Here is a 115,343-nt window from a genome sequence, read left to right as displayed (position 1 = left end):
GCTGTAAACCTTTATCCAAAAAAGATGAGTATAAAATGACAAAACCCTTATCAACAGCTACTCCGCTATTGGAACGAATGACGACCACGCTTGAGCAAAGCAAGGAAGATAATGATCGGCAGTTCGTCACAGCACTGGGTCGTGGACTGACGATACTCGCAGCATTTGAACATGATGATAGGCTCACTCATCAGCAATTGTGTCAGATGACAGATCTGCCAAAGGCAACCATTACTCGCCTTATCCATACCTTAACCATGCTTGGGTTTTTACGTGTCACTGAGCACGGACAGTATCAATTGGGCAGTAGTGCGGTACGTCTAAGTGCGACCGCGTGGAGTCGCCACGATATGGTCGCAGCGGCTGAGCCTTTACTGCGACAGTTTGCTAGTGAGAATGAAGTATCAGTGAATTTGGCGACCGAAGTCGAAGGAGAGATGCGCTATCACGCCTGCTGCCGTAGCCCTGCACGCCTATCGGTCAACTTACAGGTTGGCTCCGCCGTACCTGTTGCACGCACTGCCATTGGACGGGCTTTTTATGCGGCAAGCTCACAGGCGAGACAGGCTGTGATTGATAGTAATTTACAAGAACAATTATCTACCGAAAATTATAACCATGCACAAACTGCCCTAGCCAGTGCGGCAGAGCATTATGAGAAATATGGTTATACCGTGTCTGATGGGGAATTCTCTACTGATATATTGGCGGTAGCCATTGGCGTGTTTGATGTCGCGACTGGGCAATATACCTACTCGCTCAATGCCAGTGTGCCAAGTGCCAACTGGGAAGCGGATGACTATGCTGCCATGATAGTGCCAAAATTGCAGGCATTGGCTGAGCGGATTGGTGGTGGGGTTTAATACTGGCCTTAATTATTTATAGATAATAAAGCTTTGCGTAGCTTAAGATTTGTGCGCCGTATGAATGGCGACAATACCAAAACTTAATCTTTCAAAGCCAACCTTACTAAAACCAATATTACTGATCTCTTGCGCTAAATTTTCTGCACTCGGGAAATCCTTTACTCCTTTAAGTAAATACTGATACGCTGAGCTATCGCCACTAGTGGCTAGCCAACCAATGAGTGGCATCACTACTGACATGTAGCCTAAATACAATTTATGCAGCCAATTTAGAGGAATATTGGAGGCCTCTAAAATAACTAGCCTACCTCCAGATCTTAATACTCGATAAGCCTCGTGCAAGGCTTTATGCCTGTCACATATTTTTAGTCCTAAGGAGATAGACACTACGTCTTGGCTAGCGCTAGCAATCTGCCGCATGTTTTCTGCATCAAGCTGCATAAAAACAGTGTTGGCACTATAATCAGCTACTTTTTCCTTAGCCTTATCGAGCATTTGCAAGCTAATATCTGAGATAATAATTTGATGAGAGCTATCGATAGCGTTATTAGGCAGATTGTTATCAGCTAGGCGCTGCTGCAAAATCCGATAGACGATATCACCAGTGCCTGAGGCAACATCCAATAAATTCTGCCAAGAGGCATTAGCAATAATCTGCGCCACTCTACGTTTCCACAGCCTATGAATGCCTAAACTAAATAAGTCACACAGACTATCGTAGCGATTGGCAATACGACCAAATACATCGTCATCATTCGGGGTAAAATTAGCAGAGTTATTCATAGATTGGCTGCGCTTTGGGTAGGGTTAAGTTGAGAATATAATTACGGCTTATAAGTTTTTGCTATTTTTATAAATAGCATTACAAGCAATTTTGTGACCATAGCTCGGGTAAGACAGATAGCATCTTAGTTTCTTTTTTATATAGAATTCAAACTTATTAGTTCAATCGATTACCGGCATGGTCTATATAAAAATAGTCATTATCGATATGAACGGAGGCTTTTCCAGAATAAAACGTGAAAGAGCTATCATACTGATAGGGAATAACCAATTGTCCATCCTGATCAATGCTTCCCCATTTATCATCTTTCTCAACGGCGATCAGGCCTTCAAAAGAGATACTTGCGCCTTCATATTCAATTGGAATAATCAGCTCGCCTACTGCATTAATAAAACCGTATTTACCATCAACCTCTACCCTAGCAACGCCTTCAAAAAACTTTTCTATCTCGTCATAAATAAAGTCTGTAATCTGCTTACCAGAAGTATCAATTAAGGCATATTTATTGTCGTGTTTTACGATAGCTACACCATCTTGAAAGTCATTAACTTGATCGTAGATAAATGGCACGGCAACTTTGCCTGCTAAATCCAAATAACCAGACTTACTATTAATTTCTACGGGTACTCTACCGCTGTCATAATGCCCTAAACTTTCATAAATAAAAGGTATATGAATATTATTATTTTTGTCAATCATACCTCATTTGCCATCACGTATGACTGGTGCAAATCCTTCTTTAAAACTAAACGCAAATTGGTACACCATAGGAATTTGTAGTTTACCTTGAGCATTAATAAAACCAGAGACTCCGCTGCCAGGATCAAATAATACTTGCTGATTTCCTTTATATACAGCTCCTAAGCCTTCAGAAAAATCTGTTGCATTATCAAATATATAATCAGTGATAAATTCACCCTTCTTATTAATATAAGCTTTTTTTCCAGTCCCAAAGTCATATACGATTGCTAAACCCTCTGAAAACGAATCAATCAAATCGTATTGAGTTGGAATAACTTCAACACCATTTAGATCTACTGCTCCCCAATATGGAACACGTTCAACGACAGACATACTGTCTTGCATACAAAGTTTGATAGTATATTGATTGGACTCAAAAGGTGGGTATTTACAATACTCAACTTCCATACTAGCATAAGAAAAATGGCTATAACTCAATGCTAATAGCATTAATAATTTGATACCTTTCATACCTAACATGCCTAAATTCCTTTTTATTTCAGTATTGCATCAGCAAAAAAGTTGTAGAGCCTCAACTTAGCTCATCAAACCTCAGCCCAAATTTCAGCAGATATTTACGCAATCTATCGCTATCATTCGGGCTTTTTAGCTTATCGCGCGAACTCGCATATAGATAGCGCCCAGCCGCCGCTTGGTTTTTATGATTAATACAGATCTCAATCACATACGCCAGTTGCACCGCATCAAACGGATCAATAGTTGTCAGCATGTCTTCATCGAGATATTTTATTAAAATATTATAGCTACCCTGCTCAACGTTTTCGCTATCTAAAGTAGCACTTTCCTTACTTAAACTATTCAAGCCATTCAAGCCGTCAGGCAATTCCCAAAGATGCGTTAAGCGTTCAATCTCCGCTTGCACATCATCATTGCGAATCACTTTACTTTCAGCCAGCGTGGTCAGACGAATCATACTGGCGGTCAAATCACGAAAGTTCCCTTGCCATGTCGCATCCGCACTCATCGCAAAAGCTTCATACAACTGCCTTGCTTCTGACGTAAATCGATACTGCTGCTGTTGTTCGCTACCCAAGCGCGCTAGCTCATAATCGATATTGGCTGGTAAATCTTCCAACCTATCTTTGAGTGATGGCAGAAAGAACGTCCATGTATTAAGACGCGCAAATAAATCTGCCCGAAACTCGCCATTAGCGACCGCTTGCCGCAAGTCTTTATTGGTGCCTGCCATTAGCTGAAACGACACGCTAATCGGCGTATCACTACCGAGCGGATAAAAGCGCTGCTCCTCCAGTGCGGTTAATAGCATCGCTTGCTCATCAAGCCCCAACTCACCGATTTCATCTAAAAACAACAATCCACCATCAGCTGATTTTAGCAGCCCATCTCGACTCGTCGCAGCGCCCGTAAATGCCCCCTTGACATGACCAAATAACACACTCATGGCAGTGTCACCACGCAGCGTGGCGCAGTTGACCTCGACGAATTGTTCAAGCGTGTTTTTGCCTTGCGTGCTGATAGCTTTCGCTTTTTTGAGCGCGTAAATTTGGCCTGCCAGTTGCGACTTGCCCGCCCCTGTTGCGCCCATCAATAGTATGGGTGCAGTTGAGCGGGTGGCGACCTTTTCGATATCGGAGATGAGCTTTTGATAAGCGGCATTTTGAGTGACTAGATTGGCTTGCAAGGTTTGCCAATGTTGCTGTTTTTCTGCTTCAAAACGTTCACGCAAGCCATCATAGCGCGAGACGTCCAAATCAATCACTTGATAGCGCCCTTGCGGATCGGCTTGGTCAGGTCTTGGGCAAGGAGAAGTCTGAATCAAGTCAGCAGGTATAAAGCCTGCTTCTACCAATAAAAACCAGCAAATCTGCGCAACGTGCGTACCTGTGGTCAGATGCAGCAAGTAATCGGTACTATCCTGAAAATCAAACCCTGCAGCAAAGTCATACAGCTCAGCATAAACGTCTGCAAAATCCCACGGACTAATCAATGCCACATGATGACCAATAACGGTAGTGTTCGGACTAACTTGTGCCACGTCATCGACAATGATTTTAAATAGGCGCTTATCGCGCTTGCTATATAAGATATGCAGCTCATCAACGAGCAGCTCATCATGCAACCCTAGACTCACTGTTGGACGCCATCTTTGCCAACGCTTATCATTAAAGCCATTATCTAAAGTAGTGCCAAGGAAGCCGATGACGGCTGTTTTGTTAGACATAAGGTTCAATCATCCAAAATATTGGTGCATGTACGAAAATTTAGTATGAGCGTTATAGGATAAAAATATTAATATATAGAATAAATACTATATTAATAGAATATTTTATAAATTTATTTTTCAATATTTTCACTAACCTACTTTAGATGTATAAAAATAATATTATTTAAAGCATTAATATCAAATACTTACGATTATATTTTGAGTATATCAAAAACTTGGCACGCCCTTAGCATTATATAAAGTAAGCATCATCTTTCATAATAAACAAACTTTGCACTGCTAAGGACAACGACATGCAACCAACCACTCATAACATCATTCAAGACGGTGGAACGCCGATTAGACTTTGGACCAAGGGCGTGCCTGTTGATCCAAAAGCGCACGACCAATTGATCAAAGCCTCAAAAATGCCTTTTGTATATAAATGGCTTGCGGTGATGCCCGATGTGCATGTCGGTATTGGCGCGACTATCGGTACGGTATTGCCAACCAAAGAAGCGATTATTCCAGCGGCAGTTGGCGTCGATATTGGCTGCGGAATGATGGCTGTACAAACCACCCTAACCGCAAACGATTTGCCAGATAGCTTGCTTGGTCTGCGTACCGAACTAGAAAAAGCCATTCCACATGGTCGTAGTAAAACGCGTGGTCGCGGGTCACGCCGCGATGTCGGCGCATGGGCAAACCCTGATGATACCGTAATGAACGGTTGGGGAACGCTGGTTGATGACTTTAATTATATAACCCAAAAGCACCCTCGCCTAAAAAATACCAATAACCTTAATCATTTGGGTACGCTGGGTACGGGGAATCATTTCGTCGAGGTGTGCCTTGATGAAACCAATCAAGTTTGGATCATGCTGCACTCAGGCTCACGCGGTGTGGGTAATGCTATTGGTCGCTACTTTATTGAGCTGGCACGTGAGGACATGCGCAAGTGGTTTATCAACTTGCCAGATAAAGATTTGGCCTACTTTGCCGAGGGTACAGAGCATTTCGATGATTATTGGTTTGCGGTTGGTTGGGCGCAGCGTTTTGCCTTTAAAAACCGCGAAATCATGATGGAAAAAGCCATCAAAGCGCTACGCCACATCATACCTAAGCCTTTTGATGCAGCCGTAAAAGCGGTGAACTGTCATCATAACTATGTGGAAAAAGAGCAACATTATGGCGAGGAAGTATTTGTGACCCGCAAAGGCGCAGTACGGGCTCGCGTTGGTGAGTACGGCATCATTCCGGGGTCAATGGGTGCCAAATCGTTCATCGTGCGCGGTAAAGGAAACGAAGAATCGTTTTGCTCTTGCTCGCATGGTGCAGGTCGTATCATGTCACGTACCGAAGCCAAAAAGGTATTTACGGTCGCCGATCAAATTGCACAGACTGCGGGCGTAGAATGCCGAAAGGACGCGGATGTGATTGATGAGATTCCAGCGGCTTATAAAAATATTGATGATGTGATGCAAGCGCAAAGTGATTTGGTAGAAGTGGTACATACCTTGCGTCAGGTGGTGTGTGTTAAGGGCTAATTTACTTCGAAATATTTACTTTTAGCATAACCTTTTAATATAAACGATATGGAATTATCAATGAAAACAATCAACTACTTATCCCCTGAGCGTTTAGCACTTTTGCCTGAGAATTATTATTTAGCACATGAATTTTGTTTTTATTTACATGATTCCGTTGTAAGTACTTTAGTCCAATATGAGCAAGCTGGTATACATAACACCGTCAAAGATGCTATTGAAGAAGTAATAAACACAGAAGGATTAGAGGATAAATTTGAAGGTAAAAATTTACTAGATATGCTTAGAGATAACGAAAACACATTTGAGTTATATAAGAAGCATTTGCTAGGTCATTTAGTTTTAGCCCTTGCATCAGATATGTTGCATTTTCTGTATGAAGCGATGACGAGCATTGAGAAGAGAAAGTTTTCAGTAGGATTTTCTCTATTTAGAAAACCATTTAAAGAAAACTTATTCTTACTTTCATGGATCTTAGCTGATGAAGATGACTTTATTAAAAGATTTGAATCAGATAATTTCAAAAGCTTTAAACTACCTAGTAGTGAAGAGAAAAAAGAAATTATTGCGAAAGCCATTTCAAAACTGCATACAAAAGACACCTTTGACGAAGAGCTGATCTGGAACTTTATCTACTCTAAGCAACATGAAAACGGTTTTGAACCTACTTGGCAAAGAGCAACTCATTTGACAACTTCAATGGGTAAACTACTAAAGACTGAAGACTTATCTTTTAATTTTATATTTGAAAATGCAGATGATGATTTCTATTTTAACTTTCTAGAAGATGGACTACCATATTTAATGTTCTATATGTCACAAGTTAGTTTGGCTTGCTTTGATAAAGTACATAATCTCAATGAAAAAACGGTCAATCATCTAATTATGACAAGTTATGGAGTATTCGAGTCTCTATACAAAAATCAAGAAGAGTCAAAGGTAATGAATAATATACAGAAAATGTTTGATAAATTTCTGATATGTGTACATTGTCAATCGAAGTTCACTATAGCTAAAGATGATTTTGCATCTCTTCTAATTGAAGAACAATTTGAATGCTCTAAGTGCAAGCTAGATAACCAATTCCCATTTTATTGGTTATTAGCACAAACTAATTGGTCGTTTAAAGAATAAATTCGGAGTAAAAAATGAAACTCGCAGAAGCTCTACTTATCCGTAGCGATATGCAAAAGAAGCTAGCTCAGATTAAGGGCCGTATCAACGCCAATATCAAAGTGCAAGAAGGCGATACGCCATCTGAGGATCCAAATGCATTGATGGTTGATGCCAGCCAAATCATCAATGAATGGTCAAACCTAATTGAACGCATTCACCGTACCAATGCAATTGCAAAGACGGATAAAGGTCAATCGATGCTAACGCTGTTGGTAGAGCGCGATACCTTAGAGATGCGCCATAAACTATTGATCGATGCCATATCAGCCACGCATACCGAAACAGACCGTTATAGCCATCGTGAGATTAAATATAATGTCATGGTGTCGGTCGCTAGTTTACAGAAGCAAGCGGATGATATTGCCATGAAACTGCGGCAAATCAATATTGTGATTCAGTCCAATAACTGGCAAATCGATTTAGCAGAATAGTTTCTTTTAAATCACTACTTTTAAATGACTACTTTTATAGTGGAATGACTATAGAACACCCTTTTGGAACCGACTGGGCGAGTGTTAAGACCCCGCACTCCACAACAGGGGGTTGAACAAATACTGCAGTGGCTACTTGACGTTGCGGGCAAACGTCTTTTTTACTATTCACGCCCCTACTCGTCACTTGTTACACAGCACTATTTAGACCTTATCACCAGACACTGACAGTCGGTTTCAATCTTATTTTTAAAGCCATTGATCATAAGCCATGTGGAAATTTTAGTTAAAACTCGTCTTCCTGACGCATAATCGTTATCTAAAAAGGGCGACTTTAATACCCCTAAAAGAATATAGATACGGTAGACTAAGATGTGCGTGGCATGTGACCACAGCGCAGATTTATAAGCACTTTCACATTGAAAAACTTGATAATGACTTTTATATGAGGAAATACCCATGTTAAATATGAACGATATGTTAGGCGCCGTAACTGGTGGTGATAACGATGAAAACGGCCTATCAGGCTTGATCGACAGCGCAAAAAATATCAGCAGCGAAGACATACAAAGATACCAAAGCATGTCAAAAGCTGAGCTATTAGATGAGATCAAAAACTCTGAACACAGCGCAGCCGTCGTAACATTTATCAAAGAGTTATTAGCGAAAAAATTCAACAGCTAATCGTTGATCTCTAAAGCTAAACTTTGATTGATTGATCAACAGGGCCTAAAAAATATGCGTCATACCATATTTTTTAGGCTCTTTTATTTGATAATAATTGATAGCAACTTAAGCACGCACGATAAAATAATCATATCCCGCTTTACAAAAAATTAAACTTTGAGAGTGTACCAATGAGCTTTATGCCCAACCAAAGCGCCAGTAATGCCAGTGCCCATACTGCGAGCACCAAGCGTGCGACCCTAAAAATAGATGGCAGCACTGGCGAAGGTGGCGGACAAATCATTCGTACCGCTCTCTCATTATCGATGCTGACAGGCATACCCATCGAAATGACCAATATCCGCGCTGGGCGAGCCAAACCTGGGTTGATGCGTCAACACCTGATGTGCGTACAAGCCTCGCAGCAAATATCAAATGCCGCTGTGACAGGTGCAGCGTTGGGCAGCACATCGTTTCGCTTTGCCCCTAATGTTATCAAATCAGGTGACTATAACTTTAATATTGGTTCAGCTGGCAGTACCAGTCTTGTGTTACAAACGCTACTCCCTGCCCTGCTTTTTGCCAATACAGATCAAAACGTTCATTCAACCGTGAGTATAAAAGGCGGTACGCATAATCCATTAGCGCCAACCACGGACTTTTTGCAACACGCATTCGTCCCTGCTTTAACGAAATTAGGCATGCAAATTGATATTAAATGTGTGCAAGCAGGCTTTGCGCCCATTGGTGGCGGCGTGATTAAAGCAACCATTACACCGTTTATGCGCCGTGCTGATTCCAAGCCACTACACCTAACCGAACGTGGAGCGTTAACAAATATCGCATTAGTAGCCAGTGTCCTAAATTTAGAATATGACATTGGCAAACGTGAACTTGCCAGCGCTAAATCCGTACTGCTTGAAAGCGGAGTAGATGGCGCACTTATTACCACCAAAGCCAATAAGCTAGACGGTATCGGTGAAGGCAATACTTGCTATGCACAAGTCACTCATAATTTTGGCGATCATCTGCATCACGAAATATTTACGCTACTGGGCGAAAAACGCACGTCAGCTGAGAAAATAGGCAATCGACTAGCAGGCTTGGTTAAACGTTATCTCTTTAAAACCAATGCGCTGGTTGATGAGTACTTAACAGACCAGTTGCTATTGCCACTGGCATTATCTGGTGGTGGCGAGTTTACCGCTCGAGTCATCAGCCAACATACCGAAACCCAAGCATGGTTAATTGAACAGTTTTTGCCCGTTGACATTAAGTTTGAGGCGATTGATGAGCAGAAAACTTTGGTACGAGTGATTTGTTGAGAAAGTCATGGCACAATCATACCTTACTCAATTATCGCTAAGCCGTGATATCATAACCGTACAATATGCGCGTTAATTATAAGTTAAGATAAATATTATTTGCTCTCAACATCATACGTATTGATGCTTGAGACATATTCTTTTTATCTGTTATATATAATTACCGCGTTTTTTAATTTCCATGTTTTATTACCGAGCCTCGCTATGCCCCAATCTCGTACCAATCTAAATCCCGAACCAAAAAGTAATTCGCCCTATTTAATCGGTGTACTGTTGCGCTACAGCACCTTTGCCGCAGCCGTTTTTCTGTTTTTAGCAGGGTTATTATTGCTGAACTGGTGGCTGATTCTCATTGGTGGATTTGGGGTAGCTTTGGGCATTTACGATGTCATTCAATCCAAGCATGCCATCTTAAATAACTACCCTATCGCAGGTCATGTCCGCTATGTGTTGGAAGACTTTCGCCCTGAGATTCGTCAATACTTGCTCGAGGATGATAAAGAACAAGTACCGTTTTCGCGCCAGCAGCGTGCTTTGGTCTATCAGCGTGCTAAGAACGTCAGTGATACCAATGCGTTTGGTACGCTAGATGACCTATATGCGCATGGCAAAGAGTGGTTTTTACAATCAGCGGTCAGCCAACCTCTAGAGAATAAAGACTTTAAAATCATGGTTGGTGGTGAACGTTGTCAGCAGCCGCATGAGATGTCGGTATTCAATATCTCAGCGATGAGCTTTGGTAGCTTGTCTGCCAACGCTATTATGGCACTCAATCAAGGTGCTAAAATAGGCGGCTTTACGCATGACACAGGTGAAGGTGCTATCAGCCCTCATCATCGTAAGTTCGGTGGCGATTTGATTTGGGAATTGGGTACGGGTTATTTCGGTTGCCGCGATGCCAATGGCGATTTTGATGCACAGTCTTTTGCAGAAAAAGCCGTTGATCCGCAAGTCAAAATGATCGAGATAAAGCTATCGCAAGGCGCTAAGCCGGGTAAAGGCGGCGTGCTACCAGCGGAGAAAATCACCCAAGAGATTGCTGACACGCGTCAAGTACCGCTTGGTCAAGATTGCATTTCACCCTCTTCACATACCGCTTTTAGTACCCCGCGTGAGCTCGTGGCGTTTTGGCAGCAGTTACGTGAACTATCTGGTGGCAAACCTGTTGGCTTCAAACTTTGTATTGGTCAGCCATGGCAGTTTATGGCGATTGTCAAAGCCATGATTGAGATGGATAACTATCCTGATTTTATCGTCATTGATGGTGCTGAGGGTGGTACAGGTGCGGCACCTGTCGAGTTTATGGACAATGTCGGTATGCCAATGGTTGATGGGTTTTTGTTGGTTCATAACACCTTAGTTGGCGCAGGTATTCGTGACAAGGTTAGACTAGGCGTAAGTGGCAAAATCGTCTCTGGCTTTGATATTGCTCGTATGATTGCCTTGGGTGCAGACTGGTGTAACTCGGCACGTGGCTTTATGTTTGCCGTCGGTTGTATCCAGTCGCGCTCTTGTCATACCAACACTTGCCCGACCGGTGTAGCGACTCAAGATCCTTATCGCCAAAAAGCGCTTGATGTCCCAAGTAAAGCCGAGCGCGTTGCAAGCTTCCATAAGAATACGCTAAAATCACTTGCTAGTATCGTAGGCGCAGTCGGTTTACAGCATCCAAGCCAGCTACAGCCTTACCATATTGCGCGTCGTTTAGAAGATGGACAAATCAAACTGTTATCGAAGTTCTTTTATTTCACCGATAGAGGTGCATTACTTGATCAAAGTGCCCGTGCAGACGTGTTTAATCAGATGTGGGTGATGTCGACAGCGGATAGCTTCCTTGCCGATAATGACGCATTGATTGCCTACAATAAGGACTCGCGAGATACAGGCAAACAAACGCAAGCGCCAACTTTAAAAGCGGGCGATCAAGCAACAAACGATCAAGCAAACAATAATACTACTGGTATCATGATGGGCAATGTCAATAATACCTTTCGCGACTTTCCACCTAACAGTGAGTAAGCATTAGCGATTCATCATCGGTGAGCCATGACCACTGATATCTCTTTCCTTATGATAAAAGACCCATAATTAATGCCAAGTTTTTCTCATACTTTACCTTTATGCACAGTCGCCCTGCTCTCATTTAGTATCAGCGCTTGCCAGCCGATAGATACTACTGCCACTCATAGCGACACAGAAAACTGGTCGTGCCAGTCTCAGGATGCCCCTTTTTCTTATAGTGCCTGTCGTATTAAAGCGGAAGCATTGATTGATGGCCGTTACTCATTAAAGTTGTTTTGGCAACAGTCTGAGAGTGATCAGCCCTTGCTAACTTTTGATAATTTGATGTCGACATTACCAAGCAATCAAGCGCTTAGCTTTGCCATGAATGCGGGTATGTACAATAAAGACTATGCACCGATTGGCTACACCATCATTGAAGGTAAAGAAGTTCGTGCATTAAACCTCAACGAAGGCGGCGGTAATTTTCACCTGCTACCCAATGGGGTCATGTGGTGGGATAAGTCTGGGAAGGTACAGATTACAGGAAGTAATGCCTTAAATGAGTTACTTACAGAGGATAAAGCGCAGCCTTGGTATGCCACCCAATCAGGCCCTATGCTGGTCATCAATAATGAGATACATCCACAGTTCAAACCTGATAGCACCTCACTTAAGATTCGTAATGGTGCAGGCGTGTGTGATGATGGCAGCATACAGTTTGTGAATAGCGATGAACCCGTCACGTTTTATCAATTTGCATCCCTATTTAAAGACAACTTAAGCTGCCCGAATGCACTGTTTTTAGATGGCGGAATTGCATCGGCATTATATGCACCTAGCATTGATAAGCATGATAAAAAAGAGATGGGTGTGATGATTGGTGTGGTTGAAAATAAAGAGTAATACGCATCTACATTTCAATATTAATGCCCAACTCCTTACCTCTTCTCATATTACATTGCACAAAAAGCACTTAGCATGATTATTTCACGCTAAGTGCTTTTTTATAAACGTTTATTTTTAATATTATAGGCAAAGAACTCTAAAATGGGTACAAGACAGCCGACTGCAGATTGTACAAATAGTACATCTAAGGAAGGTAACGCCGTAACGGTTTAGTAGTTCACCGACTATATGTTAAAAACTTAACCACCCAAGCTCATTTTAGGGCCAAACGGTTCATAATGGACACTATCGACACCATGATCTAATCCCACTAACCCATCAATCATACTTTCCATAAATGGCATTGATCCACATACATAGATATCGGCAGGCTTAGGCAATGTTTCAAGCCATGCAGCATCTAATAGCTGTCCAGACTCAAAGTAAAAAATATGCTTTTCTACGCGCTCAGCCTGTTCAAGCAGTTCATTTACCTGAGCAGAAAAAGCATGATGTGTGGCATTTTGGCACGCATAAACCCAAACAATAGGTCGTTTCGGATTGGCCAGTACTTGTGCCTCTAGCATAGACAGCACAGGTGTTACCCCCACACCGGCACTCATCAATACCAACGGAATCTCATTTTGCTGTACCAAATCTTGATTAAGCGCGAAGTCACCAGCTGGAGCCGATAATAAAACCGTGTCACCCACTTCTAATTGGTCGTGCATATAGTTAGAGACCAAGCCATGATGCTCATTGCGGTTGTCACGTCGAACAGCGAACTGAATGCCTGTCTCGGTACTGGCAGAGTATAAAGAATAATGACGCAGCGCAATATGATCGCTGTCTGCTGGATCTGTTTTCACCGTAATATATTGACCAGCGGTTAACTTCAATTTACTCAGGTTAATATCTTGATTACTGTCTTCATTATCGTTCACTGGCACTACCGTAAAGGCTGCGATATCCGTAGCAGCCGCTACCTTTTCAGTCACTATAAAAGGCGCAAACCCTTGCCACATCGCCTCTTTATACATGCCATGTTCAATCTGAATAAATACCGAAGCGATCTCATCATAGGCTTCTGTCCAAGCGTTGATGATGTCATCAGTAGCCGCCTCTCCTAGCACTTCTTTTATCGCACCGATCAAATGCTTACCGACGATAGGATAATGCTCAGGCAAAATCTGTAACGCTCTATGTTTATGGCTAATCTGAGTCACTTGCGGCAATAGCGTGGCCAACTTATCCAAATGCTTGGCAGCGGCTAATACTGTTGTAGCCAGTGCGGTCTGTTGACGTCCTAGTTTTTGATTGGTCTCATTAAAAATATCTAACAGCTCAGGATGCTCATTAAACATGTTTCTATAAAATACGGTGGTAATCGCAACGCCATGTTCTTCAAGTACAGGAACGGTTGCTGTGACGATTTCTAATGTTTTTGGTGAAGCCATGTTGTTTCTCAGTGTGTGGTCGAATTGATATATTAAAAAACAGGAGATAAGAATCTTTAAGTAAATATCTTAAATAAGAACACTTATAAGATTCATTTAAAATGAATGTTATCATGTTTTACTCAGCATACCAATGCCGAATTGTCATATTGCTTATTTTTAAACAAAAAAAGCAGCCGTTATGTTGTCATAACGGCTGCTTTCATAAGGATTCAATCAGACTTAATAGATTTTATAAGTGATAGTCGATTCAATATAATTTGGATACAAGGAAGGCGAGTGAAAGTACTACAAGTAGTAGACTGACACCGTATCCAGTTGATAGAGGACTGACTATAGCATGAACGTCAAAACTATCGTGCTAAGTAACCGGTCATCTCTTCCACGCCATGCAAGGTCATGGGATACATCTTGTTATCCACGAGTTTTTTGATCTCAACGATGGTTTGAGTATATTGCCAATATGTAGGATTTTCCGGATTGAGCCAAGCGACTTTATCAAAATGATCCAGTACCCGTTTCAGCCATACGATACCCGCCTCATTATTCATATACTCAACGCTACCGCCCACCGTCATCAACTCATATGGCGACATCGATGCATCACCAACGAATATCACGCGATACTCTCGGCCATATTTATTGAGCAGCTCATAGGTTGGCATCGGTGCGCTATGGCGACGGTTATTATCTTTCCACACATAGTCATAAAGACAGTTGTGAAAATAAAAAAACTCTAAGGTTTTAAACTCATTTTTTGCCGCAGAGAATAGTTTTTCGAGCGCTTCGACATGAACATCCATACTGCCGCCCACATCAAACAGCATCAGCACTTTGACACGGTTTCGGCGTTCAGCCTGCATATGAATATCAAGCACGCCTTTCTTCGCGGTTCGCCTAATGGTCTCTTTGATATCAAGCTCATCGGCACTGCCAGTACGTGCAAACTGGCGCAGATTACTTACGTAGCGCCATCTGAATTTGACGCGTACCAAGCTGACTATCGTCGTCTAGATTGCGATATTTACGCTGCTCCCAAACTTTGGCAGCACTGCGCTTACGAGATTCACCGCCGACCCGTACGCCTTCTGGATGATCGCCATAGGCACCAAATGGTGAAGTACCACCTGTGCCAACCCATTTGCTACCACCTTGATGACGTTCTTTTTGCTCTTTTAGACGCTCTTCTAACGCTTTCATTAACTCCTCTAGCGAGCCATACTTTTTGAGTAGTCGACGTTGCTCTTCTGTCAGATTTTTTGGGTCTAGTTTTAAATCCAGCCATTCTTTAGGAACGTCCGTCAGCTTGGCCAATAATTCATCCAGATCTAAACTGTCGACGCCTTCGAAATAATCCGCCATTGCCCGATCAAACTTATCAAAATGACGCTCGTCTTTGACCATGCACAGTCGAATCAGCCGATACATATCTTCGCGGCTAGCAAAAGTAGTCAGTGCTGGATCTTCAGGATGCGGCTGCATCATCAAACCCTGCTCAAGCGCAGCATTGAGATCAAGCAGTTCACGTGTACTGACTGGTACGCCGTAAGTACGCAAGGTATAAAACAGTTTTATGAACATAAGCTACGCATCACTTATTGGCTGATTGGGTTATGACTGAGCCTAGTGCTTATAAGCTCAAACCATGATAACAAGGCAGTTAAGTCGCCTTCTACTGCTGACAGGCTAGCGACGCATCATATTGGCAAAGCGCTGCAATAGACTCACATCGGCTTCATTTTTCAGTAACGCACCATATAGTGGCGGAATGGACTTTTCACCACGCAGGTTTTCTTCTAATTCTGCTTGTGCCATATCATCAGCAAGCAATAGCGTTAACCAATCGACCAATTCAGACGTTGATGGTGGCTTTTTGAGACCTTGAATACCACGCAGTTTATAGAAGATATCGAGCGCATCATTAACCAGTTTTTCTTGAATATCAGGAAAATGCACTTCGATAATTTGGCGCATAGTTTCTTCTTCAGGGAAATCAATATAATGGAAGAAGCAACGACGCAAAAATGCATCTGGTAACTCTTTTTCATTGTTCGATGTAATAATCACCACTGGGCGCTGCGCTGCGGTAATGGTTTCGCCCGTTTCATACACATAAAACGACATCTTATCCAGCTCATGCAGCAAGTCATTTGGAAACTCGATATCGGCTTTGTCAATCTCATCAATCAGCAGCACACTGCGCTCTGTGCTGGTGAATGCATCCCACAGTTTGCCTGGCTTGATATAGTTGGCAATGTCATAGACCTTATCGTCACCCAATTGTGAATCACGTAAGCGTGATACTGCATCATACTCGTACAGACCTTGCTCAGCTTTAGTAGTCGATTTGACATGCCAAGTAATTAGGGGCATACCTAAACTCTCTGCCACCTCTTCTGCCAGTAGCGTCTTACCTGTACCCGGCTCACCTTTGATCAGCAGTGGCTTTTGTAGCGTCATTGCTGCATTTACCGCTAGCTGTAAATCATCAGTAGCAATATAACTACTGGTACCGGTAAAGCTTTTCTTAGTCTTGTCAGTCGTGGTCATAATCGAGTCTCAGTTATTGTTATACATTAAGGCTGTTAGGAGTCATCAAATTATTAAAAGTAATCGATGGAAAATAAATTATCATTTAGATTAGCACAGCCTTGTTCATTGCCAAAATACTCATGCGTTCGCGATTGCTAAGCTTCGCGATTAATAAACATAGTATGAACTTCTCATCACGCTAAATGCTTTCACTCGCCTTCCTTGTATCCAAATTATATTGAACCGACTATCTCTCTCAGGAGGGGTAAAAAATCTCAAAAAAAAAGACACGCAAGGTGTCTTTTTTATAAAGTCTTATTTTATTATTTCAGCGCTTTGAATTATTTATAAAGTACTTACTATTAACAACCGCTTTATAACTTATCAGATTTTTCTGCCTTGGAACTTTTAGTTAAGCTACTGTCTTTCTTTAAGCTGACATCTGTTTCGGCCTTAGCTGCTAAAGGCGTTTTACCAGACTGCGGAGTGACATCAGGTTGTTCAGTTAATGTATCACTTCCTGGCAAATAACTGCCTGTCGTCAACTGCATCGTCGCCTGCGTATCTTCTGCACTGCTTCTACGTGCTTTGTCTAAGCTCGATTCAAAAGCACCACGGATGAGTTGCCAAATAAAACCAACAAACAATCCCGCCACTAACACCACCAATATCGGCACCATGCCAGCTATCGCACCAGCAAAATCTTTCATCATAATAGAATAGACAACGTGAATACTAGCAGGTGCTAATACACTAGGGTCATTCAGAGCAGTGCCAGGTGCTAATAAAACAGCAAACAGTAACATCCAACTCATACCGCCCAGTGGTTTCGGTAGCATACGAGCGACCAACAACCATAATACCAATACGATAACGACACCGCCAAGGTAAGCATACATTGGTAAATCGGCAGGTGGCACGTCTTTGACCATCTGCCCCCACCAAATAGCAACCTCACCGAGAATATCACTGATGGCTTCTAACGGTAAGAGATGTACGATATTTTTTAACCAGTCCATACGCGTTTCACTATTTGCGTTTATAAATTGTGCGTCTTTTCGTTTTTGCAGGCAGACACTAGATACTGCCCTACTATAATCAGTAACAACGAATACATCATCGACATGCACACTTGATAGGCCGCTAGTTTATCACGACTCTCTACCAAAATGCATGTGACCAAATGTTTACTAAACGTTTTGTTGATTACTTTCTGAGGAGCTCGTCTCAAGGATTTGTCTAAAACAGCCTTGCAGCAAACGCCTTATAATAAAGACACTAGTCGTAAATATTATCTTGCGCTTCACGGGCCCGTAATTCTGCTTGGCGGCGCATGACATCTTGCGGCGGCATCTGCACAAAATATCCTTGTGACTCTAGCTTTGCCAATACTTCTGCTTTATCAACACGGGCCAGCGTTGGTGTGGCTGCCAAATCTAGATGCATAACAAACTTACTACGGCCTAAGCCTGCACGGAAATCTTTGGGCAAAACACCCAACCAATCCCTAATCTCATCGGTATCATCTGGATAATCAGGGCGAGCAATATAGACGTACATATCGTCATGTTTTGGAAATTTATAAATATCGCAATGCATAAAAACAACCTATCAGAAACTATCGCCATAGGTTAGCATATTTTGGGCGATTATCAGTAGTCGCTTTATGTTTTGGTGTCAGTATTCGCTCCACATTCACTGCAATCTGACAGACGTAAAAACCGTCTATTTATTGATAATTGTACTGATTGCCCTCTCGAACAGTCATTTTTGCCAAAATTATCCACTTTAATGTGGTTGATGGCTTGTAAAAATACGATTAACCTTTCATAATAAAAGCGTTTTTCAGGAGAGAGTCTGTAAGCATCTGCCTCGTATCAAACCGCATTGGTCATACGATGTCTATAATTGCTATACGACCACCGAAGGCGCATCTACCCTGCCAATCGCTCAGGTAAAAGGACTGAAAAAACACATGTCATTATTGTTTAGTTAAACGCCATCAAGCGTGCATAACTCAAACATTAGGCATAACAAATCTGGAGAGCGGTAAAACGGACGACGTTTTACCCACCGAAGGGGAGAAAATACGCTATCATCAATAGCAGGTTTAGATTAAAAACCACATAGTGATGATTCGTGTTGAAAATCTCAGGTCACAGGACAGATAGGGCTATTGCTTAAACCGACGTTCAGCGTCTGTTTGGTCTACAGTTTTCTATTTATTTTTTGTGCCACCCTTTGATGTAATACTTGCACCTTGCAATGTTGCTTCTCACTACTATGATAATGCGCATCCGTTTCTATACTTTTTGAGTATGACTGATGTACACATAAGGATTTGTTATGACCAATACTCAAGATAACCAAGCTCAAAATCAAGCGCCTCAACGCACTCCTCTATATCAGTCTCACGTCGATAGTGATGGCAAACTGGTGGATTTTTCTGGTTGGGAATTACCGATTCATTATGGCTCACAAATCGAAGAGCATGAAGCCGTTCGTACTGACGCAGGGATGTTTGACGTCTCACATATGGTCGTGGCTGATATCAAAGGCAGCGATGCAAAAGCATGGCTACAGAAACTGCTGGCCAACGATGTTGAGAAACTAAAAACTGTCGGTAAAGCCCTCTACTCTGGCATGCTAAATGAGCAAGGTGGCGTCATCGATGATTTGATCGTCTACCTAATGAATGAAGAAGCCACTGAATACCGTATCGTCTCTAATGCTGCCACTCGCGATAAAGACATGGCACAGTTCCATAAAGTCGCCGAAAGCTTTGACATTACCATCACTGAGCGCCCTGAGCTTGCGATGATTGCGGTTCAAGGTCCAAACGCCGTAGAAAAACTGGCACAGGCCAAACCTAGCTGGGCAGATACCTTAGCAGGACTCAAGCCTTTCGTTGGTGCAGACTTAACGGATATCGAAGGCACAGATTGGTTCGTCGCGCGTACTGGTTACACAGGTGAAGATGGTGTCGAAGTCATTATGCATGGCGATGATGCACCAGCGTTCTTTGAGCAATTAAAAGCCAATGGCATTAAACCTGCGGGCCTCGGTGCACGTGATACTTTGCGCATGGAAGCCGGCATGAACCTATATGGTCATGACATGGACGACTCCATCAGCCCTTATGAATGCAATATGGGTTGGACACTAGCGCTAAAAGATGAGCGTGACTTCGTCGGCCGCACTGCCATGGTTAGCAAACGTAAGCAGTCAAAAGAGGACAACACTGCAATGAAGCAAGTGGGTCTACTACTAACGACTCGCGGTGTATTGCGTGAAGGCATGACGGTGACCATCAATCAAGGCACAGACAATGAGCAGACTGGTATCATTACCAGTGGTACATTCTCCCCTAGCCTCAAAAACTCAATCGCGATTGCCCGTATTCCTGCCAGCGTATCAGACGATGACAACGTCCAAGTTGATCTACGCGGCAAAGGTAAGTTCGTTGATGTGCGCGTTCTTAAACTACCGTTTGTTCGTAATGGCAAGCAGCAGTTTGACTCATAGGCTTTATAAATTCTATTATTAGCCTCTATTAGCTTTAGCTTTACTATTCTTGCTTTACTATTCTTGTTAATTAACCTCTATCACGTAGGAGAGAGACCATGAGCAACATCCCAGCAGAACTAAAATACATTGCCAGCCACGAATGGTTACGCTTAGAAGACGACGGCACTATCACTGTTGGTATCACTGACCACGCTCAAGACCTACTGGGTGACGTGGTATTTGTTGAATTACCAGACGTCGGCGACATCATCGCTGTTGATGACGAAATCTCAGTGGTTGAATCAGTAAAAGCCGCTTCTGACGTTTATGCACCTATCTCAGGTGAAGTTGTGGAAATCAACGAAGCACTAGAAGATGATCCTGAAATAATCAACTCTGATCCATATGGTGAAGGTTGGTTCTTTAGAATGAAGCCTGACAACATCGCTGACTACGAAGCATTACTGACTGCTGATGAGTACGAAAACGAGCTGTAATATCAGCCCGATACTCTAATCTACTAGCAGCGCTAAGGTTAGAGGTCACTATTCATCATACCTTATTACATCGAAAACTCGAATAATGACAGATACTAGCAGCAGCTGGTATCTGTACGCTTTACTCTCAAAACCTGCATACTGTTTATTACTTCCAACCGCTATTTGATTTATTCGTATCAATCACTTGTCAGATGATATTGAAGAAGTGCACTCAATAATGACTCAATAATGACTCAAGTTGATCATTCAATCCCCAGCATGGATCCTAATATGAGCACCAACACTGACCTTAAAGACAACATTGCAACGCCTACTCATACACCGCAGCTACAAGCGTTTCGCGACGTGGTTGAATCACGCCGTTCTGTTCGTCGTTTTACGGACACGCCCATACCTGATGATGTATTAGCAGACTGTTTGCGTTTGGCCATGTTGGCGCCGAATTCTAGCAATCTACAGCCGTGGGAATTCTATGTCATCGATGATGTTGATAATCGCAAACGTGCGGTGAAGAACTGCATGAATCAAAACGCGGCAAAAACATCAGCACGCCTGATCGCGGTCGTTGCTCGTACTGATATCTGGCAAAGTCATGCTCAGCAAATCCTACGTGAATACCCTGACAAGCCTGTACCAAAAAAGGTCAAAGACTACTATACCAAAGTCGTCGCACTGGATTTTTTACGGGGTCCAGTTAATGTGGTATCAGCGGCTAAATGGGGCGCGACTCAAGTGGTCAGACGCTTAAAAGGTCCGATTAAATCGCCTTATTATACCTTTGAAGACACCAAAAACTGGGCAACCAACAACACCTCGCTCGCTGCGGAAAACCTAATGCTAGCATTACGAGCACATGGCTTTGACAGCTGTGCGATGGGCGGCTTTGATGAGCCTGCTATGAAGCAACTATTAGGTTTAAACAACGATCAACATATCATTATGATGATTGGTGCTGGCGAGCGTGCTGACAATGGTATCTATGACACCCAGTACCGCTTTGATCAAGATCAGTTTGTGCACTATGTCTAATGCACCATGCCGTTATTTTTAGTTAATCTCTTTATTACTTTATTACTCCCTTAATCAAGGACTATCATGACTATCTCTCAAAACCCGACGTTTGATACTTTTCAAGGACTATTCAACGAAGCTGAATTTGTCTACCGTCATTTAGGTTCAAATGACACTAAACAAGCTGATCTGCTAAGCGCTGTTGGTTATCAAGATATGGCTAGCTTTATCAATGATACCGTGCCTGAGCCAGTACGTTTACACAAAGAGTTAGACTTGCCAGTTGCGATGAGCGAGCATGCCGCATTAGCGAAACTGCGTACGATGGCAGATGACATCACCGTTAAGAAAAGCTATATCGGTCAAGGTTACTCGCCTGTGCGTATGCCTGCTGTCATTCAGCGTAACGTTCTTGAAAATCCAGGTTGGTACACCGCTTACACCCCTTATCAAGCAGAAATTGCGCAAGGTCGTCTAGAAGCCTTGCTTAACTTTCAACAAGTTTGTATCGATCTAACAGGTCTTGAGCTTGCTGGTGCCTCATTACTTGACGAAGCAACCGCAGCAGCTGAAGCCATGGCCATGTCAAAGCGCGTGAGCAAAAGCAAATCGATGCAGTTTTTTGTAGATGATCGTGTCTATCCACAGACACTAGATGTCATCAATACTCGGGCCAAGTATTTTGGTTGGGACGTGGTCGTTGGGGATTTTGAAACTGCCAAATCAGGCGATTATTTTGGTGCATTATTCCAATACGTCGGTGTTGAAGGTGACGTAAAAGACCTAACAGACGTCATTGCAGCTGTTAAAGAAAACAAAACCTACGTCAGTGTGGTTAGTGACATCATGAGCTTGGTACTACTAAAATCACCAGCTGATATGGGCGCAGATGTGGCTTTGGGTAGCACACAGCGCTTTGGTATCCCAATGGGCTTCGGTGGCCCACACGCGGCTTACTTCGCTTTCTCTGACAAAGCCAAACGTTCAGCACCTGGCCGTATCATTGGTGTATCAAAAGATTCGCAAGGCAATACTGCGCTACGTATGGCTCTACAGACTCGTGAGCAGCATATCCGCCGCGAAAAAGCCAACTCAAACATCTGTACGTCACAAGTATTGCTTGCCAACTTGGCAGGTATGTATGCTGTGTATCATGGTCCAACTGGTGTTAAACGTATCGCCACTCGTATCCATGCGTTTGCCACTGCCTTTGCTAATGTAATTAAGGGTGCTAACGATAGCAACTTAAACGTGGTACATGATCAGTTCTTCGATACCGTTGTGGTTGATTGTGGTTCAGAAAGTCTGGCTACTCAGATTTTTGAAAACGCGGATAATGTTGGTTACAACTTATGGCGTCTGGGTGACAGCAAACTAGCCGTTTCATTCAGTGAAATCAGTGATCAAACAGACTTTAATGTTTTAACTCAGCTGTTTGTCAGCAAAACACACGACTTACCTGAAGCAGCCAGTGTATCTCTTGATAGTGCACACTTACGTACTGATGATATCTTGACACATCCAGTATTTAACTCGCATCACACCGAGCATGAAATGCTGCGTTATTTGAAGTCGCTTGAAGACAAAGATTTGGCGATGAACCGTAGCATGATTTCACTTGGTAGCTGTACCATGAAATTGAATGCGACCAGTGAAATGCTACCGATCACTTGGCCTGAATTCGCTAATGTGCATCCTTTTGCACCACGTGATCAAGTCACTGGCTATATCGCCATGATTGATAGCCTACAAGACCAACTCAAAGCCATTACTGGTTTCGATGATGTGTCTATGCAGCCAAACTCTGGCGCATCAGGTGAGTATGCAGGTCTGCTTGCCATCCGCCGCTATCACGAATCCTTGGGTGAAACCGATCGTGATGTTTGCTTGATTCCAATGTCAGCGCATGGTACCAACCCAGCGACTGCTATGATGATGGGCATGAAAGTGGTTGTGGTCAAAACTGATGACAATGGTAACGTGGATATCGATGACCTAACTGCTAAATGTGAAGAGCATAGCGCGCGTCTAGGTGCTTTGATGATCACTTACCCATCAACGCATGGTGTGTTCGAAGAAGGCATCCGTAAAATCTGTGACCTTATTCATAATCACGGTGGTCAGGTCTATATGGATGGTGCCAACATGAATGCTCAGGTAGGCATGATGCAGCCTGCAGATGTCGGCGCAGATGTGCTACACATGAACTTGCATAAAACCTTCTGTATCCCACATGGCGGCGGTGGTCCAGGTATGGGGCCTATCGGTATGAAGGCGCATTTAGCACCATTTATGGCCAACCATACGCTAAGCCCTGTACATAACGCGCAAAAAGACTGCTCAGCAGTATCAGCAGCGCCTTATGGTTCAGCGAGTATCTTACCAATCTCATGGATGTACATCGCCATGATGGGCCGTGATGGCTTGCTAAAAGCGACTGAGATGGCCCTATTAAATGCTAACTATGTGGCCGCTGAACTAAAAGATCACTACCCTGTGCTATACACAGGTAAAAACGGCCGTGTCGCTCACGAATGTATCATCGATATTCGTCCGTTAAAAGAAGATACTGGCATCAGTGAAAGCGATATCGCTAAGCGCTTGATGGATTATGGTTTCCACTCACCAACGATGAGCTTCCCAGTTACTGGCACTTTGATGATTGAGCCGACAGAGTCTGAGTCAAAAGAAGAGCTAGACCGCTTTATCAGCGCGCTCAAATCTATCAAAGCTGAAGCGTTACAAGCCAAAGCTGGCGAAAATGGTTGGACGCTAGAAGACAACCCATTGGTCAACGCACCGCATACTGCTGCTATGGTGACTAGCGGCGAATGGACGCATCCATACAGCCGTGACACAGCTGCATTCCCGCTTCCTTATATCCGCGCTCATAAGTTCTGGCCAAGCGTAGCACGTGTCGATGACGCTTATGGCGATAAGAACCTCATGTGTTCTTGCCCAAGTATCGAAAACTACTTGTAATCGTAGTCTTTGATCAACCATAAGTAGATTTTTATAAAAAAACAAACCTCCAAGTCAGTAGCTGATTTGGAGGTTTTATTTTGTGTATAGTATTAAGGTCTGTTGAACATTCAATAAACTCTAAGTAGCATAAATAATGATAGTATTTATCGATATAATAAAATAACTTTTACGATGTTGGAGCAGACATGCAACAGAAAAATCGCGTTATTCTTATTCATGGCCTGCATCAAACAGCATGGATTATGCGACCATTAGCCAAACGTTTGCAAACCGCAGATTTTGAGACTCATCAATACGGCTATCGCAGTATGCGTGATGGAATCAAGACTAATAGTCAACGTTTAAACGCTTGGCTTGAGAGCAATCACAATCCTGCCAAGCCAATTGACCTCATTGGTCATAGCTTAGGCGGGCTAATTATTCGTGATTTTATAGCGCACTACCCTCAGTGGAAAATTGGACGCTGTGTGACTCTAGGCACGCCGCATAATGGCAGCATTAGTGGCGATTATATTTGGCGACTCGCTCCTGCGATTGTCGGTAAATCATACGAGCAAGCTTTGGATGGCACGGTTGCGCCTTTGCCAAAAGGTATTGAACTTGGCGTCATAGCTGGTAATAAAGCGCAGGGTTTAGGGCAACCTATCCTAGCCTATCATAATCGAAAATTGCGTAAGACAGATAACGTGCCATCAGCAGAACATCTGATGCATGACGGCACAGTATATATACAAGAAACTAAGATTGAAGCAGCTGCCGATCATATCGTGATGCCTGTCTCACATACGGGGATGCTAATCGACAAATCCGTTGCGAAACAGGCAATGTATTTTTTACAAAATGGACAATTTGAACGCTGATCGTTATGAGATTTTGATAATTAACAACGCTCAAACTCCAATAGACATTCATGCTTATTAAGCATGAACACCCATACCTTGCTGTAATTCAGTTTTGTGCTTCTCAATGACTGGAATCAAGGTATGCACTATCCAATTATTGCGCCAACCTTTTAGCCCTTGTGGTAACTCGCTGATGCCTTTGTTGAAAGCCACAACTTCATACAGTTGAGCAAGCCATTTTTTACGCATCAGCACATTAGCAGGCACACCAATTTTCTGCGCTTGATTATCTATCGCTTGTTGCACGGCCTTTGATAGGACTTTATTTTTTGAACGATACGGCGGTAACAGACAATCGGGATGCTCAGCAGGTGGCAAACTCTTTGCGTCTTTGATGACCTTCAGCAACTCTTCACCATACAGCCGCAACATACTGCGATGCATCGTTGTTTTATGCGCAAGCTCTCGCATGCTATTGGGCTTTTCAGTAATAATTTCACGCACTGCTTGTTTTTTTATCACAAACGTACGGGGTTGATTGGTCGCACGCGCCAGTTCTTCTCGCCACGTAGCAACTCCTTTGAGTATCGCCATCTGCTGCGAGTTGTAGCGATAATCTGCCATCGTTAAGTACATCGCATCATCTTCAACGTGCTGTGTATTATACAAATCACTGGCATAAAGCTGACAATCGGCCCATACATAATCGTACAGACCTTGTTTTTTTAGCTCGTATTCAAGGTTCAAATACAACGCTGGTAAAAACCGCACATCATCAATTGCATATTGCTCTTGCTCATCCGATAGCGGACGTTGCAGCCAATCAGACTGGCTTTGTTCTTTATCAATATGCATATCTAACTGATCATCAAGCGCTTGCTGATAACCCATCTGCAGTTGACCAGTTAGATAAGACAATGCAATTTGAGTGTCAAATATATTAGTCAATGGCGGACAACCAGACAACAGATAAAAAATACCTAAATCTTCGCCGCATGCATGCCAAATCGCTACATCCACTTCACTCAGCGCCTGCCACAGTTCAGCCAATTGCAACTGCGGTGCATCTAGCAAATAAATATGGTTACCCGTATTCAGCTGAACCAGTGCCAATCGTGGATAGTACGTATCACGCTTGATAAATTCAGTATCTAATGCGACACGGCCACAAGTAGCTAATGCATCGATGACTTGAGCCAGACCGCTTTGCTCACGTACCCATGTGACAGCAGCTTCATCAGCGATGTCTAGTAACGCATCGATATCTGGTTGTGGCGGTAACACTGCTGAATCGACGTTTGTATTAAGTGATTGACGGGATACGTCATCATTAGCAACACAAGCGTCGTCTTGCGTGTTTGAATGGGTAGAAGCGTTCGAAACATGGTTGGACACGGGCAGATACCTGCATAAATAAGAGAAAATAAAACGCTAAACCACGTTTTAATAAAATGAAATAATAAAACAATTATAACAGTACCATAAAATCAAATGAGCAAGACTTGACGGCTAGAGAAATATTATAAAAACTTATAAAAATGAGCGATTTTGTATGGCTTGACCAAGCGTCATACTGTCTAGGTACTCAAGCTCACCGCCCATCGGTACGCCTTGTGCCAATCGCGTGACTTTATTGACATGACGGCTAACAGCTTCACTGATAAAGTGTGCAGTAGTCTGCCCTTCGACAGTGGTACCCGTTGCCAGTATCAGCTCTTCAACCGGCTCTTGTTTGACACGCCAGACCAACTGATCGATATTTAAATCATCAGCACTGATTCCGTCGATAGGTGATAAATGTCCGCCTAAGACAAAGTAACGCCCACGATAACCTGCTGTCTGCTCTATCGCCATCACATCTGCAGCCGTTTCGACCACACATAACAATCCATCATCGCGTCTAGGATCTTGGCACAACGGACAGATAGCCTCATCACTGAAGCTATGACAACGCTGACATTCAACAATATCACGCATCGCATCATCTAACGCTTGGGCGAGCGCCATGCCTTGTGGGCGTTTTTTGGTGAGCAGATGTAACGCCATACGTTGGGCACTTTTTTGCCCGACGCCTGGCAAAATACGTAGCTGTTTGACCAGCTGATCAAATTTGGCTGTCAGCAAAATACTTCCTTTATCTATAAACCGTAGCTATAAAAATGGGGTCGTATCGTGTCGATAACAACCCCATTTGCTAGACATTATAGTCAGATGGCCTATCGCCAATTAATTATAAAACAAGCCACCTATCCATACCAAAAATTTAAAATAACATGGAAGACTAGTACCACCCTAGTGGGCTCAGTAAGCCTAACAAGTTAAGTTATGTTTGGAATGGATATTAGAACATGCCTTGCATACCTGGTGGTAGACCCATACCTGATGTTGCGCCAGCCATGGTTTCTTCATACAAGTCATCTGCTTGACGAACGGCATCATTGATAGCAGCAGCAATTAAGTCTTCGATCATATCTGGCTCGTCTTCGAGCAAGCTTGGGTCGATGGTTAAACGCTTAACGACATGGCGACCAGTCATGGTTACTTTTACTAGACCACTGCCCGCTTCTGCATGTACTTCTTTATTGGCAAGATCTTTCTTAGCGTTTTCAACGTTTGCTTCGACTTTCTTTTGCATCGTTTGTGCTTGTTGCATCAATGCTTGAATATTCATAGTTGCCTCTTTTGTTTTTTAATAATAAATGATTGATATTTTACTAATATAAAGTGCTAATAGCGATTATACCGTTATCTTTACAAACTGTCTAAACCACGCGCCAAATCTTTAATGATATCTTCTACATCTTCTAAACCTACAGACAGACGGATAAGACCATCTTTGACGCCTGCCTCTGCACGAGCCTCAGCAGTCAGACGGAAATGTGTGGTGGTCGCCGGATGGGTAATGGTTGTTTTCGCATCACCCAAGTTATTGGTGATAGATACCATCCGTGTTGAGTCAATGACATGCCAAGCGGCAGCTTTTGAGTCAAGGTCAGCAGTTGGTTTTACTTCAAAACCCATGATAGCACCATAGCCACCCTTCATATGATGTTGGCGCGTAGCAAGCTCATGAGCAGGATGATCGCTCAACCCTGAGAAATGCACGGTACTGACATTAGGATGATTGACTAAGAAATCAGCCACTTGATTAGCATTTTGACAATGTGCTTGCATACGCAATTTAAGCGTTTCGAGGCCTTTGGTAAATACCCAAGCGTTAAATGGGCTCATACTAATACCACCTGAGCGTACCACGGTAAATGCTTCTTGCATCAGCTTGTCGCTACCGACAAGCGCGCCGCCAAGTACTCGACCTTGACCATCCAAATATTTAGTTGCAGAGTGAATTACCACATCAGCACCCAAATCTAACGGGCGCTGTAATGCTGGCGTGGCAAAGCAGTTATCAACCACTAATAAGATATCATTGGCTTTACATAACTGGCTGAGATAACCAAGATCGCAAATCTGCGCTAGCGGATTACTTGGGCTTTCGCAATAAATAACCTTGGTATTTGGCTGAACGGCATTCGCCCATGCTTCGTTATCGAAGCAATCAACGTAGCTGACTTCAACACCAAACTTGGCCATATAATTATTAAATAAACCAATAGAGGAACCGAATAATTGATTGGCCGCCAGTAGGTGGTCGCCTGCTTTCAAATAGGCCAAGCACATGGTCAAAATCGCACCCATACCTGAAGCCGTCGCAACGGCGCGCTCACCATTTTCGAGGGCGGCTAGACGACGCTCAAAGGTACGTACACTTGGATTGGTATGACGTGAATAAACATTGCCCGTCTTGGTGCCATCAAAATGCGCAGCGGCATCAGCAGCAGAGGTATAAACGTAAGAGCTGGTGGTGAAAATAGGCTCTGAATGTTCACCTTCGTCCGTACGATGTTGCCCTGCTCGTACCGCAATGGTCTGCATGCCATAATCCAGTCCTAAATCTAAGGCATCGTTGCGCCAGTTTGGATCTAACTTGTTTACATTACTTTCATCATTGGTTTGCGACTGGCTCATAAATCTTCCGTTATCTTGATAGTTATAGACTTGATAGTTGTAAATTTGATAGTTATAAATTTGACTGTAGTAAAAGTGGCTGCTTATTTTTTAATTATTGACTTAGGGCGTGCCTTCAATTCACTCGATAGTCATCTCAATGGGCTAAAAATGGCTAAATCTTGCCAAACATAGTCAAATAGCCAGTTAATATCCCGATATTATCTGCGCTATTTTTCTTATTTGACGGCAATTTATCTCACTTTTATCACCATTTTTGAAATGAAGACACGCCCTAATACACCAGCGTTATCATATCATGCCAACTTATTCCAAACAGCTGGTTTCAGATGATTATCAAATGTTATTTTTGAATACCGATATACCTCTATATCAAGATAGGTTTGAAGATTAATGAGTAGTTAAACAACCAATAAATGCGCCGCCAAATCTAACAAAAATAACGTATTTATAATAGGCATAGATGCCGACAGCTGATAAGCTTAGCGGCGATCTAAGTTCCACCTTGGGCAGTTTTATTACTTGTCCCATAATTGGCACTATTTTCTGTCAGCAAACACAGGGATATCATGCTTATTTTTAACGGAATTTTTATTATATTAGGGCTCACTAAGGTAACTCATTTATGTCGATGTTTAGTATAGATCCAAGTAATCTATCGTTGAGTCTAACACTTGGACTTACCTTAGGACTTGTTGGGTGCCAAAGCTTACCGAAGCAACCACACCTGCCTGAAAGCCAAGCGCTATCAGCACGGGTCGACGCTCTATATCAACCTAAAAGCAGCCAAGACAATGAAACATCTATAACCAGCAACATCGATCTAGTGGCAGCCGTTAGTGAGCAAAATGATATTCATCCAGAATTGTCAGGCTACCACCCTATCGTGACTGGTGCCAATGCATTTGCGTCTCGCAGTATATTAACGGATATGGCCACACGCAACATCGATGCACAGTATTATATTTGGCACAATGATCAAGCAGGCCAATTACTGTTAAGAGATTTATGGAAAGCTGCTGAGCGTGGCGTGCTTGTGCGTTTATTATTAGATGATTTTAATAATAACGCGACATTCGATCAGCATTTACTGCGTTTTGCCAGCCACCCTAATATTGCGGTACGTATCATCAACCCCCTTATGCACCGTAAATTTCAAACATTGAATTACGTCACGGGCTTGCCACGTATCAACCGCCGTATGCATAACAAGAGCATGACCTTTGATAAGCAGATTACTATTATTGGTGGACGTAATATTGGCGATGAATACCTAAGTAATGATAAAAACAGCCAATTTGCCGATTTAGATGTTTTATTGATTGGTAGAGTAGTCGCAGATATTGATAACAGCTTTACCAGTTATTGGTCATCGCCACTATCATTTGATATCGAAACTCTAGTCACCGCTGATGATAGCGCACCATCTGATTTTTTATCAGCGTTAGACAAACTTGGTTTAGATGACAAAAAGTCAGAAAGCGATTTAACGATTTATAAAACAGCAATCGAAGACTCAACGATAGACAGCGATTTGATCAATAAGCGTGTGCCCTTTCGTTGGACAGATATGCAGTTTTTGAGTGATGATGTTGGCAAACTGACAAAAGCTGTCCCTGCTGACACCAATTTGGTGCATCAACTACGGACATTATTAGGTACACCAACCAAGCAGCTAACGATTATCTCCTCTTATTTTGTGCCTACTAAAGACGGCGTCAATACACTAGTAAAACTGTCCGAAGCTGGTGTTGATATCAAAATTTTAACCAATTCGTTTGATGCAACCGACGTAACAGCTGTGCATTCCGGCTATAGCCAATGGCGTCCTAGCCTGCTCCGTGCCGGTGTCAAAATCTATGAGCTAAAATCGACTGCTTCTGAAGAACAACGTGAAAATAAGCTGTGGAAAGCTCGCAGTCAGTCTTCCACCAGCCTACATGCAAAGACTTTTGCGGTTGATGACCACCAAGTATTCATTGGCTCATATAATGTTGACCCTCGATCTGCCAATATCAATACCGAAATGGGTGTGATTATCAATGATGATGAGCTAGCGAGACAGTTGCATGGCGCACTTGGCGACGATTTATTAAGCAAAGCTTATGAAGTGAAGTTATTAGACAATGGCAACCTGCAGTGGCAAACCATGGAAAATGGTAAAAAAGTGGTTTACGATTCAGAGCCGCGTGTCGATGTCAGCGACCATGTTTGGCTGACTATCATGTCATGGTTACCTATTGACTGGCTATTGTAGCGCTCATACTTGATAACCCTCAAAATGACTGTTTAGAGGTAAATTAAAATGACTGAGTGATTAATTTTCACTTACTCTCAGAACCCTTGTAACTTAGACATCTGTTTCATATATTAGCTCCCAAACCTTTATTTTTTCGACAAATCATTATCTATTTATACTGATTTGTCGTTTTTTATTATGGCCGGTTATCTAGATAATAACCGGCTTAACGAATGCCTTTATATATGCGTGATCTATTATGCCTTCCCGTTCCCAATATGCACTGATGTCTTCTAGAGACAGAAATACAGTAATGTTTATCTGCTTTAGTAGTGCAGTGGCGTTTTTTGATTTTTTGATTTATTTATATATCTCAGATATTGTGGCGGCCGCTTTTTTTCCTGCTAACATCGACCCGACTATTACAAAGATACAAGGGCTTGGACTGTTTACGATTGGCTATTTCGCACGCCCAATTGGTGGCATTGTTTTTGGTCGTTATGGTGATATAAAAGGTCGCAAACCCATACTACTAATCAGTATATTAGTCACTGCACTCAGCCTATTGGCAATGGCGAGCTTACCTACTTATGCACAATGGGGATTGATTGCACCCATCTTATTTATCACTTTACGATTTATACAAGGTATGGCATTTGGTATTTATGTACCACTCGCTTGGATTTTTGTAGCAGAGCATGTGCCACGGCTGTACTCGTCCGTCGTCTGTAGTTATGTCAGCGCCAGTTTCTATGTAGGGGTATTATTCTCTAATGCCTTTTTTCTTTGGCTGACCAGTTCCATGACGACGGCGCAATTGGCTGATTACGGTTGGCGTTTACCATTTTTCATCGCGGCTGCCTTGAGCCTTATGCCATTATTGGCATGGCGATGGATCGATGAGTCGCCATTTTTCCTTGAAATGAAAAACTCGCAACCAAACGACTATGTTGCCAAACCATTCCGCCTACTCTTCAAGCACTGCAAACATTCACTATTTATTGGTATGATTCTCACGCTTATTGTTTCTAGCGTAACGACTGTGGTCGTACTCTTATTGCCTGATTTGATTGAGATGCACTTTACGTTAGATAGCGACCTGTTCGGATTTTCACACAGTCTAGGTATTATATTCATGATTCTTGGCTGTATTTTTTATGGAATAATTTCTAACCATCAAAATTTTGGTAAAATTTTGACCATTGGTTCTATTCTATTAATCGTCCAGATGCTGGCATTCTTTTATCATCTACAGTCGAGCGGTGACTACATCCTCATTATGTATGCGCTGTTAGGATTTTGTGCTGGCATCATTGGTATGATACCGGCCATTATTTTGCAGTTATTTCCAACCAATGTCAGACTCACAGGAATGGCTTTTTGTTATAATATAGCCTACGGCATTGTCGGGGTGTTAGTGCCTTTCGGGCTTGGCTATGCCACTCTTTATGTGGCTTTCTCACCAGCACTCTACATTGCGTTCATCGGTTTTATTGGAATAATAATGGGCATTTACTTCTATAATTTGCCCGAAGCCAAAAAAATCGACCAGATTATCTAGATCGGGATATTCATTAAAATGTTTATACCATTATTTGGTATAAACATTTTTGCACGAAACCCCACACCCTCAAAGATTAGAATATTAAGGCTTAACAATCATGGTTGATATGACCAATAAAAGACTCTCTGTCGCACCAATGATCGACTGGACAACCACAGATTATCGGTACTTTGCACGGCTCTTTAACCCGCATGTGTATTTATATACAGAGATGATCAGTACGGGTGCCCTAATACATGGCAATCGCGCACGGCATCTACGCTTTGATACGCAAGAGCATCCGTTAGTGTTGCAGCTGGGTGGCGCTGACAATAGCGAGATGACTCAATGCGCTGAATTTGCACAGCAGCATGGCTATGATGAAGTCAATATCAACGTTGGTTGCCCATCAGATCGCGTACAGCATAATAAGATAGGCGCTTGCCTAATGGCAGAGCCTCATACGGTTGCAGACTTGGTCAAACATATGCAAGCAGCAGTCGATATTCCGGTGACGGTTAAGCATCGCATCGGTATTGACGACTTCGACAGTTATGAGTTTATGGTAGATTTTGTGCAGGCCGTCGCCGAGGCTGGGTGTACGCGATTCATCGTTCATGCACGTACTGCGTGGCTACAAGGGCTGAGTCCTAAGCAGAATCGCGAGATACCACCACTCCGCTATGAAGATGTGTATCGCCTCAAACAAGACTTTCCAGCACTCGATATTGAGATTAATGGTGGGATTGACACAATCACTGATATTGAAACGCACTTGCAACATATCGATGGGGTCATGATTGGACGAGCGTTTTATCACAATCCTTATTTATTGGCAGAAGCCAATAGCTTATGGAGCGACAAGCCAGCACCTAAACGCTCAGAAATTCTATCGCAGCTTTATCCCTATCTCGAAGAGCAACTCGCCAAAGGTGAACCGCTACCTACGATGACACGTCATTATCTAGGGTTATTCCAAGGACTTATGGGTGCACGTAAATGGCGTCAGGCATTGAGTGGTAAACCTCAGCTGACCATTGATGATATCAAACGCGCGGCAGATGAAGTCTTCTTATTGAATCCTGATATGTAATCGCTTTTATCATCGTAAGAACGAGCATAAAGATGCTTTAAAAAGTCAGAAAAAATCGCGGTTTATTTAAGCTCCTTGCGCCATATACTGCCACATCGCTGCACCGTTGTTAGCGATGTGCAATAGTATCGGCAATAATAACGACCCTGATTTGACACGTGCATAGCAAAATACCAATGCCAATACGACAATGGTGCTGATTTCATAAATACCATACTGCACATGGATCACTGCAAATATCAAACTGGTCACAATACTGGCAACGATTGCGCCACGATACTTTGTGGAATAAGAGGAATCAGCGAACTGTTCTGCGATAGCCGTCCATAAAATACCGCGAAAGACCAACTCTTCATATAATGGTGCAACGATGACCATCGCAAAGACCAGCAGCCATACCGAACTGACAGATTGGTATAGCGGATCCACAAATACCAGTGGCGTCTCATCGAGAAAGTACGTCAGCGCCTGACTGGCAATCATAAATATCAATAGCAGCCCAGCCATTTTCAGCCCCGCCGCAGATGAAAATGACTTTATCGCCAGATACTGACGCACACTGCCTCCCCTCAAACGAATGACAGAGACAGTAATCGCTGTTATTAACACACAACCTATAATGATAGAGAGGCTCACAACCGTGCCATCATTACCGCCAAATAAGAATATATCACCTACTGTTGCATTTTGAGTAGCAGGTAACACTAGCTTGCCAGCGACATATACACCCAATAACTGACTGATAAAAAACACCATCACCATGCCTACCGTTAGTAGGAATGCACCCAAGTGTGAAAACAGTGGTACATGGTCAAGCGATGCAGCTTGCTTGCGTGAGTCAGTAGCATTTTTTAGCATAAAGTCGTTACTCAAAAGTCTGTTTTCAGCCTATCTCTGTAAAAATCATCAATAATAATTGACGACTATTTTAACAGTTGCTGCTCAATCAATGACAATACTTGCAGTGATACAGAGTCAGGATGTTCAAGCGGGAACATATGACCACCTGCATGAGTGGTATAAGGCACCCCTAATCGTGCCTGCACTTGCTGAGGGAAGTGACGTTTTAAAAATATGCTGTCTTCACCAATAATCAAAGTCACAGGCACCTTAGGACCGCGATTTGGTGTGAGCCAATACCAAGATGGATTGGTACGGAATACGGCAACTTCGCTAGATTTAGGAATCGCTAAGGTTACTTTACCGTCAGCACGTTGGTGTAAGCCATGGTCGATATAGCCTTGAAAACTGCGCTCATCAAAATTCTTAAAAAACCCTTTATGGCGCATCTGTTCATAAGCATCTGCTCGACTATCCCATACATCACGGCGATGCTTGGATATTCCAGCGGGTGATAACTTATCCATCAAACGGTTATTCATCAACGGCAACCGATCCACTGTCTTTGCCAAGTGCCATAGCAGACTTACCTTGCCATAAATCCAAGGCGGATCCATGAGGACCGCTTGCGCAAAGTACTTTGGCTCACGATACAATGCTTGCATGGTACACATTGCGCCAAGTGAGTGACCGACTGCGACTACTTGCGCGACGCCATGTTTCTCACAAGCACTTTTTACACTATCAATAATTTGATTTGTGAGACTACGCCAGTGATCATCTACGGGATAACCTGGAGTATCGCCCAGCATTGCAATATATTCAATCGTAAAAAACGCTGCTAAGTTCTCAAAAAATGGCTGATAAACAGCACTTGGCATACCATTAGCATGCGCAAAATGAATAACAGGTTTGTTTGTTATTTTAGAGATAGGTAAAGTGGCAAAGGTCTGAAAATTGCGTTCATCAGTCATAATAGGCTCTCATCGAATCATTATGGATAGCTTATGTGTCATTTATCATCATCAAATCTGACATATCTAATATATAAATAAGAAGGCTGAGCATAATTATACGCTCAGCCTTATCAATCATACACAGTAAATCTAAAATACAAAATGCTTAACGCATCTCCACATTGCCATCTTCTTTTGTTAGGACATCAAGATTGACACTAGAACCAATGCCTGCACCTAACTTAATAGCAAAACGATCCATAAATGACTCAAAAGGATCTGTTGGGCTGTAGTTAATCGCCGTATCAAGATCTAACTCTTTTTCTAAGCTCGCGATGCTGCCTTTCTTGTCTGCTAGACCAAGTTCGATAGACTGCTCACCTGTCCAAAATAGCCCTGAGAACAACTTATTCTGTTCAGGATTTTTTAGACGATCGCCGCGGCCTTCTTTCACTGCATCGATGAAATGCTTGTGCGTATTTGCTAATACTTTTTCGACATGACCTTCTTCATAGTCAGTCAATGGACGCGATAAGCTTAAGATATCTTTATACTCACCAGCGGTCAAAGTACGATCTTTTACGCCGACTTTATCCATCAAGCCTTCGATATTATAGCTCGACATAATCACGCCGATAGAGCCAACCAAACTTGATGGATTGACATAAATCTCGTCTGCTGCAGAAGCAATGTAATAAGCGCCAGAAGCACCAATATCACCAATCACTGCATAAAGCTTTTTGTCTGGGTACTCTTGACGCAACTCCATCATAGTCTGCCAAATTTCATCAGACTGTACAGGTGAGCCACCAGGTGAGTTGATATCTAGCACAACAGCTTTTGAGTTACTGTTTTCAAAGGCACGGGTCAGAGCTTCATTGACATCATAGGCATTGGCCACATCGCCGCTACTGATGACACCTTGCAGCTCAACCACGGCCAAATGTGGCTCGCTATTGTCGACTGCATCCATGCCTGTTGAGGCACTGCTGCAACCACGGCCAAGGGTCAAAAATATCAATAAGATATAACCAAAGGTCAATAATTTAAAAAAGATACTCCAGCGACGAGCGCGGCGCTGTTCAACCACACTAGCCAGCAATGTGTTTTCCAGCAGTCGCCACTCTTGTCCAGTCGGTTGGCTTGATTGCTGCATGGGTGCTGGCTGATTTGCCGAAGTGTCAGGACGTTTGTTAGGGTCTGGTGGCCAGTTGGGCATATAACTTCCTAAGTCAGAAACAATCTAAAACGATAAAAGAGATGATATAGAATATAAATGTAGTAAGAAGCTAGTTCTTACTCTCGACGCATTTGTAATGCAAGCGTCATTTATATTAATAGGTTGGTAAGTATGGTCGCATTTCCATTATGGTTCAATAGTATAACTGTGAAATATCACCATATTGTAACGCTAAGAGTATGAGCAATTTTTTGAAGGGTATTATTATAATTTAGTATGAGAATTTGCTCTGAAAGTTATCATCTATAGATAGTGCCACCGCTAGCGCTTTATCATCATAAGTCATAATTTCATTAATGCTTTGAAGGCCTAGTACATTGGCAGTTATATGCGATGTACTGTGTCCCAGCCATGTGATATTAGATGGCATTATTCTTTGATTAATGGTTATTGGCTCAGTAGTTATTGGATTAATGGGTGTTTGACCAGTGGCTGCTTGATCAAATAGTGGCTCCGTTGAACACAACAACTCCCACATCTGCCAAACACGCTGATGAGTATCTACATTCAAAACTAGACGTGATGTAGTCGCTGCTACGTTAGGCATCAAGAATGAAAGGTTCGATGGCAGTGTTTGTACAGCTGCAGGTAATGACCTGAGTGGATCAGCGGCATTATATTTTAGTACTTGTATTGGTAAGCCAGTGTCTATAGCGAGCGTGCAATCCCAAACACTTTCATCATCTATTGTGCGCCAACCTGTCAATGCTTGTATGGACAAGTCGCCATTCGGTAGCTGCCATGTTTTACCCTGCTCGCAACCTTGCACTTTAATATCTGACTTACTCTTAGATTGACTGGCAACCTTATATGAGCGCTGAAGTACAGACCAACGATCAAAGCGCCCTGCTTGCCAGTACTGATTGATGGGTAAATGCTGATTTAACTGGGCAACCGTCAGTGGTAATAGCTCAGAACTTATAGTATTAATATCAGCATGCTTATCATCCGTTGTCAGCGTATCCGTTAATCCAACTCTACCACTCTGTACGGTAATACCTTCTAGCTTATTAATCGATAAACTGCCCAATTGCTGCTCCAACATCGTCGAGAGCTTCTCTACCGTCAAGTTACTTGGCATCGTTCGTGTGGCTTTCGGTCTATGATCAGCTAAAAACAGCCAACTGACACTCTTATTATTAGTATTTTCAGGATTGGTAATAGGATATTGCAACAGAGCGGCGCTTATATATTGATCACCCGTCGGTAATATATATAACGTTGGCGTCATCGTGAGTGACTGCTGATTGGCATAGACCGTCATCATCAGCATAGTCAATGGCGGCAATACTAGCCAACGACTGATAAACCCTCGTGGTAACAGCCAAGGCAATATGCTCAGCAATACCATCAATAAGATAGCCATATTCACAGGTGTGTAGAGCCATGCTTCTGACAACGATGGTAATGACGTCAGCCATATCATTAGCTCATGCAAGCTCGCAACAATGGCACTGACGAGTGCCCAAATCCTATCAGCGATAGTAGGTGACAACAGATAAAAAAGCCCTGCCAGTAGATTGAGCGGTACAATCACCCAACCAAATAAGCCGATAGCAAATAGATTGATGAAAAGTCCCCATAGTGAGGCCTTGCCGAACAGCAGTAACGTAATAGGTAGTAAAGTGATAAACAACCAAAACTGTAATTTGAATATGCGTCTACCTATCATCCAAACACGTTTGGCCAACCCATTTATGGCATTAGATTTATAGGCTCCAGCTTGATGACTAAATACAGATACTTGCCTGTATTTATAGGACGTGTCTTCGTATTTGAGTAATAGTGCCACTGCAATAAAGGACAACCAATACCCTGCTTGCCATAGTACATAAGGATCAAGCCATGCCATCAATACTGCTAGTGCAAACAATACACGCATAGTACTGATAGGTAATAAGGTTAAACGTACCAAGCCTATCGCCAGTAGCATCCATGCAGTACGGGCAGCAGGTACATCAAACCCTGTAAATAATGCATAGACAAAAGCAGCACCAATCATCACCCACCAACGCACTTGCCAACGTGGTATATAGCGATAAACAACTGGACAGAATCGATCAAAGATTAGAACTGCACCACCCGCCAATACAATCGCTAAAAACAATACATGCGTCCCTGATATTGCCAGTAAATGTGAGATACCTGCCAGCTGATACAAATCTTTGGTATCGCGATTTATTAAACTGCGGTCGCCTGTCAGTAGACTGAGCGTAACGGCTTTTGCTTGCTGCTCTGCTGTGGTTTTATCACGCCAATCGGTATAGAAATGCTGCCGCAATTGCCAACGCCCTTGGTCAATACGAGTACGCAAACGCTGAAGATAGCTATCGGAAGCGAGCGATATGTTTGATGATTCACCATCAGTAACGGGCAATGTACTAACCGCCAATATATTTGCGACACCATCAATATGACGACCTCGCAGCCAACGATAGCTATCAAAACCAGACGGATTGTTTAGGGCTTGTTCGGAGATAGCCAGTGGTGCAAGCGTCAAACTCATAAACAGCTGATCACCTGGCTGCAAATGATTTAATTTTGTAAACTGATCACTGCCTGAAGACGTTGTAGATAGGGATTTTTTTGGATAGGCATTGAGTAATACACGGTACTCTATCTCCTCACTGCCATTGCCACTGCTATCTAAACTGTTATTTGAATGGTTATCATGCGACATATCCTTATTTGAGGAATTTTCACTTAGGCTATTTTTGCCATCGCCTAAAAAACCAACGGTAATATCATCTAAGTCTTGCGATGCTAACTCTGATACCAGCGGTGATATATGGCTAATAACCGCCACTTGTCGATAACCACTTTCTGTATTTGCATCATAGACGCTATCACTTATCCCCTCAACGGTCACCAACGCTTGCAAACGCATAGGCTCAGTGACTGCTTTCATTTCTGCTTGTTGGTGGCTTAGCAAAGCTTGCATCGTGCTACCAATAAGCAATCCAATCGCTAATATAGCGACTACCAAATGATGAGCAATACGACATAATAGTTTAGGATAAAGTGGAGAATAGCTAGAAGATTTTTGTGAGGAACGGCTGATATTGACGGAAGGTATATTGAATTGAACAAGGATAATCAAAACGATGGCAAGCGCCATTAGGGATAAAGGTACGATAGAGACATTAGCAATCTCCATTAATAACGGACTCGTCGGCATATTATCTAAAACTGCCAACACGCCCATCATAGCGCTAATAATCAAGCTACAGATCAACCAATACACCAGCACTCCTTGCTTGATGATATAAATATTATGATATGGCTAAATATAGTCATTGGTTACAATGGGCAGCAACCTACCATCATAAACAACCTGCCACCACAGAGAAGTATCGGCATAAAATTGAGCCCAAACAAGCGGTAGCTAATACGTCATACAATGGCATTTATATTTATATTACCCTATACTGCTCATACATAGTACGATGACGATACTCTGACATTATCATACTATATAATCTCATCCGTATTTTTTATTAATAATATTACCTTATAACAGTCCATCAAAATAATTGATCGGGCTGTAGTTAACGATTAAAGGCAATCTTGTGCCCCAAAAACGTCTAAAAAGCCTGCTTCCTACACCAGAGAAAATTCTAGAAAGTCGCACCTTAAAACTGTTTGCACCGCATTTAGCTGATCCACGATTATGGCATTTTAATCGTCACAGCCTAAATAAAGCGGTCTACATTGGTGTGCTTAGCGCATTTTTTCCATTGCCGGGACAGATGCTAATAGCGTTGGTTGGTTCATTAATCTTCCGTGCTAATGTTCCGATGGCGCTCGGTTTGACTTGGATTACCAATCCGCTTACTAGCTTGCCTATTTTTTATGCCGGTTATTACATCGGTGCCAAAATTATCGACGCACCCGTGCTCAGTCTTCGACTTATTGGACGAATGATCGCTGATTTTAGTTTGTGGGTATTGTCAGATGGCGCCAATCCATTTATTACCTATCGCGGCACTGTATCGATTGCGGCATTTTGTATTGGACTCACTATTTTAGCAGTGTTGACTAGTATTATTTGTGGGTTAGCATTTAAAGCCATTTGGCGCTATAAAACGGTTGTCAGCTGGCAAAACCGTCAGGATATACCTTCTGACAAACCGCCTGAATCCTAAACTATGCTAGATGCCATTAGATTATAGATTACTAACAGTATCAACTGTAAGCTAGGCTAGCTACACTACACGTCTTTGCTATTTTCTATGGCTTCCGTGATATTACTGGTGAGATTGCTATCCATCACAAAGACCTCAATCACCTCTTCACCTTTGAATAGCGTATAGCGTTTGCCTGTTGCACTATCTTGGGCTTTGAGATCGTAATCAACACCAGCCAGAGTAATGGCATCAAAGACAGGTGTCAGCAGATCTATCTGTGCCTGTCTATCAAGCGTATCGAACAGTGCCGGATCCATATAAGAATGTAGCGGCGCATTGCCTTCTTCGGCACTGCCAAAAGCTTCGATTGGATCTTCATTTTCATTCATTATGTTTATCCTTGTCAGACATAAGGGGCTTAATACTCTTCCCAATGACCATTGCGCAATAGTAGCTGACGGTCTGCCAATGCGGCCAAATTACGATCATGCGTCACCATCAATAGTGCCGTTTGCATCGTATTTTGTAATTCGGTCAACAGTCCAAAAACGCTTTGGGCATTATCATAATCCAAGTTACCGGTTGGCTCATCTGCCAAGATAAGCGATGGCTTGGTCACAAGTGCACGGGCAATCGCCACACGCTGACGCTCACCGCCTGATAACTCACCTGGTCGATGCATCAAACGATGCTCAAGACCGACACTTTCTAAAATATCAATCGCTTGTTGGCGTGCTTCAGTCGTCGATACTTTTGGTCGCATCAGTAGCGGCATAGCGACGTTTTCGATAGCCGTAAACTCAGCCAACAGATGATGAAACTGATAAATAAACCCTAAATGCTTATTACGCATCGCACCACGTTCGGTTTCATTCATGCTATTTAATAATTGACCATGTAGCCAAACTTCACCCGTAGTAGGTGTATCAAGACCGCCTAGCAAATGTAGCAAGGTACTCTTACCCGAGCCACTGGTACCAACGATAGCAATACGCTCGCCAGCCTTAACCGTCAAATCAAGGCCAGTCAATACTTGAGTACTAACTGCCCCTTCATCATATATCTTGTTGATGTTTTTCGCCTCTAAAATGGCAGACATGGTATTTCCTTTATTCTATTTATATAGTTGTTGCTTTATAAAATCATTTACTCATAACGCAATGTTTGTGCTGGCTGAATTTTAGCCGCGCGACGTGCCGGATAAATCGTTGCCAAAAAGCTTAATACAAATGATGCACCAGTAATCAACACCACATCTAGTAAACGCAACTCTGACGGCAAATAGTTCACAAAATACGCATCAAATAGGTTCAGGTTAAAGACTTGATTGATGAAACCCAAAATATCACTGACTGTGAGGGCAAATATCACACCCAATATCGTGCCAGCAACCGTACCGATGACACCGATGACCACACCTTGAACCATAAACACTTGGGTAATCAATCGAGGTGATGCACCAAAGGTTTTTAAGATTGCAATGTCCGCTTTCTTATCTGTGACAAGCATGACGAGACTAGAGACGATATTAAAGGCTGCAACTAATATAATCAAAAAGAGCAGTAAGCCTACCATCGCTTTTTCCATCTGAATGGCACCAAACAGATTGCCATGAGTCTGTGTCCAATTATTCGGATACAATCTATCAGGGGCAATCGCAGCCGCTTTCTCTGAGGCAATTGGCGCAGTGAAGATATCATTAAGCTTCATACGCACACCCTGCGCACCCTCTGGCAGACGTAACAGTTTTGCAGCATCACCCATAGGAATAAAGGCCATTAGACTATCGACTTCTGGACTGATGGTGAAGATACCCGTCAAGGTAAAACGCTTAAATCGCGGTATGACACCGGCTGCTGATGGTGATGCCTCTGGCAGTACTAACGTGACTTTATCACCGAGTTGCAACCCTAGTGATTGCACCATCTCTTCACCCAGTACAATACTAAAGTCACCATTTTGCAAGGTATCAATACTACCCTCAACCATGTGCTCGTTGATGATAGAGACCTTTTTCTCATACTCAGGCTCAATACCTGTGACCATAATCCCTGCAACCTGACCATTTGAGGTCAACATCCCTTGCAGTTGAATAAATGGTGCTACCGCTGCCACTTCTGGGTCTTCTTTAATCTTGTCTGCCAATTGTTCCCAGTCACTGATAATCTCGGATGAGACGACCGTTGCTTGTGGGACCATACCCAGAATACGGGTTTTTAGCTCCCGATCAAAACCATTCATGACTGATAGCACCGTGATCAATACGGCAACCCCAAGAGTCAAACCAATCATCGAGATCAGCGATATAAAGGAGATAAAACCATTACTACGCTCTGCTCGGGTATATCGTAAGCCGATAAATAACGCTAAAGGACGAAACATATTCAAACTCTTTATCTTATCTACGTGCGACTTTATATATAGTCGGTTCAATATAATTTGGATACAAGGAAAGCAAGTGAAAGTACTACAAGTAGTAGACTAAGTGAGACTGACACCGTATCCAGCTTATAAAGGATTGGCTATATGCTATAAAACGAGCACACAAACTGGGTTTCAGACGAGCTTAAGACAGCCGTCAAAAGGGAGCTAGTTTGACACAAATCGGCTGATATGTGCCAATCATTAGCAAAAACTGAGTATGTTTTTTGCTAAAAAATAGGGTTTTGTTACTATTTTTTATGTGGGACTTGCTATTACTTGCGTCAATACCTATATATTGTATGCTAAGGACAATTGTCATTACCCATTCATTGTAGTTTGTTGACCTTTTGCTGATGACAACGTTGCTAGCCATCATAGACCCATATTTAGCATAGTAGGTTATGATAACCAGCAATCGCAGCTATAGCGACAGACTTCACGCTGACTTAATTTTGAGTACTCTCATGACCATTAATTACCAATATAAAAACATCCAGTCTCCTACTAAGGTAACCTTAACTGACGAGCAATCTGCAGGTCACGCTGATCATTGGCGAATTTTAACTGATGATATGAGCCATGATGTACCAGAGTGGCTACAGAAAATGATCGAACAAGCAGCAATGCCTAAAGGTCTTAATAGCAATGTCAGCTCGCAAGACAGCTGCCTATTACTATCTGAAAATCAGCCTTGTCACATTAATCAAGTACTGGCGATGAAAAATGGTAAGCCTGAGTGCTTTATCAATGCCTATCCTTGTGTCGATAGCCCATATGGTTTGAATTGTAAAATTGAGCGTATCATCGCTAATGACAAATCACATGATGCCGTACTACGCTTACACACGGCTGATGGCAGTATCATTTATGCTTTTGATCAACTTTATACCACCAATCGTCATCTATATCAGCGAGATACCTCTTACTTCGTGAACCTTAGCGCCTGGGCGCACGAGATCAAACACAGCGAACAAAATGAAGTGATTATGGTCGAAGATCAAGAGTCGATTCGCTATCATCGTGCCTTTAACGACATTGTTGCCGCCAATGATGGAAAGATACCAGACGATTTGCAAGATCAAATCAAAGAATGGAAACCTGAGACCAAAGAGCAAATGGCGCCTGTCGAAATCAACTTAGGTCATATGTGTGCATATCTCTTTGGCGATACACTCGGACAAGAAGACGAAGCATGGTGTCAAGGTCAAGTGCTTGGCAAACAAGAGACTGTCTTCAATGGCAAATCTATTATTTTGTTTGATGTCGTCATACTACGCGAACAAGATGCAGATCCATTTGTAATACGTGTTGGCGCGCTTAATACTGCAGAGACCGCCATCATTAAAGTGCATGATTATATACAAGCTAATGTTTGGCTACAGGCGGCTATCTATAAGCAAAACCAAAAAAGCTCAACGCAACAATCAAAAGCCAGTTAATCAAACAAAAACATGTTGCTATTAAATTTATCAATAAAAAAAGCCTCTAATATGAATTAGAGGCTTTTTTTATGTCAACTAGCGCGTATCACATAGAACCATGTGAATCTAAAACTACGCCATAGTCGTCATAGATTTGATACGAGAATACAATTCTTTTTGCTCAGTGCTTGGGCGAGCAGTCTGTACTGCCATCAATTGTGACATATCGCCTTCAACACGAATTTTACCGCTCATAAATGCACCCATGATTTGATTGGTATCAAAATCAGTGATGATTGATTGCAAGATACTGCGATCAAGTAGCAAGGTAGTGGTCGCCGCGTCATTTAATCCGCGATGCAATAGGCCATTAGTGAAGTTGGCTTCAATATCTTGATCCGTATCAGATAGCTTCAAGTTGACGATCATATTTGCAAGTGCTGGCGGCAAATTAAGCTCACCCGCTTCTTGACCCATTTGCTCAACTTGCTCAAACCATTCATTTGTCAAAAAAACTGCCATATTATTGTCCTTAATTAGTATTATGTGAGGCTAAGGTCTTAATCACCCTCGCCTGACTGAACATCAAATTATAAAATAGTTTCTGATAGCAACGATATAAAAACGCTGCTACCCATCATATTTAGCCTCATTATAAAGGTCGACTTGATGATAAGTAAAACTTATTTACATGACTCATGCTGCCATTGTTACAAGATTATTTTCATACTGACAATAACGTATCACAATCACTATCCTTTTCTAACCAAAGACCGCCTCTAGAATCATGACAAAATTGTGTATAAAATAGGTGGATAGCGTAGCAATAATAAGTTGCTCGCTAGAGTTTTTACCAAAGAGTTTGTATTTTGCCGCATAGTTCTGATGATATTTGATTAGGATTGCGTTACAATACCCTTAAACAGAGTCGGGAGTTTTAACTAAACATTACGTAAACATGTTTTTTTGTCAGCCGCCGCTAGCATACGTCTATGGTCAGTGCATTTTTATGGCCCTATGGATATTGGTATCTATCTTCATTGGTACAGATTTATTGGTAATAATTAAGATAAATACTTAGCCTCATTAGATGTTTGATGTTCAAAAACGGCGCATTTTCTTATTCACCTTAACAGTTATTAATAATCCTACTATCGATTGGCTATGAGCGCTGTGTATTTTAAATACCTCTATATATGAGCACCAGCTGATATATGGCTTAGATTGATAGCTAATAACGTTAAAACTATAAGCAATCCAAAAAACAGCATGTACCGCAACTACTATTTGATCATCAATTATTATGATGCAGATGGTGCGGAGAGTTAGTTAATTCTGTTGATAATTCGGGCTGTAAAGGAATCATCCAATGAGTTTACAAAACACAGCAGTCGCCCCAGTGGACCGTGAGTACGAAATTACTATCGTAAGATTTTTTGCGATAATGGCCGTAGTTTGGGGCATCGTCGGCATGAGTATTGGTGTGTTCATTGCTTCACAGTTAGCATGGCCAGCACTCAACTTTGACATTCCATGGCTGACTTTTAGTCGCCTAAGACCGCTTCATACCAATGCGGTCATTTTTGCGTTCGGTGGCTCTGCCCTGTTCGCAACGTCTTACTATATTGTTCAACGTACCTGTAAGACAAGGTTATTTGCGCCTTATTTAGCTTGGTTTACCTTTTGGGGTTGGCAAGCGGTTATCGTATCAGCAGTTATTACCCTTCCTCTAGGTTTAACCTCGACTAAGGAATACGCTGAGCTTGAGTGGCCAATCGATATTTTGATTGCTTTGGTATGGATATCTTATGCCATTGTCTTTTTCGGTACGCTCATAAAACGTAAAACCTCACATATCTATGTAGCTAACTGGTTCTTTGCAGCTTTTATTATTACGATTGCACTACTGCATATCGTAAACAGCATGGCGATTCCTGTTAGCGCATTTAAATCTTACTCGTTATTTGGCGGTGCAACTGATGCGATGGTGCAGTGGTGGTACGGGCATAACGCGGTAGGTTTTTATCTAACGGCAGCATTCCTTGGGATGATGTACTACTTCGTTCCAGTACAGATTGGTCGCCCTATTTACTCGTACCGTTTGTCTATCGTTCACTTTTGGGCATTGATTGCTTCATATATGTGGGCTGGTGGTCACCATTTGCATTATTCAGCGCTTCCAGATTGGACGCAGTCATTAGCAATGGTATTCTCAATCATCCTATTTGCACCATCTTGGGGTGGTATGATTAACGGTGTACTAACGTTATCAGGTAGTTGGGATAAGTTACGTACCGATCCAATCATTCGCTTTATGATTGTTGCATTGTCGTTCTACGCCATGTCGACGTTCGAAGGCCCAATGATGTCTATTAAGACAGTCAATGCGCTATCGCATAACACGGATTGGACAGTAGGACACGTACACTCAGGTGCGCTTGGCTGGGTTGGTATGATTACTATTGGTTCACTATACGTATTGTTACCACGTATCTTTAACAAACCAAAAATGTACTCTATTAGCTTAATCACCACGCATTTCTGGTTAGCGACTGCAGGAACGATCTTCTATATCGTGTCTATGTGGATTTCAGGTATTGGCCAAGGCATGATGTGGCTTGCTACCAATCCAGATGGTACTTTGGTATATAGCTTCGTTGATACTGTTGAGTTCTCACATTTCCCATATATTGGTCGTGCTTTTGGTGGCTTCTTATATGTGTCGGGCATGTTTGTGATGGCATATAACGTTTATAAAACACTTAAGATGCCAGAAGGTAAGCCTGTAGATGTGGCTGATCCAACGGATCATGAAACTAGTGTTGATAAACCTTCAGCAGCTAACGTATAAGGAGCTATCATGGCTGGTACACCGCATGAAATTATTGAAAAAAATACAGGCTTGTTGGTCATCGGTATCGTTATTGCTATTAGCTTTGCAACGCTAGTTGAAATCGTACCATTAATATATGACAACAAGGGTCCTGAAGAAGGCGGGGTTAATGCTCCCCTTCCCACTATGGAACCTTGGACTGCACTAGAGTTCGAAGGCCGTGACATTTATATTCGTGAAGGTTGTCACGTATGTCATACCCAAATGATTCGTCCGCTACGTGCTGAAGTTGAGCGTTATGGACCATACTCGCGTGCTGCAGAATCAACGTGGGATCACCCATTCTTGTGGGGTTCTAAACGTACTGGACCTGATCTAGCACGTGTTGGTGGACGCTACTCTGAAGACTGGCAAAAGCAGCATTTGATCAATCCACGTTCATTGGTTCCTGAATCAGTAATGCCTGGCTTCCCTTGGCTTGCTGAGAATGAAGTGGATGGTGCAAACATTCAAGACAAAATGCGCCTATTCCGTGATCGCTTTGGTGTTCCTTATACTGAAGAAGATATCGAAGGAGCGCCAGATGCTGTTCTTGGTGCCACTGAACTTGATGCTTTGGTTGCCTATCTACAACAACTAGGCACCGCGATGGAAGGACAGCGCTAATGGGTATTGGTGAATTACAAACAATTGCGACCGTTTCTGCCTTTATTGCCTTCGTAGGTGTTGCATGGTGGGCGTATTCGCCAAAAAACAAAAAACGCTTCGAAGAAGATGCACAACTTGCGCTTGATGACGAAGATATAAAGTCTTTGTCTGAAGAGCAGCGCAATAAGGATAAATGATGACATTTTTTTGGAGTTCTTGGATCACGCTAATCAGTATCGGCTGCTGGCTTTTTATTCTTGGGGTTCTGTTATTTGTTCTAAAATACAAACCTGACGTAGAAGAAGATGGCACCACTGGTCATGAATATGACGGCATCCGAGAATACGACAAACCATTGCCTAAATGGTGGCTAGTGATATTTTTTGGTTCGATCGTTTGGGGTGTTGCTTATTGGGTATTTTTCCCAGCTATGTTCCCCAAACATTGGGAAGGAATTGCCACGGTAGAAGTCGATGGTGAAACGGTACCGTGGACCTCTCATAACGAGCTAAATAGTGAGCTTGAACAGAACAACAAAGTATTTACGGATAACTTTGAACAGAATATCTTGGCCAAAGCAGATGCCAGTGGTGCAACATCAACGTTAGCCACACTTGCAGATATGCAATCGACTTTGCGTCATAGCGAAACAGCACCAGCAGACTTAAAAGCTCAGATTGATGGCAAAGTTGCAGAACTTGCACCTTATGTTGAGAAGCTATCTGAAAATCCAAATGCTTTAAAAGTTGGTAGCCGTTTATTTTTACAGAACTGTTCTGTATGTCATGGCTCTAATGCTAAAGGTGCAACAGGTTATCCAAATCTGACTGATAATGATTGGTTGCATGGTGGAAAGCCAGAGAATATCTTGCTGACCTTACATAACGGCTGGCACATTGGTGTAGATTACAAGAAAGAACCTGCTAAATTACCAATGCCTGCTTGGCGTGAAAACCTTGGTGAAGATGGTGTGCGTGCGGTTGCTGAGTATGTACTATCAATCTCTGGCAATCAAAACGATTACGATCTAGACCAAACGTTAGTTACACAAGGTAAGACGTTATTTAATCAGCCTACTAACTGTGTACTTTGTCATGGTCCAGAAGGTAAAGGCATGGTATCTACAGGTGCACCAAACCTAACAGATAACATCTGGCTGTTCGGTGGAGAGCGCGAAACCATTCGTGACACCTTACGTTATGGTCGTGCTGGTGTAATGCCACAATGGCAGACTAAACTTGGTAATGAACGTATTATGCTGCTTGCGGCTTATGTTTATTCATTATCAGATAAGACAACACCACCTGTGACCCAGCAAACTGTTGCTACTGCTCCAACTGTAGAAACAGCAGAAGCTACTGCTAACTAATACTTTTAGTAGATTGCTCTGTCGTAAATGAATGAGATTGAAAAAAGGGAGAACTGTTATTGCAGTTCTCCCTTTTTTATATGCTTTTGCTAAGGCATGCAATCTGGATACTGGCTAGTGCATAACTGGCATATCTTTAGAGTAAGATATTAATTGCTTTTTATTATTATTACCCCATTTATAGTAAGGAGAATGCTAAAATAGCCGCACTCAAAAACAGCTCATCAATCGCTGATTTATGGAGCTATTTTTCATTTTCATGAAGTCATTCGTAATTGATCATTTGGTAGATGGTTTAACAAAGATTTATCCGCTACCTACTGACATTGATAACATCGTTCGCTCATACATCTTATGATTAAAGATGTTTGTTCATCATGCCAGCAAACTGATTCTTTTTTTAAAGAGGCACGTTTATGTCAGCACAACAACCCAATAAAATCCCTGTACAGCAAATTGACTTGGATGCCACCAAACACCGTGTTCATCCTAGATTCATTAAAGGCTTTTATCAAAATATTCGTATCATCACAATGTATGCCCTATTGGCCGCTTTTTTGCTTTTGCCATGGCTACGTTATAATGGCAGACAAGCAATATGGTTTGATGTTCCCTCGCAGCATTACTATATTTTTGGTACGACATTTCTGACTCAAGACTTTTATTTCATTGCCGCTTTTGCCATTATTGCTGCATTTATGCTATTTATGGTGACTGTTTATGCAGGTCGCGTATGGTGCGGTTATGCTTGTCCACAGACGATTTGGACACACCTGTATCAGTATGTTGAAAAGTGGATCATTGGTGATCGTAATAAACGCATAAAGTTCGATAAAGAACCAATGAGCGCGCAAAAAGCCTTTAAACGCTCTGCTGTATATTTTATTTGGTTTGTACTTTCAGTTATCACAGCGGCGACTTTTGTAAGCTACGTCGCTGGAACAGATTATCTGTATCAAAGCTGGCAAATGATTGGTGTTGTCCCAATTCCTGATTGGCTAACATGGGTATGGGTATCGATGTTTATTTTTACCTTTGCCACCTATGCCAATGCAGGTTATATGCGTGAGCAGATGTGTATCCAAATCTGTCCTTACGGTCGCTTTCAGAGTGTCATGTTTGATAAAGATACGTTGGTTGTATCCTATGATTATGAGCGTGGTGAACCACGTGGCACACGCAAAAAAGGCACAAATCCTGAGCATTTGGGCGACTGTATTGAGTGTACTATGTGTGTGCAGGTCTGCCCCACTGGCATCGACATTCGTGATGGGTTGCAGGTAGGTTGTATTCAGTGTGCTGCTTGTATCGATGCCTGTAATGACGTTATGGACAAAGTGGGCTACCCTCGTGGGCTCATCCGCTATACGACAGAACGTCAACTGGCAGAAAAAGAAGATACTCGTGTATTTAGTCCACGCTTATTTGCCTATTTAGCAGTTATTTCTATTTTATGTGGTGGTCTTGTTTATGCATTGACGGATCGTGTGCCCTTAGAGATTGATATTCGTCGTGACCGTAATCAGTTGTCATCCATAAACAATCAAGGCATGATTGAAAACAGTTATATTGTTAAACTGACCAATAAAACGCAGAATCCTCATGCTTATAAAATAACACTAGCACCGAAAGATGGTTTGAGTTTAGAGCTACGATTTAATGATGTGCCACTAGAGGCAGGCGAAAGCTTCGATATGCCGGTTAGCATCTATGGCGATCCAGATGTGATCGATTTCGAACAGACTCCAGTCACTCTAAATGTAACCAGTGAAGATGGGCAATACAAAGTCAGTAAGCAGAATGTCTTTACTACTCAATAAGCTTCTATAAACTATTGAGCGCTTCGCTAGGGTGTATCTTCATTTTAAAAATGGTGATAAAAATGAGATAAATTGCCGTCAAACAAGAAAAATAGCGCAGATAATATCGGGATATTTACCAGCTATTTGACGATGTTTGGCAAGATTTAGCCGTTTTTGGCCCATTGAGATGACTATCGAGTGAATTGAAGAAACGCCCTAGTATATAATTATACATATTACCTGTTGGTCTATGACTAGCAGGTAAACCGTTTATCATTACACTGGCAGCATGTAGCCGTCAGATGGTTCGTTGATACAGTTTATAGATGTCTGACAAACCAGATATCTGATTAATAGGTACTTTATGTCTACTCCAGCATCAAACTTTAAGCATCAAGACACTCAACCATGGTATAAAAATTACATGGTCGTTATCTTTGTGATTGGCATGCCAGCATTTGTGGTAGTGGCCTGTATCTACTTTGTTTACTACTCTTATCAGATTCGGGACAGTGTCGTACGTGACGATTGGTACATGGATGGCAAGACCCTTTATCAAGATGTGTCACGTGACAAGCTGACTTATGATTTAGACCTACATGGCAAAATGCAATTTGCTGATAATGGGGATGTTACCTTCTATTTAGATTATCCTGAGCAAAGCTTGCAATCAGGTAAATTATTGAATGGTACGCCGCTTGTTTATCCAGAACAGCTAGATCTGTCTATCTCGCATGCCACTGATATCAAAAAAGACCATGATGTGATACTAAAGCACCAAGAAGGTAATAAATATAGTGCGCGAGTCGATATGGATCCAGTAAAAGCCAAATACTATCTGCAAGTCAGTAATGGTGGTACAAACAACTGGCGTATGCAAGATGTCGCCAAGCTACCTCGTTCAAATGTTAGTTTTGTACCCTTACAAGCTTTCGAAAAAAAACAACCTGATTGATCAGATATAATCTGAAGACGTAAAAAAACCAGCCATTAGTAGATAATGAGCTGGTTTTTTATATCGAACTTAAAGGTCTTAGCGATAGCTGGCTCAGTATAGAACCATCAAATAACCGGATTAATCGTTGGGATTTTTTGCGTGGTACGATTATCTGCTGTCGCTTTATCTGATTCTGGCAGTTGCTGTTTATCACTCATAAACTTCGGATTAAACGTTTGGGTCTTTGGTGATATAGGCAAACCAATTTCAGCAAGACTATCGGTCTGCCCTACTTGAATATTATCTCCTTCAAACAAACGCTCGTTGTTATCACGATCAAGACTTAATCCTTCAAAGTCAAACAGTTCACGGTCTGCTAATTGCGATGGTGCAACGTTTTGCATCGCCTTAAAGATAGATGCCAAACGCTGTGGATGAGCATCATCCCATTCTCGCAGCATATCATTGATAATGGCTCGTTGTAGATTGGTCTGGCTGCCACACAAGTTACATGGAATAATTGGGAATGCTTTCAATTTGGCGTATTCAATGATGTCTTTTTCTTCGACATAAGCCAGCGGACGAATAAGCATGTTTTGCTTATCATCGCTCAGTAGTTTAGGTGGCATAGACTTGAGCGTACCGCCATGAAATAAGTTTAAAAAGAACGTGGCCAACATATCATCGCGGTGATGACCCAATGCAATCTTGGTGGCACCAATCTGCTTCGCAAAGCCATACAACGAGCCGCGGCGCAAACGTGAGCAGGCAGAGCAATAAGTCTTACCTTCTGGTACCACGCTTTTAACGATACTATAAGTGTCTTTTTCTAAAATATAGTGAGCAATGCCCTGCTCGTTCAGATACGCGGGCAAAATGTCTTCTGGATAGCCGGGCTGTTTCTGATCGAGGTTCACCGCGACGATATCAAAGCTGATCGGTGCAATGCGCTTGAGCAATAATAAGATATCAAGCAGCGTATAACTGTCTTTGCCGCCTGACACACAGACCATCACCACATCACCCTCTTCGATCATATTAAAATCACGAATCGCCCAAGATACTTGTCTACGCAATTTCTTCTGTAGCTTGCGGAACTGTGCTGATTGAGTAGGTGTTAACTGCTCCGCCATCAACTCATCCTCAGCGGCATCATCATCTTCCATGCCATCAGTCTCTAAAGCATAGTCAGCCATACCTGCATCAGCAGACATCTCATCAAACTCTGGCGTAATTTTTGGCGTAAACAAGGTCGCTGCGGTCATAAGTTACTCAATATCTTTACAAGGGTGATTTTGCTATACAGCAAACTGCTATTACAGTGCTGTCATACATGATGGGCAAGCACTAACACTGATGCTTTAAAAGCAGCGATTATAACAAAATTTGCTAACAGTTTGAAAAGAGGACATTAAATAATGGCTGCATGGTTCTGTAACGGTTGGATTTTTGCTAAAATAACCGTTTTTCGTAAACCAATAATAGATGCCATTATGACTAACGTTACCTCACAAAGTACCACCGACAACACAACGCTTGATAGCGAATTAGATAGCCTTCATAACAACCAAAATGCCGTCGTACTATTGTCAGGTGGGCTTGATTCGGTCACTTGTTTATATTGGGCAAAGGCACGCTATGCCTCTGTGACAGCAGTTAGCTTTAATTATGGTCAACGTCATAATAGTGAACTTGTCGCAGCCAAGACTATCGCTGAGACGGCTGAAGTCAATCACAGAATTATCGATATCGACATCGCCCAACTCGGCGGCTCATCCCTGACAGATCATAGTATGATCGTTCCTGACGGTGATTCAGATAAATTTCCTAATAAAAACCGTGATGAAATCGATAACGACGCCATTCCCAACACTTATGTCCCTGCCCGCAACACCATATTTTTATCGTATGCGCTAGCAGTGGCAGAAGTGGCTGATGCCAACCATATCGTCATCGGGGTCAGCTCAGTCGATTACTCTGGCTATCCTGATTGCCGTCCAGAGTACATCGCAGCGTTTGAGCATATGGCCAATCTTGCCACAAAAGCAGGCGTCACTGGACACCATTTATCGATTCAAACGCCATTGCAGCAGTTGTCCAAAGCAAAAACTATTGAGCTTGGCCTATCACTCGGTGTCGATTATGGGCAGACTATTTCTTGCTACCGTGCCGATGAAAACGGCCTTGCTTGCGGTGTGTGTGATAGCTGTACATTACGTCGTCAAGGCTTTGAACAAGCTGGCGTTGCTGACCCTACCCACTATCAGCCTTAGTAAATAGTATAAGCGGCGTCTTATTAAGATTCATACTAAATAATGGCAGTGCTCAACATTAGCGCAACATTCGCTTGCATTAACACAGCATGTCGCCATTGTATTTTAGTCAATATACTTGCTATGGTATGGGCGATTGCCTTTATTGAAAGACACAAGTGCCCATATCAATCATCAACTATTAGTGTTTTGCGTACAAAATATAAAAACTGATGCCACCTGTAAGAGGATGTTTATGAAGTTACTACCAATATTACCTTTAGCTCTAGCTGCTATTTTTGCGATGCCACAAGCGAACGCTGCCGATATCAAAAAAGAAAATATCAATACTTGCATTGATGGTGCGGTCAAATACAAAGTCGCTGATAAAGGCACTGCTACCAAGCTGTGTAATTGCACCATTGACGTCCGTAGCAACATGACAATCGGTCAAATGTGGGAAATAGAAAGCTACGCGCAAGATAAAAAAGACCCTTCTGGCCTACCTTATGTCAAAAAAATGCAAAAAGAGCTGCAGCAATGTACCGTTGGCTTAGACTTAAAGCAACCACAAAAACCTGCTTAACTTGCAACTTGCAGAACATACAAAAGACTGGTCATTACCAGTCTTTTTTGTTGGGAATAGACAAGTAAAATGTAAAACTCATTATGAATTTCAATGAATCCCCCTATAATAAGAATACGATAACTAAATACAGCCAATATATAGTTGATTCAGTTCAAAGGAGAGACAAGGCAACCGAGTGCAGATGTATATGTGATACGTCAAGCGAGGTTAACGCTGTCACTCCTTTATAGAGGATTGACTATATAATCAAAATTAATAAGGACTTTACAATGGCAAAGCCAACCACAGAAAACCTCACACTACCTGAGTTCCCAGTCACGGTAGTACGAGAGCTAGATGGCAACTTCGTCCATGACGAGATAAATCTAAAAGAGATGATCAGCAATACCAATAAGGGACTCATTCTTTACTTTTATCCAAAAGACAATACGCCTGGCTGTACCACGCAAGCGACAGAGTTTACCGCTCATCTCAACGACTTTGATGAATTGGGCTATGACATCATCGGTGTTTCACGTGATAGCGTTGAGTCTCACGAAAAATTCATCGCTAAACAAGACCTAAACATCGCACTTATTAGTGATACTGACGAAAAACTTTGCCAGTACTTTGACGTTATTAAAGAAAAAAATATGTATGGAAAAATAACGCTCGGATTAGTCCGTTCCGCATTTGTTTTCGATACGGATGGTACGCTAACTCACGCTCAGCGCAATCTACGTGCTAAAGGCTATACCGAACGGTTGCTTGAAATATTAGCACCTTAATCAACATAGCCTCTTAACCAATATAGCCATAAATCACGACAGTCATAAATGATATAAAGTTGCTTTTGTATAAATCCATTTTTATATAAAGCTACTTATATACAAAGTCACTTTAGAATAAGCGCTGATAATAACGACAATAACCATAACGACAATAATAACGCGGTGCCAAATACTAATAAAAGCATTCAAAGCTACCGCCTCCATAATGTGAGAATACTATGAATAAACAACCTGAGACTGGTGTTGATAATGCAGCATCCAAAGTCACTCGCAAAGTATCCGTAGCCGTCATCGGTGCAGGTACCGCTGGTCAAAATGCCTTTCGTCAAGCCAGCAAAATTCATGACGACATTGTCATTATCAATGATGGATTTTGGACAACCACTTGTATCCAAGTCGGCTGTATGCCAAGTAAACTGTTGATTGCAGCCGCTGAGCGTGCTCATGATGCTGAAAGTTCTGCTACATTTGGCGTTCATGCTACCGTTCAGATAGATGGTAAGCAAGTCATGCAGCGTGTCCGTGATGAGCGCAATCACTTTGCTAGCTACATCAAAAAGCAAGTCGAGGGATGGCCTGACGATAAGAAGATAGACGGTCGTGCTCATATCAATAAGCAAGGGCTTATCGAAGTCAATGATGAGCTAATCGAGGCAGAGCAAATCATTATCGCCACAGGTAGCTCGCCGTTTATTCCAGACGGTTGGACTGATAAACTTGGCGATACGATACTCACTTCGGATAGCGTCTTTGAGCTCACAGATTTACCGAAATCAATGGCAGTCGTTGGTGCAGGTGCGATAGGGTTAGAAATAGCTCAAGCGTTGACACGTTTAGGTGTGGACGTGACATTATTTAATCGAGTCAAACGTGTTGCCGGACTCAAAGATGACGATATTAATAACAAAGCGATTGAGTGCCTGAGTGGTGAGTTAACCATGCACTTGGGTAGTAAGATTAATAATGTCGGCACCCAGATAAATGCAGAGCATAAAACAGCATTCATTGATTATGAAGACAGTGCTCGCGAGTCGAAACAATGGCAAGGTGAATACGTACTGGTCGCGACAGGACGCCGTAATAATATCAAACAGCTAGGCGTTGAAAACCTAGGTGTCGAACTTGATGACAAAAACCGCCCAAAAGATTTGAGTAAAAAAACAGGCAAGATTGGTGATTCAAACGTTTATATTGTGGGTGATGCCAACGCACATATTCCCTTGTTACATGTGGCCAGTGACGAAGGCTATAGTGCGGGAAGCATGGTCTGCGAAAACGAAGAAAATGCCTATATTCGCCCGCCCGCCACGCCCTTCTCTATCGTATTCTGCTCACCGCAAATCGTCAATGTTGGTATGTCCTTACCAGAAATTCAACAAGACTCAAATCTAGAGCATGTGATCGGCAGCGTCAGCTTTGACAATCAAGGCCGTAGTCGTGTGATGGGCGTCAATTGTGGTCTATTACATATCTATGGCTGTAAAAAAACGGATAAGATTTTAGGTGCTAGCATGGTGGGCCCTGACGCTGAATATATTGGTCATATTTTGGCATCAGCGATTACCAATGATTTGAGTGTCAAAGACATGCTTGACACGCCTTTTTATCACCCAACGATATTGGAAGGTCTACGCACTGCTTTACGTGATGTACAGCATAAAATGGAGATACCTTATCAGTATCAAGATACTCAGAAAAATAGCTCTTAATTATCAGCTCAGCCGCACCTGCAAAACAGGTATACTCAGTGTCAATCAGCACATCTCTTGTGTTTGATTGCACTGATGATTTAAGGTAACTTATAATCCTATACCTTATGTTAAATACTTTGCATATACCAAAATCTGCATGGACCAAAAAATGCCAATCGCTAGTATTACTGATTTTTTCAAAGAGATCATACGTGATCTCCATACTAGCCTCTATCTTGCGCTTGGTGGATCTGCAGATGAAGAGTCACTTGACTGGTCATCTCAAGCAGTGGATCTGGCAAGTACTGGCATCAAAATCCTAATACTGCTTGCGGTATTAGGATTTTTTTATTGGTTGGCTATTTATATCCTCAAACAAAGCAAAGCGAAAATACGTTTAAATGAGCGTCGAACTAAAATTGTTCGCTCAGTGCTTCGTTATATCTGGGTTGTGGCCAGTTTAATCGCTATCATGAGTCAGATTTACTTTGAACCAGATACCATCAAAGCGACGGCAAAGGCCAGTACGTGGGCCGGTATCTATTATGTGCTCTGGGCCTCCTCAGGGCAAATTATTCACAGAGTGCTACAGCATTATGGCCTCAACGCCTCCATAGAGCAGCTCCTCAAAAATATTTTGTCTGTGCTGCTATTGGTACTCGGACTTGCCAGCGTCATGGCGCAGTTTGGTTTTGATATCGTCTCACTGGTAGCAGGTTTGGGTATTGTAGGTTTAGCAGTCGGTTTTGCTGCTCAATCGACGCTTGCTAACTTTATCGCTGGTATTACTATTTTACTTGAGCAGTCCTTTCAAGTTGGCGACTGGATTCATATCAATGAAAATGAGGGCCGTGTGGTGCTTATCGCCTTACGTACCACTCATATTTTGACTCGAGACAACATCACTGTCATTATTCCAAACTCTAATGTTGCCTCCTCCGAAGTGATTAACCTAACCTCCAAAAACTTTATACGCTTTGATGTTCGTGTACGTATTGCTTTCGAAGATGATATTGACACTGCCCGTAAAGAAATCTTGCAAGTACTTACCGATACTGAGGTGGTACTTAGCCGTCCTGAAACCTCGGCCACCGTGGCAGAGATTGGTGAGTATGGTGTGTTCTTTATCGTACGGTTTTGGGTGAAACCAGCCGCTGTTGCACGTATGCCAAAAATCAAAGAACACTTAAGGGAAGATATCAAACATGCACTTGATGCTGCTAATATTTCCACGCCTTATCCACATATGCGACTGCTTATGCCAAAAGACGTCGACTATCCCATAGCGACCAAACCCTTTGCAACGACGACTCAAAGAGTAATGCCAGACAGTAATTCTCAAACTTGATATTAAATAAAATCGCTAACCGTTTATGGTTGTTCTGTTAGCGTAATAAAATTTTGTACGCATTCAATAGTCTGCTTATGACATTGCTAATGCATCAATATGGTAATTGATGACACGCCTTAACTCTGTACCTGTAGATATCTACAGGTACATATTTGCTGAATCCTTGTTATGCTGCAAACAGATACTAATAGACCGCTGAATAGGTTTGACAAAATATCTAGGGGCATAATCAATTGATTACTGACAGGGAGTTCTGCGCATGGACATTAAATTAAGACTCACTCAAGCTTTGAGCATAGCTGGTGCTAGTTTAATATTGACAACGGGAGCATTTGCAAATCAACTGATTAATGGAGGCTTTGAGCTAAGTCCGCCTGCCAGTGGGTTTGGCAACCATATAGGTCACCCTATTACTCCTTGGGTGTTGGGTTCGGGTAATTCTTCAAACGTCATCAGAACTAACCAAGGCATTAATTCCACGGGAGATGGCCCTCGGAGTGATGCATCGGGCACTGCGTCAGGAACTATTAGACATTATCTTGATATTACTAATGGAAGTAATGACTTCTATCAAACTTTTACATCATCCTGTACTGGTGAAGCAACTTTTGGTGGCTACTTTTCTACAAGAGGCGATAGTGGAGGCAACGCTACTGTCACCTTGCGTAACGGAACAGGATTTACTGGTTCGATCGTTGGTCAATCTAACCCTGTCGCTCTCCCAGGTGGTAACTCTCACACAGATCCTTGGACTTTAGTCTCTTACACCAGTCAAGTGCAAGCAGGTAATACTTATTCATTAGTAATAGCAATGGATAATTCAATGAATTTTGATGAAGCCTTTGTCAATATAAAAGGGTGTGCTAGCGATGGTGACACTGGACCAATAATCGTTGGAGAGGTGTTTGAAGAAGCCGGAAATTTTGGTGATTTAGTTCCAATAGATGTTAGTAATGTTGTCACTAATATACCCGCTGATAATTGTTGCCCACCTATTAATGAAGAAGCTATCATTCGACAATTAACGCCTGTATTTCAGCCCGGAGGCGGATCAAATGCAAAATATCGTCTTAATTTCTCAGCGACACCGCAATTTAACAATCAGATGCAAAGCTACTTAAACTATGTGCATAGCATGAAGCCCCCTATCAATGCATTGATATCCAAATGGACTATATATGATAAAGGACCAGGTGCATTAGGTTCACCCGTACCTACGTCACCAGGTTGGGGCACTAGTATTGACGCATTTTATACCAACTTCCACATCACTAACCCTATAAATCATGGTAATACTTCAGCAAATTATGATATGAAACCGAACCATTGGTATCGTGTACAAGTAGGCACATATTTTAATGGTGGTAACAAGTTCTTCCCCCAAACATGCGAATCTGCTGATTATTGGGTTAATTGGCAAGTTGGTGGAAACAAGTCGTCTGGCTCAAATGGTAGTGCCGGTAGCTTCGTCATTAGTGATGGTAAGAAAGAGATTGCTAGAGTCAAAGTGGAATCTAAAGCTCAGCCTAAATCTATGTCAATGAAAAAAAGCGCTACTCTAAAACAATTCTAAAATAGATCTATAACTCTTTAGAGAAATCTGACAAGAGAGTAACGGAGAAGTCATAAAATTTTGAAGACGTTAATTATCAATTAATAAACCACCTATCATTTTATGATGGGTGGTTTGTTCGTTAATGTAGACTCCAATTTAGTGCTACCGTTTCTTCAATCCAGCTCCACCATTTTTCAAATCATATATTTTTGAGTCAATATCTATCAACCCATGATTGACTGCTTGTACTATGGCATGTGTGCGGTTAGACACTTCTAGCTTTCTAAGGCAGTTGCTCATATGAAAGCAAACGGTCCGCTGTGAGATACCAAGATCGCACGCGATTTTTTTATTGCTATCCCCTTTTACAATGCAGGTTAGCACTTCAATTTCGCGATTAGTGAGGTGGGGTTTATTGATTTCTGCTGTGATAGGTTTCAGACTAGCAAGTAATGATGGTGAGATAAATTTTTTGCCTGTACGAACCTGCTTGATAACGGCTAACAAATCTATAAAGGTCGTATTTTTTAACACGTAACCTGACAATCCAATATTGAGTAATTGCTGTGCTTTAGCGCCATCATTGACGGTGGTCAATGCAATTAATTGCGTGATGAGTGATTGCTTTTCAACCGAAAGAACGATGTTTTCGATATCTATACCAGACATCGTGACATTCATTAAGACAATATCTGGTTCATACTTTTCTATTAGATGTAATGTGTGATCGCCATTCGTTGCATGGCCTACAACATTCAACCCTTCTACACGCGCAAGCAAAAGCATAAACCCCTCCAAAAATATTGGATGGTCATCTGCTACGATTACTGTGGTTATCGTCTCCATTTTTTTAGTATAAAACAAATATTGCGTTAACTTACCAGTTTATTACTGCTTTATTAACTACTGTGACATTCAATCTTATAATCCTAGATAGCTTTTAAACTAAACTTATTGAAATATGGTAAAATTGTCGGTTAAACATCTTATTTTATGATGTGCATTAATTATCAATTTAGCCCACAGGTATCCGTATGACCGAAACAACCGCGCCCTCAACTTTAGTAGCAGCTTCGCCAGAGTTGTCGCTTGACCTTATCATCACTTGTGCCGATGGGCTTGAGGCACCGCTACAGACCGAACTGACCAGTTTTGGTATTGCCAGTGAGATCAAAAGCACAGGCCGTTTAGCGGTTACGGGTACTTTGCGCGACCTATATACTATTTGTCTTTGGTCACGTGTCGCCTCCCGAGTATTGATGCTGATTAAACGTAAAAACATCAATGCCGAGTACGATGTGGCTGAGCAAATTTATGGTTTGGCAAAATCAGTCAATTGGACTGAGCAATTCAGCTTAGAGCAAACCTTTGCGATTCGTCTCTCTGTAGACAAGCGCGTGGCCGTTAGTCAGCAGTTTGCGATGCTCCGTATTAAAGATGCGATTGCTGATACGTTTAATGAAGTTTACGACAGCCGTCCTAACGTCGATAGCAAAAATCCAGATTTCTCTATTTTTGCGACCGTGAATGACAAACAAGCTGAACTATATTTAGATTTATCAGGTACCAGCTTGCATCGCCGTGGCTACCGTGTGGCCATGACAGACGCGCCCCTAAAAGAAAACTTGGCTGCCGCCCTACTTTATAGTGCTGGTTGGCATAAAAAGAACGAAGATGGTAATGCGCCTTTCTTCAATGCCTTAATCGACCCTATGTGTGGCTCTGGAACGTTCATCATTGAAGCGTTACTCATGCATTGTGATTATGCGGTTGGTATCGATAAAGCCGCCAATCAATTTGGCTTTTATCAATGGCAGCATCATGACGATGTGCTCTGGCAAGAAATGATTAATGATGCACAGACACGTTTCCGCGACGCGTTGGAGATTGCAAACGAGCAGCCTGACACCCTACCACTAATGTTAGGTTTCGACGCTGATAGTGGTGCAATTCTCGCCACAGAAAAAAACATCATTGCCGCAGGTTTACAAGATTTACTGCCGCTACTCGATATCGAAACTCGCGCCCTTGACCAGTTGGGTGCTGTACTAAGCCCTCTCGTCAGTGATGGTCGATTGAGCAATCCTTTAATCATTACCAACCCCCCTTATGGTGAGCGTTTGGGCGATGAAGAAATGATTAAGCCGTTATATCAAGCGATTGGTCTTATTTTGCAAGATAGCTTTGCTGGTAGTGGCGTTGATCCAATGCTTGGCATACTGGCATCTCATGTCGAACAAGTCGATATCTTACCAATTAAAGAACCAAAAACGTTGCGTTGTCATAATGGTGCCATCACCGTTTATTTCCGCTATGGCACCTTGATTGCAGGACAAACGGGCAATCTCGTGAGTCGTTTTGAGAAACGTGAGATTGAAGTAGAAGATGGACAAGACTTCATCAACCGCTTGCAAAAAAATCTAACCAAACTGAAAAAGCTAGCGAAAAAAGACAACGTCAGTAATGTACGTGTCTACGATGCTGACCTACCAGATTTCAAGGTTGCGATCGATTTATATGGCGACTACGCTCATGTGCAAGAATATGCACCACCAAAGACTATCCCACCTGAAACAGCTAAAAAGCGCTTCAACTTGGCATTGATGGGTATCCGTGAAGTTTTCGGTATTAACCGTGAACAAATCTTTATCAAAACGCGTGCCCGCCAGTCTGGTAATGATCAATACAGCAAGCAGAACACCACAGAAAAACGTGGCAAGTTTCATGTTGCGCGCGAAGACGGCGCTTATCTTTACGTGAATTTTACAGATTATCTTGATACTGGTCTGTTCATCGATCACCGTAACATGCGTGCACGAATCAAGGACAACAGCCGTGGCAAAGCGGTATTGAACTTATTTGCTTATACTTGTACGGCAAGTGTTCACGCGGCATTAGCTGGCGCGAAAAAAGTCACCAGTGTCGATTTATCACAGAACTATCTAGATTGGGGCAAACAAAACTTTGTACTCAATGGCTTGGACGTGAGCCGCAATAAATATCAGTTCGTTGCTGCTGACATCTTCGAATGGATTAAAGACAATACCGAGCAGTTCGATATTATCTTCATTGATCCACCGACCTTTTCAAACTCTAAAAAGTTTCAAGGTACTTTTGATGTACAGCGTGACCATGCTGCCCTTATCAATCGCGCCATGAATCGCTTGACGTCAGATGGTGTGTTGTATTTTTCAAACAACTTTACCCGCTTTGAGCTAGATGAGCAGTTGACTGAGCGCTACGATATTGTTGAGATTACACAAAAGACTATTGGTTTTGATTTTAATATCAAAAAACCGATTCATCAAAGCTTTGAAATTCGCCATCGTCAGAGTTTTTAAGCGACAGTCTATAATCTTAGGTCTATCATTAGAGCTTTCAAATGGTAGCTTTTAGATAAGCGCCTACAGATGACTAATTATATAAACGGTCATCTAGTAAGCCACTAAATCTTAAGTTTTATGCTCAATTTTTTATGAAACATAACAATGACCCAATCAGCTTTGATTGGGTCATTTTTTGTTGTTATGATAGAGCGTTATTAAGCAATAGTTTTGCGGCGATAGTTTTTTGATAATGTTAATCCCACTATCGATTTTGCTCGCTTAGTTGTACTTCTTCGCTTAGTTATTGCTTTAATATTGCATCTCTCCCTACTCTAATAACAAGGATATTCTCATGGCTTTATCACTTAATAAAGGCGGTAATTTATCGCTAACCAAAACGGATCCAAACCTAACCAAGCTACTTATCGGTCTTGGCTGGGATGAGCGTGCCACATCAGGCGCAGAATTTGATCTTGATGCGAGCGTATTCTTGCTAAGTGGCGCTGGTAAAGTGCGCGGCGACCATGACTTTATCTTTTATAATCAGCTGAAATCTGACAATGGTGCAGTAGAGCATACTGGTGATAACCGTACTGGCGAAGGGGATGGTGATGATGAAGTTATCAAAGTAAACCTAACTCAAGTGCCTGCTGATGTCGACAAAATCGTTGTCACCGTGACTATCCATGATGCTGCAGCACGTAGTCAAAATTTTGGCCAAGTAGCCAACGCCTTTATCCGTGTCGTTAACGAAGAAACAGGCACTGAAGTCGTACGTTTTGACTTGGCTGAAGACTACTCTGTCGAGACGGCAATGGTATTTGGCGAAGTATATCGTCATAACGGTGAGTGGAAATTCCGCGCCGTTGGTCAAGGCTATTCAGGTGGTCTACAGGCGATGTGCCAGCAATATGGCGTTGATATTTAAAACCCTATTTTATTAACATTTAGGTACTTATCAACCGTCGTTATCACGTCCAAAACGTAAAGCTGACATAGTTGCAAATAGTCACAATTTATAGTGACCAAATGACTAGTAATGCTCTGCGTTTCGTTTAGAATTACCTATCAAAGGTGGTTAGCAATAACCACTTTTTTGCAGTTTGTGTCTATAATAGGCCGACCTTAGCTTTACGCAACCAGACAGGATGTGTCATGAGACATTTTTATTTAGATTTTATCTTCACAGCCATTGCCCTAGCGGTAGCGGCATGGTGGGGATATTCACATGGCGGTATGGGTGGCATGATATCCACCTTATCTATTACCGCTATTTTGGCCGTCATGGAGATTTCATTATCATTTGATAATGCGGTGGTCAACGCTTCAGTCCTCAAGGGCTGGGACGAATTTTGGAAGAAGATATTTTTAACCGTTGGTATTTTGATTGCAGTATTTGGTATGCGCTTGGTCTTTCCTATTGTCATCGTCGCGGTTACCGCTGATCTTGGCATGATGGAAGTTATCAATCTAGCTCTGTATCAACCAGCAGAATACTCAGCCAGATTGATGGCGCATCATGCTGAAATCTCAGCATTTGGTGGTATTTTCCTACTATTAGTTTTCTTGAACTTCATCTTTGATGAAAAAGAAGTCCATTGGTTTGATTGGCTAGAGAGCCGTTTGGCTAAGCTCGGCAAAGTCGATGCTATGAGCGTATTTATCGCTCTCATCGTCTTAATGATTGCTGTATCATGGGCCAACGCTGAACAATCAGGTGCTGTCTTGATTGCAGGTGTTTGGGGTATTCTTGTTTACCTTGGCGTACAGGTTGTCTCTGGCATGCTCGAAGGTGATCTCGAAGAAGGCTTAGAAAACGAAGAAAGTGGTTCGGGTGCTGCGGCGACTAGCGCTATCATGAAAGGCGGTATCATCGGTTTCTTATACTTAGAAGTCCTCGATGCTTCATTCAGTTTTGATGGTGTTATTGGTGCGTTTGCCATTACCAACGACGTTATTGTCATCATGTTAGGTCTTGCCATTGGTGCGATGTTTGTACGTTCTATGACTATCTTCTTAGTCGATAAAGGTACACTTGACGAGTTTGTCTATCTTGAGCATGGCGCACATTATGCGATTGGTGCATTAGCAATTATCATGCTGTTGTCGGTTAAGTTCCATGTACCAGAAATCATTACTGGTCTGATCGGCATTACCTTTATTGGTTGGGCATTTGTTGCATCACTTAATTACCGTAAGGCTGAGAAGGCAAGTCTGAATTAAGGCATGTCGTTCATATAGCATCTGCTGTATCTAGTGATGTATTTAAGCAGGTCATATCAAAAAATTGATATGGCCTGTTTTTTTATGGCCTAATTAAAGCGATAAGTTATAAATATATGATGTATGCATCGGTATACCGTAATGACCAATCATTAAAATACAATTCCATGATTACTATCATCCTTTATTCAGTTAGAATCTCCACCCTCTAACAACACCATAAAAATACGACTACATGATTAATATACAAAAAATTCTTGATGATATTGCTACAGAAATGGCAAATGAAACCGATCGTGGCAAAGTAGCAGATTATATCCCGCAACTGGCTCATGTCGACCCAAATCAGTTCGGTATTGCGGTGGCGACACCTGACGGACAGGTCTATACAGCTGGCGATGCTGGTACACTGTTTTCTATTCAAAGTATCTCAAAGGTATTTACCTTAACCATCGGTCTTGGCAAGTTAGGTAATGCGCTCTGGACACACGTCGGTCGCGAACCATCTGGTGACCCTTTCAACTCTATCATGATGCTAGAACATGAATCTGGTAGACCGCGTAATCCCTTCATCAATGCGGGTGCAATTGCGGTGGTAGATGCGATTATGATGGGTCATGAGCCAAAAGAGACATTGGGCGAGATACTACAGTTTGTTCGCTTTATCGCAGATGACGACTCAATCAGCTTTGATCACAAAGTGGCTGCATCTGAAATGGCACATAAAGATCGAAACGCATCATTAGCCTATTTTATGAAATCCTTTGGTCGTCTGAAACATGACGTAGATAAAGTATTGGGTACTTATTTTCATCAATGCTCGATTGCGATGAACTGCCAACAGTTAGCTCAAGCTGGCCTATTTTTAGTGTCCAATGGTATTAATGAGCACACAGGCATTAGAGTTATTAATGCATAGCGTTCTCGCCGGATTAATTCGTTGATGATGATGTGTGGTCATTACGATGGCTCGGGTGAGTTTGCCTATCGTGTCGGCCTGCCAGGTAAAAGTGGTGTTGGCGGCGGTATTTTAACGATAGCACCAGGTGAAGGTTCTATCGCCGTCTGGTCACCAGGGCTCGATCATATAGGAAATTCTAAGCTTGGAACCAAAGCATTAGAGCTGTTTGTACAAGAAACTGGCTGGTCTGTTTTTGGCGACTAAAGACTATCATTTAATACTTTTATCGGTGAGTTGTTCAAGACGATGAGCACCGTTAAATATGATGAGTTTTACTTCGGGTCGTGCTAAATATATTGGTATGACCCTTTTTCGTTTTAAAGCTGTTTTTAAGAAAGTGTGTTCTTATTAGCTAAACACTGACTTTTCTTGTTTAGTCTACAAATGGTGATAGATAGGTAATTTACTTTTGATAACAACACCTTAAGTATTGCTATCAAGATTGTTAAAAAGTATCACATCTACAGGAATATTATGTCTCTTAGGAAACATATAGTAAGTGCACAAAATACGCCTTGCTTACTAAGCAAACGCTTAGTATAGTAAAACGTAATGATATGCAGGCCGTGACATATAGGTAGATTTATTAACTGTGTACGCTTACGTATCAACCATTGCACCATTTTCAGTTCGTTTTTTTATTATTTAATTACTAATCAATAGGATATTTATATGGCTATTAGCTTAACAAAAGGCGGCAACGTAAACTTATCAAAAGAAGCGCCAGGCTTAACCAATATTACAGTCGGTCTTGGCTGGGATCCACGCGCCACTGACGGTCAAGAGTTTGACTTAGATGCGATTGGCTTTTTGGTCAATGAAGCAGGTAAAGTACGTAACGACCAAGATTTCATTTTCTTTAATAACCTAAAGTCAGACAATGGCGCTGTTGAGCACACAGGCGACAACCGTACTGGCGAAGGTGATGGCGATGATGAAGCCATCAAAGTAAACCTAGCGAGCATTCCAGCTGACGTTAATAAAGTAGCACTTTGTGCCATCATTTATGAAGGTCAAGCCCGTAACCAAAACTTCGGTCAAGTAGGCGAAGCTTACATCCGTATCGTTAATGACAATGGCGGCAGTGAAATTGCACGCTATGACCTATCAGAAGACGGCAGTACTGAAACGGCCATGATCTTTGGTGAATTGTATCGTCACAGCGGTGATTGGAAATTCCGTGCCGTTGGTCAAGGCTTCAGCGGTGGTCTGGGACCATTAGCGGGTTCTTATGGCGTAAACGTCTAAGCTTAGCTTTGACTAATTTTAGCTTTGACGTAATCGCTTAGCAAAATAAATATCGCCGTCATATAGTTGATTGCGATATAAAAGAGCTATTTAAAGCCATCAAGTGTGCCCTTTTAACGCATTTGATGGCTTTAATTTTAATTGGCTAACCAAAAAAGCCAGAGTCTTGAAGATAGCTTATATAGAACCATATACATAAACATAGCTATCAAGCGCACATATTAAAAAATTAGAATAAGGATTTGTAAATCATGGCCGCAACATTTAGCTTAATCGGTACCATCGAACCTTTTTTACATTGTAACCTCAAAAAAGGCGACTCGATTTATTGTGAAGCCAATGCAATGGTGATGATGGAATCAAACCTTGAGCTCAAAGGCAAATTGCAAGGCGGGTTGATGCAGTCACTCATGCGCCGTTTTGCTAATGATGAGTCGTTATTTCAACAGCAAATCGAAGCGGTCAATGGTGAAGGTGATTGTTTGCTTGCGCCCACGCTAGATGGTGATATGCAAATCATTGATTGCGGTGCACAGCAGTACACGCTCAGCGATGGTGCTTTTGTAGCGGCGCAAACTGGCGTGGATATCAGAGCCAATATTCAACGCAACCTTGGCGGTGCGGTGTTTGGTGATACTGGTGGCTTTATGGTTATGCAAACACAAGGCCAAGGTCAGGTCGTGGTATCAGGATTTGGCTCGCTGTTCGAGATCGATGTAGAACCCGGTAAAGACGTCATTATTGATAATGGTCACGTGGTCTGCTGGGACTCCAACTTAGATTATAAGCTGTCAGTGTCTACCAGCAAGAAAAAAGGATTCATGAGCAATATCATCAACTCCGTCACCAGTGGCGAAGGCATGGTATTGAACTTCTCTGGTACTGGCAAAGTCATTATCTGTTCGCGCAATCGTGATAGCTACCAAGGCTGGCTACAAAGCGTCCTAGGTAGTAGCTCAGGCGGTCGCGGTGGCAGTAGCGGCTTATTAGGCAATATCTTATAATTGTATACCGTCATATATAAATTTTATTCAACGCTTTACTCAAAACTATTACAACATTTTTAGAAACTTAGATAGCAAGGAAGACGGGTGGTAATACTACACTCAGTTCATATTTCTCAATATTGATACTATAAGGATAATCACATGGCAGTTAGCTTACAAAAAGGTCAAAAAATCTCACTTAGCAAAGAAGCTGGTGGTGACCTCACGCAGGTAAAATTAGGTTTAGGCTGGGATGTCGCACAAGGTCCACAAGAAAAAAAAGGTGGGTTCTTAGGTAAACTATTTGGTGGTGGTAGTGGCGGCGACTCTATCGACCTCGATGCCTCATGCATCATGTTCGATAGTAATAAACAAGCGGTCGATGCTATTTGGTTCAGTCAGCTAAAATCAAAAGATGGCAGCATTGTACATACTGGTGATAACCGTACGGGTGATGGCGATGGCGATGATGAAGTCATCAACGTAGACCTATCTAGAATTCCTGCTAATGTTGTATCACTGGTCTTTACTGTCAACAGCTTTACTGGTCAGACTTTTGAGACCGTAGAAAATGCATTTTGTCGTATCGTCAATGCCAATAACAACCAAGAAGTTGCCCGCTATAACTTATCAGCACAAGGTGGACACACAGCGATGGTAATGGCAAAAGTTTATCGCCATAACAATGAATGGAAGATGCATGCCATTGGCGAAACAGCGTCTGGTCGCACTTTTCATGATTTGATGCCTGCTATCACACCGCATGCATAATTGACTCTAGAAAATTTTTGAATGTTAAAGCATATTCAACAAAAATAAGCCCTTCTATTATAGAAGGGCTTATTTTTTATCTTAATCGATATTCTTGTAGCTGTTAATACTTAGTTACTATTTACTGCCGCGTTTCCAGCTAAATCCCCAATTAAAGGCTTTGTCCATTTCTTGGTGACCTTTAAAGTATTGGTTGATACGCTCAACATTGATACTGCCTTGTTGATTGACCAAACGAGCGATTGCACACATGGGCAAGTTGCCTGTGCCTTCTGTTAAACGCGTTTCAATCGGTGGCTGCTCTGGTACCGCAATGGTGACCACGCCATCTGTTTGTGCCCAGTTCGGTGCACCTTCGTAGATAAAGGCGAAGATAAAGACCTCCTCAATCTGCGACCACTGCTGACCATTGATATCCAGCCACTCACCACCACTTATCTGACCTGTTCTGTCATCGGCACGCAGACAAACATAAGGCGCTGATTGTAAGCTACCAAAACGATTACCCAATGCTTGGATAAGCGTTTTTTCACCATTCTTTAGGTGAATCATGGCACCAACATCCAGATCAATACCACCCGCTTTATGTTGCTTAAACAGATCACCCAAGAGCCCTTTTTTAGGTGCTTGCTGATCAGCATTCGGTCGTTGATTCCAGTTTAAGTTCACAGTAATTTTACCAAAATCATCGCGTTTTTTGAGATTGATACTAGATTGATTTTTAGTTAAGGTTACTTTACTTAGATTTATGGCAGGATTGGCTGGAATCGGTGGTGGTGTATTTGTTTGAGGCGCGCTACCTGCTTTTTGAGTATTGATTGGACGCTGCGTGTTGATAGGTTGAGCCTGGTTTTGATCCTGCCTCTGTGACTGGTTTGGAACTGAGGCTTCGTCAGCGATCTCAACACCGAAATGCTCTGACAATGGTTTTAGACCACCTTCAAACCCTTGAGCAATAAATCTAAACTTCCAAATGCCCTGCCTGCGATAGCATTCAGCTAAAATAATCGCTTTTTCATTGCGACCTGTACTACTGAGCTGACAAGTCATCAGCACTTGACTGCCTTGTAATACTTGAATATCCACATCACCGACTTGAGCAAGTGTTTTATCACTAGAGAATGCCAGCGCTATCTTTTCAATACTTGCAGGTTGAGCTGGCAAATTAATATCAAAAAAACCATCGCTATCATGACCACGAAAGCTGACACTACTATCATCGCTACGTGTCTGTCCATAAAATATCATGTCTCCATCACCGCGCACTTTACCATTGGCAGTTAGGCGATAAGCAGCACAATCAATCGCATTTTGGCTTAAGATACGAATACTAATATTGTCCGTCGGTAGTGGCGCATTTGCACCTGCAATTAGGGTTTGACTCATTACTCATCCTTTCATGTATTTATTATATCGATGTATTTATTATGTCTACTATCAGCATATAGTAGCACGGTTATTACAAGATTTTTAGTCGGTACATACCTTCAGTAAAGTGCTGTTCAAGACCTCAAAATAAATTCTAAGCATTCTTACTGATACTATTTTTTTAGCATCATTTATAACGGCTAGCATTTGTATATAATAGCGCTACTATCAGCAATATGATGACTTGGATGGTTAGCTACATTTTTAGCTTATCTAGATTGCTGTTGGTTTTGCGATGACGATATTACGTTATCCAATTATATCTAACACTTATGATACTGCTGAGAGAATTATGGATAACACTGCTAACGATAGTCACCATACAACGCCAACTGCAGCTTGGTTAGCCGAAGGCCAGTCAAGTCAGCGTGATATGTTAGCCAGCCTACAAGCATTAAAGGCCCAATCTGAGACACCATTCAACATCATCGCCTCACACCGTCACGATAGACCTGAAATTTTTGAGTTTGCGGATGATGTCTATCTTGAACCTACTATAGCTTCTATAGGTAGCCTCGATGAAGTGGATGTTGAACCTGAACCCGTTATGCCGCGTTGGCAGTTCGTCCTAGAACAGGCTCAACAGCACAACGTAAAGGTATTATTGACTGGTCGCAATGGTATTGATTATGAGGCCCATCGAGAGGTATTTGATGCAGCAGGTATTCGCTTATTGACCGGCGCAACCAGTGTTGCATCGTTAGAATCAATCGATGATAAATTTGCTTTTATGCAACAGTGCCATTCTCATGACATACCTGTCGCTGATGCGTGGCGCTTTGATACGACTGAGCAGCTTGAGGCGCTACTTGCCGAACATGGCCATCAGCCTTTATGTGTCAAACCAGTCACTGGTATTTTTGCGCAAGGGTTTTGGCGGTTAGATTTAGGTAAAACAGAAGAGGATCAATACGATAGCTTTGAGCATTTATACTTTACCGAAGAGAAAAAAATCAGTACTGCACAATTTATAAATGCGTACACAAACAGCTTAATGGTGCATGAGCGCCCTATTCCAATGCTATTAATGCCTTACTTGTCAGGGCAAGAGTACTCTATCGATGTAGCATGCGAATATGGTGAAGTACTGGCCGCTATTACTCGTTATAAAACAGGGAAAATCCAGCATATCGGCTACGAGCAATCCGTTATGGATGTCGTCATTCCATTAATCAAAGCTTTCAACTGTGATGGTATCGTCAGTGTACAAACCAAGGCCGATGATGAGGGTCAGCACCGTGTACTTGAGATTAATAGTCGCCCATCTGGTGGTATTGGCTACACAACTCATAGCGGTGTGGATTTAACACAGGTCGGCTTTGCATACTGGTTAGGCTTGACTGATAAACCAAGGCTAGCTGATATCGCTCAAAAGATAGTACCTTGCCAAGTACGTTCAATCATGATGGGTGTAAAAATTGAAGAAGCAACAACGGATTAAAGTGTAGATAAGCCATTAGCTATACACCAGCTATTCCACATAAAAAAGGTTTTTAGAATAATATCTAAAAACCTTTTTATTGTATTAACCATTCAATAAATAGAACAGCAATGGCTTATAGTCAATCCTCTATAAAAGAGCGACGGCGTTAACCTCGCTTGAAGTATCAGATATACATCTGCACTTGGTTACCTTGACTCTCTCTTTAACTGAATCAACTATATCATTATTCGCCAAACACAAGAGTTTCTTGTTTAGGAGCATTCTTAGATGCTAAGAACCATAGTAAGCCAAGTACAATCGCTGAACCGATAAAGATGATAATCGATGAATTAATCGCACCATCATGTGTATGACTCATAGACATTGTGTGACCCGCTGTAACGCTCATCTCCATCGCTGCTACACCAGTATAATGCATACCACAAACAGCGATACCCATAATGAATGCACTACCAAAGCGCTGAACCGTACCACGTAGGTTAAATGCCAACCATAACGCAGAGATAGCTGCCACGATAGCAATGACGATTGAAGTGATTAACAGTGGTATATTATATGACATGGTTGCATCCATCTGCATTGAAGCCATACCCGTATAGTGCATTGCTGCAACACCCAGTCCAGTAAGCACGCCACCACTGATCAACTTGGCAATACTTGACGCACCGCGGCCAACGATAACAATACCAACGGCCACAAACAAAATAGCAAGTAGCATTGAAATAACGGTCAAACCCAAATCATAAGTGACCGGCATTTTCATATCAACGGCCATCATACCAATATAATGCATAGACCAAATGGCACCACCGATCGCGATTGAAGATAACGCTACCCAAAAGTACAGATCGCCTCCTGGTTTGGCTGATGGCACGCGAATGGCAAGGTTTAGACCAACGTAAGAGCCCATTACGGCAATAACATATGAGATAAACACCAAAAGCAGGTTATATTCAACTTCAATCATTTTTTCGACCTTTATATTTAATAAAAACTGAGCTTAAGCAATGTGCGTTTTAATGAACTGACATTGCTTTATGCATTTATTACTGTTTTTCATAGGCATTCAACTGTCTATGAATAATTATTTTCTACCAGATGATAAATTCACAAATATTGGTAGTGCCAGCGCCACAACTTGATTCCTCAACCCGAACTCTGTCTACGGCAGGATTACTTGATAAAAAACCATCTATGTAACCCACTACAAAGTGACAGCCTGAATGGTTGCTATCTGACAACTTGCAGAATGGACATTTAGTCAAAGCAACCAAATTGTTCTTAGCTTTAACCTTAGAAAAGCTCTTTAATGCTGGTACAAGTTCGCGATTAATCGTGGTTGGCATTTTTAATGGGCTACCAAGTGAATAGTCACGCTTGTAGATCCCACTTCCCACTTTGCGTCCTAATTCATGCATTGCTTTAGCGCGACTCTCATGTGGCAAACTGGCCTCATAGTGCCTAACGATATCGGCAATATCAGGATACTGTGCACCAATAGCTGCTAACGCATTTTTCTGATCCAAATCTTGTGTTACCGGTGGTGGTGCTGATGCTACTGCTGATGGTATTGTATCCGCACTTCCCTCTCCATCTATCTCTAGCTGAAAAAGTGTACAACCTTCGATAGAAGAAAGATCATCGATTAAATCTTCTTGTGTCTTTGATCCCTGGCTTTTGGCAACAACATGAATAATGTTGCCACCGTTTTCTGAAGGCTCTTGTCTTTGGGTTACGAGTTGGTAACCTGCTTTAATAAGTGGCGAGATAACATTAACCAAACGAATCCGCTCAGAAGACGTTTCCAATGAACAAGAAAATTTCAAAGATTACTCCTTTTCTAAAAATATCGCTAAACTTTCTTGATAACAAACTATCTGGCCAAGCTCAACGATTAATATAAATTCAGTTTCAGACTTGTGGTTTGCCGACTTTCTTGTCGCACAAATACAATGAGAAAGTAGTGTTTAATACATTTTTTTCTTTTAATTATGAGTGTTATAAAACAACCAAATCCATATATTTTAATCTTTTGATAATTTTTTTATCACTCATAATTAAGCACAGCTTTATATATCATTATTTTCTTATACTTTTAAGGCAAGAGGGGTACTCATAGATGGTATTTAGATATACAACTACTACTTAATCCTAATCTGATAAAATTTAGTTACTTTATAGAAGCAATTAAGCAGCATTATTACCGAATAGATATATTATGACAAGACTTAACTTAATATTGTCGGATAAATGGCAATATTATCCGATAGGTGGTGGTGAATAAAAATGGAAAGTTATCTTATCTAATTATAAGTATATCGCAGGGCTTTAAAAGGATAGCTTGGATTGGTTTTTGAATCTCACTATTTGCTAGATGTTTTTATTCAAGATCGGCATGACGGTATTTTAATCATTCTATGCCAAATTATAAACAAAAACCACTACAATAGACAAATATCGGTTTTTTATAATGACCCCATAGTTATTTAAACAGCTATCTAAAAACTGTCTATAATGATTTATAATCAACTCAATTAGAGGCATATGATGACTGTACAGACCGCGTTAGTGCTAGGAGCAAATACGATTATCACGCAATCTAATTGTTCGGTTGCTTTTTCTACAACAGACCAGCTTATATTTGGGCAGCAACTTGGACTGATATGGCTGCCGTTAGATGAGCATCGCAAAGCAGCTTGTAGCCCTGCCTATCTTCATGAGCCTAAGGACTGGGCTCAGTTAGACGATAATAATAATCCAAACGTATGGCAGCTAGATTTGACCAAACTGTTTGATACGCAAGCTGTTGTTTCTTTGCAACTGATTGCATATGTTTATCATGATCCAAGCCTCAATTTGCCAGCGATTGAGCTCAACAATATCTGTCTAACACTCAATAATGACGCGATTAAATATAATTTCATGGCAAATGAGCGTCATATTAAAGCCGCCATTGTATTGGAAATATATCGACGTAATGGCCAGTTCAAATGCCGTGCACTGGGTGAAAGCTCTACACAAGGACTAGCAAGTCTAGAGCATAGAGTCGAAATCAGTCTTGATACCCGTCCGCCAGATACGCATGCGCTTATTCAAGCGGCTCAGCAGCAACAGCGAACTCAGCCAAACAACGAGTCGCGTCCGCCACGTCACGTTCAGCCTGGAGAAACTTGGACGGGAACAGCATTCGCTATTGACCCCTATCACCTATTGACCTGCTATCATGTCATTGAGTCAGCAGCGATGATTGGTATCCGTCAGCAAGGCCAACCTGACCGCGAAGCGCAAGTAGTCCTTAGTGATATTGGCAGCGACTCAGCTATTATTCGAGTGAGTGAGCCTCTGCCTAGCTATTTGCCACTAGCACAGCAATGTTCTGATAATTTGGGAGAGACCATTACGACATTGGGATTCCCGTTGTCTGGATTGAGTAGCCAGTTGCAAGTCACGCAAGGTTGTATCTCAGGTCTGACAGGGTTTGGCGATGATATTCGCTACATGCAGTTCACCGCACCCATTCAACCCGGCTCTAGTGGCAGCCCTTTATTACTGTCTACTGGTGAAGTTGTCGGCATGGTAACCTCTAGCCTCGTCCACGAGCATGCACAAAACATGAACTATGCAGTGAAATTTCAGTTATTATCTGCCCTACTGGCGAGCGCTGGCATCGGCTTAGAGGATTTATCAGACTCGCCTCATGCTAAAACGTCACCACTAACCACACCGCAGTTGAGCAAACAAAGCCGCGGTGCGCTATGGCTCGTTGGCTGTCAAGGTTGAGGTTGAGGTTAAAGAATCACGTAACGAGCCTAAAAAATATAAAACAATGACTTAAAGAAAACGTATTAGGAAATATAAATGTCAGCTCAGCTCAAAAATATAGCCATACTTATCGATGCTGATAATGCATCAGCAAAAAATATTGGCCATATTTTGCAAGAAATAGAAAAGCTTGGTCATATCACTTGTAAAAAAATATATGGTGATTGGGGAAATGCTCATATTCAAAGTTGGCAAGAAGCATTACTCAAATATGCTATCGATCCTATGCAGCAATTCGCTTATGTTAAAGGCAAAAACGCCACTGATATAGGCATGGTCATCGAAGCCATGGATTTGCTGTATAGCAATAACTATGATGGATTTTGTCTCATATCAAGTGATAGTGACTTTACCTCACTGGCTTTACGTATTCGCAAAAACCATGTAAAAGTATTTGGCTTTGGAAAGCGTAATACCGTTAGTGCGTTTTCGCAGGCTTGTGATAAATTCTTTTATGTAGAAGATTTATTGGTCGATCAGAATAATAGCAATTCTACGCAAACAACCCTTTCTCCTAAAAGAGCACCTAATAATAATTCATCAAAACAATGGACGACTAAACAGTTACAAACACAAACGCACTTAATTAACTTATTAAATAAAATAATCAAAGAAAATATTAACGCCCATAATGGTTGGTCGAATCTCTCTTATATAGCCAGCGAGCTTAGTAAAAATCATAATGACATCAAACTCGATAAGTATGGCTATGATAAATTTTCTAATTTAATGATTGCATTGCGTTTATATGATATTAGAAAGCAATCTAATGGCATGTGGGCAAAGATTAAAATACAGAAGGCATTAACAGCCGCTACAACTGCTAATAAAAAAACAATTGATACTAAGCCAACTTCTAACCTGTTCCCAGCTGCTTCTATTCTTGTAAAAATATCAACAGCACCTACTATCGATGCTGTCTTATTTAGAGTGACTCCTACTGCAAAGGTACGCGGTGATGAAGATATGATATTTTATGGTCAAACGCATAGCGAGGATGGTTCAATCGAGCTAAACCAACAGCTCGAAAGTAATACATCAGTCTCTGAGTTCAGTTGTGATCTAAACCATCAACCTACTAGCATTGAACAACTTAACTTCGTGCTATCCAGTGAATTGGAAAGCTTAGCAATTGACCCACAGCAAACCAGTATTGAATTAAATATCACTGATGAGCAACAAAATACATTATTATTCTCAGGCAAATTTGACGTCCAAAATAAATCAGGTAAAAGCCTAATATTATTTACGTTAAACCGAACTGGCAACCAATGGCAGTTTGTGCCAAAACATCAAAATATAGATGGCGACCTACGTTATCTCTGTGAAAAATATGGAGTAGAACTAAGTGATAACTGATTCTAAAAACAATACGACATCTAATAAAAATTATAAGCGAAGTATCTCTTTACCTCGCGGTACGCTTGATTTGACCTATCAAATCAATCCAGCAGCAGCTAAAAACGACTCGCAAAAAGATGACAACTATCAACTAGAGGATTTACTCGGCTTTGCTCAACGTATTAACCCAAAACGTGCATTTTTATTCGTATCAAAGGTCTTAGGCCGTCATATTCCGGTAGCGCCTAGTACGATGCGTAGCGCTTTTACAGATTTGGCAAACTTAGTGCCTAGCGATTTACCTGAGCCGATTTTGGTTATTGGCATGGCAGAGACCGCTGTTGGCTTATCTGCTGGCGTCCATCAAGCATTGCAAACGCGTTACCCTAATGCTTTATTATTGAACTCTACGCGTCATGCGCAACACAATGATGATAACAGTGAAACGTTGCTGACCACATTCAGCGAAGACCACAGCCATGCAAGTCAGCATCTGATTTATCAAAGCTCTGATAAAATCACGCAAGCGCAACTACTGGCCAGTAAAACTCTGATTATGGTTGATGATGAAGCGTCAACGGGTAATACTTGCGTCAATGTCGTTACGGCGCTACGCAATGCAGGACTGAGCCAATTAGAGCAAGTGCATCTCACCACGTTGGTTGACTGGTCTCTAAGTCAGAATCAAGGGGTAGCGGATGTAGACGACGCCATATCTGCTCGTTTGCCTAATATTGACTTTCATCGTCATCATCTACTATCTGGCGCTTGGCAATGGACGGATGCACCCAATCCTGAACCCATCACCATGCCATCGGTCGATACCACTGACGCTGGTAGTCAGTCATTAGGCAACACTGGCAATTGGGGACGCTTCCCCACACTCGATAGTACCGATGGATTCGATAACTATCTGAAGAGCTTTCAGGCAGCATTGACGAGTTTTAATGATCAAGCACCATTTGATAAAGAACAGTTGCCTGAACGAATTCTAGTATTAGGCAGTAATGAGTTTGTATGGCTGCCGTTTTTATTGGCTGAATGGCTCGAAGGTCAGGTTCAAGACTCTAAAAAAACCGTTAACTTTAGCGCTTTGACAAGATCACCCATTGCTTTAGGTGGTGCGATTACCACCATGCTAAGCTTTAGTGATAATTATGGGCTTGGTATGACCAACTTTGCCTATAACGTTGAGCCTAGCGATTGGGATTTGATTGTGTTGTGTGTAGAGACCTCAAGCGATAGCGTTGATGACATGTGGCAAGGTTTGGATAATGTATTGGTGATAGGTACTAGCCATGGGAATGGCTGAATTTTTAAGTAGCGCTCAAATAGCTTTGGGTCTTAATGATTATGCGCAAGCTATTATCACAATTATTGTTATAACCATTCTCGTGTTTGTAAGACCTTTTAATTACATAGTTAACCGTGTAGATGCCAAAGATGATAAGCAATTTGAGATGCTTTATAAAATAATTGATGATGAAAATTTTCTTGAACGCCTGAGTAATCAACCGTTTTTAATTAAGCAACTTTTCTATAAGCGTTTTTACCTACTCAAAGATTATAAGGTTGAAGAAATAGAGTTTCTAATGTCTCAAAAGAGCTTAAAAATCAGCTTATATGAGATTAGCACTTTAAAATCGGGTTCTATAATAAAATTCCAAAATGGTAAATATATAAAGAACATCAATAGTCTGACTAATTATTGGATCCGTCATTATCGAAGATTTAATACATTCATCATTATCGGGTTCCTATGTTGGATACTAATTTCGTCGTTCTTTTTCCTCATACTTTTTAAAAGCACTACATTATTCTATATTTCTATAGCACCACTTTTTCTCTTAGAAATATATTTATTAATAAAAATAGATGGTGTAAGAGCTTATCTAAGAACAAAAAATGTAATAGATGATTTCATACATCAAAGCGCGTTATTTGAAGATAACCAAGGTAATAGGAACACATGACCACACCATTTTTTCAGCCTAATATAAATATCGTAAAACCCTACGCGCTAATGGATTTAGACGACACGCTATTCCAAACTCAACGCAAAATTGACGCATGGGACTTACCCACTACGGAACCTGAGCAGTTGGTTTGTGCGACCGTCAATAAGCAAGACGAGCCATTAAGCTTTATGAGTCAACGTCAAGCGGCGCTATTTAATTGGCTACTTGCGAGCACTGAGTTGGTAGTCGTCACTGCCCGTGACCGTAGTGAAATCAAACGCGTGAAGCTGCCCTTTGACAGTTGGCAAGTCCTGACTCATGGTGCGATTATTCTCAGCAAGGATGGCAAGCTACAAGCCCAGTGGCAACAGCATATGTATGACGAGCTTGCACCATTGCAGGATAAATTAAATCAACTGAGTCAAGTATTCGCCAATTACAGCAAAAGTGATGGCAGTCAGCTCGTATTTACACCGCATATCGATAGCTTTCATAATGGTTCTGTTGATGAAGAATTAACCATTTATCTGGCCATTAAACATGCTCACAAAAACCATCAGGCATTGATAGATTTGGCTGAAAAGCTGCCATCCCTAGTACGTGATTTTGATCAAGATTTTTATGTACACGTGAATGCAAATAATCTAGCGATATTACCGCGTGCCGTGCATAAGCATCATGCTGTAAAGTTTTTGTTAGACCATCATTTAGACAGTCAGCGACCTAGTTTTGGCTTTGGTGACAGCCTAGCGGACTTGCCATTTCTGCAACTGTTAGACTGGTATGGGATGCCCAATCATGGTCAGCTGCATTCGCAGTTACAGTCGCAGTTACAGCCTTTGTGATAGGCTAGGCTAGCCACTCTCACAACCCTCACCTTTTCTATAATGAGAGCTAATATTGCTACCATGACTTCAAATAACACTAATACAAAAACAGCTGACTTAAAAAGTTACGGTTCAGGCAGTTACCTTGCCAGCGACGTAACTGTTGTGCTCGATATCGTTGATAAAGACGCCGTGGCTGATGTACCTGTCAGCCAAAAAGAAGCGCTTATCCAAAGTGGCCAGCGTCACTATTCGGATATGTTGACGTTAGAAGATGCACCAACAGCGATGCATGAGCGACTGTATCATCAGGCGCTAGAGCAAGGTACAAACAGAACTGCGATGGATATCGCTAACTTGGCTCATACATTACAGGGTAATTTTGAACAAACCGTTAATACTGAGCAACCATTAGTTTTGGTCAGCTTAGTACGTGCAGGTTTACCGATTGGGGTACTGTTACAGCGTGCATTAGCAGATACTGATAGCCACTACGCTTTGCCAAGCGTACACTACGGTATTAGCATCATTCGTGACCGAGGTTTGGATTCTGTAGCCCTAGCATTAATATTAAAATCACATCCAAACAGCCCAATTGTATTCGTTGACGGATGGACAGGTAAAGGCGCTATTTACCAAGAGCTATCTCGTAGCCTAGAGGTATTCAGCAACCCTAGCCATCCAAATTTCGCCAATATCTTTCATCAGGGTAAAGGTGTGATTCCATTATTAACGCTGGCTGATCCGGCTGGCGTCGCTTGGCTTGCGGCAAGCGAAGAAGACTGGTTGATTCCATCAGGGCTATTAAACAGCACCGTGTCAGGGCTCATATCACGCAGCTTATATACCGAGCCACAATCAGGGCTGCATCGCAGTGTTTTTTATGATAACTTGGTAGCGTCAGATCACAGCTTGGCCTTTGTCGATCAAATCGATGCGGCACGTCGTACACTGACCGATTCTTCGAAATTTTTATCACTATACAAACAACCCCGCTATCAAACGGCTGACTTAATCGATATGCTCGCAGCAGATTATGCTATCGACAATCGTAACCGAATCAAGCCGACCATTGCAGAAGCCACGAGGGCCATATTGCGCCGTGATCCTGAACGTATTTTGCTAGCAACAGCCGATCATCCAGATACGATACTGCTCAGACATTTATGTGCGCAACGAGATATCGCTATCAGTGTATTAGGTGATAAAATACTGCCTTATCAAGCCATCACTCTCATCAAGCAACGCACCAAAGACAGCTAATGGCTATATTTTAATAACTACATTTCAATGTCTATATTTAGAGCTATTGAACTTAGAGCTGTTGATAAGTAATGACCCTTGAGCCATGCCACTTGATAATACCTTCGATCTTTTATAATTACTTACTTATCACTACTTATGATGCCAACTATGTCAGATACGCCACACAACGAAGCAAATATCTACAACCATTCCCAGTCTTACGCTCATCTATTTACTGAGCGTCATGCAATGGTTAAACCACACACACATCATCCTTATCAGCTTGGTGCTAGCCTTTACATGCCTGCAACTCGCGAAGATATATGGCAAGTCATCAAGCGTGACAAGCTGCCCACGATTAATAGCATTATTATTTGTCTAGAGGATGCGGTCAGTCACAGCGATGTCGACTTAGCACTTGAACGCTTGCAGGCATTGCTTGATACGTGGGCTACGCATGTCGATAGTATCAATAATCCATCTAGAAAAGCAGACATCAAGACTCAATATCCAACTCGTCCGTTGGTGTTCATTCGTCCACGCAATCCGATGATGCTACAACAGTTGGCGGACTACCCTCATATCGATCTCATCGATGGTTTCGTCATGCCAAAAGTCGATATGTATAGCTTATCCAACTGGCGCATGGCTTGTCAGAATCTAAGTGCCGAACAACTATTAATGCCCACGCTTGAGACAGCTGCCTTATTCAATCCACATCACAATCAAGAACTGGCCATCGGCTTTAAAGAAGCGTTTAGCCAGCCAGTATTTGCACTACGTATCGGTGGCAATGACTTGTTTGCCGCGCTACGTCTTAGGCGACCTAAGCACAGTATTGTCTATGACACGCCAATCGGCACCCTAGCCTATCAGCTACTTGGCTGCTTTGTGCCACATGGTTTTTATCTGACGGCACCTGTGTTTGAATACTTGGATCAACCAACACTGTTTATGCAAGAACTGACCCATGATGTTAGCTTAGGTTTGGTTGGCAAAACTGTCATTCATCCAAGCCAAATCGCTTTGGTACAGCAAGCATATTGCGTACCACTCAGCACCTTGGATGAGGCGCAAGCGATACTTCATAGCGAAGCCAAAGCGGTATTCAAATACAACAACACCATGTTAGAGCCAGCCACGCATCGCGCTTGGGCGACTGAAGTCGTGAATCGCGCCGAAGTATTTGGAACTATTGATGATGGCAGTAGTGAATACAGCTCTCGAATGTAGCTATCTGATATTTGATTTATATCACAAAAAAGCCGCTATCATCATTTGATAGCGGCTTTTTTATATGAAGTTTAACTCTAAGAATGAGGCTTTAATACACTATAGTCAAAGAACTCTAAAATGGGTACAAGGCAGCCAACTGCAGATTGTACAAGTAGTACATCTAAGGAAGGTAACGCCGTAGCAGCTTAATAGTTCACTGACTACACACAGTTTTCTAAAAACTGACTCATGACTCGGTTTACTTGCTCAGGTTCTTCTACAGATGATGTATGACCCGCACCTTTAATAATAGCTAGCTTGGACCCTGCAATCGCAAAATGCATGCGCTCAGCCTTTGCATAAGGGGTCGCTACATCTTCATCACCAACGATAATTAATGTGGGTGTTGTGATATCACCGAGCTGCTCATAGATGCCTTTACGCTCAATCACACCCATCGTAGCCTTAATTACTCCGCCTTTACGATTGCCTTGTAGCATCGTGAGCCATTGCTTGCGTTCCACTTTACGCAACTTGTCTGCCAAAAAAGTATTGCCAAACATAATAGGCATGAGTTTATTACTCACACGCTTGCTACCTAACCAACGAATGGCTTGGACAAGTTTACGATACTGTGGCATATTTTTAGGATCTTCAGGATCAGCAGACGTTGCTAATAAGGTAAGCGATAGCAGTAAATCAGGACGCTTAATTGCAACTCGCTGAGCGACAAAACCACCCATAGACAATCCTACAAAGTGACATTTATCAATGCCAAGCGCAGCAATCAGGCCAAGTGTATCCTCTGTGAGCGCATACATATCATAGCCAGACTTGGTAATTTTCGATTGACCTTGTCCACGGAAATCAAAAGCGATACAGCGATAATCTGCTTGGAAATGTTTGACTTGTTCGTCATATATTTGCGTACTCCACAGTAGACCGTGTGCAAATACCATGACCGGCTTTTGCACATCATTTGGCGCACTGTCTTGATAATAAATATCTGCATCATTGATTTTAATGACTGGCATAATAACTTCCTTGTTTGATAGATAAGAGAGGCTAATATATCCCTCAGGATTTTAGTATCTTCATGAATAACCCCCTGACACAGCTTTTGGCATTTTAGCATAACCTATCGAATTTCGATGTGTCTTGAGCGCCCACAAAACCCACTTTTATAATCATGCCAAACTGCTATAGTAATATGCTGTCTACATCGTCAGTTCAATATAATTCAGATATAAGTAAGGCTAGTGAAAGGACTACAAACCGTAGATTGTGCATATCTGACTTATATGTAATTGACCATAAGATACTTATAAAAACTTATACAAGGATAGATACCATGTCGCAGCCTTTAGTCGATTATCAAGTCGAACAGCATATTGCTACCATTACATTTAATGATCCAAAAAGTCTAAATGCTTTTGGTACGCCTCTAAAAAATGGCGTGTTAAAAGCGCTTGCTGAGGCCGATGCCGATGACCAAGTGCGTGTCATTATCTTACAAGGTGCAGGTGGCAATTTTTCTAGCGGCGGCGATATAAAAGAAATGCTGTCTGAAGGTCTGGATAAAGATATCATTTCAAGCAAGCTAAAAGGCATGGTGGAAGGCGCTGGAGAAGTCAGCTTAAAGTTGCGTAATATTCATAAACCTATTATTGCTAAGTTAGAAGGTGCAGTAGCTGGCGCAGGTATGAACTTAGCCTTAACCTGTGATTTCCGTATTGCGGCTGATAATGCCAAATTTGTACAAGCCTTTGTCAATATTGGCCTGATTCCAGATGCAGGCGGCATTTATTTGCTAAACCAACTGGTTGGCGCAGCAAAAACTACTGAACTGGTTATGTTGGGTGATAAGCTTAAAGCCGAGGATATGGCGCGCTTAAATCTAGTGAATAGTGTGGTTAGTGCTGATGAGTTAGACGCGAGCGTACAAGCTTTAGCAAACCGCTTAAGTCAGTTGCCAGGTAAAGCATTGGCTTCAATGAAACATATGCTCAATGTGCATGCTTTTATGGGTTTAAATGAAGCCTTAGATATGGAAGTTGAACAACAAACTATGATGGCAAAAACCGATGACTTTATCGAAGGTGTCACGGCCTTTGTAGAAAAGCGTAAGCCAGTTTATCAAGGTAAATAGTTTTATTATCTATAGTCAATCCTCTATAAAAGAGTGACAGCGTTAACCTCGCTTGCCTTGTACCTCTTTTAAACTGAATCAACTATAAAGTCGGAATACCAGTTAATGACTTCTATAACAAACTAATTATTGAAATAATAAACTACACCATAAAAAATCCGACCACTTGTAGTGATCGGATTTTTGTTGTCTGAAGATATTGAAAACTAAGATTTATGGTAGTTTTTATAGTTAATATCTACACTAAACAGCTTTTAGTTTATGTGTAGAGAACAATCTATATATCAATCATCTGTTTAAGCTATTAATATTTATTAGCTACACGATTTTTTAGACTGACTAATTTTTCCATTTTTACACACAAACTTAGCACCTTGGCAATGCGATATGCCACCCATCTTGCCAGAACAAGGCGTATTCTTTGCATTTGCCTGCATGACAGGCGCTAGCATAAATATAGAGATAAAAAACGCTGACCAAGTTTTCATAAATAGAAGCCTCAACAAATGAATAATATAAATTCGAACTATATTACCGTAACGTTTTTTTATCAATCTTTATTTAATCTACTTTCGTTGATTAATACTAAACCTTAAAATAGTGTTTTTGCATTAACTTGTTTATTACTCAATGCACAAAAAACACCAAAAAAATAAAGGTCTAATAGTCTAAGACTGTCAGCCCTTTATCATTACATTCATCTCTCAATACCAATTCACTGACTAAACACCTTATAAATTTATGCTGTCAAAATATACTACGATATAGCCAACAGGGCATCGCCATGATCATCACGTAAATTCTTTTTCACCATTTTTCCAGCACCGTTAAGCAAAATATTCTCTACAAAAATAACTTTATCTGGTATCTGCCAACTGGCTATTTTATCCTCATAAAAGCTCAGTACTTGCGCCTCATCGATTTCTGAATCGTCTTCTTTTACAACGATCAAGACTGGACGCTCGCCCCACTTTTTATGCTTTGCCGCAATGGCTGCTGCAATTTTGATTTCTGGATGTGCGACTGCGATGTTCTCAAGCTCCACTGAGGATATCCACTCGCCACCAGATTTTATCAAGTCTTTTGAGCGATCACGGATATTCATATAACCATCTGCATCGATGGTGGCGATATCACCTGTATCAAACCAGCCGTCTTCAGTGATGGCATCAGGGTTCTCTGTGTAATAATCATTGATAATCCAGTGCCCCTTAATCTGCAAACAACCCTGAGACAGACCATCTTCTTTTACACGCTTGGACGGCTCATCAGTGTCTATCAGACGTAGCTGAACGCCATAAGGCGGACGACCTTGAGACTTGCGTAAATCATTAATTTCATCTTTGCTCAGTGATTTATGCTTGGCTTTTATTTGATTCATCGTCCCAAGTGGACTGGTTTCAGTCATACCCCAACCATGTACCGCATCGCAATTGAAATCTTCTCTAAATGTTTTGATGACTGATGGCGGACATGCTGCGCCGCCAACGATAGTGCGCGTCATACTTTCAAGCTTACTGCCTTTAGACTTTGCAGCGGTCAATAGACTTTGCCAAATCGTTGGAACCCCTAGTGCGACTGTTACTTGATAATCATCAATGAGAGACACAAGGCTGTCGCCGTCTAGATTAGGGCCAGGCAATATGAGAGAACAACCGGTTAATGCAGCAGCATAAGGAGTGCCCCATGCATTGACATGAAACATGGGTACTACTGGCAATAAAACATCTTGCGCAGATAATGCTGAGACGTCAGGCATACATAGCGCCATTGCGTGAAGTACAGAAGATCGGTGAGTATATAAAATACCTTTAGGATTGCCTGTTGTGCCTGAGGTATAGCATAAGGAGCTGGCGGTCGCCTCATCGAGTTGAGGCCACTCAAAATCAGGAGAATGCGCTGCTAGCAACTCATCAAAGAATAGTACATTTGGCAACTGCGCTACAACTTTCTCATCTCGAGCGCTCAAGCAGATAAAATGATCGACACCTTTGATATGTTCCTTAATGGCCATAATTAGCGGCAAAAAGGTCACATCAAAGAACAATACGCGGTCGTCGGCATCGTTGATAATATAGCTGAGCTGCTCAGGGAATAATCGAGGATTAATGGTGTGGCAGACCATACCACTACCCGAAATTGCGTACCACGCTTCTAAGTGACGATGATTATTCCAAGCCAGCGTAGCGATTCGTTCTGAGGACTTTAACCCAAGTATAGCCAGCGCATTGGCCAAACGTTTTGAATTATTTGACACGCTAAGCCAGTCAGTATGCGTTATCTGTCCATCGACTTCTTTGGAAACAACCGCTGTATCACCATGATAGCGTGCAGCATGTTCAATAAGACCACTGATCAGCAATGGCTGATACATCATTTTTCCTAACATAGTACATTCCCTGTAGTTGTTTGAACGTCAGCTTATTCTTATTGGTATATCATCTGATACTCCGAATAGGCCACAATTAAGAATAATCAGAATTATTGGTTAAAACAAGCAAATACTATGACCTCAATTGATGAAAAAATAATGTTTGCTCTCCTAGACTCCAGCTCTGAACGATAGCTCATGGTCATTTTGGATACAGACACCTAAAATTTAGACAAAAAAATCCGACCACATTAAGTGATCGGATTTTTAATATTTGGTGGAGATGGCGGGAGTTGAACCCGCGTCCGCCAGCATTACGCTCATGAATCTACATGTTTAGTTTCTGTCTTTAATTTTAGTCTGCACCGATCCGACAGTCAGGATGGATTAGCCGATTCTCTACTTTTGAACCCAAGCGATTGAGACAATCCCTTGTGGCGAGCCTACATGCGGACGCTTCAACTTAGTTGACCAACTGTAGGTGATCAGCAACTTAGTAAGCAGGGTTTATGCTGCTAGAGCGTAATTTTCGTCGTTTGCGACTATAACAATATATGTTGGATTAACGAGAGGACATATACTCTCGACATGCATCATTGAGTTTCATTACCAGCGTCGAAGCCAGAACATCCCCAATAAGGTCGACTATTATATAGTAGGTAGTGGGTAGGTTTCAACCTTTATAAAGCCTGTATTACATTACGTTACAGCTCAGCTGTCTAAGCAAGTACTGCATTCAACCATGTACCAATCGCTTGAATCTGTGGCATACATACTTGATGCGCCATCGGATAAGTATGATATGCCACGTTATAGCCTTTATCAGATAACAACTGCTGTGCCTGCTCACCCAAAACAACAGGAACCACCGGATCATGAGTACCATGTTCGATTAGAATTGGCATGTCTTTATTAGCAGCACTATAATCAATATTATCATTGGTCGCTAAGTAGGTCGAGAGTGTCATCAAACCAGCCAAACGCTTTGGATAGCCAAGTGCCACATGGTAAGCCACTGCCCCGCCCTGCGAAAACCCTGCAATAACGATATGCTCAGGAGAGACACCGCGCTCAACCTCACGGCTGATCAAATCATTGATTTGTTGGGCAGACTCTTCAATTTGTGCAACATCGATTTTACGTTCTAAACTCATCTCTAAAATATCATACCAAGCTGGCATGACCATACCGCCATTCACCGTCACTGCACGCTTTGGTGCATGTGGGAAAATAAATCGTACAGCCATATCATCAGCCAAGCCCAGCTGCGGTACCACAGGCTCAAAGTCATGACCACTAGCACCTAAGCCATGCAACCAAATGACAGCACGGTCTATTTTTTTATTGGTAGGGTTATGCTCAACAATAACAGCGTCTAAATAGTCAGTCATGACTGATCCTTAATACAATTTTGATAGTTTAGCTTTGAGAATTGGAAGTGAAATATTTTTGTAACAATCACTCGCCTGTCATTATCTTTTAAAAATTATCAGGTAACGTAAGGGATGGATAAATGACAGCAATATTGTACTTATTATTTTTCACTTTTTGTAGGGACAGTTTACATGACAATGTTAGATAATTCAGTGGCGACGCTCAATCAACTCAAAAAAACGCCATTTAAAACCGTTAAGATGGTCAGTATAGCCATAGCACTAGGGGCCACTTGCACTCTATCAATGGCCGCAGACGATATACGCAATACCACATTGACTCAAACATCCAACCAAACCATTAAGCCATCACTAAAACAACTACCAAAAAACCCGCATGCCAAACCTCAAGCCTATACCTATGGTGTGCGGCCCTTTTACTTGGTCAATGACATGGATGCAGGACCATTAAAAGACGAGCTGATGGCTTGTAGTGCGCAAACGCCTAGCAAAACCAACTTTTCTATTGCCCATCGCGGCGCGCCTTTGCAACTTCCTGAACACACTTATGACAGCTATGTTGCCTCAGCGCAAATGGGCGCAGGCATCTTAGAATGCGATGTGGCTTTTACCAATGACGGCGAGCTGGTCTGCCGCCATGCGCAAGATGATTTGCATACCACTACTAATATCCTTACTACCCCGCTAGCCAAACAGTGTACTGTACCGCCAATTATCGACGGCAACGGTGTGCTGACCAATGCTGACAGCATTGAATGTCGCACCTCAGACATTAGCGCAAGTGAGTTCAAGACCCTCACAGGAAAAATGGATGCCGCGGATAAAACAGCTACCACTCTCAATGATTATATGAATGCAACGGCTGCATGGCGAACTGATTTATATTCACAAAATGGCCAAGTGATCACATTAAAAGAACATATTAAACTTGCTCAAAGCCTCGGTATGAAACACACGCCAGAGCTAAAAGCACCAGCCGTTACCATGCCATTTAATGGCTATAGCGTAGATGCTTATCGTCAGCAGCTGATTGACACTTACAAAAATGCAGGCGTGGCTGCGAGTGACGTGTTTGCGCAGTCCTTTAATATTGAAGATGTGGATTACTGGATTAAAAATGAGCCTGCTTTTGGTGACAATGCTATCTACTTAATTGATGATAGTAATGAGACCGCAGACGGAAAAACATTTGATAAAAATGACCCTAGCACGTGGAAGCACTCACTAGCCAACATAAAAGCGCGTGGTATTAAAACCATCGCACCGCCACCTTGGATACTAGTGACTACTGACGCGACAGGTAAAATGATACCATCCGCTTATGCCAAACAAGCCAAAGCATTTAATTTAGATATTATTACTTGGTCAATTGAGCGTTCAGGGCCGTTAGCAGCAGGTGGTGACTGGTATTATACTGACTTAGGCAAAGCCATTAATAATGATGGTGATATGATGACTTATATCGATGTGCTGGCGCAAGATATTGGGGTCAAAGGTATTTTTTCTGACTGGCCCGCAACCGTTACATACTACGCAAATTGCAAAGGTTTGAGCTAGGTCGTATTATACATTTATAAACAAGTTCTGCTAATAACTAAAAGGTCAACTGAGTCACAACTTGGTTGGCTTTTTTGTATGCTGGAGTATTGATACAAAGATTGGTTCAAAGCCTGCTTTGAATCATTCAGTTAATCAACGACTGTCATATCAACACCGCCAAACATGAAAACGGTTAGCCTCTCATTTTTTCCATCAATTTTTCATCGCTTTTGACAAGCATTCACAAAATGCCTTGGGACTTTTATGCTAGGATAATCCCAACAACTTTGGAGTCTTTCTCTGACTCCAAATACAAACTGCATTTAGCAAAGTGGACACTGACAGTATCTATGCGATTGTTATCTATTAACTATCACGTCAAGCAGCCATTTTTTACACATTTTTCTAAAATAAGTATACCGTCATGACTCATATTTTACTGGTAGAAGATGATCCCGCCATCGCGATGTCGCTCAAGGTCACTTGCAAGCGTGAAGGCTGGCAAATTACATGGTTGGACAATGCCAGTAGTGTACTGCCGATGCTACATAGTGAGGCCGCAAGCGATCTATCAGCCATTATTTTGGATGTTGGCTTGCCAGATGGTGACGGTCTCAGCTTGTGTCAACAAATACGCCATACACCTGATATTGATGCCTTAAAAGACATCCCGATTGTATTTTTGACGGCACGTAGTGATGAGGTCGATCGTATTTTAGGCTTAGAGATGGGCGGCGACGATTACTGTGCCAAACCCTTTAGTCCGCGAGAGTTGGTCGCCCGCCTAAAAGCCATTTGGCGACGTGAGCAATTGCTGTCTCAACAGTCATCCGCTCCTACTAACTCAGTAGATAATGATAACCCGTCTAATAATATGACTGGGCAAGCATTAACGTTTGAATGTCAGTCTGGTATCTGGCATTACCAACCACTCAATTACTCATTGATGTGGCAAGAGCAAAAGCTAGAGCTGAGCAATACCGAGCGCAAAATCTTATTGACCTTATTACAAGCACCCAATCAAGTATTTAGTCGTGAGCAACTGTTAAATGCGGTCAGTGACTATCCGGATCATCGCTTGGCGAGAACGATAGACAGCCATATCAAGTCAATTCGTAAGCAGCTGGCTACCGTAGATGCGAGCATCGATGTCATCCATACGCACCGTGGATTGGGCTATGCGTTATGTCCCGCTTAGCTATATTTTACTTAGTACTGACCTTCTATAACTGCAAGCAACACTGATAAAAATATGACTCATAAAGCGAATGATATCGTTGATGACCACGCTAATAGTAGCGTTAACCATCATACTCATGCTAATCAAAGTAACTGGTATGCAAAGTTACATCCTATTGGCACTGCGCAGCAAACAACAGAGCCAAAACGACTATTGAATCTGAGTATATTTTTTAGAATTTGGTTAGCCGTTGCATTGGTGTTGACCATTTGCGGTGTAGTAGTGTTTACTCAACTATTTGGCTATGTCAAACCGACAGCACAGCAAGTCATCGAAGACACGTTATTAGATACCAGTAAATTGCTCGCGGTCAGCTTGCAGGTACCATTATCGTCTGGGCAGCTATATGAGGAAGATTATCAAGCAAGACTGGATTCAGCATTTATCGGCACGCCAGCGACGAATAAAACCAGAGAGCCCGACTATAAAAATAAAAGCTATAGCAGTTTTCGGATATATGTCACAGACCATTCTGGCACGGTCATATACGACTCTCTGCCTTACCCTGACAACGATGAGGGGCAAGATTATAGTCGTTGGAACGATGTCTATTTGACTCTACAAGGTCAATATGGCGCAAGAAGTACCACGCGAGATCACAATCAGCGTGATGGTACGATCATGTATGTGGCACAGCCTATAAAAAATGCTGCTGGCAATCTGATTGGCATCGTCAGCGTCGGTAAACCTGTCGCTAGTGTACTGCCTTATTTGGATGATACGCGCAACCGCATGCTAATCACGGCGCTGTTCATGAGCATCGCTGCCCTGATGTTGGCTGGACTGGTAGCTTGGTGGCTTAAGCAAAGCATTACCTTGGTTACTCAATATACCAGTGCGCTGGCTGAGGATACCAAAAAACCCTATTTTTACTTAGGTCATGAGCTTAATAGTCTGACAGATACGATTGAATCTATGAAGCATAGATTGGAGAATCGATCTTATGTGACTGATTATGTCCATACCCTCACCCATGAGTTGAAAAGCCCGTTGACCGCAATTCGTGCCAGCAGTGAACTGTTAGAGGATGATGGTCTCGATAGTAGCGCATTAGACATTGAAGATCGGCAGATGCTGATCCAAACTATCGGTGAACAAAGCATAAAAATGCAGCAGTTAATTGATCGGTTACTGTTACTTGCCAAAATTGAGCAACCAACTTTTAAGCTAAACCAACAGCTAACGCCTCTATTACCATTGCTACAAACCCTTGCAAAAAATAATGCCGCTAAATTGCAGCAGCAGCTTTTAGCACCTATTGAAATCTATATCGATGATGCACGCTTCACTGACACCACACATCTACAGCCGAATATATTGGCAAATACCAGTGTCTTTGCTGATCAGTTCTGGTTAGTGCAAGTGCTACAGAACATATTAGATAACGCCATTCACTTTGCTGAGAATACAGTCAATATTCATATTCACAATACAGTGCAGACAGTAACTATTGATATATTTAACGATGGCAAATTACTACCCGACTATGCTGTGAAAAAAGCTTTCGACCGCTATTTTAGTTTGTCGCATCAGAGCCAAGCCACTTATAACGCATCAAGTCATTTATCTAATACATCATCAGAGCCTTCATTTGATAAGCAATCAATCACAGAAACTAAACCAGAACAGCTTAGTACGTCTGGCAACACTCTCAAAAAAGGCACTGGCCTTGGTTTAACGTTAGTAAAACAAGTAATCGAACACCATGGAGGTCATGTTGCGATTGACAACGTGCATAGTAATGAAGACGCTAAAAATGGCGAAAGTAGTACTATCAAATACTCACATTCTGGTGTGATGGTTAGTATCACGCTGCCTTTAGCTCGCGAATAAAGTTCAAGTAAATATAATTCATTAAACTTCCATCATTCCTACACAGGTTTTCTATCTCATTGTCTTACGATAGCGTTACTCAAATTCGTAAGACAGATTAAGGATAGAGATACGATGCAACACACACTTATTACCAACCATATTGTTAATAACAAGCTTATCGCAGGTCAATTGATTGAGAGCTTGCTAGGTCATAGTCGTCATCATTGCGCACAGATTTTGTCAAATCAAGGTATCGATAGTATTGAGTTTGGACATTGGCTCGCTATTCCCAGTCAGCAGGTATTATTGGTATTTCGCCATCAACGGTGTGTGGCTATTGATGCTTATCAAATAGCGGCTTAAGCACTTATTCAACTTTACATCAGATAGCAACCCACCAATTTAAGAACTTTATACTCATCCATAAAAAAGCCCTGTACTAACTCTAATCAGAAATCATTAGAGCCAGCGCAGGGCTTTTTCAATCACATTACGATAAAAATACTGGTGCTAGTGTTGCTACTAACACTAAAGCTATGTAATCGACTCTACCGGCTGCTTCACATCGCCGTTTTGACCACGATGACGCAGGTAATGGTCGAGCAATACAATCGCTAGCATGGCTTCTGCGATAGGCGTGGCACGGACACCAACACACGGATCATGACGACCCTTGGTCAGCATATCGATCGACTCACCTTGCGTGTTGATACTCTTGCCAGCGGTGGTAATACTAGACGTTGGCTTCAGGGCAATACTGACACGGATGTCTTGCCCAGATGAAATACCGCCTAGTATACCGCCAGCATGATTGGCAGTAAAACCGTCTGGCGTTAGCTCATCACGAGAGCTGTGACCGAACTGTCCAGCCACTGCCATACCATCACCCACTTCAACGCCTTTTACCGCATTGATACTCATCATAGCATGAGCAATGTCAGCATCTAATCGATCAAATACTGGCTCACCAAGTCCGACAGGGACACCGCTTGCGATCACTTCTAGACGCGCACCGCAACTGGTGCCTTCACGGCGCAAGTTATCGATTAATGACTCAAAGCGAGTCACCGCTTCTTTGTCAGCACAAAAGAATGGATTACTATTGACGAATTCCCAATCAATTTGACTAGCATCTGTGACGTTACTGTATTCATTGCCAATCTGAGTCACATGACCACGGACTTGCACGCCTAAACGGTCTTGCAGATATTTTTTTGCAATGGCACCAGCCGCAACGCGCATCGCCGTCTCACGTGCTGATGAACGACCACCACCACGATAATCGCGAAAGCCATATTTCATACTATAAGTATAGTCGGCATGACCTGGACGAAAAGTATCTTTAATCTCGCTATAATCTTTAGATTTTTGATTGGTATTACGAATCAGTAAGCCAATAGACGTACCTGTCGTTTTACCTTCAAATACGCCAGAGATAATCTCAACTTCATCAGATTCACGGCGCTGAGTCGAGTACTTAGACGTCCCTGGTTTACGGCGATCTAAGTCTACTTGCAAATCTTCTTCAGACAAAACCAAACCGGGTGGCACGCCATCGACGATAGCCATAAGGCCTGCGCCATGAGACTCTCCACACGTAGTGACAGTGAAAACCTGTCCGATACTATTGCCTGCCATATCTATCCTTAAATAAGTAAACGCAACTTATGCTTATTTTATTCATCGTTTGTGACTGTGACGAATTACCGATTATTATGATAATCAGTAATTCGTCACGACTCATATTTGACTATTGAATGCTGTCTAATAGCTGTACATAAGAGGCAAACAACTGACGATGGGTCATAAGCTCATCATAGGTAATCGCAAAAACACCATGACCGCCGTGGGCAAACTTCAACCAGTCAAGCTGGATTTCAGGATAGGCTTGTTTTAACGCCCATTCGCTATCGCCCACTTCGCAAATTAGCAGACCTTCTGGGCTTAGATAATCTGGCGCTTCAAACAAGATACGATGTACCAAGTCTAGCCCATCTTGACCAGCAGCTAGTGCATGCTCAGGCTCATATAAAAACTCAGGTGGCAAGTCTGCCATGATGGCCGCATCGACGTACGGTGGATTAGTGACGATGAGCTCATACTGGTTTTCAGTAGGAATCTTCGCAAACAGATCTGATTCAATCACATTAACCTGATGACCAAGATCATGATGATCAACGTTGACCATCGCTACTTCTAGCGCACCTTTATCGATATCGACAGCATCAACCAATGCATCGACGAAACGGGTCGCAAGCGCGATAGCAATACAACCAGAACCGGTACACATATCCAAAATACGCTCAGGCTGCGACAGTTGCTTGACGTCTAGGCCATGATCGTAAAATGCTGCGCCTTGCTCGTTAGGACTGAGTCCTAAAGGCTTGGCCAATTCAGTCACCTCAAAGTAAGGATGAAACTGCTGACGTATCAATTCTGCTATCGGTGAACGTGGAATCAAAACACGCTCATCGACATAAAAAGGCAAATCACAGAAGTATGACAAGTTAATCAAATAACTGAGTGGCTTACGTTCAGCGATGCGCTCTTCTAGCAGGCTTAGCACTAGCTGTTTCTCTGAAGTCGTCAAACGACAATCAAGAATCTGCTCATTCGCTGACCAGTCTAGAGACAATGAATGCAATACAATGGCAGACGCCTCTGCGAATTCATCGGTAGTACCTTGGGCAACAACCACATCATAATTGCGTAGTTGAGTCACTGAAAAACGAATGAAATCGCGAATACTAACGAGCTGCTCTCGCGCTTCTTCTAGCTCTGCATGCAAATTGGCAAATTGATCGTCCTCACCGAGAAGCCCAGACTCCAAATCAAACGCCATATTATCTTCTAGACTATCGTCATTGAAGTACTGGTTTTGAAACTCTTCTGCGCTCATTGTTTGGTCTTCTGACATATCATACCTTGCTGATTACATGTTCGTTGACGACATGTGGGTGGGTTAAATCGCTTCTACTAAAAGCCGATCTATTAATTAATATTCTAATTATACATTATAGACATAAACACTAAGTAGCGCCAATATTTGCATTTTTGTGTTTGTAGAGATAATAGGAAATGTAATTAACTTCAGTCATATCATGAGCTATTACCCTATCTAAACTCTCGCTCAGTTATTACCCAACTGTAGTGAATACGTCAGCAGTTGACGTTTGGCAAGCATTAAGTGAAAAAAGATGTGTCTAAAGTTTGCGAAGCATCCAAATTATGCGCATAATAGCCACATTAGTACCAACTACAAGTGATTCAACATGATGAAAATAAAGCCTATTATTACTGCTATTTCTATCGCTGCTGTCAGCGTTAGTGCCATTGCTGCCACTGCCGATACGACTCGCACATTGCCAGTACGTACAGCGGATTCGCTTGCGAAAAAAGTTAGCCTCAATGTGCAAGAAAATCGCAGCAACTCGTTAGACAGTCGTACAGCGACTGACAACATGACGCAGCTAATCGATTCAAAACAAGCACCGAAAGCGGCGGCGCCTGATAATATGAGCGCAGCTGAGCTGATGCGTAAAGATGAGCAGGCTGACCGTACTGACGATATAAGCGAAGGTCAAGCGGTTGCTGCTCCTAGCAACCTAGCCTCTATCGATTCATCTGATCCACTTTCTTTTGAATTGCCTGAAAACGAAAAACGTCAAGACTTTAGTGATGACCCTACCATCAAAAATATCGAAGACAAAGATGGTAAAAGACACACTACCTTGAACCTATCAAACTATGCCAAGCAAGTGAATAGTTCTGTCTGGTCACCAAACATGAAAGTCAACTCAGCGATGACTATCAAGATGCAAGCGTTACTCGATTGGAACCATGCTTCTCCTGGTCCTATCGATGGTGGTTGGGGTATGAACAGTAAAAAAGCCCTTATCAACTTTCAAACCATGAAGGGTTTGACTGCTAACGGTAAAATGGACCAAAAAACATGGGATGCTTTGATCAAAAACATTCCTGCTAATAAGCCCGTACTGGTCACCTATACGCTGACTAAAGCAGATCTTGATACCAACTTTGCGACTACTCCTTCTGGTTCAGAAGCCAAGTCAAAAATGAAAGGTTTGTATTATCAAGACATCAAAGAGATGCTCGGCGAACGTTTCCACATGGACGTACGCTACCTTGATAAGTTGAACAAGAACAAAGAGTACAAAGTCGGTGAAACCATCACAGTATTGAACAACCGTGGCGAGCTTAACCAACGTATCAACCGTATTGTTGCTAACAAAGCAGACCAAACCCTGTATGCATACAATGGTGACAAACTGGTTGCTACCTATCCGACGACTGTCGGTAGTGCTGCTACACCATCACCAAAAGGTACGTTCAAGATCATCAATAAAGTGAAAATGCCTTGGTATAAGTCAACAGTCGGCGAAGGTGCTCAAAAGAAAGTGCATATGATCGCACCAGGACCAAATAATCCAGTAGGCGTTGTTTGGATGGGATTGTCTAAACCTTCTTATGGTTTACATGGTTCACCAGTACCTGAAGGCATCAGCCGTCAAGGGTCAGCAGGTTGTGTGCGTTTGACCAACTGGGATGTACTAGAGGTCTATGCAAACGTTGAAAATGGCGCAGTAGTCGAACTTCAATAACACTCCACTATTATAGTGACCAAAAAAGACCTTGAACTATATCAAGGTCTTTTTTTATGTCTGACTATAAATGATGGTTGAATACCCTCAAGATATCTTAAAGCGTGTTAAACATTCAATCGTGGCGCTGACAGAGACTATCTGTGAGTGTTCAAAATGTCCTACACTTTATACCCTTCCTCATTGCCAGTGATACTACCGACTTTTTTGGTAAAGAATAACCCTGCTGGGATAGATACCAAAATGCCCAATGCGACTGCTATTTGCACATGCAATATCTCATTAAAACCTGTTACTAACGTGGCAACTATAAACACACCAATGGTAACGGTTGCTGCTATTGAATAAATGACAGAAAATAATGGCCAGTTCATAAGATACTCCTTACTTTTATTATGGATATAGTACCTTTATACACTAAACCCACATTAAAAGTAAGTATTTAATATAGACCCATAGAGTAGCCATAACAGATGATTCAGAGCAAAAGCCATGTTAATATTAAGGTTTTTTCTGGTAGTCTCAATATCATAAATATTACCTTTCAGCTATTATCAGTTACCGACTAACTTCTCTTCTTGTTCGCAAAAAACTCATACACCTTCCTCTATTTATCATTACAATAATGATTTTCTTTGTCTTTCTAAAAAAGCTACCTGCTATGACCTCATCTGAAGAAAAACCGCCTAATGATACGAGTACTACCAAACAATCATTAGCGATGACTAAGCCTGAAAAAGAAAACGCTATGGTCGCGAATGAGACTGATAGCTCTGAGCCAGACAGTACTGCAAAAAATGCTGAACCTTCAGAGTATTTAGAGCATCATGACGAAAATGAATCCGATAAGGACATGGCAGATACACAAAATCCTGACGCAAAAGTAATCATAGAATCGATCAGTCCAGATGTAGCAGTTGCGACATTAGAGACACCTGATACCACAACACCTGAATCCAACACCTCTGAAGATAAATCACGGCCTTCTACTGAAGACTTAACACCAGAGACTGAACCAGATTCAAACCATACTGATATTGAACATACTCACCTAGAAAATCCTGAATCTACAAAAAAAAGTCAAGATTATGATGACAGCACTACGCAAACCTCTCAAGAGGAAGCCGACGCTGAAGTAACAGTTTCTGATAGTGATATAGAAGACAGCTCGATAGAACAGAGTGTGGATTCAGAGCAATCCGTAAATGAATCAACAAACGCTATTGCAAATAAGCATAAGAGTGCTACAACACAAAGCAGTCAGCATAATAAAGACAATGCTCAAAAAGTCACCATAAAGGATGAGACCAACAATCAAACAGATCAAGATAGCGAAGACCTAGAGGAAGAAGTTAAAGAACAAAAGGAAGCCAAACTAGAATCTTATAAGCAGTTTGTTGCCGAGCAATTTAGCAATCAAAAAGTAGACTATCCAGAAGTCCGAGTAAGAATTGAAGCCAATGCGCTGCCTAGTAAAATGTATTTCATCATGAACATACTGTCTGCCATTATCGCCAGTTATGGACTGGTGACCAACTCAGCAGCGGTGGTCATTGGAGCTATGTTAGTGGCCATGATGCTAGGACCGATTACTGGTGTCGCATTAGCCATTATTGACCATCGTATGCCGCTACTGCGCAGGTCACTTATCACCATGCTCATCGGTGTGTCATTGGTGATATTGGTTGGCTTTATCGTGGGCTGGCTACACAAAGACCAGCCTTTAACAGCAGAAATACTGTCCCGTACTCAGCCAACATCCATGGATTTGATGATTGCTCTAGCAGGTGGTACTGCTGGTGCTTATGCGATGGTCTCGCCGCACCTCTCGGTTGCCGTTGTGGGCGTAGCCGTTGCCACCGCACTGGTGCCACCACTTGCTGCTAGTGGTATTTTATTGGCTAATAGTGAGCTACAGCTCGGACTCGGTGCATTTTTATTAGCCATCACCAACATTATTGCCATTCAATTTACCAATGCCTTAGTGCTTTGGCTGCTAGGGTTTCGACGTTTGGTTGATGACGATTATAAATCAAATACTTACTTAACTTTTTTGCGACGTAATGCCGTGACTTTATTATTGTTAGGTGGCTTGGGTACTTATTTGACCATCAATCTACAGACCAATGCCAAACAGCAAGTGTTTGAGAGTAGCGTTAAAGAAACCATCAATAGTTACTTCATTGATAAGGGCAACGTGCTAACCAATACCCAATTCGAAACTGTCGATGACAACCAAGTCGTACGTGCTGTCATTCGCGGGGAGACAACGCCTAGCTCATACGATGTCCGTCAAATTGAATTAGCAATTACCCAAGATATGGCGACAAACTTTCCCAAATATTTACCCATTAAACTACAACTGCGCTACTTGCCAGTACAGGTGATTGAATCCAATCCATTGATACAAGATAGATTGGACGAAACTGATGCAGCGATTTTGACCAACTAATTCATTTGCGAGCCAGATTTTTTAATGCTTTAAAATACTGGCTATGGTCGTCTCAAGATAATTTGGATACAATAATGAAGGCAAGTGAAAGCACTACGACTAGTAGAATTAGCAATCCTGACGCGCTATCTGGTTGATATAGTATTGACTATATCCACAGAATAACCCTGCAGTTGTAACTCTTGTACCAAGAGCTTGGGCGTTTGTGCTAAAATCGCTTGCAAAATTATTTTACTTCATCTACTCAATTCTATCCGTCAGTAAGGAGCCGCTGTGAGCCAGCCATTTCGCTCAGCCGATATTCGCCAAGCCTTTATCGATTTTTTCATAAGCAAGCAGCACACTACAGTCCCATCGTCTAGTCTGATTCCGCATAACGATCCGACATTGCTATTTACCAATGCCGGTATGAATCAGTTTAAAGAGACGTTTTTGGGCATGGAGCCACGTGACTATACACGTGCTGTGTCCTCGCAAAAGTGCGTACGTGCTGGCGGTAAACACAATGACTTAGATAATGTTGGCTACACTGCCCGTCATCACACTTTCTTTGAAATGTTGGGCAACTTCTCATTTGGCGATTACTTTAAGCAAGCCGGTATTGAGTATATTTGGGAGTTTTTGACATCGAGTGACTGGTTAGGAATTGATAAAGACCGTCTCTATGTCACCATCTATGAAACCGATGATGAAGCCTTTGATATTTGGAATAAAAATATCGGCATCCCGAGCGATCGCATCATTCGTATTGGTGATAACAAAGGCGCGCCGTATGCGTCAGACAACTTTTGGACGATGGGCGACACTGGTCCTTGTGGTCCTTGTACCGAAGTCTTTTATGATCATGGTGCAGATATCGAGGGCGGCCTACCGGGCACACCTGAAGAAGATGGCGACCGCTATATCGAGATTTGGAACTGTGTGTTTATGCAGTTCAACCGTCAAAAAGACGGTACGCTATTACCACTTCCAGCCCCTAGTGTGGATACAGGCATGGGTCTTGAGCGTATCAGTGCGATCATGCAAGGCGTCCATGGCAACTACGAGATCGATTTGTTTATCCATTTGATGGATGCAGCAGCTGAGATTTTAGAAATTAACAATGAGCAGCAATCATCATTGAAAGTCATCGCCGATCACATTCGTGCCGTTGCCTTTTTGATTGCTGATGGTGTCACACCAAGCAATGAAGGCCGTGGCTATGTGCTACGCCGTGTGATCCGTCGTGCGGTGCGCCATGGTAACAAGCTGGGTGCAGATGGTGACTTTTTCTATAAGATGGTCGCACCATTAGTTGCTGAAATGGGCCATGCCTATCCTGAGCTAAAAGATAAGCAAAGCGCTATTGAAAATGCCATTCAAAAAGAAGAGACACAGTTTGCTAAGACACTAGCGCAAGGGCTGCGTTTGCTTGCCAGCGAACTTGAAGGCTTGCAAGATGGTGACACGCTATCTGGTGAAGCCGCCTTTAAGCTATATGACACTTATGGCTTCCCGCTTGATTTGACCGCTGACATCACTCGTGAGCGCGGTATTGTTATCAATGAGGCTGAGTTCGATGAGCACATGCAAGCACAACGTGAGCGTGCGCGTGATGCTGGTAAATTCGACGTCGATTATAGCAGCGTCATTCAAGTAGAAACGCCGACGACCTTTATCGGTTATGAGCAACTTGAAGAAGAAGGCGTGACGATTGACGCGCTTTATCAAGACGGCAATTCAGCAGAAAGCTTGAATGAAGGTATGGAAGGTGTTGTTGTGCTTGACCGTACCCCATTTTATGCCGAAGGTGGTGGTCAGGTTGGTGAGCTGGGCGAAATTCGTACCGCATCTGGTGTCTTTGAAGTTCAAGATACCAAAAAATCTGGTCAAGCCATTATTCACTATGGTGTTGTCACCATGGGTGAGATTAACGCCAAACAAACGGCTGATGCGCAAGTACTCTCTAGCATCCGTGCAGCCAGTGCCAAAAACCACTCGGCTACTCACCTGTTACATGCAGCGCTAAGAGAAGTATTGGGTGATGAGGTCACGCAAAAAGGCTCACTAGTATCAAGCGAAGTATTACGTTTTGACTTCTCTTATGACAGACCCGTTAGCATTGCTGAAATCAGTCGTATCGAACGTCTCGTCAATGAGCAAATCCAAGCCAATACCCCTGCCCGTATCGAGAACATGTCGATTGATGAAGCCATGAAAAACGGTGCAATGGCGCTGTTTGGTGAAAAATACGGCAGTGAGGTTCGTGTGCTTACCATGGGTACAGACAGTATCGTAGATGGTCAACGCAAGCCCTTCTCTATCGAGCTATGTGGCGGTTTGCATGTACAGCGTACTGGTGATATTGGCCTGTTGAAAATCACGAGCGAGTCAGGCATTGCTGCTGGTATTCGCCGTATTGAAGCCGTTACTGGCATGAATGCGGTCAAAAACATTCAGCAAAGCGAGCAACAATTGAGCGAGCTAGCAAGTCAGCTTAAAGTAAAACGCCCAGAAGTTGCACAGCGTGTCCGTACTATGGCAGATAAGCAACGCGATCTAGAAAAACAACTAGAGCGCTTGCAACAAAAAATCGCCAGTGCCCAAGCAGCCAACTTACTCGACGACGTCCAGACTATCGCAGGTACGCCTGTACTTATCAGCATGTTAAGCGGTATCGATGGTAAGTCAATCCGCACGCTGATGGACGATATCAAATCTAAACTTCCAGATAGCGTTATTGTATTGGTGGGTGATAAAGACGATCAGTTAGCCCTAGCAGCCAGTGTAGCGAAATCTGTCATAGCCAAAGTAAAAGCGGGTGATATCATTCGTTATTTGGCAGGTGAGCTGGGTGGTAAAGGTGGTGGTAAGCCAGACTATGCACAGGGCGGCGCACCAAAATCTGGTAACAGTGCGGCTGTCATCGATGCCCTACCTGCTTGGATTGCAGACCAGCTTGGCTAGATAGTAGAGAGCCAACTGAGCAAAACACTGCATACTCAAACGTACAATACGTGATTGGTTATAACCATTATAACCAATCGCCATACATCTAAGCCGTACTAGCACTTAACGTGGTGACGTAGATATGATATAAAGGTCAACGTTTGAACACATTGTTCATTCATTAACTGTTAAGCACCATTAAATATAAGTACCATGGAATACAAGCACCATTGAATAAATGAAAGGCATAGGGCGCAACTCTTATAATACGGCTTTGTCTATGCAAACATCGATTGAGCGTCACATGGCGACATTGGCTCTCATTGATGACAACAAAAGGCCATTAATGAATAATAGGTAGATTTTTATGGCGTTAATAGTACAGAAATACGGCGGCACCTCGATGGGCAGTATCGACCGCATCAAAAACGTCGCCAAACGAGTCAAACGCTGGCATGACAACGGTCATCAAGTGGTCGTTGTGGTATCTGCCATGAGCGGCGAAACCAACCGTTTGATCGATCTGGCTCGCCAAATTAGCACTCAGCCTGATCCTCGTGAATACGACCAAATGGTTTCGACAGGTGAGCAGGTCTCTATCTCATTGCTTGCTATGGCGATTAAAGAGCTTGGTATCGGTGCGCGTTCATTTACTGGCCGTCAAGTCGCAATTAAGACCGATAGCGCCCACAACAAAGCCCGTATCGAAAGCATCGATGATAAAAATATTCGCGAGCAATTAGATGCTGGCAATATTGTCATCGTCGCAGGCTTCCAAGGTATTGATGATGAAGGCAACGCGACCACATTAGGGCGCGGTGGCTCTGATACTACTGGTGTCGCTATTGCGGCGGCTTTGGGCGCGGATGAATGTCAAATCTATACCGATGTTGATGGCGTCTACACCACTGACCCTCGTGTCACCTCAAAAGCTAAGAAACTTGAAAAAATTACCTTTGAAGAAATGCTTGAGATGGCAAGTCTTGGCTCTAAGATTCTACAGATTCGTTCCGTAGAGTTCGCGGGTAAATATGGTGTACCTTTACGTGTACTATCTAGCTTTGATGAAAACACAGACGGTAGCTTTGACCAAGAATTTCAAGACAATGTCGGCACCTTAATTACGATAGACGAAGGAGATAGTATGGAACAGGCAATCATCTCAGGTATCGCCTTTAACCGAGACGAAGCAAAAATTGTAGTACGCGGTGTACCTGACCACCCTGGTATTGCCTCTGCTATCTTGAGTCCGATTGGACGCGCCAATATCGAAATCGATATGATCGTACAAAACCTCTCGACCAATGGCACAACCGACTTTACTTTTACTGTCAATCGCTCTGATTTAGACAAAACCATGAAAGTGCTGAATGAAGAAGTCAAAGACGAGATTGGTGCAAAAGAAGTCTTAGGTAACAGTGAAGTCGTCAAAGTCTCATTAGTGGGTGTTGGCATGCGCTCGCACGCTGGTGTCGCTAGTCTTATGTTCCAGACGCTCGCTGAAAACAACATCAATATCCAAATGATATCGACCAGTGAAATCAAAGTCTCTGTACTGATTCAAGACCAGCATTTAGAAAAAGCGGTTAAATCATTACATACCGCATTTGGTCTGGATCGCGAAGATGGCGAAAGTAAAATCGCTGGGCTATAATAGCCGCTTATAATTCTGATGTGCTCTTTATAGTGGCTGGGCTATTATTTTAGTTAACAATAATAGATTTGGCTGGCGCAGTTACCACTCATGGGTTACTAATAACATTCAATAATACGTTCAATTAAATAGGGTCTCTTGAGATCCTATTTTTATTTTTTATTATTGCTGACGTTAGTAGTTACCTAATAGTTTTGTGAAAACTCGTGACAGTCTCTGCCATGCCCCCTATAATGGGCTTTCATTTGGGCTAAATGAATCTACCTATCATTACCGCCATTGGCACTACGCTAATTATTTTAGTTATGCTGATATATAGTATGTTTAATACTGCGGTGATGTCCTGCAATTGAGAAGTAATCTAATGAGTAATAATTTGTTGATGCGACATAAGGAGTGTGACGCATGTTAATTTTGACACGCCGCGTGGGCGAAACGCTAATGATTGGTGATGAGGTCAGTGTGACTGTCCTAGGTGTCAAAGGCAATCAAGTACGTATCGGTGTAAATGCACCTAAAGATATTGCCGTACACCGCGAAGAGATTTATCAACGTATTCAGCATGAGCGTTCTGTACAGTCGCAAATGCAACATCTTGAGCAAGGCAGTTTTGCGCCTTCTTTCGATGATGAAGACTATTTTAATCGCTAATCGATATATTTTCACTTTTCTAATCTGCTCTGAGGTCATTTATTTATGAGTATTCGCCAATCAGACATATCGGCTCTACTTAATGGTTTGAACAAAAAAGCCATTGGATTCAATGATGTCATCAGTTTTATTGATGATTTTTATCGCTATGCACCTGCCCCTTTTGTTAACGGCATGGTACATAATGCAGCTGGTGAAAACGAAGGTAGTGCAAAGATTTTTGGCTTTGCTAAGCTCCATGGTCTTGATCAATTAGACACGCTGAAACTATTCGGTGAGCATTATGCCAAAGTTCAAGCAACCCCTAATGGTACCGATCATGCCAATATTCGTAATTTTTTACATTGGGGTTGGCAAGGGTTTTTGATGCAAAAAAACCCACTGACAGTACGCCCTAGCGTTGATACGACTGCACTTTAATCAATCATCAAACAATAAAAAAGCCACGCTATATATAGCGTGGCTTTTTTATTGTGATCTACATCAATAATAAATGCTTATTTATCACGGAACTTAACGGGTTGCACGGCCCCTTTAGGATTCGGCATGTTGGGATAATGATGCTCATGCTCAACATCACATTCTGCCCCGACGATAGACCCATCGTCTTTTACTGGTTTATGAATGTAGCCAGTACGCTCAGAAGGTGGTAGGTGCTCATGCTCCCAAACCATGATGGCTTGCATACAAGTTTCACGCTGTTCAGCGGTTAGCTTACGACCATCAGGCCACTTACCTATCTCAATCGCCATACGAAACTTATCAGCCACTTCTGGCGTCAAACTTGCCAATATCGTTTGCTTATCCATCTTATCTACTCTCCACTACTATTTTTTTATAGCATATTCTATCTAACGTTTTTATATAACGGATAAAGTTATTCGTCATCATCCATAATATCATCATCGACATCCAGACTGAATTCTTCAGCATGGACGTTCCAGTGCAACTTTGTACGACAAGCTTCATAGAAATCAAACCCTGGTGGATGCAACAGTGTTAACTTATCAGGGTGCTTGCGAATATAGAGCCGCTGCTCTTGCTCAAGTGGCACACTCGGCTTACCGTCTGCACTGACCATCGGCTGCGTGCGATTATCTTCGTGAATACGAATACACACCTCACTATTACCACTCACCACAATAGGCCTGCTAGATAGCGTATGTGGATGCATAGGTACTAGACAGATGGCATCCATACTTGGATGAATGATAGGGCCACCACCTGACAGTGCGTAAGCGGTAGACCCAGTCGGTGTCGCCGCTATCAAACCATCGCTATGCTGTCTATAAACATCATGCTCGTCAATTTTCATCTGAAAATCAATCATGTGTACTGATTTTCCAGCATGTAATACGATGTCGTTGAGCGCCATGTCTTCGTGGATAATCTTACGACCTTCTCGTATCTCCATAGTCAACAGGAACCGATGATCTAGCTGGTAATCACCCATCAAGACTTGGCGTAGCTTAAATGCGGCCTCATCAGGCTTTACATCTGCTAAAAACCCAAGCCGACCACGGTTAACGCCCAGCACAGGAACACGGTAACGTGCTAAAGCTTCGGCGGCATGCAATATCGACCCGTCCCCACCGACAACGATGACCAAATCGCAAATTTCACCGATTAGACTGCGCTTAACGATTTTAACTTTTTCAATCTCAGTGAGATTCAATGTTGGTAAGTTGGCCGTCTTTACATCCATAATCAATGTGAGGTTCATATCATTGATCGTTTGGGCAATTTGCACGAGGCTTTGAGTAACACTACGCTTGCCTGCACGGCCCATCAATCCGATACGCCTAAAAGCAGGGTTTTTGATAGCGTGAAACAGCTCTGACTCATGTAAGTGTGGCAATCTTGCTGACTGCGCTGAGTTTTCCATAAAACGGCTCGGTATAACGGTAAAATACTAGGTAATGATAGCGATAAATGAGCGCTTAGACTAGCATGTTTATGAATTATCGTTGTTAACTGTCGTAATCGACCCCATATAAAAGCTATCATACGTTACTTTTAAACGTGTTTATTTAGCTACAGAGCATCACATTATTATAATTCAATAACCAACTGCAGAATGTCGTCAGGCCTTTATGGCCGTCACGCAAACACAGTTGACAATAATGGCGGATTTGCTAAAGTAGCTGTTATCTAACTCATTTATATTTTATTATTAGGGACATATATATGGCCAATCCTATTGTCAGTCGCGCAGAACTTGCGATCGGCGGGAATCCAATGACGGTCAAGGGCGTTATTCAAAAGACCAGTCTATTACTTGGGCTATCAGCTATCACTGGTGTGGGCTTTTTCTTTTATGCACTTATGGCAGGTCTATCGCAGGGTTTTATCACGATGGCAGCCTTTGGTAGCATGATTGCTGCATTCGTTCTGGCTCTTTTCATCACTTTTAAGCCACAAAAAGCCAAGACTTTGGCTGTACCTTATGCACTACTAGAAGGTATATTTTTAGGCGGCATTTCACTGTTCTTTATGAGAATGTATCCAAGCGTGCCTGTGACTGCAATGTGTGCAACTTTTGTCACCGCAGCCGTTATGCTAGGGCTATATCGTTCAGGTCTAGTCAAAGTGACTCAAAAGTTCCGCTCAATTGTGACCTCAGCCGTTATCGCCATCATGCTGGTTTATGTGGCACAGTGGGTGCTTTCTTTAGCATTCGGCTCAAGCTTACCTTTCTTGTTTGAAGGCGGCGTTATCGCTATTGGCTTTAGCTTATTCGTTATTGTTATCGCTTCTTTCACACTGCTATTGGACTTCGATAATATCGACCGTGGTGTGGCAATGGGCATCTCTGAAGACTACGAGTGGCTATTCAGTATTGGTATACTTGCCACGCTAGTGTGGATGTACATTGAGTTTATGCGTCTATTAAGCTATCTACAAGATTAGTATAAATAGACTGTCTAATAGTAAGCTAATACAAAAAAACCGTCTTTTATTAAAGGCGGTTTTTTTGTGAGTCAAAGTAAATACTGGTTCACAACTAAGAATGTGATGATATTCTTGCAATTTACTCATCAGATAGAGCAAGGAATGAGCATTGTTGATTTTCTCAATTTTTATAGGGCTATCTATTATTCAAACTAGCTATGAGTATCTGACTTTAATGTGATTTGGGAATTATTTTTCTTCATAAATTGTATCTTTTGGATAAACAATTTTCATAAAAATCCATAACCAAAAAATATTTATAAATAAAGTTATGCCTAAAAAAATCATGTTTGCATCTTTAGTAAATTTTAATGTTTTTTTATAATATCTTTTCTGCTCCCCCTCAACTTCCAAGGTTACTAGCTGTGGGAAATCATTACTAAACCCTAAAAAATCGGGTTGAAAATACCAGCCTATCTTTGCAGGTTTATCTAAATAAGGTTCAATATTCTTACGATCCATACAACTGCCAGAATCTCTAGTCGTGAAAGCTGTATAATGGCAACTAAAAACAATATCGTTACTAGGTTCTTCTATAGATTTTAGAGTGACACCAAACCCTTCATAGTCTAATATCCCTTCACTATAATGGAGTTCGGACTTTAAAGGAAAATTTCTACCGCTCCATTCTAAAAGAAGTTTAGATGGGAAAAAAAACAATGTTAATAAGAGAATAACGATATGGATTTTTTGAGATTTCGATAACTCGCTAAATTTTCTGAGATTTTTGAACATAAATTATTTCTTATAAAAGTTATCTAACACGTCATTTTGAAAAATCCCCCAAAATAATGAGTTTTTCTTTGTTGTAATGGCTTTTGATCTTGTAGCAGTTCACAAGCTAATTATTCATCAAAACCCTCTATAATACTAATACATTGATTTATAACTACTTACCTGTTCTATGAAGCGTATCAATTGCCCAATACATGAAGACAGAAAACGGCAAAGAAAAGATAATCATAAATATATACTCTTTGTTACGACCACGTATGATATTAATAGTAGTAGCATAACTGTAAATAATTTCATCTCCTGACTGCATAGTGACAAGCTGTGTCATATCATTTTTAAACCATAATAGCTTTCTTTGTTGGTAGTAGCCTACTGTTACTTCTTTATCAAGATATGGATCGTAGAATTTTTTTGAACCACGTCCACTGTTTTCACTATTCCCAAACACTGAATAACTACAAGAAAAAATCTGACTTTGTTTGTTTTCAGCGCCGGTATATATCTATACATGCCTGGAGTTACCTACGTTGTCATGTAGGCTTAAAATACCTGTCGTATAGAATAGGGAATCTTCTTTAGGGAATCCTATACCAGCATATTTTGTAGTCATACTTACTAGTATAAATACAAATATAGATACGCTTACGTAAAAGTCCAGTTTTCGCTTTATTTTGAATCCAAGCATATGTCTTACTCGAGAAAAGAAGTTTCGATTGTAAAGATAATTGGTTAATTATTAATCGGTTTTTTACCCACTTTACTAAACGACCAGTACATAAGCACTGACAATGGAAAAGCAAATAAAATCATAAATCTATAAAGTTTATTCTTGCTATTTATTTTTCTGAGAGTATCCGTGTAACTAATAATCACCTTATCATCGACTTCTACAGTCACCACTTGAGGTACGTTGTTTTTGAATATTAAAAACTTATCTTGTATATACCATCCTATGGTCGCTTCTTTATTTAGATAGGGTTTATAAAAACTGTTACCACAGTTACTACTTCTTCCGTTATCGAAAAATGAATAGCCGCATGCAAAAACTTGAGTCTCTGTATTACCCGCGACGTTATCAAGCATTAGGTGTTTAGTGTGACGCACATTGTCATGAAGACCTAAAATACCTGTCGTGTAGAAGAGGGAGTCTTCTTTAGGGAATCCTATACCAGCATATTTTGTAGTCATACTTATTAGTATAAATACAAATATAGATACGCTTACGTAAAAGTCCAGTTTTCGCTTTATTTTGAATCCAAGCATATGTCTTACTCAAGGGAAGGGATTTCAGTTATAAAATAGTTGGTCAATTATTAGATTATCAGTTTACTCATATTAGTCATCTGCAACAGATGATCGGTAAATTTAGTAAAATACACTCATTTCATTACTGACAATTATTTATTCTAATTTGGAAATATTAATGCAACAGCAATATTAGTACAACAAAAACTTACTTTTTTATTTACTGACATTACAAAGATATTGCTTTCTAATATATTGTTGATTCTGTGATTTTCATCTACAAGATATACACCTATAGGGCGGGACTTTAATGTCGTAGATTTTTTAATGAGGAAGCTTAAAAGAAAAGACCTATAAAAAAAGGCACTTGAACAGAAACAGCAGACACAAAAAAACCTCAAGCAAACTAATGCTTGAAACGAAAATTGCTTAAACTCAAAAGTTTAAATTCGTTTAAAAAACATCATATAAAAGTTGAAATATTGAGAAACAAGGCAACTTATACCCCCTTATCATAGTTTTCATATTAACCACTTGATATTTAGGCAGCGCACTAAGTTATCGATTGAGCCAATACCTCAAATACTTTTGAATGACTCATTTGCGCCACATTGAACCGCATAAAGTTCTCAGCATTGTCCGACTGACTAAAAACATTGCCCGGTGCCAATACCACACCTTTTGATAAACAACGATTGGCCAATTCGGTCGCATTGTTATTCTCAGGTAATCGGCACCATAGGAACATACCTGCTTGTGGGAGCAGCCACGGTACGATGCCTAATTTAGCCAGTCGTGGTAGCGTATGAGTACGCGCGCTTGCCAGCCGAATATGGATATCATTCATATGCTTACGGTAGCCGCTATCAGTCAACGCTGAGAACACAACCGCCGCTGCTAACTGACTGCCACCAAAGCCAGTCGCTATCTTTAAATCTACCAAACTCTCGACCCATTCTGTAGGCGCTGCAATATAACCACAGCGTAGGGATGCGGATAACGTTTTAGAAAAACTGCCGATATAGAATACGCGTGATAAACCATCCAAAGCCGCCAATCTCGCTGCAGGCTTGACTTCAAAATCTGCAAAAATATCGTCTTCGATGATGTACAAGCCAGCCGCTTGAGCCAATTGTAATACACGGTATGCCGTAGCCGGTGATAACGTTGCGCCCGTGGGATTGTGAATGGCAGCGTTGGTGATGTACAGGCGCGGCTTATGCTCATCTAAAATCGCTGCAAAGGCATCTACATCTGGCCCATTTGGCGTATAAGGGACACCAACCACTTTGACCCGATGGGCAAGCAGCTGTGCTCGAAAATTAAAGTAACAAGGATCATCGACGACAACCGTATCACCTGGTGTCAGCAAAAATCGAAAAATTAAATCTATCGCTTGAGTGCCCGAATCCGTCAATATGACCTTTGACGGTTCTGCATTAATACTCAATCCTGCCATACGCCGCGTGAGTAATTGACGCAATGCTAACAGTCCTAGCGGCGTTGCATATTCACTGATAATGGATACGTCAGCCTTTGCCACATTTCGCAGGCCACGGCGTATACCTGCCTCAAACAGCCAATCTGCTGGTAACCAGCCACAGCCTGGCTTTAGCGCACCATCGGGTGGCTCCAGTGACTGCCGTGATACCCACAATGGATCTACCACTCGATCAATTTTTGGCGCTATATCTGTCAATGATAGCGGTGCCGTCGTCTCTGCCACATAGAATCCTGCACCAGGCCGAGAATAGATAACTCCCTCAGTTTGCAGGCGCTCATAGGCTTCAACCACGGTAGATGGTGAAAATCCATAGCTTTTAGCGGCTGCCCGTACAGACGGCAGACGTGATTCTGGCATATAGATAACGGTCGCTATTTTCTCTTTTGTGTCAGCCATGACAATTTCAATACGCGTGAATTTATTATTCATATTTTTTACTATTTTTGGTAGGTCAGCTTTTGTTAAATTTTTATCTCAAGATCATAGATGAGACAATATATTGATTTGATTTTCGAACTGTATGGGTTCTATAGACCAAACAGTTCTGTCTGATTGTACTGGATTGTATATAGATAACCTACTGCGCTTTTGTTTTAATCATTGAACGTAAACAGTGTAGAGGTAGGTGTGATTCTCTTGTGAATCGCACTAACCTCAGTCAATTCAACGATTATTATTCAAAAAGCAGCGATATATGACCACGAAAAAATACAATAAATATTTGGCATTTGCCTTATGCGTAATAACGACAAGCGTCAATATCCAAGGGCCGCTGTATGCCGTTTATGCACACAATGATGGCTATGGCGTACTAGCAACTACGATAGCGTTTTCCTTTTATGTATTAGGCGTCATACCCGTATTATTAGCTTTTGGTGGGTTGTCTGATCGAATCGGACGACGCAAGACCATTTTAATCTCTTTGGCACTATCAATAGCGGCGACGGCTCTCATGTTGTTTTATCCGTACACGCGAGCGTTAGCAGTAGCGCGATTCATACTGGGTGTGGGAACGGCTCTGATGGCTGCTACGGCGACGGCCTATATGATTGAGCTGCTTGGCTCATCAGATACGATGCGTGCGACAGCGTGGGTGACGGCCAGTACGACGATAGGTTTTGGTCTTGGTCCTGTATTGACGACAGTTTCTTTGATGTTTTATGAAACCGATCAGCCAGCCAGTTTTTTCTTACTGCTAGCGAGCGGGATACTCGCTATGTTTTTGTTATATCAATTACCAGAGACAGCACCTAAACGCACTAATTTGCCCACATCTATGCTACGGCTACCTTATTTTAATCGTGAAGTCATTTGGTATGGCAGCGGTATTTTGATTTGTTGGGCGACGACAGGATTGGTGTTGTCAGTTATTCCCTCTGTACTGGCCACGCATGGACTCGCTAAGTATGCAGGGATATCCTCTATGTTAGCCATCAGTTGTGGATTGATCGTTCAGCCAATCGCCCGAAAACTTGACCCTCAAATCTCAAGCAGGCTTGGTCTTTTGATCTTACTACCGGCTTATGCTTTATTGGCTTGGGGAACGTTGAACGCCAATCTTCCAGTGATTCTTTTGGCTGCTTTCTTAGCTAGCAGTAGTTGTTATGGCTTTGTCTATCTAGGAGGTATGCTAGGAGTCGCACGCTCGGCTGGCAATGAGCAAGCACGTGCGAGTGCAGGCTATTTTCTGATGGCATATATAGGGCTTAGTGTGCCTGTCATCTTTACTGGTTTGATTGTGGATCGGTATGGTGCTGCTACTGCATTCTACGCCTTTGGTGTGTTTTCATTAGTTGGTGTGATTGTCTTGTTTGCCAGCCAGCCTATGTTGAAAGTTAGGCGTCATTCAAACTTAGAAATGAGAAAAATTACCTGATCAAACCTTAAGTAGAAATAAAAGCAGCATTATTTTTCTTTGATCAATCGTAAAATGCGATACACGATAAAGTAAGAAATAGAATAGGCAGGCGCAGAATAAGGACAACACTAGGAAATAAATGCTTTAGATAGCCTATTCCTCTCTATTCGAAAGTCTAGCCAAACACCAATCTGAGTTTTAGGTGATATCACAGACACAAAAAAACCTCAAACAATCTAATGTTTGAGGCGAAACTTGCTTAAACTCGAAAGTCTAAATTCGTTTTAAA

Annotated in this window: 94 protein-coding genes, 1 other RNA gene, 3 pseudogenes and 2 riboswitches; of the genes and pseudogenes, 58 read left to right on the top strand and 40 right to left on the bottom strand. The window is 42.0% G+C overall.

The window, feature by feature from the left end; genetic code table 11:
- Positions 1-35 precede the first annotated feature (35 nt).
- A complete protein-coding gene (locus AAEY75_RS08860) occupies positions 36-863 on the top strand; it encodes an IclR family transcriptional regulator (RefSeq protein ID WP_352259383.1) in 828 nt (275 codons plus the stop codon).
- 42 nt (positions 864-905) lie between these two features.
- Here the strand turns inward: AAEY75_RS08860 and AAEY75_RS08855 are convergent, their stop codons facing one another.
- The 4 genes from AAEY75_RS08855 to rtcR form a co-directional block, all read right to left on the bottom strand.
- Positions 906-1,649 (bottom strand): ubiquinone/menaquinone biosynthesis methyltransferase, encoded by a 744-nt coding sequence (locus tag AAEY75_RS08855; RefSeq protein WP_352259382.1) that lies wholly within the window; start codon positions 1,647-1,649, stop codon positions 906-908.
- Positions 1,650-1,806: 157 nt separating this feature from the next.
- A complete protein-coding gene (locus AAEY75_RS08850; protein ID WP_352259381.1) occupies positions 1,807-2,349 on the bottom strand; it encodes a WG repeat-containing protein in 543 nt (180 codons plus the stop codon).
- 3 nt (positions 2,350-2,352) lie between these two features.
- On the bottom strand, positions 2,353-2,871 hold the full coding sequence (locus AAEY75_RS08845; RefSeq protein ID WP_352259380.1) for a WG repeat-containing protein: 519 nt from the start codon (positions 2,869-2,871) through the stop codon (positions 2,353-2,355).
- Positions 2,872-2,923: 52 nt separating this feature from the next.
- Complete coding sequence (gene rtcR, locus AAEY75_RS08840) at positions 2,924-4,594, bottom strand: RNA repair transcriptional activator RtcR (protein WP_352259379.1); 1,671 nt, start codon at positions 4,592-4,594, stop codon at positions 2,924-2,926.
- A 296-nt stretch (positions 4,595-4,890) separates the two neighbouring features.
- Here rtcR and AAEY75_RS08835 point away from each other — a divergent pair, with 296 nt between their 5' ends.
- The 7 genes from AAEY75_RS08835 to AAEY75_RS08805 all read left to right on the top strand — a co-directional run bounded on the left by AAEY75_RS08835 (position 4,891) and on the right by AAEY75_RS08805 (position 12,628).
- Positions 4,891-6,123 (top strand): RtcB family protein, encoded by a 1,233-nt coding sequence (locus AAEY75_RS08835; protein ID WP_352259378.1) that lies wholly within the window; start codon positions 4,891-4,893, stop codon positions 6,121-6,123.
- Positions 6,124-6,183: 60 nt separating this feature from the next.
- Complete coding sequence (locus AAEY75_RS08830; protein WP_352259377.1) at positions 6,184-7,257, top strand: hypothetical protein; 1,074 nt, start codon at positions 6,184-6,186, stop codon at positions 7,255-7,257.
- A 14-nt stretch (positions 7,258-7,271) separates the two neighbouring features.
- Positions 7,272-7,730: a DIP1984 family protein gene (locus AAEY75_RS08825; protein ID WP_352259376.1), complete on the top strand. Its 459-nt coding sequence runs from the start codon at positions 7,272-7,274 to the stop codon at positions 7,728-7,730.
- Between the two features lie 459 nt (positions 7,731-8,189).
- Entirely contained in the window at positions 8,190-8,414 is a 225-nt protein-coding gene (locus AAEY75_RS08820) for a hypothetical protein (RefSeq protein ID WP_194197284.1), read from the top strand.
- Positions 8,415-8,596: 182 nt separating this feature from the next.
- The gene (gene rtcA / locus AAEY75_RS08815; RefSeq protein ID WP_352259375.1) at positions 8,597-9,721 is read left to right on the top strand and encodes an RNA 3'-terminal phosphate cyclase; all 1,125 of its coding nucleotides are present in this window, start codon (positions 8,597-8,599) and stop codon (positions 9,719-9,721) included.
- Positions 9,722-9,925: 204 nt separating this feature from the next.
- Positions 9,926-11,740, top strand: a complete 1,815-nt coding sequence (locus AAEY75_RS08810; protein ID WP_197217668.1) for an FMN-binding glutamate synthase family protein — start codon at positions 9,926-9,928, stop codon at positions 11,738-11,740.
- A 72-nt stretch (positions 11,741-11,812) separates the two neighbouring features.
- Positions 11,813-12,628 carry a phosphodiester glycosidase family protein gene (locus tag AAEY75_RS08805; RefSeq protein WP_197217666.1) on the top strand — a complete coding sequence of 272 codons (816 nt, stop codon included), beginning with the start codon at positions 11,813-11,815 and terminating at the stop codon, positions 12,626-12,628.
- Positions 12,629-12,870: 242 nt separating this feature from the next.
- On the opposite strand, the gene AAEY75_RS08800 is transcribed toward AAEY75_RS08805, so the two are convergent.
- The 5 genes and pseudogenes from AAEY75_RS08800 to AAEY75_RS08780 all read right to left on the bottom strand — a co-directional run bounded on the left by AAEY75_RS08800 (position 12,871) and on the right by AAEY75_RS08780 (position 18,198).
- The gene (locus tag AAEY75_RS08800; RefSeq protein ID WP_197217664.1) at positions 12,871-14,067 is read right to left on the bottom strand and encodes a globin domain-containing protein; all 1,197 of its coding nucleotides are present in this window, start codon (positions 14,065-14,067) and stop codon (positions 12,871-12,873) included.
- A 353-nt stretch (positions 14,068-14,420) separates the two neighbouring features.
- A pseudogene (locus AAEY75_RS08795) lies at positions 14,421-15,648 on the bottom strand (vWA domain-containing protein).
- Positions 15,649-15,753: 105 nt separating this feature from the next.
- Entirely contained in the window at positions 15,754-16,617 is an 864-nt protein-coding gene (locus AAEY75_RS08790) for an AAA family ATPase (RefSeq protein WP_197217660.1), read from the bottom strand.
- Positions 16,618-16,973: 356 nt separating this feature from the next.
- Positions 16,974-17,618 carry a hypothetical protein gene (locus AAEY75_RS08785; RefSeq protein WP_197217658.1) on the bottom strand — a complete coding sequence of 215 codons (645 nt, stop codon included), beginning with the start codon at positions 17,616-17,618 and terminating at the stop codon, positions 16,974-16,976.
- A 259-nt stretch (positions 17,619-17,877) separates the two neighbouring features.
- Entirely contained in the window at positions 17,878-18,198 is a 321-nt protein-coding gene (locus AAEY75_RS08780) for a YcgL domain-containing protein (RefSeq protein WP_110922710.1), read from the bottom strand.
- A gap of 237 nt (positions 18,199-18,435) precedes the next feature.
- A riboswitch (glycine riboswitch) is annotated at positions 18,436-18,575 on the top strand.
- 53 nt (positions 18,576-18,628) lie between these two features.
- Positions 18,629-18,776: riboswitch (glycine riboswitch) on the top strand.
- Between the two features lie 169 nt (positions 18,777-18,945).
- On the opposite strand from AAEY75_RS08780, the gene gcvT reads away from it, so the two are divergent.
- The 5 genes from gcvT to AAEY75_RS08755 all read left to right on the top strand — a co-directional run bounded on the left by gcvT (position 18,946) and on the right by AAEY75_RS08755 (position 25,462).
- A complete protein-coding gene (gcvT, locus tag AAEY75_RS08775; RefSeq protein ID WP_197217656.1) occupies positions 18,946-20,124 on the top strand; it encodes a glycine cleavage system aminomethyltransferase GcvT in 1,179 nt (392 codons plus the stop codon).
- 98 nt (positions 20,125-20,222) lie between these two features.
- Complete coding sequence (gene gcvH / locus AAEY75_RS08770) at positions 20,223-20,603, top strand: glycine cleavage system protein GcvH (protein WP_110922708.1); 381 nt, start codon at positions 20,223-20,225, stop codon at positions 20,601-20,603.
- 273 nt (positions 20,604-20,876) lie between these two features.
- Entirely contained in the window at positions 20,877-21,635 is a 759-nt protein-coding gene (locus AAEY75_RS08765) for a nitroreductase family protein (protein WP_197217654.1), read from the top strand.
- Between the two features lie 66 nt (positions 21,636-21,701).
- Complete coding sequence (gene gcvP, locus AAEY75_RS08760) at positions 21,702-24,599, top strand: aminomethyl-transferring glycine dehydrogenase (protein WP_352259374.1); 2,898 nt, start codon at positions 21,702-21,704, stop codon at positions 24,597-24,599.
- 188 nt (positions 24,600-24,787) lie between these two features.
- Positions 24,788-25,462 carry a lipase family alpha/beta hydrolase gene (locus AAEY75_RS08755; RefSeq protein WP_352259373.1) on the top strand — a complete coding sequence of 225 codons (675 nt, stop codon included), beginning with the start codon at positions 24,788-24,790 and terminating at the stop codon, positions 25,460-25,462.
- 57 nt (positions 25,463-25,519) lie between these two features.
- On the opposite strand, the gene AAEY75_RS08750 is transcribed toward AAEY75_RS08755, so the two are convergent.
- The 4 genes from AAEY75_RS08750 to AAEY75_RS08735 form a co-directional block, all read right to left on the bottom strand.
- A complete protein-coding gene (locus AAEY75_RS08750; RefSeq protein ID WP_352259372.1) occupies positions 25,520-26,839 on the bottom strand; it encodes a ribonuclease D in 1,320 nt (439 codons plus the stop codon).
- A gap of 135 nt (positions 26,840-26,974) precedes the next feature.
- Positions 26,975-27,568 (bottom strand): recombination mediator RecR, encoded by a 594-nt coding sequence (gene recR, locus AAEY75_RS08745; RefSeq protein WP_197131285.1) that lies wholly within the window; start codon positions 27,566-27,568, stop codon positions 26,975-26,977.
- 217 nt (positions 27,569-27,785) lie between these two features.
- Entirely contained in the window at positions 27,786-28,115 is a 330-nt protein-coding gene (locus tag AAEY75_RS08740) for a YbaB/EbfC family nucleoid-associated protein (RefSeq protein ID WP_110922703.1), read from the bottom strand.
- Between the two features lie 80 nt (positions 28,116-28,195).
- Positions 28,196-29,470, bottom strand: coding sequence for an O-succinylhomoserine sulfhydrylase (locus AAEY75_RS08735; RefSeq protein ID WP_352259371.1), 1,275 nt, complete (start codon positions 29,468-29,470; stop codon positions 28,196-28,198).
- A gap of 625 nt (positions 29,471-30,095) precedes the next feature.
- Between AAEY75_RS08735 and AAEY75_RS08730 the strand changes: the two genes are divergently transcribed.
- The 3 genes from AAEY75_RS08730 (at position 30,096) to dusA (ending at position 34,345) form a co-directional block, all read left to right on the top strand.
- Positions 30,096-31,727 (top strand): phospholipase D family protein, encoded by a 1,632-nt coding sequence (locus tag AAEY75_RS08730; protein WP_201591216.1) that lies wholly within the window; start codon positions 30,096-30,098, stop codon positions 31,725-31,727.
- A gap of 241 nt (positions 31,728-31,968) precedes the next feature.
- A complete protein-coding gene (locus AAEY75_RS08725; protein WP_352259370.1) occupies positions 31,969-33,270 on the top strand; it encodes an MFS transporter in 1,302 nt (433 codons plus the stop codon).
- Positions 33,271-33,370: 100 nt separating this feature from the next.
- Positions 33,371-34,345 (top strand): tRNA dihydrouridine(20/20a) synthase DusA, encoded by a 975-nt coding sequence (gene dusA / locus AAEY75_RS08720; protein WP_352259369.1) that lies wholly within the window; start codon positions 33,371-33,373, stop codon positions 34,343-34,345.
- Positions 34,346-34,411: 66 nt separating this feature from the next.
- Here the strand turns inward: dusA and AAEY75_RS08715 are convergent, their stop codons facing one another.
- The 4 genes from AAEY75_RS08715 to AAEY75_RS08700 all read right to left on the bottom strand — a co-directional run bounded on the left by AAEY75_RS08715 (position 34,412) and on the right by AAEY75_RS08700 (position 40,625).
- Positions 34,412-35,203, bottom strand: coding sequence for a CPBP family intramembrane glutamic endopeptidase (locus tag AAEY75_RS08715; protein WP_352259368.1), 792 nt, complete (start codon positions 35,201-35,203; stop codon positions 34,412-34,414).
- 65 nt (positions 35,204-35,268) lie between these two features.
- Complete coding sequence (locus tag AAEY75_RS08710; RefSeq protein WP_352259367.1) at positions 35,269-36,159, bottom strand: alpha/beta fold hydrolase; 891 nt, start codon at positions 36,157-36,159, stop codon at positions 35,269-35,271.
- 148 nt (positions 36,160-36,307) lie between these two features.
- The gene (gene sppA / locus AAEY75_RS08705) at positions 36,308-37,360 is read right to left on the bottom strand and encodes a signal peptide peptidase SppA (RefSeq protein WP_110922697.1); all 1,053 of its coding nucleotides are present in this window, start codon (positions 37,358-37,360) and stop codon (positions 36,308-36,310) included.
- A 232-nt stretch (positions 37,361-37,592) separates the two neighbouring features.
- Positions 37,593-40,625 (bottom strand): ComEC/Rec2 family competence protein, encoded by a 3,033-nt coding sequence (locus AAEY75_RS08700; RefSeq protein ID WP_352259366.1) that lies wholly within the window; start codon positions 40,623-40,625, stop codon positions 37,593-37,595.
- A gap of 325 nt (positions 40,626-40,950) precedes the next feature.
- On the opposite strand from AAEY75_RS08700, the gene AAEY75_RS08695 reads away from it, so the two are divergent.
- Positions 40,951-41,526, top strand: a complete 576-nt coding sequence (locus AAEY75_RS08695) for a DUF2062 domain-containing protein (protein ID WP_227686660.1) — start codon at positions 40,951-40,953, stop codon at positions 41,524-41,526.
- 65 nt (positions 41,527-41,591) lie between these two features.
- Here the strand turns inward: AAEY75_RS08695 and AAEY75_RS08690 are convergent, their stop codons facing one another.
- Genes AAEY75_RS08690 through AAEY75_RS08680 form a run of 3 tightly spaced genes read right to left on the bottom strand, consistent with a single transcriptional unit; the run spans position 41,592 to position 43,890 of the window.
- Positions 41,592-41,897, bottom strand: a complete 306-nt coding sequence (locus AAEY75_RS08690) for a hypothetical protein (protein ID WP_197217643.1) — start codon at positions 41,895-41,897, stop codon at positions 41,592-41,594.
- Positions 41,898-41,926: 29 nt separating this feature from the next.
- Positions 41,927-42,607, bottom strand: coding sequence for a lipoprotein-releasing ABC transporter ATP-binding protein LolD (gene lolD / locus AAEY75_RS08685; RefSeq protein WP_197217642.1), 681 nt, complete (start codon positions 42,605-42,607; stop codon positions 41,927-41,929).
- A gap of 47 nt (positions 42,608-42,654) precedes the next feature.
- Entirely contained in the window at positions 42,655-43,890 is a 1,236-nt protein-coding gene (locus AAEY75_RS08680; RefSeq protein ID WP_110922692.1) for a lipoprotein-releasing ABC transporter permease subunit, read from the bottom strand.
- A gap of 506 nt (positions 43,891-44,396) precedes the next feature.
- Between AAEY75_RS08680 and AAEY75_RS08675 the strand changes: the two genes are divergently transcribed.
- Positions 44,397-45,371 carry a hypothetical protein gene (locus tag AAEY75_RS08675; RefSeq protein ID WP_352259365.1) on the top strand — a complete coding sequence of 325 codons (975 nt, stop codon included), beginning with the start codon at positions 44,397-44,399 and terminating at the stop codon, positions 45,369-45,371.
- Positions 45,372-45,485: 114 nt separating this feature from the next.
- Here AAEY75_RS08675 and AAEY75_RS08670 read toward each other — a convergent pair whose 3' ends face one another.
- Positions 45,486-45,875, bottom strand: coding sequence for an SCP2 sterol-binding domain-containing protein (locus AAEY75_RS08670; protein WP_110922691.1), 390 nt, complete (start codon positions 45,873-45,875; stop codon positions 45,486-45,488).
- A gap of 847 nt (positions 45,876-46,722) precedes the next feature.
- Here AAEY75_RS08670 and ccoN point away from each other — a divergent pair.
- From ccoN to AAEY75_RS08640, 6 genes are all read left to right on the top strand, one after another.
- Positions 46,723-48,204, top strand: coding sequence for a cytochrome-c oxidase, cbb3-type subunit I (ccoN, locus tag AAEY75_RS08665; RefSeq protein ID WP_110922690.1), 1,482 nt, complete (start codon positions 46,723-46,725; stop codon positions 48,202-48,204).
- Positions 48,205-48,213: 9 nt separating this feature from the next.
- Positions 48,214-48,852, top strand: coding sequence for a cytochrome-c oxidase, cbb3-type subunit II (gene ccoO, locus AAEY75_RS08660; protein WP_197100044.1), 639 nt, complete (start codon positions 48,214-48,216; stop codon positions 48,850-48,852).
- On the top strand, positions 48,852-49,031 hold the full coding sequence (locus AAEY75_RS08655) for a CcoQ/FixQ family Cbb3-type cytochrome c oxidase assembly chaperone (RefSeq protein WP_057760804.1): 180 nt from the start codon (positions 48,852-48,854) through the stop codon (positions 49,029-49,031). The genes ccoO and AAEY75_RS08655 overlap by 1 nt, the downstream gene beginning before the upstream one ends.
- Positions 49,031-50,203: a cytochrome-c oxidase, cbb3-type subunit III gene (gene ccoP, locus AAEY75_RS08650; protein WP_352259454.1), complete on the top strand. Its 1,173-nt coding sequence runs from the start codon at positions 49,031-49,033 to the stop codon at positions 50,201-50,203. The genes AAEY75_RS08655 and ccoP overlap by 1 nt, the downstream gene beginning before the upstream one ends.
- Before the next feature lie 416 nt (positions 50,204-50,619).
- Positions 50,620-52,023 carry a cytochrome c oxidase accessory protein CcoG gene (ccoG, locus tag AAEY75_RS08645; RefSeq protein WP_352259364.1) on the top strand — a complete coding sequence of 468 codons (1,404 nt, stop codon included), beginning with the start codon at positions 50,620-50,622 and terminating at the stop codon, positions 52,021-52,023.
- Positions 52,024-52,369: 346 nt separating this feature from the next.
- Positions 52,370-52,960: a FixH family protein gene (locus AAEY75_RS08640; RefSeq protein WP_197217641.1), complete on the top strand. Its 591-nt coding sequence runs from the start codon at positions 52,370-52,372 to the stop codon at positions 52,958-52,960.
- Between the two features lie 107 nt (positions 52,961-53,067).
- Here the strand turns inward: AAEY75_RS08640 and ttcA are convergent, their stop codons facing one another.
- Positions 53,068-54,108, bottom strand: a complete 1,041-nt coding sequence (ttcA, locus tag AAEY75_RS08635; protein ID WP_502944398.1) for a tRNA 2-thiocytidine(32) synthetase TtcA — start codon at positions 54,106-54,108, stop codon at positions 53,068-53,070.
- A 327-nt stretch (positions 54,109-54,435) separates the two neighbouring features.
- Between ttcA and queC the strand changes: the two genes are divergently transcribed.
- The 6 genes from queC to AAEY75_RS08605 all read left to right on the top strand — a co-directional run bounded on the left by queC (position 54,436) and on the right by AAEY75_RS08605 (position 61,168).
- Entirely contained in the window at positions 54,436-55,215 is a 780-nt protein-coding gene (gene queC / locus AAEY75_RS08630) for a 7-cyano-7-deazaguanine synthase QueC (RefSeq protein ID WP_352259362.1), read from the top strand.
- Positions 55,216-55,450: 235 nt separating this feature from the next.
- Positions 55,451-55,780, top strand: coding sequence for a hypothetical protein (locus AAEY75_RS08625; RefSeq protein WP_110922684.1), 330 nt, complete (start codon positions 55,451-55,453; stop codon positions 55,778-55,780).
- Between the two features lie 272 nt (positions 55,781-56,052).
- Positions 56,053-56,550 carry a peroxiredoxin gene (locus AAEY75_RS08620; RefSeq protein ID WP_352259361.1) on the top strand — a complete coding sequence of 166 codons (498 nt, stop codon included), beginning with the start codon at positions 56,053-56,055 and terminating at the stop codon, positions 56,548-56,550.
- 221 nt (positions 56,551-56,771) lie between these two features.
- On the top strand, positions 56,772-58,262 hold the full coding sequence (locus AAEY75_RS08615; RefSeq protein ID WP_352259360.1) for a dihydrolipoyl dehydrogenase: 1,491 nt from the start codon (positions 56,772-56,774) through the stop codon (positions 58,260-58,262).
- A 151-nt stretch (positions 58,263-58,413) separates the two neighbouring features.
- Positions 58,414-59,592 carry a mechanosensitive ion channel family protein gene (locus tag AAEY75_RS08610; RefSeq protein ID WP_352259359.1) on the top strand — a complete coding sequence of 393 codons (1,179 nt, stop codon included), beginning with the start codon at positions 58,414-58,416 and terminating at the stop codon, positions 59,590-59,592.
- A gap of 262 nt (positions 59,593-59,854) precedes the next feature.
- Entirely contained in the window at positions 59,855-61,168 is a 1,314-nt protein-coding gene (locus AAEY75_RS08605; protein ID WP_352259358.1) for a hypothetical protein, read from the top strand.
- Between the two features lie 144 nt (positions 61,169-61,312).
- On the opposite strand, the gene AAEY75_RS08600 is transcribed toward AAEY75_RS08605, so the two are convergent.
- A complete protein-coding gene (locus AAEY75_RS08600; protein WP_352259357.1) occupies positions 61,313-61,996 on the bottom strand; it encodes a LuxR C-terminal-related transcriptional regulator in 684 nt (227 codons plus the stop codon).
- A gap of 188 nt (positions 61,997-62,184) precedes the next feature.
- Here AAEY75_RS08600 and rlmKL point away from each other — a divergent pair, with 188 nt between their 5' ends.
- The 7 genes and pseudogenes from rlmKL (at position 62,185) to AAEY75_RS08565 (ending at position 70,665) form a co-directional block, all read left to right on the top strand.
- Positions 62,185-64,491: a bifunctional 23S rRNA (guanine(2069)-N(7))-methyltransferase RlmK/23S rRNA (guanine(2445)-N(2))-methyltransferase RlmL gene (rlmKL, locus tag AAEY75_RS08595; protein ID WP_352259356.1), complete on the top strand. Its 2,307-nt coding sequence runs from the start codon at positions 62,185-62,187 to the stop codon at positions 64,489-64,491.
- A gap of 337 nt (positions 64,492-64,828) precedes the next feature.
- The gene (locus AAEY75_RS08590; RefSeq protein ID WP_110922677.1) at positions 64,829-65,404 is read left to right on the top strand and encodes a TerD family protein; all 576 of its coding nucleotides are present in this window, start codon (positions 64,829-64,831) and stop codon (positions 65,402-65,404) included.
- 227 nt (positions 65,405-65,631) lie between these two features.
- On the top strand, positions 65,632-66,699 hold the full coding sequence (locus AAEY75_RS08585) for a DUF475 domain-containing protein (protein ID WP_197217631.1): 1,068 nt from the start codon (positions 65,632-65,634) through the stop codon (positions 66,697-66,699).
- Between the two features lie 235 nt (positions 66,700-66,934).
- Positions 66,935-67,864: pseudogene (locus AAEY75_RS08580) on the top strand (glutaminase).
- 468 nt (positions 67,865-68,332) lie between these two features.
- Positions 68,333-68,908 (top strand): TerD family protein, encoded by a 576-nt coding sequence (locus AAEY75_RS08575; protein WP_110922674.1) that lies wholly within the window; start codon positions 68,333-68,335, stop codon positions 68,906-68,908.
- Between the two features lie 251 nt (positions 68,909-69,159).
- Positions 69,160-69,912 carry a TIGR00266 family protein gene (locus AAEY75_RS08570; protein WP_194197243.1) on the top strand — a complete coding sequence of 251 codons (753 nt, stop codon included), beginning with the start codon at positions 69,160-69,162 and terminating at the stop codon, positions 69,910-69,912.
- A 144-nt stretch (positions 69,913-70,056) separates the two neighbouring features.
- Entirely contained in the window at positions 70,057-70,665 is a 609-nt protein-coding gene (locus tag AAEY75_RS08565; protein WP_110922672.1) for a TerD family protein, read from the top strand.
- A 117-nt stretch (positions 70,666-70,782) separates the two neighbouring features.
- On the opposite strand, the gene AAEY75_RS08560 is transcribed toward AAEY75_RS08565, so the two are convergent.
- On the bottom strand, positions 70,783-72,051 hold the full coding sequence (locus AAEY75_RS08560; protein ID WP_352259355.1) for a TerD family protein: 1,269 nt from the start codon (positions 72,049-72,051) through the stop codon (positions 70,783-70,785).
- A gap of 334 nt (positions 72,052-72,385) precedes the next feature.
- Here AAEY75_RS08560 and AAEY75_RS08555 point away from each other — a divergent pair, with 334 nt between their 5' ends.
- Positions 72,386-73,534: an ATP-grasp domain-containing protein gene (locus AAEY75_RS08555; protein ID WP_352259453.1), complete on the top strand. Its 1,149-nt coding sequence runs from the start codon at positions 72,386-72,388 to the stop codon at positions 73,532-73,534.
- A 226-nt stretch (positions 73,535-73,760) separates the two neighbouring features.
- On the opposite strand, the gene AAEY75_RS08550 is transcribed toward AAEY75_RS08555, so the two are convergent.
- Positions 73,761-74,504 carry an MHYT domain-containing protein gene (locus AAEY75_RS08550; RefSeq protein WP_197100029.1) on the bottom strand — a complete coding sequence of 248 codons (744 nt, stop codon included), beginning with the start codon at positions 74,502-74,504 and terminating at the stop codon, positions 73,761-73,763.
- A 124-nt stretch (positions 74,505-74,628) separates the two neighbouring features.
- Entirely contained in the window at positions 74,629-75,363 is a 735-nt protein-coding gene (locus tag AAEY75_RS08545) for a hypothetical protein (RefSeq protein WP_110922667.1), read from the bottom strand.
- Between the two features lie 718 nt (positions 75,364-76,081).
- Between AAEY75_RS08545 and AAEY75_RS08540 the strand changes: the two genes are divergently transcribed.
- From AAEY75_RS08540 to AAEY75_RS08510, 7 genes are all read left to right on the top strand, one after another.
- Positions 76,082-77,317: a trypsin-like peptidase domain-containing protein gene (locus AAEY75_RS08540; protein ID WP_352259354.1), complete on the top strand. Its 1,236-nt coding sequence runs from the start codon at positions 76,082-76,084 to the stop codon at positions 77,315-77,317.
- 78 nt (positions 77,318-77,395) lie between these two features.
- Positions 77,396-78,718 (top strand): NYN domain-containing protein, encoded by a 1,323-nt coding sequence (locus AAEY75_RS08535; protein WP_352259353.1) that lies wholly within the window; start codon positions 77,396-77,398, stop codon positions 78,716-78,718.
- Positions 78,719-78,788: 70 nt separating this feature from the next.
- Positions 78,789-80,012 carry a phosphoribosyltransferase domain-containing protein gene (locus AAEY75_RS08530; RefSeq protein WP_502944397.1) on the top strand — a complete coding sequence of 408 codons (1,224 nt, stop codon included), beginning with the start codon at positions 78,789-78,791 and terminating at the stop codon, positions 80,010-80,012.
- Complete coding sequence (locus tag AAEY75_RS08525) at positions 79,999-80,673, top strand: hypothetical protein (RefSeq protein WP_352259351.1); 675 nt, start codon at positions 79,999-80,001, stop codon at positions 80,671-80,673. The genes AAEY75_RS08530 and AAEY75_RS08525 overlap by 14 nt, the downstream gene beginning before the upstream one ends.
- Entirely contained in the window at positions 80,670-81,503 is an 834-nt protein-coding gene (locus AAEY75_RS08520) for an HAD hydrolase family protein (RefSeq protein ID WP_352259350.1), read from the top strand. Before AAEY75_RS08525 ends, AAEY75_RS08520 begins: the two co-directional genes overlap by 4 nt.
- Before the next feature lie 63 nt (positions 81,504-81,566).
- A complete protein-coding gene (locus tag AAEY75_RS08515; protein ID WP_352259349.1) occupies positions 81,567-82,748 on the top strand; it encodes a cysteine protease StiP domain-containing protein in 1,182 nt (393 codons plus the stop codon).
- Between the two features lie 150 nt (positions 82,749-82,898).
- Positions 82,899-83,963, top strand: a complete 1,065-nt coding sequence (locus AAEY75_RS08510; protein WP_352259348.1) for an HpcH/HpaI aldolase/citrate lyase family protein — start codon at positions 82,899-82,901, stop codon at positions 83,961-83,963.
- Between the two features lie 203 nt (positions 83,964-84,166).
- Here AAEY75_RS08510 and AAEY75_RS08505 read toward each other — a convergent pair whose 3' ends face one another.
- Positions 84,167-84,979, bottom strand: coding sequence for an alpha/beta fold hydrolase (locus AAEY75_RS08505; RefSeq protein ID WP_352259347.1), 813 nt, complete (start codon positions 84,977-84,979; stop codon positions 84,167-84,169).
- Positions 84,980-85,296: 317 nt separating this feature from the next.
- Between AAEY75_RS08505 and AAEY75_RS08500 the strand changes: the two genes are divergently transcribed.
- Positions 85,297-86,094: an enoyl-CoA hydratase/isomerase family protein gene (locus tag AAEY75_RS08500; RefSeq protein ID WP_110922660.1), complete on the top strand. Its 798-nt coding sequence runs from the start codon at positions 85,297-85,299 to the stop codon at positions 86,092-86,094.
- Between the two features lie 314 nt (positions 86,095-86,408).
- Here the strand turns inward: AAEY75_RS08500 and AAEY75_RS08495 are convergent, their stop codons facing one another.
- The 4 genes from AAEY75_RS08495 to AAEY75_RS08480 all read right to left on the bottom strand — a co-directional run bounded on the left by AAEY75_RS08495 (position 86,409) and on the right by AAEY75_RS08480 (position 89,856).
- Positions 86,409-86,582 (bottom strand): YdcA family protein, encoded by a 174-nt coding sequence (locus tag AAEY75_RS08495; RefSeq protein ID WP_197131400.1) that lies wholly within the window; start codon positions 86,580-86,582, stop codon positions 86,409-86,411.
- Between the two features lie 269 nt (positions 86,583-86,851).
- Complete coding sequence (locus AAEY75_RS08490; RefSeq protein WP_352259346.1) at positions 86,852-88,483, bottom strand: long-chain fatty acid--CoA ligase; 1,632 nt, start codon at positions 88,481-88,483, stop codon at positions 86,852-86,854.
- A gap of 257 nt (positions 88,484-88,740) precedes the next feature.
- Positions 88,741-89,099: a transfer-messenger RNA gene (gene ssrA, locus AAEY75_RS08485) on the bottom strand.
- Positions 89,100-89,184: 85 nt separating this feature from the next.
- Positions 89,185-89,856 carry an alpha/beta hydrolase gene (locus tag AAEY75_RS08480; RefSeq protein WP_197217612.1) on the bottom strand — a complete coding sequence of 224 codons (672 nt, stop codon included), beginning with the start codon at positions 89,854-89,856 and terminating at the stop codon, positions 89,185-89,187.
- A 174-nt stretch (positions 89,857-90,030) separates the two neighbouring features.
- Here AAEY75_RS08480 and AAEY75_RS08475 point away from each other — a divergent pair, with 174 nt between their 5' ends.
- The 4 genes from AAEY75_RS08475 to AAEY75_RS08460 all read left to right on the top strand — a co-directional run bounded on the left by AAEY75_RS08475 (position 90,031) and on the right by AAEY75_RS08460 (position 94,816).
- Entirely contained in the window at positions 90,031-91,416 is a 1,386-nt protein-coding gene (locus tag AAEY75_RS08475; RefSeq protein WP_352259345.1) for a glycerophosphodiester phosphodiesterase family protein, read from the top strand.
- Between the two features lie 406 nt (positions 91,417-91,822).
- The gene (locus tag AAEY75_RS08470) at positions 91,823-92,596 is read left to right on the top strand and encodes a response regulator (RefSeq protein ID WP_197217610.1); all 774 of its coding nucleotides are present in this window, start codon (positions 91,823-91,825) and stop codon (positions 92,594-92,596) included.
- A gap of 54 nt (positions 92,597-92,650) precedes the next feature.
- Positions 92,651-94,471 (top strand): two-component system sensor histidine kinase CreC, encoded by a 1,821-nt coding sequence (gene creC / locus AAEY75_RS08465; protein ID WP_352259344.1) that lies wholly within the window; start codon positions 92,651-92,653, stop codon positions 94,469-94,471.
- Between the two features lie 114 nt (positions 94,472-94,585).
- The gene (locus AAEY75_RS08460) at positions 94,586-94,816 is read left to right on the top strand and encodes a hypothetical protein (protein WP_197217606.1); all 231 of its coding nucleotides are present in this window, start codon (positions 94,586-94,588) and stop codon (positions 94,814-94,816) included.
- A gap of 171 nt (positions 94,817-94,987) precedes the next feature.
- Here AAEY75_RS08460 and aroC read toward each other — a convergent pair whose 3' ends face one another.
- Positions 94,988-96,091: a chorismate synthase gene (aroC, locus tag AAEY75_RS08455; protein ID WP_197131516.1), complete on the bottom strand. Its 1,104-nt coding sequence runs from the start codon at positions 96,089-96,091 to the stop codon at positions 94,988-94,990.
- A 112-nt stretch (positions 96,092-96,203) separates the two neighbouring features.
- The gene (gene prmB, locus AAEY75_RS08450; RefSeq protein WP_352259343.1) at positions 96,204-97,370 is read right to left on the bottom strand and encodes a 50S ribosomal protein L3 N(5)-glutamine methyltransferase; all 1,167 of its coding nucleotides are present in this window, start codon (positions 97,368-97,370) and stop codon (positions 96,204-96,206) included.
- A gap of 355 nt (positions 97,371-97,725) precedes the next feature.
- Here prmB and AAEY75_RS08445 point away from each other — a divergent pair, with 355 nt between their 5' ends.
- On the top strand, positions 97,726-99,075 hold the full coding sequence (locus AAEY75_RS08445; protein WP_181416248.1) for a L,D-transpeptidase family protein: 1,350 nt from the start codon (positions 97,726-97,728) through the stop codon (positions 99,073-99,075).
- A gap of 161 nt (positions 99,076-99,236) precedes the next feature.
- Here AAEY75_RS08445 and AAEY75_RS08440 read toward each other — a convergent pair whose 3' ends face one another.
- Entirely contained in the window at positions 99,237-99,449 is a 213-nt protein-coding gene (locus tag AAEY75_RS08440) for a hypothetical protein (protein WP_110922650.1), read from the bottom strand.
- 287 nt (positions 99,450-99,736) lie between these two features.
- Between AAEY75_RS08440 and AAEY75_RS08435 the strand changes: the two genes are divergently transcribed.
- From AAEY75_RS08435 to AAEY75_RS08415, 5 genes and pseudogenes are all read left to right on the top strand, one after another.
- Complete coding sequence (locus AAEY75_RS08435) at positions 99,737-101,527, top strand: DUF389 domain-containing protein (protein ID WP_352259342.1); 1,791 nt, start codon at positions 99,737-99,739, stop codon at positions 101,525-101,527.
- A gap of 273 nt (positions 101,528-101,800) precedes the next feature.
- Complete coding sequence (gene alaS, locus AAEY75_RS08430) at positions 101,801-104,473, top strand: alanine--tRNA ligase (RefSeq protein WP_352259341.1); 2,673 nt, start codon at positions 101,801-101,803, stop codon at positions 104,471-104,473.
- A gap of 349 nt (positions 104,474-104,822) precedes the next feature.
- Entirely contained in the window at positions 104,823-106,109 is a 1,287-nt protein-coding gene (locus tag AAEY75_RS08425; protein WP_197100008.1) for an aspartate kinase, read from the top strand.
- Positions 106,110-106,514: 405 nt separating this feature from the next.
- A pseudogene (gene csrA / locus AAEY75_RS08420) lies at positions 106,515-106,682 on the top strand (carbon storage regulator CsrA); the annotation flags it as partial.
- Between the two features lie 123 nt (positions 106,683-106,805).
- Positions 106,806-107,180, top strand: a complete 375-nt coding sequence (locus tag AAEY75_RS08415; protein ID WP_110922646.1) for a HopJ type III effector protein — start codon at positions 106,806-106,808, stop codon at positions 107,178-107,180.
- 77 nt (positions 107,181-107,257) lie between these two features.
- Here the strand turns inward: AAEY75_RS08415 and AAEY75_RS08410 are convergent, their stop codons facing one another.
- Positions 107,258-107,569, bottom strand: coding sequence for a YeaC family protein (locus tag AAEY75_RS08410; protein ID WP_352259340.1), 312 nt, complete (start codon positions 107,567-107,569; stop codon positions 107,258-107,260).
- A gap of 68 nt (positions 107,570-107,637) precedes the next feature.
- Entirely contained in the window at positions 107,638-108,645 is a 1,008-nt protein-coding gene (locus AAEY75_RS08405; RefSeq protein WP_181416247.1) for an NAD(+) kinase, read from the bottom strand.
- Positions 108,646-108,947: 302 nt separating this feature from the next.
- On the opposite strand from AAEY75_RS08405, the gene AAEY75_RS08400 reads away from it, so the two are divergent.
- Entirely contained in the window at positions 108,948-109,670 is a 723-nt protein-coding gene (locus tag AAEY75_RS08400; protein WP_110922643.1) for a Bax inhibitor-1/YccA family protein, read from the top strand.
- 231 nt (positions 109,671-109,901) lie between these two features.
- Here AAEY75_RS08400 and AAEY75_RS08395 read toward each other — a convergent pair whose 3' ends face one another.
- The 4 genes from AAEY75_RS08395 to AAEY75_RS08380 form a co-directional block, all read right to left on the bottom strand.
- Positions 109,902-110,447 (bottom strand): hypothetical protein, encoded by a 546-nt coding sequence (locus AAEY75_RS08395; RefSeq protein WP_352259339.1) that lies wholly within the window; start codon positions 110,445-110,447, stop codon positions 109,902-109,904.
- Between the two features lie 154 nt (positions 110,448-110,601).
- The gene (locus tag AAEY75_RS08390; RefSeq protein ID WP_352259338.1) at positions 110,602-110,895 is read right to left on the bottom strand and encodes a hypothetical protein; all 294 of its coding nucleotides are present in this window, start codon (positions 110,893-110,895) and stop codon (positions 110,602-110,604) included.
- A 281-nt stretch (positions 110,896-111,176) separates the two neighbouring features.
- Positions 111,177-111,635, bottom strand: coding sequence for a hypothetical protein (locus AAEY75_RS08385; RefSeq protein WP_352259337.1), 459 nt, complete (start codon positions 111,633-111,635; stop codon positions 111,177-111,179).
- A 610-nt stretch (positions 111,636-112,245) separates the two neighbouring features.
- Entirely contained in the window at positions 112,246-113,625 is a 1,380-nt protein-coding gene (locus tag AAEY75_RS08380; protein ID WP_352259336.1) for an aminotransferase-like domain-containing protein, read from the bottom strand.
- Between the two features lie 265 nt (positions 113,626-113,890).
- On the opposite strand from AAEY75_RS08380, the gene AAEY75_RS08375 reads away from it, so the two are divergent.
- On the top strand, positions 113,891-115,072 hold the full coding sequence (locus AAEY75_RS08375) for an MFS transporter (protein WP_352259335.1): 1,182 nt from the start codon (positions 113,891-113,893) through the stop codon (positions 115,070-115,072).
- Positions 115,073-115,343 lie beyond the last annotated feature (271 nt).

This window comes from Psychrobacter sp. TB55-MNA-CIBAN-0194, assembly GCF_040309505.1.
Taxonomy (GTDB): domain Bacteria; phylum Pseudomonadota; class Gammaproteobacteria; order Pseudomonadales; family Moraxellaceae; genus Psychrobacter; species Psychrobacter fozii.
Note: the sequence above shows the minus strand (reverse complement) of the source record. Positions and strands in the feature narration are given on the sequence as shown.

Bases quoted from the DNA above. Each gene is read 5' to 3' on its own strand.
- AAEY75_RS08495 (WP_197131400.1), bottom strand. From the start codon at position 86,582: ATGAAAACTTGGTCAGCGTTTTTTATCTCTATATTTATGCTAGCGCCT.
- AAEY75_RS08715 (WP_352259368.1), bottom strand. From the start codon at position 35,203: ATGCTAAAAAATGCTACTGACTCACGCAAGCAAGCTGCATCGCTTGAC.
- rlmKL (WP_352259356.1), top strand. From the start codon at position 62,185: ATGACCGAAACAACCGCGCCCTCAACTTTAGTAGCAGCTTCGCCAGAG.
- AAEY75_RS08575 (WP_110922674.1), top strand. From the start codon at position 68,333: ATGGCTATTAGCTTAACAAAAGGCGGCAACGTAAACTTATCAAAAGAA.
- AAEY75_RS08640 (WP_197217641.1), top strand. From the start codon at position 52,370: ATGTCTACTCCAGCATCAAACTTTAAGCATCAAGACACTCAACCATGG.
- AAEY75_RS08810 (WP_197217668.1), top strand. From the start codon at position 9,926: ATGCCCCAATCTCGTACCAATCTAAATCCCGAACCAAAAAGTAATTCG.
- AAEY75_RS08385 (WP_352259337.1), bottom strand. From the start codon at position 111,635: ATGACTACAAAATATGCTGGTATAGGATTCCCTAAAGAAGACTCCCTC.
- AAEY75_RS08505 (WP_352259347.1), bottom strand. From the start codon at position 84,979: ATGCCAGTCATTAAAATCAATGATGCAGATATTTATTATCAAGACAGT.
- creC (WP_352259344.1), top strand. From the start codon at position 92,651: ATGACTCATAAAGCGAATGATATCGTTGATGACCACGCTAATAGTAGC.
- AAEY75_RS08730 (WP_201591216.1), top strand. From the start codon at position 30,096: ATGTCGATGTTTAGTATAGATCCAAGTAATCTATCGTTGAGTCTAACA.
- AAEY75_RS08620 (WP_352259361.1), top strand. From the start codon at position 56,053: ATGGCAAAGCCAACCACAGAAAACCTCACACTACCTGAGTTCCCAGTC.
- AAEY75_RS08615 (WP_352259360.1), top strand. From the start codon at position 56,772: ATGAATAAACAACCTGAGACTGGTGTTGATAATGCAGCATCCAAAGTC.
- AAEY75_RS08550 (WP_197100029.1), bottom strand. From the start codon at position 74,504: ATGATTGAAGTTGAATATAACCTGCTTTTGGTGTTTATCTCATATGTT.
- AAEY75_RS08540 (WP_352259354.1), top strand. From the start codon at position 76,082: ATGATGACTGTACAGACCGCGTTAGTGCTAGGAGCAAATACGATTATC.
- AAEY75_RS08510 (WP_352259348.1), top strand. From the start codon at position 82,899: ATGTCAGATACGCCACACAACGAAGCAAATATCTACAACCATTCCCAG.
- AAEY75_RS08425 (WP_197100008.1), top strand. From the start codon at position 104,823: ATGGCGTTAATAGTACAGAAATACGGCGGCACCTCGATGGGCAGTATC.
- AAEY75_RS08830 (WP_352259377.1), top strand. From the start codon at position 6,184: ATGAAAACAATCAACTACTTATCCCCTGAGCGTTTAGCACTTTTGCCT.
- AAEY75_RS08600 (WP_352259357.1), bottom strand. From the start codon at position 61,996: ATGGAGACGATAACCACAGTAATCGTAGCAGATGACCATCCAATATTT.
- AAEY75_RS08755 (WP_352259373.1), top strand. From the start codon at position 24,788: ATGCAACAGAAAAATCGCGTTATTCTTATTCATGGCCTGCATCAAACA.
- AAEY75_RS08395 (WP_352259339.1), bottom strand. From the start codon at position 110,447: ATGTTCAAAAATCTCAGAAAATTTAGCGAGTTATCGAAATCTCAAAAA.
- AAEY75_RS08655 (WP_057760804.1), top strand. From the start codon at position 48,852: ATGGGTATTGGTGAATTACAAACAATTGCGACCGTTTCTGCCTTTATT.
- AAEY75_RS08475 (WP_352259345.1), top strand. From the start codon at position 90,031: ATGACAATGTTAGATAATTCAGTGGCGACGCTCAATCAACTCAAAAAA.
- AAEY75_RS08675 (WP_352259365.1), top strand. From the start codon at position 44,397: ATGACCATTAATTACCAATATAAAAACATCCAGTCTCCTACTAAGGTA.
- AAEY75_RS08590 (WP_110922677.1), top strand. From the start codon at position 64,829: ATGGCTTTATCACTTAATAAAGGCGGTAATTTATCGCTAACCAAAACG.
- AAEY75_RS08610 (WP_352259359.1), top strand. From the start codon at position 58,414: ATGCCAATCGCTAGTATTACTGATTTTTTCAAAGAGATCATACGTGAT.
- AAEY75_RS08445 (WP_181416248.1), top strand. From the start codon at position 97,726: ATGATGAAAATAAAGCCTATTATTACTGCTATTTCTATCGCTGCTGTC.
- AAEY75_RS08690 (WP_197217643.1), bottom strand. From the start codon at position 41,897: ATGAATGAAAATGAAGATCCAATCGAAGCTTTTGGCAGTGCCGAAGAA.
- AAEY75_RS08855 (WP_352259382.1), bottom strand. From the start codon at position 1,649: ATGAATAACTCTGCTAATTTTACCCCGAATGATGACGATGTATTTGGT.
- AAEY75_RS08500 (WP_110922660.1), top strand. From the start codon at position 85,297: ATGTCGCAGCCTTTAGTCGATTATCAAGTCGAACAGCATATTGCTACC.
- AAEY75_RS08415 (WP_110922646.1), top strand. From the start codon at position 106,806: ATGAGTATTCGCCAATCAGACATATCGGCTCTACTTAATGGTTTGAAC.
- AAEY75_RS08480 (WP_197217612.1), bottom strand. From the start codon at position 89,856: ATGACTGACTATTTAGACGCTGTTATTGTTGAGCATAACCCTACCAAT.
- AAEY75_RS08860 (WP_352259383.1), top strand. From the start codon at position 36: ATGACAAAACCCTTATCAACAGCTACTCCGCTATTGGAACGAATGACG.
- AAEY75_RS08725 (WP_352259370.1), top strand. From the start codon at position 31,969: ATGCCTTCCCGTTCCCAATATGCACTGATGTCTTCTAGAGACAGAAAT.
- AAEY75_RS08585 (WP_197217631.1), top strand. From the start codon at position 65,632: ATGAGACATTTTTATTTAGATTTTATCTTCACAGCCATTGCCCTAGCG.
- prmB (WP_352259343.1), bottom strand. From the start codon at position 97,370: ATGTCAGAAGACCAAACAATGAGCGCAGAAGAGTTTCAAAACCAGTAC.
- AAEY75_RS08460 (WP_197217606.1), top strand. From the start codon at position 94,586: ATGCAACACACACTTATTACCAACCATATTGTTAATAACAAGCTTATC.
- AAEY75_RS08800 (WP_197217664.1), bottom strand. From the start codon at position 14,067: ATGGCTTCACCAAAAACATTAGAAATCGTCACAGCAACCGTTCCTGTA.
- AAEY75_RS08805 (WP_197217666.1), top strand. From the start codon at position 11,813: ATGCCAAGTTTTTCTCATACTTTACCTTTATGCACAGTCGCCCTGCTC.
- AAEY75_RS08845 (WP_352259380.1), bottom strand. From the start codon at position 2,871: ATGTTAGGTATGAAAGGTATCAAATTATTAATGCTATTAGCATTGAGT.
- AAEY75_RS08780 (WP_110922710.1), bottom strand. From the start codon at position 18,198: ATGCATTGCGATATTTATAAATTTCCAAAACATGACGATATGTACGTC.
- ccoP (WP_352259454.1), top strand. From the start codon at position 49,031: ATGACATTTTTTTGGAGTTCTTGGATCACGCTAATCAGTATCGGCTGC.
- AAEY75_RS08625 (WP_110922684.1), top strand. From the start codon at position 55,451: ATGAAGTTACTACCAATATTACCTTTAGCTCTAGCTGCTATTTTTGCG.
- AAEY75_RS08515 (WP_352259349.1), top strand. From the start codon at position 81,567: ATGACTTCAAATAACACTAATACAAAAACAGCTGACTTAAAAAGTTAC.
- rtcA (WP_352259375.1), top strand. From the start codon at position 8,597: ATGCCCAACCAAAGCGCCAGTAATGCCAGTGCCCATACTGCGAGCACC.
- AAEY75_RS08850 (WP_352259381.1), bottom strand. From the start codon at position 2,349: ATGATTGACAAAAATAATAATATTCATATACCTTTTATTTATGAAAGT.
- dusA (WP_352259369.1), top strand. From the start codon at position 33,371: ATGGTTGATATGACCAATAAAAGACTCTCTGTCGCACCAATGATCGAC.
- AAEY75_RS08555 (WP_352259453.1), top strand. From the start codon at position 72,386: ATGGATAACACTGCTAACGATAGTCACCATACAACGCCAACTGCAGCT.
- queC (WP_352259362.1), top strand. From the start codon at position 54,436: ATGACTAACGTTACCTCACAAAGTACCACCGACAACACAACGCTTGAT.
- AAEY75_RS08400 (WP_110922643.1), top strand. From the start codon at position 108,948: ATGGCCAATCCTATTGTCAGTCGCGCAGAACTTGCGATCGGCGGGAAT.
- AAEY75_RS08820 (WP_194197284.1), top strand. From the start codon at position 8,190: ATGTTAAATATGAACGATATGTTAGGCGCCGTAACTGGTGGTGATAAC.
- AAEY75_RS08785 (WP_197217658.1), bottom strand. From the start codon at position 17,618: ATGGACTGGTTAAAAAATATCGTACATCTCTTACCGTTAGAAGCCATC.
- rtcR (WP_352259379.1), bottom strand. From the start codon at position 4,594: ATGTCTAACAAAACAGCCGTCATCGGCTTCCTTGGCACTACTTTAGAT.
- lolD (WP_197217642.1), bottom strand. From the start codon at position 42,607: ATGTCTGCCATTTTAGAGGCGAAAAACATCAACAAGATATATGATGAA.
- AAEY75_RS08765 (WP_197217654.1), top strand. From the start codon at position 20,877: ATGAGCACCAACACTGACCTTAAAGACAACATTGCAACGCCTACTCAT.
- AAEY75_RS08735 (WP_352259371.1), bottom strand. From the start codon at position 29,470: ATGAGCCAGTCGCAAACCAATGATGAAAGTAATGTAAACAAGTTAGAT.
- ccoG (WP_352259364.1), top strand. From the start codon at position 50,620: ATGTCAGCACAACAACCCAATAAAATCCCTGTACAGCAAATTGACTTG.
- AAEY75_RS08440 (WP_110922650.1), bottom strand. From the start codon at position 99,449: ATGAACTGGCCATTATTTTCTGTCATTTATTCAATAGCAGCAACCGTT.
- gcvP (WP_352259374.1), top strand. From the start codon at position 21,702: ATGACTATCTCTCAAAACCCGACGTTTGATACTTTTCAAGGACTATTC.
- AAEY75_RS08670 (WP_110922691.1), bottom strand. From the start codon at position 45,875: ATGGCAGTTTTTTTGACAAATGAATGGTTTGAGCAAGTTGAGCAAATG.
- AAEY75_RS08405 (WP_181416247.1), bottom strand. From the start codon at position 108,645: ATGGAAAACTCAGCGCAGTCAGCAAGATTGCCACACTTACATGAGTCA.
- AAEY75_RS08605 (WP_352259358.1), top strand. From the start codon at position 59,855: ATGGACATTAAATTAAGACTCACTCAAGCTTTGAGCATAGCTGGTGCT.
- AAEY75_RS08710 (WP_352259367.1), bottom strand. From the start codon at position 36,159: ATGACTGATGAACGCAATTTTCAGACCTTTGCCACTTTACCTATCTCT.
- AAEY75_RS08570 (WP_194197243.1), top strand. From the start codon at position 69,160: ATGGCCGCAACATTTAGCTTAATCGGTACCATCGAACCTTTTTTACAT.
- AAEY75_RS08740 (WP_110922703.1), bottom strand. From the start codon at position 28,115: ATGAATATTCAAGCATTGATGCAACAAGCACAAACGATGCAAAAGAAA.
- ccoO (WP_197100044.1), top strand. From the start codon at position 48,214: ATGGCTGGTACACCGCATGAAATTATTGAAAAAAATACAGGCTTGTTG.
- sppA (WP_110922697.1), bottom strand. From the start codon at position 37,360: ATGCCCAACTGGCCACCAGACCCTAACAAACGTCCTGACACTTCGGCA.
- AAEY75_RS08375 (WP_352259335.1), top strand. From the start codon at position 113,891: ATGACCACGAAAAAATACAATAAATATTTGGCATTTGCCTTATGCGTA.
- AAEY75_RS08790 (WP_197217660.1), bottom strand. From the start codon at position 16,617: ATGACCACGACTGACAAGACTAAGAAAAGCTTTACCGGTACCAGTAGT.
- AAEY75_RS08435 (WP_352259342.1), top strand. From the start codon at position 99,737: ATGACCTCATCTGAAGAAAAACCGCCTAATGATACGAGTACTACCAAA.
- AAEY75_RS08825 (WP_352259376.1), top strand. From the start codon at position 7,272: ATGAAACTCGCAGAAGCTCTACTTATCCGTAGCGATATGCAAAAGAAG.
- gcvT (WP_197217656.1), top strand. From the start codon at position 18,946: ATGACCAATACTCAAGATAACCAAGCTCAAAATCAAGCGCCTCAACGC.
- AAEY75_RS08535 (WP_352259353.1), top strand. From the start codon at position 77,396: ATGTCAGCTCAGCTCAAAAATATAGCCATACTTATCGATGCTGATAAT.
- AAEY75_RS08410 (WP_352259340.1), bottom strand. From the start codon at position 107,569: ATGGATAAGCAAACGATATTGGCAAGTTTGACGCCAGAAGTGGCTGAT.
- AAEY75_RS08525 (WP_352259351.1), top strand. From the start codon at position 79,999: ATGGGAATGGCTGAATTTTTAAGTAGCGCTCAAATAGCTTTGGGTCTT.
- AAEY75_RS08380 (WP_352259336.1), bottom strand. From the start codon at position 113,625: ATGAATAATAAATTCACGCGTATTGAAATTGTCATGGCTGACACAAAA.
- AAEY75_RS08470 (WP_197217610.1), top strand. From the start codon at position 91,823: ATGACTCATATTTTACTGGTAGAAGATGATCCCGCCATCGCGATGTCG.
- gcvH (WP_110922708.1), top strand. From the start codon at position 20,223: ATGAGCAACATCCCAGCAGAACTAAAATACATTGCCAGCCACGAATGG.
- AAEY75_RS08680 (WP_110922692.1), bottom strand. From the start codon at position 43,890: ATGTTTCGTCCTTTAGCGTTATTTATCGGCTTACGATATACCCGAGCA.
- AAEY75_RS08835 (WP_352259378.1), top strand. From the start codon at position 4,891: ATGCAACCAACCACTCATAACATCATTCAAGACGGTGGAACGCCGATT.
- ttcA (WP_502944398.1), bottom strand. From the start codon at position 54,108: ATGGAAGATGATGATGCCGCTGAGGATGAGTTGATGGCGGAGCAGTTA.
- ccoN (WP_110922690.1), top strand. From the start codon at position 46,723: ATGAGTTTACAAAACACAGCAGTCGCCCCAGTGGACCGTGAGTACGAA.
- AAEY75_RS08560 (WP_352259355.1), bottom strand. From the start codon at position 72,051: ATGAGTCAAACCCTAATTGCAGGTGCAAATGCGCCACTACCGACGGAC.
- AAEY75_RS08490 (WP_352259346.1), bottom strand. From the start codon at position 88,483: ATGTTAGGAAAAATGATGTATCAGCCATTGCTGATCAGTGGTCTTATT.
- AAEY75_RS08565 (WP_110922672.1), top strand. From the start codon at position 70,057: ATGGCAGTTAGCTTACAAAAAGGTCAAAAAATCTCACTTAGCAAAGAA.
- aroC (WP_197131516.1), bottom strand. From the start codon at position 96,091: ATGGCAGGCAATAGTATCGGACAGGTTTTCACTGTCACTACGTGTGGA.
- AAEY75_RS08520 (WP_352259350.1), top strand. From the start codon at position 80,670: ATGACCACACCATTTTTTCAGCCTAATATAAATATCGTAAAACCCTAC.